The organism is Pseudomonas putida (assembly GCF_028682635.1).
GTDB lineage: Bacteria > Pseudomonadota > Gammaproteobacteria > Pseudomonadales > Pseudomonadaceae > Aquipseudomonas > Aquipseudomonas putida_AE.
The window spans coordinates 170,123-285,465 of sequence record NZ_JANHLK010000005.1 but is presented as its reverse complement, the minus strand read 5'-3'; the positions used below and the strand labels follow the sequence as shown (position 1 = coordinate 285,465).

93 protein-coding genes and 1 pseudogene (1 of these 94 cut by a window edge) are annotated in these 115,343 nt (G+C 60.7%); 44 read left to right on the top strand and 50 right to left on the bottom strand.

Annotated features, from left to right (window positions below; all coding sequences use genetic code 11):
- Positions 1 to 425: the start of a GGDEF domain-containing protein gene (locus NPS56_RS08925; RefSeq protein ID WP_274074330.1), read on the bottom strand. 682 nt of this gene lie to the left of the window's left edge; only the first 425 of its 1,107 coding nucleotides appear in the window; the start codon lies at positions 423 to 425; its stop codon lies off the left edge, out of view.
- Between the two features lie 311 nt (positions 426 to 736).
- Between NPS56_RS08925 and NPS56_RS08920 the strand changes: the two genes are divergently transcribed.
- The 6 genes from NPS56_RS08920 to NPS56_RS08895 all read left to right on the top strand — a co-directional run bounded on the left by NPS56_RS08920 (position 737) and on the right by NPS56_RS08895 (position 8,526).
- Positions 737 to 2,260 (top strand): fumarate hydratase, encoded by a 1,524-nt coding sequence (locus NPS56_RS08920; protein ID WP_008061943.1) that lies wholly within the window; start codon positions 737 to 739, stop codon positions 2,258 to 2,260.
- 135 nt (positions 2,261 to 2,395) lie between these two features.
- Entirely contained in the window at positions 2,396 to 4,162 is a 1,767-nt protein-coding gene (locus tag NPS56_RS08915) for a sensor histidine kinase (RefSeq protein ID WP_274074329.1), read from the top strand.
- Positions 4,156 to 5,481, top strand: coding sequence for a sigma-54-dependent transcriptional regulator (locus tag NPS56_RS08910; protein WP_274074328.1), 1,326 nt, complete (start codon positions 4,156 to 4,158; stop codon positions 5,479 to 5,481). The genes NPS56_RS08915 and NPS56_RS08910 overlap by 7 nt, the downstream gene beginning before the upstream one ends.
- Before the next feature lie 307 nt (positions 5,482 to 5,788).
- Positions 5,789 to 7,108 (top strand): MFS transporter, encoded by a 1,320-nt coding sequence (locus NPS56_RS08905; RefSeq protein WP_274074327.1) that lies wholly within the window; start codon positions 5,789 to 5,791, stop codon positions 7,106 to 7,108.
- Between the two features lie 319 nt (positions 7,109 to 7,427).
- The gene (locus NPS56_RS08900) at positions 7,428 to 7,643 is read left to right on the top strand and encodes a hypothetical protein (protein ID WP_274074326.1); all 216 of its coding nucleotides are present in this window, start codon (positions 7,428 to 7,430) and stop codon (positions 7,641 to 7,643) included.
- A gap of 253 nt (positions 7,644 to 7,896) precedes the next feature.
- On the top strand, positions 7,897 to 8,526 hold the full coding sequence (locus NPS56_RS08895; protein WP_274074325.1) for a flavin reductase family protein: 630 nt from the start codon (positions 7,897 to 7,899) through the stop codon (positions 8,524 to 8,526).
- Here the strand turns inward: NPS56_RS08895 and NPS56_RS08890 are convergent, their stop codons facing one another.
- Both NPS56_RS08890 and NPS56_RS08885 read right to left on the bottom strand, forming a co-directional pair.
- Positions 8,527 to 8,757: a hypothetical protein gene (locus tag NPS56_RS08890; RefSeq protein ID WP_274074324.1), complete on the bottom strand. Its 231-nt coding sequence runs from the start codon at positions 8,755 to 8,757 to the stop codon at positions 8,527 to 8,529.
- Between the two features lie 41 nt (positions 8,758 to 8,798).
- Positions 8,799 to 9,152, bottom strand: a complete 354-nt coding sequence (locus NPS56_RS08885; protein ID WP_274074323.1) for an antibiotic biosynthesis monooxygenase family protein — start codon at positions 9,150 to 9,152, stop codon at positions 8,799 to 8,801.
- A 404-nt stretch (positions 9,153 to 9,556) separates the two neighbouring features.
- Between NPS56_RS08885 and NPS56_RS08880 the strand changes: the two genes are divergently transcribed.
- A complete protein-coding gene (locus tag NPS56_RS08880; protein WP_274074322.1) occupies positions 9,557 to 10,486 on the top strand; it encodes an AraC family transcriptional regulator in 930 nt (309 codons plus the stop codon).
- Between the two features lie 103 nt (positions 10,487 to 10,589).
- On the opposite strand, the gene NPS56_RS08875 is transcribed toward NPS56_RS08880, so the two are convergent.
- The 6 genes from NPS56_RS08875 to NPS56_RS08850 all read right to left on the bottom strand — a co-directional run bounded on the left by NPS56_RS08875 (position 10,590) and on the right by NPS56_RS08850 (position 18,014).
- Positions 10,590 to 11,645 (bottom strand): ABC transporter ATP-binding protein, encoded by a 1,056-nt coding sequence (locus NPS56_RS08875; RefSeq protein WP_274074321.1) that lies wholly within the window; start codon positions 11,643 to 11,645, stop codon positions 10,590 to 10,592.
- 16 nt (positions 11,646 to 11,661) lie between these two features.
- Positions 11,662 to 12,510, bottom strand: a complete 849-nt coding sequence (locus NPS56_RS08870; protein WP_007986104.1) for an ABC transporter permease — start codon at positions 12,508 to 12,510, stop codon at positions 11,662 to 11,664.
- The gene (locus NPS56_RS08865) at positions 12,507 to 13,415 is read right to left on the bottom strand and encodes an ABC transporter permease (RefSeq protein ID WP_274074320.1); all 909 of its coding nucleotides are present in this window, start codon (positions 13,413 to 13,415) and stop codon (positions 12,507 to 12,509) included. Before NPS56_RS08865 ends, NPS56_RS08870 begins: the two co-directional genes overlap by 4 nt.
- Positions 13,416 to 13,609: 194 nt before the next feature.
- Positions 13,610 to 14,713 (bottom strand): extracellular solute-binding protein, encoded by a 1,104-nt coding sequence (locus tag NPS56_RS08860; RefSeq protein ID WP_274074319.1) that lies wholly within the window; start codon positions 14,711 to 14,713, stop codon positions 13,610 to 13,612.
- Between the two features lie 218 nt (positions 14,714 to 14,931).
- Positions 14,932 to 16,380: an aldehyde dehydrogenase family protein gene (locus tag NPS56_RS08855; RefSeq protein WP_274074318.1), complete on the bottom strand. Its 1,449-nt coding sequence runs from the start codon at positions 16,378 to 16,380 to the stop codon at positions 14,932 to 14,934.
- Positions 16,377 to 18,014, bottom strand: coding sequence for a 5-guanidino-2-oxopentanoate decarboxylase (locus NPS56_RS08850; RefSeq protein WP_274074317.1), 1,638 nt, complete (start codon positions 18,012 to 18,014; stop codon positions 16,377 to 16,379). Before NPS56_RS08850 ends, NPS56_RS08855 begins: the two co-directional genes overlap by 4 nt.
- Positions 18,015 to 18,173: 159 nt before the next feature.
- Here NPS56_RS08850 and NPS56_RS08845 point away from each other — a divergent pair, with 159 nt between their 5' ends.
- Entirely contained in the window at positions 18,174 to 19,055 is an 882-nt protein-coding gene (locus tag NPS56_RS08845) for a LysR substrate-binding domain-containing protein (protein WP_274074316.1), read from the top strand.
- Positions 19,056 to 19,158: 103 nt separating this feature from the next.
- Here NPS56_RS08845 and NPS56_RS08840 read toward each other — a convergent pair whose 3' ends face one another.
- Complete coding sequence (locus NPS56_RS08840) at positions 19,159 to 20,037, bottom strand: MBL fold metallo-hydrolase (RefSeq protein ID WP_274074315.1); 879 nt, start codon at positions 20,035 to 20,037, stop codon at positions 19,159 to 19,161.
- Between the two features lie 113 nt (positions 20,038 to 20,150).
- On the opposite strand from NPS56_RS08840, the gene NPS56_RS08835 reads away from it, so the two are divergent.
- Complete coding sequence (locus NPS56_RS08835) at positions 20,151 to 21,056, top strand: LysR family transcriptional regulator (RefSeq protein WP_274074314.1); 906 nt, start codon at positions 20,151 to 20,153, stop codon at positions 21,054 to 21,056.
- A gap of 213 nt (positions 21,057 to 21,269) precedes the next feature.
- Positions 21,270 to 21,446, top strand: coding sequence for a hypothetical protein (locus NPS56_RS08830; RefSeq protein ID WP_162837843.1), 177 nt, complete (start codon positions 21,270 to 21,272; stop codon positions 21,444 to 21,446).
- A 6-nt stretch (positions 21,447 to 21,452) separates the two neighbouring features.
- Here the strand turns inward: NPS56_RS08830 and NPS56_RS08825 are convergent, their stop codons facing one another.
- Entirely contained in the window at positions 21,453 to 22,349 is an 897-nt protein-coding gene (locus NPS56_RS08825) for a helix-turn-helix domain-containing protein (protein ID WP_274074313.1), read from the bottom strand.
- Positions 22,350 to 22,539: 190 nt separating this feature from the next.
- Here NPS56_RS08825 and pobA point away from each other — a divergent pair, with 190 nt between their 5' ends.
- Both pobA and NPS56_RS08815 read left to right on the top strand, forming a co-directional pair.
- Positions 22,540 to 23,724 carry a 4-hydroxybenzoate 3-monooxygenase gene (gene pobA / locus NPS56_RS08820; protein ID WP_274074384.1) on the top strand — a complete coding sequence of 395 codons (1,185 nt, stop codon included), beginning with the start codon at positions 22,540 to 22,542 and terminating at the stop codon, positions 23,722 to 23,724.
- Positions 23,725 to 23,800: 76 nt separating this feature from the next.
- Positions 23,801 to 25,318 carry an MDR family MFS transporter gene (locus tag NPS56_RS08815; RefSeq protein WP_274074312.1) on the top strand — a complete coding sequence of 506 codons (1,518 nt, stop codon included), beginning with the start codon at positions 23,801 to 23,803 and terminating at the stop codon, positions 25,316 to 25,318.
- A 96-nt stretch (positions 25,319 to 25,414) separates the two neighbouring features.
- On the opposite strand, the gene NPS56_RS08810 is transcribed toward NPS56_RS08815, so the two are convergent.
- From NPS56_RS08810 to NPS56_RS08795, 4 genes are all read right to left on the bottom strand, one after another.
- A complete protein-coding gene (locus tag NPS56_RS08810; RefSeq protein ID WP_274074383.1) occupies positions 25,415 to 26,263 on the bottom strand; it encodes a cache domain-containing protein in 849 nt (282 codons plus the stop codon).
- Between the two features lie 100 nt (positions 26,264 to 26,363).
- On the bottom strand, positions 26,364 to 27,236 hold the full coding sequence (locus tag NPS56_RS08805; protein ID WP_274074311.1) for an ATPase: 873 nt from the start codon (positions 27,234 to 27,236) through the stop codon (positions 26,364 to 26,366).
- 108 nt (positions 27,237 to 27,344) lie between these two features.
- Positions 27,345 to 28,337, bottom strand: a complete 993-nt coding sequence (locus NPS56_RS08800) for an NAD-dependent epimerase/dehydratase family protein (RefSeq protein ID WP_274074310.1) — start codon at positions 28,335 to 28,337, stop codon at positions 27,345 to 27,347.
- A 96-nt stretch (positions 28,338 to 28,433) separates the two neighbouring features.
- Positions 28,434 to 29,333 carry a LysR family transcriptional regulator ArgP gene (locus NPS56_RS08795; RefSeq protein WP_274074309.1) on the bottom strand — a complete coding sequence of 300 codons (900 nt, stop codon included), beginning with the start codon at positions 29,331 to 29,333 and terminating at the stop codon, positions 28,434 to 28,436.
- Between the two features lie 96 nt (positions 29,334 to 29,429).
- Here NPS56_RS08795 and NPS56_RS08790 point away from each other — a divergent pair, with 96 nt between their 5' ends.
- From NPS56_RS08790 to NPS56_RS08780, 3 genes are all read left to right on the top strand, one after another.
- Positions 29,430 to 29,831, top strand: coding sequence for an ACT domain-containing protein (locus NPS56_RS08790; protein WP_274074308.1), 402 nt, complete (start codon positions 29,430 to 29,432; stop codon positions 29,829 to 29,831).
- A 5-nt stretch (positions 29,832 to 29,836) separates the two neighbouring features.
- Positions 29,837 to 30,439 (top strand): LysE/ArgO family amino acid transporter, encoded by a 603-nt coding sequence (locus NPS56_RS08785; RefSeq protein WP_274074307.1) that lies wholly within the window; start codon positions 29,837 to 29,839, stop codon positions 30,437 to 30,439.
- Between the two features lie 177 nt (positions 30,440 to 30,616).
- Complete coding sequence (locus tag NPS56_RS08780) at positions 30,617 to 31,213, top strand: superoxide dismutase (RefSeq protein WP_274074306.1); 597 nt, start codon at positions 30,617 to 30,619, stop codon at positions 31,211 to 31,213.
- A gap of 116 nt (positions 31,214 to 31,329) precedes the next feature.
- Here the strand turns inward: NPS56_RS08780 and NPS56_RS08775 are convergent, their stop codons facing one another.
- A complete protein-coding gene (locus tag NPS56_RS08775; protein WP_274074305.1) occupies positions 31,330 to 31,641 on the bottom strand; it encodes a YqfO family protein in 312 nt (103 codons plus the stop codon).
- 5 nt (positions 31,642 to 31,646) lie between these two features.
- Positions 31,647 to 35,543 carry a phosphoribosylformylglycinamidine synthase gene (gene purL, locus NPS56_RS08770; protein WP_274074304.1) on the bottom strand — a complete coding sequence of 1,299 codons (3,897 nt, stop codon included), beginning with the start codon at positions 35,541 to 35,543 and terminating at the stop codon, positions 31,647 to 31,649.
- 285 nt (positions 35,544 to 35,828) lie between these two features.
- On the opposite strand from purL, the gene mltF reads away from it, so the two are divergent.
- Entirely contained in the window at positions 35,829 to 37,289 is a 1,461-nt protein-coding gene (mltF, locus tag NPS56_RS08765; RefSeq protein ID WP_274074303.1) for a membrane-bound lytic murein transglycosylase MltF, read from the top strand.
- 126 nt (positions 37,290 to 37,415) lie between these two features.
- On the opposite strand, the gene pdxJ is transcribed toward mltF, so the two are convergent.
- The 8 genes from pdxJ to lptF form a co-directional block, all read right to left on the bottom strand.
- A complete protein-coding gene (gene pdxJ, locus NPS56_RS08760) occupies positions 37,416 to 38,159 on the bottom strand; it encodes a pyridoxine 5'-phosphate synthase (RefSeq protein ID WP_274074302.1) in 744 nt (247 codons plus the stop codon).
- Between the two features lie 49 nt (positions 38,160 to 38,208).
- Positions 38,209 to 38,892, bottom strand: coding sequence for a DNA repair protein RecO (gene recO, locus NPS56_RS08755; protein WP_408598671.1), 684 nt, complete (start codon positions 38,890 to 38,892; stop codon positions 38,209 to 38,211).
- A 172-nt stretch (positions 38,893 to 39,064) separates the two neighbouring features.
- Positions 39,065 to 39,967: a GTPase Era gene (gene era / locus NPS56_RS08750; RefSeq protein WP_020799458.1), complete on the bottom strand. Its 903-nt coding sequence runs from the start codon at positions 39,965 to 39,967 to the stop codon at positions 39,065 to 39,067.
- Complete coding sequence (gene rnc, locus NPS56_RS08745) at positions 39,960 to 40,649, bottom strand: ribonuclease III (protein ID WP_018927089.1); 690 nt, start codon at positions 40,647 to 40,649, stop codon at positions 39,960 to 39,962. Before rnc ends, era begins: the two co-directional genes overlap by 8 nt.
- A 184-nt stretch (positions 40,650 to 40,833) precedes the next feature.
- The gene (lepB, locus tag NPS56_RS08740; protein ID WP_180205237.1) at positions 40,834 to 41,688 is read right to left on the bottom strand and encodes a signal peptidase I; all 855 of its coding nucleotides are present in this window, start codon (positions 41,686 to 41,688) and stop codon (positions 40,834 to 40,836) included.
- Positions 41,689 to 41,693: 5 nt separating this feature from the next.
- The gene (lepA, locus tag NPS56_RS08735) at positions 41,694 to 43,493 is read right to left on the bottom strand and encodes a translation elongation factor 4 (RefSeq protein WP_046818874.1); all 1,800 of its coding nucleotides are present in this window, start codon (positions 43,491 to 43,493) and stop codon (positions 41,694 to 41,696) included.
- Between the two features lie 171 nt (positions 43,494 to 43,664).
- The gene (gene lptG, locus NPS56_RS08730) at positions 43,665 to 44,726 is read right to left on the bottom strand and encodes an LPS export ABC transporter permease LptG (protein WP_274074301.1); all 1,062 of its coding nucleotides are present in this window, start codon (positions 44,724 to 44,726) and stop codon (positions 43,665 to 43,667) included.
- On the bottom strand, positions 44,719 to 45,837 hold the full coding sequence (gene lptF, locus NPS56_RS08725) for an LPS export ABC transporter permease LptF (RefSeq protein WP_274074300.1): 1,119 nt from the start codon (positions 45,835 to 45,837) through the stop codon (positions 44,719 to 44,721). Before lptF ends, lptG begins: the two co-directional genes overlap by 8 nt.
- A gap of 415 nt (positions 45,838 to 46,252) precedes the next feature.
- Between lptF and NPS56_RS08720 the strand changes: the two genes are divergently transcribed.
- The 5 genes from NPS56_RS08720 to rlmF all read left to right on the top strand — a co-directional run bounded on the left by NPS56_RS08720 (position 46,253) and on the right by rlmF (position 52,949).
- Positions 46,253 to 47,743: a leucyl aminopeptidase gene (locus tag NPS56_RS08720; protein WP_274074299.1), complete on the top strand. Its 1,491-nt coding sequence runs from the start codon at positions 46,253 to 46,255 to the stop codon at positions 47,741 to 47,743.
- Between the two features lie 59 nt (positions 47,744 to 47,802).
- The gene (locus tag NPS56_RS08715; RefSeq protein ID WP_274074298.1) at positions 47,803 to 48,231 is read left to right on the top strand and encodes a DNA polymerase III subunit chi; all 429 of its coding nucleotides are present in this window, start codon (positions 47,803 to 47,805) and stop codon (positions 48,229 to 48,231) included.
- Positions 48,232 to 48,239: 8 nt separating this feature from the next.
- Positions 48,240 to 48,629, top strand: coding sequence for a DNA polymerase III subunit chi (locus NPS56_RS08710; protein WP_274074297.1), 390 nt, complete (start codon positions 48,240 to 48,242; stop codon positions 48,627 to 48,629).
- Positions 48,630 to 48,854: 225 nt separating this feature from the next.
- A complete protein-coding gene (locus tag NPS56_RS08705) occupies positions 48,855 to 51,701 on the top strand; it encodes a valine--tRNA ligase (RefSeq protein ID WP_274074296.1) in 2,847 nt (948 codons plus the stop codon).
- Between the two features lie 225 nt (positions 51,702 to 51,926).
- On the top strand, positions 51,927 to 52,949 hold the full coding sequence (rlmF, locus tag NPS56_RS08700; protein WP_274074295.1) for a 23S rRNA (adenine(1618)-N(6))-methyltransferase RlmF: 1,023 nt from the start codon (positions 51,927 to 51,929) through the stop codon (positions 52,947 to 52,949).
- A 76-nt stretch (positions 52,950 to 53,025) separates the two neighbouring features.
- Here the strand turns inward: rlmF and NPS56_RS08695 are convergent, their stop codons facing one another.
- Entirely contained in the window at positions 53,026 to 53,307 is a 282-nt protein-coding gene (locus NPS56_RS08695) for an HU family DNA-binding protein (protein ID WP_007905514.1), read from the bottom strand.
- A 395-nt stretch (positions 53,308 to 53,702) separates the two neighbouring features.
- Between NPS56_RS08695 and yejK the strand changes: the two genes are divergently transcribed.
- Both yejK and NPS56_RS08685 read left to right on the top strand, forming a co-directional pair.
- Positions 53,703 to 54,707, top strand: a complete 1,005-nt coding sequence (yejK, locus tag NPS56_RS08690) for a nucleoid-associated protein YejK (protein WP_274074294.1) — start codon at positions 53,703 to 53,705, stop codon at positions 54,705 to 54,707.
- The gene (locus tag NPS56_RS08685; RefSeq protein ID WP_274074293.1) at positions 54,707 to 55,057 is read left to right on the top strand and encodes a glutaredoxin family protein; all 351 of its coding nucleotides are present in this window, start codon (positions 54,707 to 54,709) and stop codon (positions 55,055 to 55,057) included. The genes yejK and NPS56_RS08685 overlap by 1 nt, the downstream gene beginning before the upstream one ends.
- A 120-nt stretch (positions 55,058 to 55,177) precedes the next feature.
- Here the strand turns inward: NPS56_RS08685 and NPS56_RS08680 are convergent, their stop codons facing one another.
- The 7 genes from NPS56_RS08680 to NPS56_RS08650 all read right to left on the bottom strand — a co-directional run bounded on the left by NPS56_RS08680 (position 55,178) and on the right by NPS56_RS08650 (position 61,766).
- Positions 55,178 to 56,113: a glutathione S-transferase family protein gene (locus NPS56_RS08680; protein WP_274074292.1), complete on the bottom strand. Its 936-nt coding sequence runs from the start codon at positions 56,111 to 56,113 to the stop codon at positions 55,178 to 55,180.
- Between the two features lie 88 nt (positions 56,114 to 56,201).
- A complete protein-coding gene (locus tag NPS56_RS08675; protein WP_274074291.1) occupies positions 56,202 to 56,513 on the bottom strand; it encodes a GIY-YIG nuclease family protein in 312 nt (103 codons plus the stop codon).
- Positions 56,514 to 56,553: 40 nt separating this feature from the next.
- Positions 56,554 to 57,024, bottom strand: coding sequence for a nuclear transport factor 2 family protein (locus NPS56_RS08670; RefSeq protein WP_274074290.1), 471 nt, complete (start codon positions 57,022 to 57,024; stop codon positions 56,554 to 56,556).
- Positions 57,025 to 57,124: 100 nt separating this feature from the next.
- Positions 57,125 to 58,423, bottom strand: a complete 1,299-nt coding sequence (locus tag NPS56_RS08665) for a CynX/NimT family MFS transporter (RefSeq protein ID WP_274074289.1) — start codon at positions 58,421 to 58,423, stop codon at positions 57,125 to 57,127.
- A complete protein-coding gene (locus NPS56_RS08660; protein WP_274074288.1) occupies positions 58,413 to 59,072 on the bottom strand; it encodes a FadR/GntR family transcriptional regulator in 660 nt (219 codons plus the stop codon). Before NPS56_RS08660 ends, NPS56_RS08665 begins: the two co-directional genes overlap by 11 nt.
- Positions 59,073 to 59,221: 149 nt before the next feature.
- Positions 59,222 to 59,563, bottom strand: coding sequence for a Grx4 family monothiol glutaredoxin (gene grxD, locus NPS56_RS08655; RefSeq protein ID WP_274074287.1), 342 nt, complete (start codon positions 59,561 to 59,563; stop codon positions 59,222 to 59,224).
- Between the two features lie 97 nt (positions 59,564 to 59,660).
- Positions 59,661 to 61,766, bottom strand: coding sequence for a molybdopterin oxidoreductase family protein (locus NPS56_RS08650; protein WP_274074286.1), 2,106 nt, complete (start codon positions 61,764 to 61,766; stop codon positions 59,661 to 59,663).
- A gap of 462 nt (positions 61,767 to 62,228) precedes the next feature.
- Between NPS56_RS08650 and argF the strand changes: the two genes are divergently transcribed.
- On the top strand, positions 62,229 to 63,149 hold the full coding sequence (gene argF, locus NPS56_RS08645) for an ornithine carbamoyltransferase (RefSeq protein WP_274074285.1): 921 nt from the start codon (positions 62,229 to 62,231) through the stop codon (positions 63,147 to 63,149).
- The gene (locus NPS56_RS08640) at positions 63,146 to 64,255 is read left to right on the top strand and encodes an ABC transporter ATP-binding protein (protein ID WP_274074284.1); all 1,110 of its coding nucleotides are present in this window, start codon (positions 63,146 to 63,148) and stop codon (positions 64,253 to 64,255) included. Before argF ends, NPS56_RS08640 begins: the two co-directional genes overlap by 4 nt.
- A gap of 109 nt (positions 64,256 to 64,364) precedes the next feature.
- Here NPS56_RS08640 and ybaK read toward each other — a convergent pair whose 3' ends face one another.
- Complete coding sequence (gene ybaK, locus NPS56_RS08635) at positions 64,365 to 64,835, bottom strand: Cys-tRNA(Pro) deacylase (RefSeq protein WP_274074283.1); 471 nt, start codon at positions 64,833 to 64,835, stop codon at positions 64,365 to 64,367.
- 341 nt (positions 64,836 to 65,176) lie between these two features.
- Between ybaK and NPS56_RS08630 the strand changes: the two genes are divergently transcribed.
- From NPS56_RS08630 to NPS56_RS08580, 11 genes are all read left to right on the top strand, one after another.
- Entirely contained in the window at positions 65,177 to 66,028 is an 852-nt protein-coding gene (locus NPS56_RS08630) for an MIP/aquaporin family protein (protein WP_274074381.1), read from the top strand.
- A gap of 76 nt (positions 66,029 to 66,104) precedes the next feature.
- Positions 66,105 to 67,610 carry a glycerol kinase GlpK gene (gene glpK, locus NPS56_RS08625; protein WP_274074282.1) on the top strand — a complete coding sequence of 502 codons (1,506 nt, stop codon included), beginning with the start codon at positions 66,105 to 66,107 and terminating at the stop codon, positions 67,608 to 67,610.
- Between the two features lie 95 nt (positions 67,611 to 67,705).
- Complete coding sequence (locus tag NPS56_RS08620) at positions 67,706 to 68,461, top strand: DeoR/GlpR family transcriptional regulator (RefSeq protein WP_274074281.1); 756 nt, start codon at positions 67,706 to 67,708, stop codon at positions 68,459 to 68,461.
- 247 nt (positions 68,462 to 68,708) lie between these two features.
- The gene (gene glpD, locus NPS56_RS08615; protein ID WP_274074280.1) at positions 68,709 to 70,247 is read left to right on the top strand and encodes a glycerol-3-phosphate dehydrogenase; all 1,539 of its coding nucleotides are present in this window, start codon (positions 68,709 to 68,711) and stop codon (positions 70,245 to 70,247) included.
- A 358-nt stretch (positions 70,248 to 70,605) separates the two neighbouring features.
- The gene (locus NPS56_RS08610; protein ID WP_008056636.1) at positions 70,606 to 71,520 is read left to right on the top strand and encodes a glutamate/aspartate ABC transporter substrate-binding protein; all 915 of its coding nucleotides are present in this window, start codon (positions 70,606 to 70,608) and stop codon (positions 71,518 to 71,520) included.
- Between the two features lie 194 nt (positions 71,521 to 71,714).
- Positions 71,715 to 72,461, top strand: coding sequence for an amino acid ABC transporter permease (locus NPS56_RS08605; RefSeq protein ID WP_274074279.1), 747 nt, complete (start codon positions 71,715 to 71,717; stop codon positions 72,459 to 72,461).
- Entirely contained in the window at positions 72,461 to 73,132 is a 672-nt protein-coding gene (locus NPS56_RS08600; RefSeq protein WP_274074278.1) for an amino acid ABC transporter permease, read from the top strand. Before NPS56_RS08605 ends, NPS56_RS08600 begins: the two co-directional genes overlap by 1 nt.
- The gene (locus NPS56_RS08595; RefSeq protein WP_095197146.1) at positions 73,129 to 73,863 is read left to right on the top strand and encodes an amino acid ABC transporter ATP-binding protein; all 735 of its coding nucleotides are present in this window, start codon (positions 73,129 to 73,131) and stop codon (positions 73,861 to 73,863) included. The genes NPS56_RS08600 and NPS56_RS08595 overlap by 4 nt, the downstream gene beginning before the upstream one ends.
- Positions 73,864 to 74,025: 162 nt before the next feature.
- Positions 74,026 to 75,927 carry a sensor histidine kinase gene (locus NPS56_RS08590; RefSeq protein ID WP_274074277.1) on the top strand — a complete coding sequence of 634 codons (1,902 nt, stop codon included), beginning with the start codon at positions 74,026 to 74,028 and terminating at the stop codon, positions 75,925 to 75,927.
- A complete protein-coding gene (locus NPS56_RS08585; RefSeq protein ID WP_274074276.1) occupies positions 75,924 to 77,252 on the top strand; it encodes a sigma-54-dependent transcriptional regulator in 1,329 nt (442 codons plus the stop codon). Before NPS56_RS08590 ends, NPS56_RS08585 begins: the two co-directional genes overlap by 4 nt.
- Before the next feature lie 20 nt (positions 77,253 to 77,272).
- Positions 77,273 to 77,602 (top strand): GlpM family protein, encoded by a 330-nt coding sequence (locus NPS56_RS08580; protein WP_180205389.1) that lies wholly within the window; start codon positions 77,273 to 77,275, stop codon positions 77,600 to 77,602.
- Between the two features lie 8 nt (positions 77,603 to 77,610).
- On the opposite strand, the gene NPS56_RS08575 is transcribed toward NPS56_RS08580, so the two are convergent.
- Positions 77,611 to 78,645, bottom strand: coding sequence for an alpha/beta fold hydrolase (locus NPS56_RS08575; RefSeq protein ID WP_274074275.1), 1,035 nt, complete (start codon positions 78,643 to 78,645; stop codon positions 77,611 to 77,613).
- Positions 78,646 to 78,852: 207 nt separating this feature from the next.
- Between NPS56_RS08575 and NPS56_RS08570 the strand changes: the two genes are divergently transcribed.
- Positions 78,853 to 84,051 (top strand): dermonecrotic toxin domain-containing protein, encoded by a 5,199-nt coding sequence (locus tag NPS56_RS08570; protein WP_274074274.1) that lies wholly within the window; start codon positions 78,853 to 78,855, stop codon positions 84,049 to 84,051.
- Between the two features lie 42 nt (positions 84,052 to 84,093).
- Here the strand turns inward: NPS56_RS08570 and metE are convergent, their stop codons facing one another.
- On the bottom strand, positions 84,094 to 86,406 hold the full coding sequence (gene metE / locus NPS56_RS08565) for a 5-methyltetrahydropteroyltriglutamate--homocysteine S-methyltransferase (protein ID WP_274074273.1): 2,313 nt from the start codon (positions 86,404 to 86,406) through the stop codon (positions 84,094 to 84,096).
- A 106-nt stretch (positions 86,407 to 86,512) separates the two neighbouring features.
- On the opposite strand from metE, the gene metR reads away from it, so the two are divergent.
- A complete protein-coding gene (gene metR / locus NPS56_RS08560; protein WP_274074272.1) occupies positions 86,513 to 87,430 on the top strand; it encodes a transcriptional regulator MetR in 918 nt (305 codons plus the stop codon).
- Positions 87,431 to 87,541: 111 nt separating this feature from the next.
- Here metR and NPS56_RS08555 read toward each other — a convergent pair whose 3' ends face one another.
- The 3 genes from NPS56_RS08555 to NPS56_RS08545 are packed head-to-tail and all read right to left on the bottom strand — an operon-like array spanning position 87,542 to position 89,138.
- Positions 87,542 to 88,039: a GNAT family N-acetyltransferase gene (locus tag NPS56_RS08555; RefSeq protein ID WP_274074271.1), complete on the bottom strand. Its 498-nt coding sequence runs from the start codon at positions 88,037 to 88,039 to the stop codon at positions 87,542 to 87,544.
- A gap of 2 nt (positions 88,040 to 88,041) precedes the next feature.
- Positions 88,042 to 88,680, bottom strand: coding sequence for a LysE family translocator (locus NPS56_RS08550; RefSeq protein WP_274074270.1), 639 nt, complete (start codon positions 88,678 to 88,680; stop codon positions 88,042 to 88,044).
- Positions 88,681 to 88,703: 23 nt separating this feature from the next.
- Positions 88,704 to 89,138 carry an NUDIX hydrolase gene (locus NPS56_RS08545; protein WP_274074269.1) on the bottom strand — a complete coding sequence of 145 codons (435 nt, stop codon included), beginning with the start codon at positions 89,136 to 89,138 and terminating at the stop codon, positions 88,704 to 88,706.
- Positions 89,139 to 89,258: 120 nt separating this feature from the next.
- On the opposite strand from NPS56_RS08545, the gene NPS56_RS08540 reads away from it, so the two are divergent.
- Complete coding sequence (locus tag NPS56_RS08540; protein WP_274074268.1) at positions 89,259 to 90,878, top strand: FMN-binding glutamate synthase family protein; 1,620 nt, start codon at positions 89,259 to 89,261, stop codon at positions 90,876 to 90,878.
- A gap of 24 nt (positions 90,879 to 90,902) precedes the next feature.
- On the opposite strand, the gene NPS56_RS08535 is transcribed toward NPS56_RS08540, so the two are convergent.
- The 3 genes from NPS56_RS08535 to NPS56_RS08525 are packed head-to-tail and all read right to left on the bottom strand — an operon-like array spanning position 90,903 to position 93,725.
- Complete coding sequence (locus tag NPS56_RS08535; protein ID WP_274074267.1) at positions 90,903 to 92,411, bottom strand: glucosyltransferase domain-containing protein; 1,509 nt, start codon at positions 92,409 to 92,411, stop codon at positions 90,903 to 90,905.
- 1 nt (position 92,412) lies between these two features.
- Positions 92,413 to 93,354, bottom strand: coding sequence for a glycosyltransferase family 2 protein (locus tag NPS56_RS08530; protein ID WP_274074266.1), 942 nt, complete (start codon positions 93,352 to 93,354; stop codon positions 92,413 to 92,415).
- The gene (locus NPS56_RS08525; RefSeq protein WP_274074265.1) at positions 93,351 to 93,725 is read right to left on the bottom strand and encodes a GtrA family protein; all 375 of its coding nucleotides are present in this window, start codon (positions 93,723 to 93,725) and stop codon (positions 93,351 to 93,353) included. Before NPS56_RS08525 ends, NPS56_RS08530 begins: the two co-directional genes overlap by 4 nt.
- A gap of 252 nt (positions 93,726 to 93,977) precedes the next feature.
- Between NPS56_RS08525 and NPS56_RS08520 the strand changes: the two genes are divergently transcribed.
- Positions 93,978 to 95,105 (top strand): OpgC family protein, encoded by a 1,128-nt coding sequence (locus NPS56_RS08520; RefSeq protein ID WP_274074264.1) that lies wholly within the window; start codon positions 93,978 to 93,980, stop codon positions 95,103 to 95,105.
- A 567-nt stretch (positions 95,106 to 95,672) separates the two neighbouring features.
- Here the strand turns inward: NPS56_RS08520 and NPS56_RS08515 are convergent.
- Positions 95,673 to 97,094, bottom strand: a complete 1,422-nt coding sequence (locus NPS56_RS08515; protein ID WP_274074263.1) for an amino acid permease — start codon at positions 97,092 to 97,094, stop codon at positions 95,673 to 95,675.
- Positions 97,095 to 97,576: 482 nt separating this feature from the next.
- Between NPS56_RS08515 and NPS56_RS08510 the strand changes: the two genes are divergently transcribed.
- Positions 97,577 to 100,699 (top strand): transglycosylase domain-containing protein, encoded by a 3,123-nt coding sequence (locus NPS56_RS08510; RefSeq protein WP_274074262.1) that lies wholly within the window; start codon positions 97,577 to 97,579, stop codon positions 100,697 to 100,699.
- 103 nt (positions 100,700 to 100,802) lie between these two features.
- Positions 100,803 to 105,893, top strand: a complete 5,091-nt coding sequence (locus NPS56_RS08505; protein WP_425313624.1) for an NEL-type E3 ubiquitin ligase domain-containing protein — start codon at positions 100,803 to 100,805, stop codon at positions 105,891 to 105,893.
- Between the two features lie 51 nt (positions 105,894 to 105,944).
- On the opposite strand, the gene NPS56_RS08500 is transcribed toward NPS56_RS08505, so the two are convergent.
- From NPS56_RS08500 to NPS56_RS08475, 6 genes and pseudogenes are all read right to left on the bottom strand, one after another.
- Positions 105,945 to 107,201 (bottom strand): hypothetical protein, encoded by a 1,257-nt coding sequence (locus NPS56_RS08500; RefSeq protein ID WP_425313623.1) that lies wholly within the window; start codon positions 107,199 to 107,201, stop codon positions 105,945 to 105,947.
- A 10-nt stretch (positions 107,202 to 107,211) separates the two neighbouring features.
- Positions 107,212 to 107,712 carry a CS1 type fimbrial major subunit gene (locus NPS56_RS08495; protein WP_274074260.1) on the bottom strand — a complete coding sequence of 167 codons (501 nt, stop codon included), beginning with the start codon at positions 107,710 to 107,712 and terminating at the stop codon, positions 107,212 to 107,214.
- A 4-nt stretch (positions 107,713 to 107,716) separates the two neighbouring features.
- Entirely contained in the window at positions 107,717 to 108,457 is a 741-nt protein-coding gene (locus NPS56_RS08490; RefSeq protein WP_274074259.1) for a molecular chaperone, read from the bottom strand.
- A 42-nt stretch (positions 108,458 to 108,499) separates the two neighbouring features.
- A complete protein-coding gene (locus tag NPS56_RS08485) occupies positions 108,500 to 109,756 on the bottom strand; it encodes a hypothetical protein (protein ID WP_274074258.1) in 1,257 nt (418 codons plus the stop codon).
- Between the two features lie 33 nt (positions 109,757 to 109,789).
- A pseudogene (locus NPS56_RS08480) lies at positions 109,790 to 112,312 on the bottom strand (TcfC E-set like domain-containing protein).
- Positions 112,313 to 112,422: 110 nt separating this feature from the next.
- Complete coding sequence (locus NPS56_RS08475; protein WP_274074257.1) at positions 112,423 to 112,920, bottom strand: CS1 type fimbrial major subunit; 498 nt, start codon at positions 112,918 to 112,920, stop codon at positions 112,423 to 112,425.
- 490 nt (positions 112,921 to 113,410) lie between these two features.
- Between NPS56_RS08475 and NPS56_RS08470 the strand changes: the two genes are divergently transcribed.
- Both NPS56_RS08470 and NPS56_RS08465 read left to right on the top strand, forming a co-directional pair.
- Complete coding sequence (locus NPS56_RS08470; protein ID WP_274074256.1) at positions 113,411 to 113,986, top strand: PadR family transcriptional regulator; 576 nt, start codon at positions 113,411 to 113,413, stop codon at positions 113,984 to 113,986.
- A complete protein-coding gene (locus NPS56_RS08465) occupies positions 113,983 to 114,768 on the top strand; it encodes a siderophore-interacting protein (RefSeq protein WP_274074255.1) in 786 nt (261 codons plus the stop codon). The genes NPS56_RS08470 and NPS56_RS08465 overlap by 4 nt, the downstream gene beginning before the upstream one ends.
- Before the next feature lie 92 nt (positions 114,769 to 114,860).
- Here NPS56_RS08465 and NPS56_RS08460 read toward each other — a convergent pair whose 3' ends face one another.
- Positions 114,861 to 115,250 (bottom strand): hypothetical protein, encoded by a 390-nt coding sequence (locus NPS56_RS08460; RefSeq protein WP_274074254.1) that lies wholly within the window; start codon positions 115,248 to 115,250, stop codon positions 114,861 to 114,863.
- Positions 115,251 to 115,343: the final 93 nt, after the last annotated feature.

The window sequence follows — 115,343 nt, the reverse complement described above, 5'->3', positions numbered from 1 at the left end:
TGGTAGCCCTCCCACAGGGTGATCGCGCTGAAACTGAAAAACACCAGCAGCGCGCACCGCGCAAATGCACGGCGCGACAGATGAAATAGCCCGAACAGCAGAATCAGCACGTAGAACACCAGGAACGCGCCGCGGGACTCATCCAGATTGGCAATCAGCCAGGTTTGCCAGCCTAGCCCCAGCAGCACCTGCGCCTCGGTCAGGCTGGGGTCGGAAAAACGCAGGTTGCAGCCGCTGTAGAACACCACGAACAACGCCGCCTGGCTGATGACCACCAGAGCGCTGCCAACGGCGACATTGGCCAGCGGTTCATCGTAATGGCCGGTGAAAAACGCCAGCCACAGCAGCAACAAAGCCAGGGCATAAGTGCCGGCCGCGAGGGCAAACCGTTTGAGTAACAGGCGCTGGATGGCGTTATGGGTCAACCGTTGACTCACCCTATGAAAGGAGACTGACAGAGCGTCCTACTCTACAGACCGATAACCACTTTAGTGGTGCGGCCGATAAATGACCATTCAATTTTCGGGCTGACCCGATTCGGGGATCGGGATCGACCATGCGACCAAGGTTTGACCACCGGCGCGTGTACCCGCCAGCAAGGCGCGTTATACTGCCGCGCCTTTTTAGCGTCGCGCCAGCAGCCCCGGCGTGCCTTGAAAGGTGCTTGCAACCGACCGATGCACCCAAGCTGCAAGCACCTTATTGAATGTTCCCGTCTTTTAGAGGAGCGCGACTCATGACCGTGATCAAGCAAGACGACCTGATTCAGAGCGTTGCCGACGCCCTGCAGTTCATTTCCTACTACCACCCCGTGGATTTCATCCAGGCGATGCACGAAGCCTACCTGCGCGAAGAATCGCCAGCAGCCCGTGATTCGATGGCGCAGATCCTGATCAACTCGCGCATGTGCGCCACCGGCCACCGTCCGATTTGCCAGGACACCGGCATCGTGACCGTATTTGTCCGCGTGGGCATGGACGTGCGTTGGGATGGCGCCACCATGGGCCTGGACGACATGATCAACGAAGGCGTGCGTCGCGCCTACAACCTGCCGGAAAACGTCCTGCGTGCTTCGATCCTCGCCGACCCGGCGGGTGCTCGCAAGAACACCAAGGACAACACCCCGGCCGTTATCCACTACTCCATCGTTCCGGGTAATACCGTGGAAGTGGACGTGGCGGCCAAGGGCGGCGGTTCCGAGAACAAGTCGAAAATGGCCATGCTCAACCCGTCCGACTCGATCGTCGACTGGGTGCTCAAGACCGTTCCGACCATGGGCGCCGGCTGGTGCCCACCGGGCATGCTCGGCATCGGCATCGGCGGCACCGCCGAGAAAGCCGCTGTCATGGCGAAAGAAGTGTTGATGGAATCCATCGACATCCACGAGCTGAAGGCCCGTGGCCCGCAGAACCGCATTGAAGAAATGCGCCTGGAGCTGTTCGAGAAGGTCAACCAGCTGGGCATCGGCGCCCAGGGCCTCGGTGGCCTGACCACCGTGCTCGACGTGAAGATCATGGATTACCCGACCCACGCCGCCTCGCTGCCGGTGTGCATGATCCCGAACTGCGCCGCCACCCGTCACGCCCACTTCGTGCTCGACGGTTCCGGCCCGGCTTCGCTGGAAGCGCCACCGCTGGACGCCTACCCGGAAATCGTCTGGGAAGCCGGCCCGTCGGCCCGTCGCGTCAACCTCGACACCCTGACCCCGGAAGAAGTGCAGAGCTGGAAGCCGGGCGAAACCGTCCTGCTCAACGGCAAGATGCTCACCGGTCGCGACGCAGCGCACAAGCGCATGGTCGAGATGCTGAACAAAGGTGAAACCCTGCCGGTGGACCTCAAGGGTCGCTTCATCTATTACGTCGGCCCGGTCGATCCGGTGCGCGAAGAAGTGGTTGGCCCGGCTGGCCCGACCACCGCAACGCGGATGGACAAGTTCACCCGTCAGATCCTCGAGCAAACCGGCCTGCTGGGCATGATCGGCAAATCCGAGCGCGGCCCGACCGCTATCGACGCGATCAAGGACCACAAGGCCGTTTACCTGATGGCAGTGGGCGGCGCGGCTTACCTGGTAGCGCAAGCGATCAAGAAATCCCGTGTTGTCGCTTTCGCCGAACTGGGCATGGAAGCGATCTACGAGTTCGACGTGAAAGACATGCCGGTGACCGTTGCGGTCGACAGCAAGGGCGAGTCCGTACACATCACCGGTCCTGCCATCTGGCAGCAAAAGATCAGTGAAAGCCTGGCGGTAGAAGTGCAGTAAGCGCTTCGGCTGTCTGAAAAAGGCGACAGGGGATTCAACCCCTGTCGCCTTTTTTATTACCTGCACAAGGCGTGGGAATACCGAAGAGCGCCATGTTATCGTGCGCCCCCTCCGTACACCTGTGTAATGCCCAGCATGTTTGAGTCCTCTCGCCCTTTGCGCCTGGCGCTGTATACCCTGTTGATCATCGCCGGCGCCGCCCTCGCCGCGACCCTGGCCGTTCGTCAAACGGTGCGCCAGTCATTGGTCGATGACGCAGCCCGTGCCAATCAGCAACTGGCGCTTTACGCCACTTCCCTGCACACCCTGATCGAACGCTACCGCGCCCTGCCCTCGGTGCTGGCACTCGACCCGCAGTTGCGCGACGCACTCAAAGGCCCGGTGAGCCCCGAGCTGGCGCAGGAATTGAACCGCAAACTGGAAAAAATCAACGGCGCCGCCGAATCCTCGACCCTGGAGCTGCTGGATCGCACGGGCCTGGCCGTGGCGGCGAGCAACTGGCGCTTGCCCAGCAGCTACGTCGGCCACAACTACGGTTTTCGTCCCTACTTCAGCCAGACCCGCACCCAGGGCACCGGGCGTTTTTACGCCGTTGGGGTCACCAGTGGCATTCCTGGCTATTTCCTCTCCAGCGCCGTAACCAACGACGATGGCCAGTTCCTCGGGGCCATGGTGGTGAAACTGGAGTTTCCCGAGCTGGAACGCGAATGGCGCCAGGGTAGCGACACCCTGCTGGTCAGCGATGCCCGCGGGATTATCTTCATCGCCAACCAGTCGGGCTGGCGCTATCGGTACCTGAAACCGCTGAGCGACAGCGATCACGCCGAACTCAAGATCACCCGCCAATACGACAAGCAGCCGCTGACGCCGCTTCAATACCAATCATTGCGCCGCTTCGACGAGAACAGCGACCTGGCACGGGTCGATGGCCCCGACGGCCCTGCCGATTACTTGTGGGAATCCCTGCCGCTGGCCGCCGAAGGCTGGACCCTGCACCTGCTGCGCCGCCCGCAGGTTGCCTTCGAAGACAGCCGCAACGCCGCGCTCGCTGCGGCGGGTATCTGGCTGACGCTGGTGTTTTTGCTGCTGTTTCTCACCCAGCGCTGGCGCCTGGCCAAGCTGCGCCAACGCAGCCGCGAAGAACTCGAACAGCTGGTAGAAGAGCGTACCCGCGACCTGCGCACCGCCCAGGAAGGCCTGGTGCAATCGGCCAAGCTCGCGGCCCTCGGGCAGATGTCCGCCGCCCTCGCCCACGAGATCAACCAGCCGTTGACCGCCCAGCGCATGCAGCTGGCGACCTTGCGCCTGTTACTGGATCACGGTCGCGTCGACGACGCCTACAGGGCGCTCAAGCCGGTGGATGACATGCTCACGCGCATGGCCGCCCTCACCGGCCACCTGAAGACTTTTGCCCGCAAAAGCCCCAGTGGCTTGCGCGAACGCCTGGACCTGGCAGCGGTGGTGGACCAGTCCCTTGAGCTGCTCGACACGCGTCTGCGCGATGAACAGGTCAGCACCGTGCTGCACCTGACGCGCCCGGCCTGGGTGCGGGGCGATGCGATTCGCCTGGAACAGGTACTGATCAACTTGCTGCGCAATGCCCTGGATGCGATGCAGGACAAACCCTGCAAACGCCTGGAAATCCGCCTCGAAGCCGACGAACAATTGTGGCGCCTGAGCGTCATCGACAACGGCAGTGGCATCGCCGAGGAAAACCTGGCGAAAGTGTTCGACCCGTTTTTCACCACCAAACCGGTGGGTGATGGCCTGGGCATCGGTCTGGCCGTATCCTTCGCCATCGTTCACGAATCGGGCGGACGCCTGAGCGCTGATAATCACGACAACGGCGCGGTGTTCACCCTCACCCTGCCCATCGACGCGGAGGCTCAAGACCCATGCTGAATTCAGTGATGGTGGTCGACGACGAAAGCAGCATTCGCAGCGCCGTCGAGCAATGGCTGAGCCTGTCGGGTTTCGAGGTGCAGCTGTTCAGCCGCGCCGACGAGTGCCTGGCGCAGTTGCCCAGGCATTTTCCCGGGGTGATTCTCAGCGACGTGCGCATGCCCGGCATGAGCGGCCTGGAACTGCTGGCCGAAGTACAGCGCCGCGATGCCGACTTGCCGGTGATTCTGCTGACGGGCCACGGCGACGTGCCGATGGCTGTCGACGCGATGCGCGATGGCGCCTACGACTTCCTGGAAAAACCCTTCAGCCCCGAAACCCTGCTCGGCAGCTTGCGCCGGGCGCTGGACAAGCGCCGGCTGGTCCTGGAAAACCGTGCCCTGCACGAACAGGCCGACAACCGCGCCAAACTTGACGCCACCTTGCTTGGCGTCTCCCGTGGCTTGCAGACTTTGCGCCGGCAGGTGCTCGACCTGGCGGCGCTGCCGGTCAACGTGTTGATCCGCGGCGAAACCGGCAGTGGCAAGGAGCTGGTTGCCCGTTGCCTGCACGACTTCGGCCCGCGCGCCGACAAACCCTTCGTCGCCTTGAACTGCGCGGCCATCCCCGAACAACTGTTCGAAGCCGAACTGTTCGGCCATGAAAGCGGCGCATTCACCGGCGCCCAGGGCAAGCGCATCGGCAAGCTCGAATACGCCGATGGCGGCACGCTGTTTCTCGATGAAATCGAAAGCATGCCCCTGGCGCAGCAGGTGAAATTGTTGCGGGTGCTGCAGGAGCAAAAACTCGAGCGATTGGGTTCGAACCAGAGCATTCGCGTGGATCTGCGGATCATTGCCGCGACCAAACCGGACTTGCTGGAGGAAGCGCGGGCCGGACGTTTTCGCGAGGACCTGGCTTACCGCTTGAACGTCGCCGAGCTGCGCCTGCCGCCGTTGCGCGATCGCCGCGAAGATATTCCATTGTTGTACGAGGCCTTTGCCCGGAGTGCCGCCGAACGCCTGGGTCGCTCCTTTGCGCCGTTGAGCGGGCCGCAGTTGAGTCATCTGCTGAGTCACGACTGGCCGGGCAATGTGCGTGAGCTGGCGAACGTGGCCGAGCGCCAGGTGTTGGGGCTTGGCGAGCCCGTGCCGGCGGGCATCGAGCCTGGGCAGTCACTGGCGGCGCAGCAGGAGGCGTTTGAAGCGCAGTGCCTGCGCGCAGCGTTGACCCGGCACAAGGGCGATGTGAAAGCGGTGCTCGAAGAGCTGCAACTGCCGCGCCGGACTTTCAATGAAAAGATGCAGCGGCATGGATTGAGCCGGGAGATGTTTTTGTAGTGACTGTGCAGGCCTCTTCGCGAGCAAGCCCGCTCCCACAATGACCGAGCCGGTCGCGAATTTTGTGTACGACACCCGCCACTGTGGGAGCGGGCTTGCCCGCGAAGAGACCAGTTCAGGCAACACACCTGCCAGGACCTAAGCAGTTTTCCGCTCAAGCCCAGCCTTTCATGAGCGGATTTCCGCTCATCAACTCCCCTAAACCCCTCTAAACCGCCCCTCTCCCCGTTGGCACAGCTCCTGCTATAGCCCCCGCAGGCTGCGTTTAATCGCGCTCCACAAAAACAATTAAACGAAGGATCCTTCAATGGATAACTCCAACGCCCTGCCACTTGGGTCGGCTGCCGCGCCGGCCAAAGCAAGAACCACCGCCAGTCGCATCAAATCGATCTTCAGCGGTTCCGTTGGCAACATGGTCGAGTGGTATGACTGGTACGTCTATGCCGCCTTCTCCCTGTACTTCGCCAAGACCTTTTTCCCCAAAGGCGACACCACCGCACAACTGCTGAACACCGCTGCGATTTTCGCCGTGGGCTTCCTGATGCGTCCAATCGGGGGTTGGCTGATGGGCCTGTACGCCGACAAAGTCGGACGCAAAAAGGCGCTGATGGCCTCGGTGTACCTGATGTGCTTCGGCTCGCTGTTGATCGCCCTGAGCCCGGGTTATGAAATCATCGGCATCGGCGCGCCGATCCTGCTGGTGTTCGCCCGTCTGCTGCAGGGCCTGTCGGTCGGTGGCGAATACGGCACCTCCGCCACCTACCTCAGCGAGATGGCGACCAAGGAACGTCGCGGTTTCTACTCCAGCTTCCAGTACGTGACCCTGATCTCCGGCCAGCTCATCGCCTTGGCCGTGCTGATCATCCTGCAAAACGTACTGACCACCGAAGAGCTGTATGCCTGGGGCTGGCGTATCCCGTTCGCCATCGGCGCGCTGTGTGCCGTGGTCGCGCTGTACCTGCGTCGCGGCATGGAAGAAACCGAGTCGTTCACCAAGAAGGAAAAGGCCAAGGAAAGCGCGATGCGCACCCTGATGCGCCATCCGAAGGAACTGATGACCGTGGTCGGCCTGACCATGGGCGGTACGCTGGCGTTCTACACCTACACCACCTACATGCAGAAATACCTGGTGAACACCGTCGGCATGAGCATCTCCGACTCCACCACCATTTCCGCCGCCACGCTGTTCCTGTTCATGTGCCTGCAACCAATCATCGGCGGGCTTTCCGATAAAATCGGTCGCCGGCCGATCCTGATCGCCTTCGGTATTCTCGGGACGCTGTTCACCGTGCCGATCCTCACCACCCTGCACACCATCCAGACCTGGTGGGGCGCGTTCTTCCTGATCATGGCGGCGCTGATCATCGTCAGCGGCTACACCTCGATCAACGCGGTGGTGAAGGCCGAACTGTTCCCGACCGAAATCCGCGCCCTGGGCGTCGGCCTGCCGTATGCCCTGACCGTGTCGATCTTCGGCGGCACCGCTGAATACATCGCGCTGTGGTTCAAGAGCATCGGCATGGAAACCGGGTACTACTGGTATGTCACCGCGTGTATCGCCGTGTCGTTGCTGGTGTACATCACCATGAAAGACACCCGCAAGCATTCGCGGATCCTCACGGACTAAGTCCAGGCGCGTTTGACAAAAGGGGGCAGACCGTCGGGGTCTGCCCCTTTTTTGTTTTTCCTGCGCTACATGAAAAATCCTTCACTGCCGTGGGAGGCAGATTAATCACGAGTTAATGCGCTCCCCTCATCCTGAACCTGCCTGATCGATTACCTGTGATGCGCTCATTCAGACCTTGAAAGCGAAAACGCCCGCAGGCCTTAACATCAATTTAATCGATTGTTTTTAGCATAATTTTGCGCTTTTTAATCAGTTTAATTGGCGTAGCATAAAACCCATGCCCAAGACACAAAACGCCAAAGAACCTGGAGAAATGAAGATGAAAACCAAACTGTTCCTCGCCATCGCCCTGTCCGTACTGGCCGCCAACACCTTCGCCGCCGACGGTTACGACCGCACAGGCTCCGCCGTTGCCGCCGATGGTTATGACCGGACTGGCTCCGCTACCGTCGCTGCAGACGGCTACGACCGCACTGGCGGCGCTACCGTCGCTGAAGATGGCTACGACCGTACTGACGGCGCTACCGTCAGCTGATTGATTCAGGCGGCACCACAGCCCGGCTTCGGCCGGGCTTAGTCATTTCTGTGGCACCGAAAATCTGCGGGCAAACCATATAACCTGTGGGAGCGGGCTTGCTCGCGAATGCGGTTTTACATTCAACATTTCTGTTGCATGACACACCGCTTTCGCGAGCAAGCCCGCTCCCACATTGTCTGAGTCCGTACTGGAAAAATGTCGGCGGTCCTTGCACCATGTCCGCCTCCCGCAAGTGCCAGGAATTCCCGCCATGCCCGACGACATCCACTATTACGAACCCGCCAACGGCCACGGCCTGCCCCACGATCCCTTCAATGCGATCGTCGGCCCGCGTCCCATCGGCTGGATTTCCTCACAGGATGCCGAAGGCCGCTTGAACCTGGCGCCCTACAGCTTTTTCAACGCCTTCAACTACATTCCGCCGATCATTGGTTTTTCCAGCGTCGGGCGCAAAGACAGCCTGAACAACATCGAACAGACCGGCGAATTCGCCTGGAACCTGGCCACCCGGCCATTGGCCGAGCGGATGAACCAGAGCAGTGCCATGGTCGAGCCGCAGGTCAACGAGTTCGAGCTGGCAGGGCTGAGCACCGTCGCCTCGAAAGTCATTCAGGTGCCACGGGTCGCCGAAAGCCCGGTGTCCTTCGAGTGCAAGGTCACGCAGATCATTCAGTTGCAGCGGGCCGATGGCAATGTGGTGCCAAGCTGGCTGATTCTCGGCGAAGTGGTCGCCGTGCATATCGCCAAGTGGCTGTTGAAGGATGGCGTGTACGACACCGCCGCGGCAGAACCGATTCTGCGCGGCGGCGGGCCGGCGGACTATTTCCAGCTGGGGCCTGAGGCGTTGTTCAAGATGTATCGCCCGGGGGCGGTGAAGTAATTACCAGAGCAGGTCGGTGTCTTCCTTCACATCCTTGAGGCGGGTCAGCTCCTTGGCCGCCGCCAGATCAGCCTCATTGGCCGTCTTGAAGGTCTGGCCTTCCAGCACTTTGTGAAAACGCGGGGCGCCGGAACCACCCAGCGCTTTGACGGCGATAGCGGCGTAGTAACCACCCTCACCCGGTACTACGGCGGAAACAGCTTCGAAGTGTTCAAAGGCTTTACGTGCCATGTCGCGAATCCTGGCTGATTGAGAATGCCGCCATTAAACCCTCAACCGGCCAGTTTGTGTATATCTGCCCCGGACTGGCGCAAGGCCTGCGCCGCCGACACATCCTTGAAGGTGTGAAAATCCAGGCTGTTGACCACCAGTTCCTGCACCAGCTCGGCAAAAACCTCCATCGCCGGGGTGCTGAAATACGCGGTCATGGCCTGCTGGTTGACCCAGAAACCGGACACCAGCCACAACTCGGGGTCGCATAACGAATGCTGCAAGGCAAAGTTCAGGCAACCGGGTGCAGCGCGGGACGGTTCGATCAGGGCGCTCAGGCGCACACCCAGCTCTTGGGAACGCCCGGCGCGCGCTCGGACAAAGGCCATATGACTGACGGGGATCTGCTTGGACATGTTCAACCCTCCCGGGGAGTCGCGTGGCAGCCAGGGGCGGGCTGCGACAGGATCAAAGGTTAAAGGCCTCTGCGCCTGTGTCGTTAGTCGATTCCTGCTGGCGCGTTGCACAATCCTGCGAACGTGCATCAGTCACCTGTAACAATGCGTAAAACATTGTCGGGGTTATACCCTGTAGGAGCTGCCGCAGGCTGCGATCTTTTGATCTTAAAAACAAAATCAAAAGATCGCAGCCTGCGGCAGCTCCTACAGGGGTTTGGCAGTGTGCCAGGTCGCTGGGTAGGCGAAGGGATGAAGACACTCCGTGCAGAATCAGGCAAGCATCAGGCAGGATGTGTCTACCGCTGCTGCTTGCACAAACTTATGCTCTAGCCATCACCCAAGCTTTGCCGAGGATGCCTTGCATGTCGTCGTTCGATCAATTTCAAGCCCCGCTTGACACCGACATGGAAAAGCAGCGCGCGGAACTGGCGGCGATCATCCGTCGCAACACCGCCGAAGATGGCAGTTATGCCACTGCCATCGGCTCGCTGTTCATGTCGCGCCACAGCCAGTCCCACGAGTTCGCTCCGGTGCTCGCGCAACCGGCGCTGTGCATCATGGCCCAGGGACGCAAGGAAGTTCAGCTGGCCAACGAGTACTTCAATTACGACCCGCTGAACTACCTGGTGGTCTCGGTCTCGATGCCGCTGAGCGGGCGGGTGATCGATGTGTCGGCCGAGGAGCCGATCCTGGCCTTGCGCCTGGACATCGACCCGACGGAAATCACCGCGCTGATCGCCGACGCCGGCCCCCTTGGCGTACCCACCCGGCCGACAGGGCGCGGGTTGTATGTCGAACAGCTCGACAGCGCCATGCTCGACGCCGTGCTGCGCCTGGCGCGGTTGCTCGACACACCCAAAGACATCGCCATGCTCGCGCCGCTGATTCGCCGGGAGATTCTCTATCGGTTGTTGCGCAGCAAGCAGGGACACCGGCTGTATGAAATCGCCATTGCCAACAGCCAGAGCCATCGCATCAGCCAGGCGATCAAGTGGCTCAATGGCAACTATGAGCAGCCGTTGCGCATCGATGATCTGGCAAAGGAAGTGAACCTGAGCGTGTCGACCTTGCATCACCGCTTCAAGGCGATGACGGCGATGAGTCCGTTGCAGTATCAGAAGCAGTTGCGCTTGCAAGAAGCCAGGCGGCTGATGCTGGCCGAAGGATTGGAGGCTTCGGCGGCGGGATATCGAGTGGGGTATGAAAGCCCTTCTCAGTTCAGCCGGGAGTACAGCCGGTTGTTCGGGGCACCGCCGTTGCGGGATCTGGCGCGGTTGCGGTTGTCGGTTTGATCCGGCATTCGCGGTGCCGTGACCGGCGCCTTCGCTGGCAAGCCAGCTCCTACAAGGGATCGCTGTAACCTGTAGGAGCTGGCTTGCCAGCGAAGGGGGCCTGTCAGGCGCCCAGTACCCGGCAAGCCTCGACCGGCAATGTCACCGACACCGGATGCCCAACGCTCAAACCAAAGCCCTGGCACGGCGTACTCAACGCCGTAAACGACACCCCGGAACACTCCACCGTAGTCTCGATGGTCGCGCCAATATCCCGCACGAACGTCACCTTGCCCAGCAAGCGGTTGCCCGCCGTGGCCTGCGGCGCCGACAGTTGCAGGTCTTCCGGACGAATCAGCATCTTCACTTTTTCCCCCACCACAATGCTGCTGCAGATCGGCACTTGCAGTGCATCACCGCCCGGCAGGCTGACCTTGCCGTTGCCCAGCGCCGTGGCCGGGAAGATGTTGCCCGAACCGATGAAGTCCGCGACGAATTCGTTGGCCGGGTGCCGGTAGATCTCGATCGGCGTACCCACCTGCTGCACCTTGTGCTCGCCCAACACCACGACAATATCGGCCATGGTCATGGCTTCGCGCTGGTCGTGGGTGACCATGATGGTGGTGATGTTCAGGCGCTGTTGCAGCTGACGGATCTCCACCTGCATCGACTCGCGCAGCTTGGCGTCCAGCGCCGACAGCGGTTCGTCGAGCAAGAGGATTTTCGGGTGATTGGCAATCGCCCGGGCAATCGCCACGCGCTGACGCTGGCCGCCGGACAGTTTCGCCACCGGCCGATCGATCATCGGTTGCAGCTGGATCAGTTCCAGCAACTCCACCACCCGCGCCTGCTGGTCAGCCTTGCTGACCCCGCGCAGTTTCAGTGGATAGGCAATATTTTCGCCCACGGTCATGTGCGGGAACAGCGCCAGGGACTGGAACACCATGCCGAAATTACGCAGGTGCGCCGGGGTGTGGCCGATGTCCTCGCCGTCCAGGCGAATCTCGCCACCGCTCAGGGTTTCCAGCCCGGCGATCATCCGCAGCAAAGTGGTTTTGCCGCAACCCGAGGGGCCGAGGAAACACACCAGTTTGCCCTCGGGCAAATGCAGGTTTACATCCTTTACCGCGCAGGCCGAGCCGTAATGTTTCTCGACGTTTTCCAGAATCAGACCAGACATAAATCACCTCAAGAAATCAGAACGAAACGCCACCTTCACCGACCAGCTTCTCCAGCGCCCAGATCAGGACGAAGTCGATCAGCACGATCAGCACGGCAAACGAAAATACGGTGGGGTCGAGCGAGGACACGGTGCGGCTGTACATCCAGATCGGCACGGTCATGACGTCGATGGTGTAGAGAAAATAGGTCACGGTGAACTCGTTGAACGAGACGATGAACGCCAGCAGCATGCCCGCCAGGATCCCCGACTTCATCAACGGCACCACCACGTCGACAATCGCCCGCAGCGGTGAAGCGCCAAGCATTTGCGCGGCCTCCTCGACTTCGCTGCCGATCGAGAGCATGGCCGCCGTGCAGTTCTTCACCACGAACGGCAAGGCCAGGATCACATGGGCAATCACCAGGCGCGAGGTGGTCATCTGGAACGGCAGGCTGTCGAACACCAGCAGCAACGCCAGCCCCAACACCACCATCGGGAACACCAGGGGCAGCGACATCAGTTGCAGGGCCACGGCCTTGCCACGGAACTCACAACGGGTCAGGGCATAGGCTGCCGGCACGGCGATGATGGTCGCAAAAACCATGGTCAGGCACGACACCATCAGGCTGGTGGTCATGGCCTTGCCCAGGCTCAGCACATCGCTGGCATCGGGTGAGACGAAGGTGTGCCAGGCGGCCTTGTACCATTGCAGGCTGTAGCTGCTCGGCGGGAAGTCGAGGTTCGACGCGCCGCTGAACGACATCACGATCATGGTCAGGATCGGCAACACCGCCAGCAGCAGGATGAAGCCCGAGAGGATGCCGGCGAACTTGCCGGTTTCGCCCGGCAGTAGCCCATAGCGTTTCTTGGTCAGGGTGCTCATTGCGAAGCCTCCAGCATGCGCCGACGGCGGCCAGTGATGTATTCGGACAGGGTCATGATCGCGAGGGTGGTGACGATCAGCACCACGCCGGCGGCGGAGGCGGCGGGCCAGTTCATCAGTGGGGCGATCTGGTCATGCACCATCACCGCCAGCATCGGCACGCGGCGGCCACCGAGCAGCAACGGCACCACGAAACTGCTGGCGTTGTAGGCGAACACCAGCGTCGCGCCGGTGATGATCCCCGGCATGCTCATCGGCAACACCACCTGGCGGAACACCTGGAAGCGACTGGCGCCCAGGGTCGCGGCGGCCTCTTCGTACGTACGGGCGACGCCGCGCATGGCACTGGCGATCGGCAGCACGGCCAGCGGGAAGGCGGTTTGCACCAGGCCCATCAGCACGCCGTTCTGGTTGTACAACAGCATGATCGGGCGCTTGATCAGGCCCAGGCCCATCAGTGCCTGGTTGAGCATGCCGCCGGGGCCGAGGATGACCAACCAGCCGTAGCTTTGCAGCAGCAGGTTGACCAGCAGGGGCAACAGCACCGCGGCGAGGAAGATCCGGCGCACAAACGGAGAGGTCAGCCGCGACATGGTGTAGGCCACCGGGATCGCCAGCACCACCGCGATCACCGCGCTGATCAGCGCCAGGCGCAGGGTCAGCATCAGGGATTTGAGGTAGTAGGGTTCGAGCAATTGGGCGTAGCTGGCCAGGCTGAACCCGGACCATTCCGCGCCCTTGGTGCCCACGCTCATGCGCAGCACCAGCAGGCTGGCGGCAATCAGCACGCCCAGGAACAGCATCGACGGTGTGAGGAAAAACCAGGCGCGGGCCGTCGGCGAAACGCCCCGACTCGGGCGCGACTCAGCGGCGCTGACCGAATGGGTCAAAGGTTGGTGTTCCATAGCAAAGGTCTCGTCAATGGAAAGCAGCTGAAGAACACGTCCTTCAAAACCACCGTGAACCCTGTGGGAGCGGGCTTGCTCGCGAAAGCGGCCTGTCAGTCACATGCATGTTGAAATGTGCTGACGCATTCGCGAGCAAGCCCGCTCCCACATTGGATTTGTGGTGTTCCAAAGAGCCGGTGTTCGTCAAACGATCAGGAAGAAAAGATTTCCGTGTAACGACGAATCCATTGGTCATGCACGGTGGCCAGGAAGGCGTTGTCGTGCATGATCGCCTTCTCGGCAATCTGCTCCGGCGTGAGAATGAACGGGCTCTTGCGCGCTTCGGCGGAGATGATCGCCTTGGCGTTGACCGGGCCGTTGTAGATGTCTTCAGCCATCTTGCCCTGCACCAGCGGGTCCAGGGAGTGGTTGATGAAGGCGTAGGTCAGGTCGGTATCGCCCGGACGATTCTTCGGCATCACCGAGAGCATCAGGTCGGTGTAGAAACCTTCCTTCATGCCGAAGGTGGCGCCCAGGCCGTAGGCCGGATCGCGGATCTGTTTCGGGAAGAATGCCGGGGCGTACAGGCCGCCCATGTCCAGGGAACCGGTGCGGAACAGCTCGGCGATCTGGTTCGGGTTTTCGCCCAGGGTCACTACGCGGTCTTTCAGCTCGGCGAGTTTCTTGAAGCCCGGCTCGATGTTGTGCTCGTCACCACCGGCCAGTTTGGCGGCGATGATGATCAGGTCCATGGCCTCGGTCCAGTTGGGCGGCGGCAGGAAGATGTTCGGCGACAGGTCGGCGTCCCACAGGGCGGCGTAGCTGTCCGGCGCTTGCTGGATGGTGCGGGTGCTGTAGACCAGGCTGTTGCACCAGAGCAGGTAACCGATACCGTGGCCATTGGCGCCGGTACGGTATTTTTCCGGTACGTCGACCAGGTTGGGAATGCGGTTGAGGTCGGGTTTTTCCAGCAGGTTGGCGGCGGCCAGGCCTTCGGCGCCGACGCCGGCCAGGGTGATGATGTCGTACTGCGGACGATCACCGCCGGCCTTGAGTTTGGCGACCATTTCCGAAGTACTGCCGGTGCGGTCGGCGATGACCTTGCAGCCGTACTTGTCTTCGAAGGTCGCGGCGATGTTGCGCAGTGCAGCCAGGCCGGTGTCGTCGGACCAGGTCAACAGGCGCAGGGTCTTGCCTTGAAAGCGGGTGTCGCTGGCATTGGCCTTGACGAATGGCAGGCTCATGGCCGCCGCGGCAACCGAGGCTACGCCCACGGTCTTGATGAATTGACGTCTGTTCAGATCATGCTCGCCCATTACGGACTCCCTTTGTTTTTGTAGGTATAAGGCAGGTCGAAACTGTTGCATCCGCGCGGCTGGAGCAGCGGGTTACCCCTCGTATTTGCGGGGCTTGGCTGAACCAGTGAGTTCATCCTGAGGTGGTGCAAAACACCTGACTATCGATAAAAAATCATCGAAGCCATGACGCCAACGCATGCCTCGCCATGAGGCATGCGTTCACCGTTTTCGTGCCGTCAGACGGCGCGAATCACGTGTTTGATTTCCTGGAAAGCCTGCAAGCCCCACGGCCCCAGTTCACGGCCGATGCTGCTCTGCTTGTAGCCACCCCAGGCGGTCTGCGGGAAGATCACTTGCGGCGCGTTGATCCACACAAGCCCCGCCTGCAAAGCGTTGGCGACGCGGTCCGCCGCCTCGGCATTGCGCGTGACCACGCTGGCGACCAGGCCGAACTGGCTGTCGTTGGCCAGGGCAATCGCTTCGGCCTCGGAGGCGAAACGGCGCACGCAGATTACCGGGCCGAAAATCTCTTCACACCACAGCGCACTGTCGAGGGGCACGTCAGTGAAAACCGTCGGCTGCAAAAAATACCCGCGCGGCAGATCCGCCGGACGATTACCGCCGCAAACCAGCTTGGCGCCCGCACTCAAACCACGATCGATGTGGCCGAGCACGCGCTGGTATTGCGCCTGATTGACCAGCGCGCCCATTTCCACGTTCGGGTCGAACGGGTCGGCCACGCGAATGGCTTCGGCGCGGGCCTTCACCCGGGTGAGGAATTCATCGGCCAGTTCATCGGCGACCAGCACGCGGCTGGTGGCGGAGCACATCTGCCCGGCGTTGAAGAAACCGCCCCCGCAGGCCACGTCCACCGCCAGGTCGAGGTCGGCATCGGCCAGCACCAGCAAGGAGGATTTACCGCCCAGTTCCAGGCTCACGCCCTTGACGGTTTCCGCGGCACGCTGCATGACCTGCACGCCCACCGCGTTGCTGCCGGTGAACGATACTTTGGCGATACGCGGGTCTGCCGACAACGGTGCGCCAACGGCCAGGCCGGTGCCGCACACCAGGTTGAACACACCGGCAGGCAAGCCGGCCTGGGCAATGATCGTCGCCAGTTCCAGTTCCGGCAGCGGCGTCACTTCCGACGGTTTCAGCACCACGCAGCAACCGGCGGCCAGGGCCGGGGCGAGCTTCCACGCGGTGGTGACCATCGGGAAGTTCCACGGCACGATCAGGCCGACCACACCGCACGGCTCGCGGCGCAGGCGCGCACTGAAGTCGTCAGTCGGCAGTTCGACCGGGCTGTCCTGTTTCGCGTCCAGCCCTTCGGCCAGACCTGCGTAATACTCGAACGTGGCGATCACGTCATCGACGTCGATGGCCGCCTCGAACAAAGGCTTGCCGTTGTTGCTCGACTGCAAATGCATGAGTTTTTCCCGACCGGCCCGCACGCCTGCCGCAATCGCGCGCAGGATCGCACCGCGCTCGGCACCGCTGGTTTGCGACCAGGCGGCGAAGGCCTTGCTTGCCGCGCCCACGGCCAGGTCGACGGCGCGTTCGTCACCGCCATTTACGGTGGTCAACAGCGCTTCGGTGGCCGGGTTGATCACGCGCAAATGTTCGTCGCCCGCCGACCATTGGCCGTTGATGTACAGGCCATCCAGGGTGGTTGGAAAACTCATTTCGACACCGCCTTGGTCCACTCGGTCTGATCGATTTCAATCAGCGTCGGCCCCTGTCGATCAGTGGCGACACGCAATGCCGTACGCAGTTGTTCAACGCCATTGACCGCCTCGGCGGCGCACCCCAAGGCCTTGGCCACACCGATGAAGTCCGGGGTGTAGATGTCCACGCCGACCGGTTCGATATCCCGGTTGACCATGTACTTCTTGATCTCTTCGTAGCCCTGGTTATTCCACAGCAGCACGATCACCGGGGTGCGCGCTTCCACGGCGCTGGCCAGTTCCGGCAGGGTGAATTGCAGGCCGCCGTCGCCGATCAGGCACACCACCGGAGGACGTGCGCCGCCTTCGACGGTGCCGCCCAACCAGGCGCCAATCGCCGCCGGCAGGGCGTAACCCAGAGTGCCGTAACCGGTCGACGAGTTGAACCAGCGACGCGGGCGCTCGGGGTTGAACGTCAGGTTGCCGGTGTACACCGGTTGGGTGGAATCGCCGACGAATACCGCGCTCGGCAGTTCGTGCAGGACGGTTTCCAGGAAGCGGGTCTGGGCCAGGGTCGGTGCATCCCAGGTGGCGGCCAATTCTTCACGCAAGCGGGCGGCGCGCACCTGGCCCCAATCGTTGCGGCGTTCGGCCAGCGGCTTGTGCGACAGGGCGCTGAGCAAGGCCTGGGCGGCGTTGCGCGAGTCGGCCACCAGGGCCACGTGTGGCGGGTAGTTGCGTACGGTCTGGTCTGGATCGATATCGATGCGCAGCAGCTTGCCGGGGATCTCGAAACCACCGGCGAAGGTGACGTCGTAGTCGGTCTCGGCCAGTTCGGTACCGATGGCCAGGACCACATCGGCCTCGGCGACCAGGGCGCGAGTGGCGACCAGGCTCTGGGTCGAACCGATCAGCAACGGGTGAGCGGAGTGCAGCATGCCCTTGGCGTTGATGGTCAGCGCGACGGGGGCGTCCAGCAGTTCAGCCAGTTCGGTCAGCTCGGCGGCGGCATCAATGGCACCGCCACCGGCGAGGATCAACGGCCGCTTGGCGCCCGCCAACAGATCGGTCATGCGCGAAACGGCGGACGGCGAAGCACCGGCGCGGTCGATGTGTACCGGCAGGCTGGCGAGCAGGTCGTCGGCTTCTTCAACCAGCACGTCCAGCGGAATTTCGATGTGCACCGGACGCGGGCGACCGGCCTGGAACAGCGCGAAGGCACGGGCCAAAACACCCGGCAATTCCGACGCCGACATCAGGGTATGGGAGAACGCCGCCACGCCACCGACCAGTGCGCTCTGGTTCGGCAACTCGTGGAGCTTGCCGCGACCGCCGCCCAGCTGGTTGCGGGTCTGTACGCTGGAGATCACCAGCATCGGGATCGAGTCGGCATAGGCCTGGCCCATCGCCGTGGTGATGTTGGTCATGCCAGGGCCGGTGATGATGAAGCACACACCCGGCTTGCCGCTGGTGCGGGCATAGCCGTCGGCCATGAAGCCGGCGCCCTGTTCGTGACGCGGGGTGACGTGGTTGATGCTCGAACGGGCCAGCCCGCGATACAGCTCCACGGTATGCACCCCGGGAATGCCGAACACCTGCTCGACCCCGTAACCTTCGAGTAACTTGACCAATACTTCGCCGCACGTCGCCATGTGATTGCCCTTCCTGTTCGTTTGAGACGCCGGGCCTGCGCAGTGTTTATGATGGATTGGCAGGTCCAGGGATGGCCTCATTGGAACGGGCGACACGTAGCCGCAACAATGGATAAAAAGTCATACTAGCCATGTCCTCACGTCATACCTTGGATCCCAATGAAACGATTGCCTCCCCTGCCGGCGCTGCACACTTTTCTGATTACCGCGCAGTGCTGCAACTTCACCCGGGCCGCCGAGCAACTGCACATCACCCAGGGCGCCGTGAGCCGGCAGATCGCCGGGCTGGAAGATCACCTGGGTTATGAACTGTTCATTCGCCAGGCCCGAGGCCTGGACCTGACCGCCGAGGGACGCGAGTGGTTGCCACGGGTCCAGCAGATTTTCGGCCTGATCGACGAAGCCGTTGAGCAGATCGGCGAGAAGCGCGAAACCCTGCAACTCAAGGCCCCGACCTGTGTCATGCGCTGGCTGTTGCCACGGCTGTTGCAGTGGCAAAAAGAACGCCCGGACGTGCCGGTCGAGCTGACCACCACGGTCAAGCACGGGGTGGATTTTCATCTCGAACAATTCGACGCGGCGGTGATGTATGGCGCGTCGCCGGACGACTCGCTGGTGGCGCAAAAACTCTTCGACGAGCAACTGACACCGGTGTGTTCGCGGCCCATGCTCGAAGGCCCCTTGGCCCTGCAGACACCGACCGATCTGCAACAACACCTGCTGCTGCACCCCACCCGCGACGAACGGGACTGGAAGGCCTGGTTGAAAGCCGCGGATGTGCAGTTGAGCAATGTCGGCAAGGGCCAGCATTTCGAAACCCTGGACCTGGCGATGTCGATGGCGTCCCAGGGGACCGGCGTGGCGATTGGTGACTGGTCGCTGATCGGCGACGACCTGAATGCCGGACGGCTGGTCATGCCTTTCGAATTGAAGGTGAAAACCGGGCTGGCGTATTACCTGGTGTTCCCGGAAAAACCAGGACCTTCAGCGAAGTTGCGTGAGTTGATGGGATGGTTGGTGGAGCAGGCCCAAAGTCGCTGAGCCCTGTGTAGGAGCTGCCGCAGGCTGCGATCTTTTGACTTTGCTTTTAAAAAACAAGATCAAAAGATCGCAGCCTGCGGCAGCTCCTACAAGGTACCGCGGGTTACCACTTCATTTCGCCCTTGGCGACCTTCGCGCTCAGCTCCAGTGAGCTCTCTTCACCCAGTGCCGGGTAGCGCTTTTTCATCGCTGCAATCAGGGCCGCCGAATCCTTGGCCTTCGCAGTTTCTTCGTCGAAGGCCTTGATGTAATCAGCGGTGAACTGCACGCCGGCCAGGGAACGGGCGCTGTCGCCGAGGTAGTGACCCGGCACGATGGTTTTCGGCTTCAGGGTTTCGATCGAGTGCAGCGTTGCCAACCAATCGGCATGGGACTGCGGGGTCTGGGTGTCGGCCATCCACACATGGATGTTCTCTGCCACGACCACGCCACCGACCACGGCCTTGATCGACGGAATCCACACGAAGCTGCGATCCGGTTGCTTGCCCGCAAGGCCGACCACCTGCAGTTTCTGCCCTTCGAGCATCAGGCTGTCGCCCTTGAGCACGTCCGGCACGACGGTTCTGGCCGGCACATCGGCGCCCATTTTCGGGCCCCAGAACGCCAATTTGCCGTCGACGGTTTGCTTGATGTGATCAACGGTCGGCTGCGATGCGAGCACTTTGGCCTTGGGGAATGCAGCGGTCAGGGTATCGAGGCCGAAGTAGTAGTCCGGGTCGCCGTGGCTGATGTAGATGGTGGTCAGTTGCTTGCCGCTGGCGCGGATTTTTTCCACCACCTGTTCGGCCTGGGATTTGCCGAACTGGGCGTCCACCAGGATCGCCTCCTTCTCGCCGCTGACCAGCACCGAAGTCACCGGGAAAATCGCTTTTTCGCCGGGGTTGTACACATCCAGGGTCAGTGTCGACGCGGCTGCGTGTGTGGCAAAACCGAGGGCAGTGGTCGCCAGCAAAATGCGCTTCAGGGTGGTGAAACCGATCATCTGTTGCTCCGTTGTTTGATGGCCAAGGTTGGCCGATAACAGAGCTTAATTGCCTGGTTCAGTACAAAAAATGCGATGCTTGAACATAGTTTGTTTCTGAAATCGGGCAAATCATGGATCGTCTGCAAGCAATGAGGGTGTTCGTCACAGTGGTCGATCTCGGCAGCCAGTCAGCTGCGGCCGATCATCTGGAGCTTTCAAGGCCGGTGGTTTCGCGCTATCTGGCGGAATTGGAAGACTGGGTCGGCGCACGCCTGATGCACCGCACCACGCGCAAATTGAGCCTGACCGCCGCCGGCAGCGAAATACTTCCCCGCTGCCGGCAGATGCTCGACCTGTCCACGGACATGCAGGCCGCCGTCAGCGTATCGGACGATGCACCCCGTGGCCTGCTGCGCATCAGCGTCAGCACTTCGTTCGGCCAGGCGCAACTGGCCGATGCCATGGCGGCCTACGTCAAGCGCTACCCGGGTGTCAGCATCGACATGCAGATGCTCGATCGCACGGTGAACCTGGTGGATGAGCGCATCGACCTGGCGATTCGCACCAGCAATGACCTGGACCCGAACCTGATCGCCCGTCGGTTGACGGTATGTCGCTCGCTTATCTGCGCCGCCCCCGCCTACCTGCGCGAACACCCGGCGCCCCAGCGGATCGAGGACCTGAGCCAGCACAATTGCCTGACCCACTCGTACTTCGGCAAAAGCCTGTGGCACTTTGAATTCGGGGGAGAACAGGTTTCGGTACCCGTGCAAGGCAACATCAGCGCCAACGAAGCCAGTACCCTGCTGCGCGCCACACTGGCCGGCGCCGGCGTGGCCATGTTGCCCACCTATCAGGCCGGCGTGCACATCCACAGCGGTGAGCTGGTCCGTCTGCTGCCCCAGGCCGAGCCAAGGCAGATGAACGTGTACGCGGTGTATGCCTCACGCAAGCACATGCCGACGGCGCTGCGCAGCTTGCTGGATTTTCTGGTGGCGAGGTTTCCCGAAGAACCGGAGTGGGATGTTGGCCTGTAACACCGCCCTCTGTAGGAGCGAGCTTGCTCGCGATGGTCGCCAACGATGACGCTGGGAACCTGATACCCCGCGGCGTTCTCAGGCTCATCGCGAGCAAGCTCGCTCCTACAAGGGTTCATCAGTGTTCTGAATACGGCGCTATTGCTGGCAACTCCCCGCCCCTGACCTATGCTCAAGGTAATACCCACGGGTATTCGTTCAGAGGTCTACGCCATGAACATCAAAACAAGAAGGTACCTCGCCATCTTCATCACCTGCGCGGTCACGCTCGGCCTGTATGGCGCCGCCGCCTGGCGCGTCGAGCAGCTGCGCAACCTGCCCCGGGAATACGCCAGCTGCAATTTCGAGCGCTGCATTCCCCACAACGCGACCCTCAACGCCTTGCGGTAACCAGGGTCAGGCCTCGTTGTCCTGATCGGCCTTCAAGCGGTCGCGGAACGCTTTTGGCGAGATTCCCACCCGGCGTCGGAACAGGCGCGTGAAGTTGGTCGGATCAGAGAACCCCAACACGTCGGACATTTCATAGATGGTCATGCTGGTGTAGGTCAGCAGGCGCTTGGCCTCCAGCAATTGCCGTTCGTGCATGATCTGCAACGCCGGCTGCCCCGCCAGCTCACGGCAGGTGCCATTGAGGTGCGAAACCGAAATCCCCAGGCGATGGGCCAGGTCCTCGACCTTGACGTGCTGGCGATAGGTCTCCTCCACCAGCTGGATGTAGCCATTGAGGTATTCCCGCGCCCGTTGCGGTCGTTGACTGGCCGACCGGCGCTGGATCACCTGGCGGCTGACCCACACCATGATCACGCTGACCAGCGAATGCATGAGCATTTCCCGCGCCGGTTGATGGCTGGTGTATTCGTTCTGCAACGCACAAAACAGACTGTTCAAGTACTCGGCGTCCTGTCCCGCCGGGTAGCTCTCGGCCTGGGCCAGGGCATTCACCGAATGCCCCAGTTGCCCCTGAAGATGCGTGATCAGCGGCGCCGCGAGGGTCACCACGAACCCTTCGACATCTTCACTGAAGCGGAAGCCATGCACCGACAGCGGCGGCAGGATCTGGATCGCCGCTTCAGTCAGTTGCGTACGTTTGCCTTCGATTTCAAGCTCTGCCTGACCTTTGAATACGAAGAGCAACTGACATAAATCGGCGTGACGGTGGGGTTTGATTTCCCATTGATGTTCGCGACTGCGTTTGGAAATGGTTTCACAGTGCAGCAAGTCCGGAGTCGGCCAATCCAGGCTTTCCCCGTAGAGCTTGAACACCGGAATCGAAGGCAGGTCAGGCTTGTTCATCACTTCAATCCAGGTTTCGGAATGGACGACGGGCGATAATCGCACCGATTGGCAGAATGTACAGCTATCCGCTCAGTTTTCACCTTCAATTGACAGACCCGCAAGGGAAAAATGCAAGCACTCGATCCATAAAAATCATTCACCGACCCCCGTCGCGTGTAGCTTGCGAGTCATAAAAACAATGAAAACACTGAAAACCCAAGTTGCCATTATCGGTGCCGGTCCGTCCGGTTTGCTCCTCGGTCAGTTGTTGCACAACGCCGGCATCGACACCGTCATTGTCGAGCGTCAGGCTCCGGACTACGTGCTCGGGCGAATCCGTGCCGGGGTACTCGAACAAGGCATGGTAGAGCTGTTGCGCCAGGCTGGTGTGAGTCAGCGCATGGACGCCGAAGGGCTGGTCCACGGTGGCTTCGAACTGGCGCTGGATGGCCGTCAGGTGCACATCGATCTGCAGGCCCTGACCGGTGGCAAAACCGTGATGATCTACGGTCAGACCGAGGTCACCCGCGACCTGATGGCCGCTCGTCAGGTCGCCGGAGCGCAAACCATTTATCAGGCCGCCAATGTCGTTCCCCACGGCATGAAAACCGATGAAGCGTTCGTGACCTTCGACAAGGACGGCGAAAGCTGGCGTCTCGATTGTGACTATATTGCCGGATGCGACGGCTTCCATGGCGTGGCGCGCCAATCGATTCCCGCCGAATGCCTGAAGGTCTTCGAACGGGTCTACCCGTTCGGCTGGCTGGGGATCCTGGCCGATACCCCGCCTGTCCATGAAGAGCTGGTGTACGCCCGCCACGAGCGCGGTTTTGCCTTGTGCAGCATGCGTTCGGCAACCCGCACCCGTTATTACCTGCAGGTACCGGCGGACGAAAAGGTCGAGGCCTGGTCCGACCAACGCTTCTGGGATGAACTCAAGACCCGCCTGCCGCAAGCGTTGGCGGAGAAGCTGGTGACCGGTCCGTCCATCGAAAAGAGCATCGCGCCGTTGCGCAGTTTCGTGGTCGAACCGATGCAGTACGGGCGCATGTTCCTGGTCGGCGACGCAGCGCACATTGTCCCGCCCACCGGGGCCAAGGGCCTGAACCTGGCGGCCAGCGATGTCAGCACGCTGTTCAATATCCTGCTCAAGGTCTATCGCGAAGGCCGTGTCGATCTGCTGGAGAAATACTCCGAGGTCTGCCTGCGCCGGGTGTGGAAAGCCGAGCGGTTTTCCTGGTGGATGACCTCGATGCTGCACCGCTTCGACGATCACGACGCCTTCAGCCAGCGCATTGCCGAATCGGAGCTGGACTATTTCGTCGATTCCGAAGCGGGCCGCAAGACTATTGCGGAAAATTACGTCGGTCTTCCCTACGAGGCTATCGAATAGCTTGCTATCGACTTAAACTGGCGAGCATCCCGCTCGCCTTGCCTCTGGCGGGTCTACCACTGCCGAAGGTTCACCCGTGACCACTCTCCACCAGCCTGAATTGCCCAAACCGGCCATCCGCAGCGTGCTGATCGCGCTGATGCTGGCGACTTTCCTCGGTGCGCTTGACCAGACCATCGTTGCCGTGTCGATGCCGGCCATTTCCGCGCAGTTCAAGGACGTCAGCCTGCTGGCCTGGGTGATTTCCGGCTACATGGTGGCGATGACGGTGGCGGTGCCGATCTACGGCAAACTGGGCGACCTGTACGGCCGGCGCAAACTGATGCTGTTCGGCATGGGCCTGTTCACCCTGGCGTCAGTGTTCTGCGGCATGGCCCAGAGCATGGAGCAGCTGGTGCTGGCACGCATTCTCCAGGGTATCGGTGCCGGTGGCATGATCTCGGTCAGCCAGGCGATCATCGGTGACATCGTGCCGCCCCGCGAGCGTGGCCGCTATCAGGGCTACTTCAGCAGCATGTATGCAGTGGCCAGCGTCGCCGGCCCGGTGCTGGGCGGGTACATGACCGAATACCTGTCCTGGCGCTGGGCTTTCCTGATCAATCTGCCGCTGGGCCTGGGCGCGTGGCTGGTAGCCAATCGCACGCTGGTGGGCTTGCCGATTCCGCAACGCAAGCCGGTGATCGATTACCTCGGCACGCTGTTGATGATCATCGGGCTGACAGCCTTGTTGCTGGGCATTACCGAATTCGGCCAGGGCCATTCCTGGCGCAGCGCCGAAGTATTGGGTTTGCTGGCTTGCGCGGCGGCCGTGCTGGGCTTGTTCGTGCTACATGAACGACGGGCGGCGGAGCCATTGTTGCCCATGCACCTCTTCGCCAACCGCAATGCCATCCTGTGCTGGTGCACGATTTTCTTCACCAGCTTCCAGGCCATCTCGATGATCGTGCTGATGCCACTGCGGTTCCAGAGTGTCACCGGTGCCGGTGCAGACGCCGCCGCCCTGCACCTGCTGCCGCTGGCCATAGGCTTGCCGATCGGCGCGTATTTCGCCGGCCGCCGTACCTCCATCACCGGTCGCTACAAGCCGATGATCCTGGGCGGTGCCCTGCTCATGCCGCTGTCGATTATGGGCATGGCGTTCAGCCCGCCCCAGGCCTTCTGGTTGAGCAGCCTGTTCATGCTGCTCTGCGGGATCGCCTCGGGCATGCAGTTTCCCACCTCGCTGGTCGGCACGCAGAACTCGGTGCAACAGCGGGACATCGGCGTCGCCACCAGCACCACCAACCTGTTCCGCTCATTGGGCGGTGCGGTGGGCGTGGCCTTGATGTCGGCACTGTTGCTGGCGTTGCTGCAGGATTCGAGCTTCGCCCATCTGGCCGGCGCTTCGCTGCTGGCCGAGGGTCATTCGGGGAATGTTTTACTGGACGGCCTGAACGCCACGCCGGGGGAGGCACAAAATGCCTTGCGCGCTGAATTGCTGCTGACGTTCCGGCATTTGCTGATGATCAGCGCGGCGGTATCGCTGCTGGGGCTGGCGGCGGCGATTGGCATGCCGAACATGTTGTTGCGCGGACGGGAAGACAAGGTTCTGTAGGAGCGTGGCTTGCCGGCGAACCAGACGCCGCGGTGTGTCTGTAATACCGCGTTATCGTTGTTCGCCGGCAAGCCGGGCTCCTACAGGTCTGCGATCTCAAGGGCTGTAATACCCCACAGCCACCAGGAAATGCCCAACCTTTTTCAGGTAGGCATGCTTGTTCTCGACCTTCCCGGTCACCGGGTTTTTCCAGCGGTACTCATACTCGCCGTAATCCTGTTTCGCGATCAACGCCAGCATCGGTTCACCCACCGGCTTGCCATCCGGATCCTTGATCATGCTGAAATCAGTGTTGATCAATCGCAGGTTAGTGCCATGGGCCACGTAGCGCCCGGTATTGATGTCGACGACAAAGACATACAGGTCATCCTGCAGATATCCGCCCTTCAGGGAGTTGATCGCCGCCAGGGTGCCCTTCTCGTCCTTGGCCAGGTCGGTCGCCGCCTTGTTCAGCAAGGCCATGGCCTGTTCCGCCGAGGCCCGGGGCAGGTAGTAGCCGACCGCGAGAATGCGCTGGCCGACGCGCTGATAGTAGACATGCTTGCGCTCCACCTTGCCGTCGGACCAGTTCTGCCAACGGTATTCCGCTTGCTGGATGCCATTGCCCTCGGGCGTTTTCAGCGCCTCCTTGAAGGCCTTCTGCAGATCCGGCCCGAGCACATCCGACACATCGCGGCCAATCAGCGCCGCCGAAGGCCCGCCGCTGGCGAGCATCACACCCTGGGTATCGACCACGAAGACATAGCGGTCCTGATCGACGAACTCGCCCTGGCGGCTGAACGCGGCGAAGGCCTTGTCGCCATTGTCGTGGTAGTAGGCCAGGGCCTTTTCGAGCAAGGCGATGGCGGCCTGGCTGTCAGCCTTTTCCGTCTCAGCCGCTTGAACCTGGCCCAGGCACATCAGCAGCATGCCGCATAACCAGGCCAACTTGTGCACAACTCCCATGGCGCGTCCCTCGTTCTTTTTTGGTGTTTCAAGAGCGTAGACGGCAATGGCGTGGGTGCGGGAGGGATTCATTCCCGGCGAACCGGGAATGAACCAGGGTTTACTGGCGAGTGCGCAACTGCTGCTGCAGGTACTGGATCTGCGCTTGCAGGGAATTGATGGTCCGGGTGACCTGGCTGCGGAACGCATCGAACTCCGCCAGGTTGGCGCTTTGAGAAGCGCCCGAACGGTTGTCCTGCTGGCTTTTGAGGACAACGATGTCCTGCTCCAGACGGTCGATGGCGGCGCCTGGATTGCCCTGTTTCTTCAGCGCCGTGATGTCAGCCCCCAGGCTTTTAAGCTGCGCATCGAATTTTTCGGTGTCCGCCGGGGTGTCCTTCAGGGTGGTCAGTTCAGCGCTCAAGGCTTTGACCTGCGCCTGCAATTGCGTATCGGCATTCTGCTGCTCGGTGTACTGGGCAGTCATCTGTGTCAGGCGCTTGTCGAGCTCGCTGGTTTGCGCGGTCATCTGCGCCAGGCGCTTGTCCAGGTCCGAGGCCTGGCCGGCGACGCCCAGCTGTTGTTTGCCCTGGTCCTGCAACTGGTTTTCCAGCTGTTTGATTTGCAGTTTCAGCGCTTCGCTGTCGCTGGTGACGTTAGTCTGGCTGGCGACCACCTTGCCGGAAATATCCTGCAGGCGCCCCGCCGCTTCTTCACTGATACGCGCAAAGCTTTCCTGGGTCGCCACCAGCTGTTGCTCCATCAGCGAAATCTGCTGGAAGCTCCACCAGGCAAGGCCCGCGAAGGCAAAGAACAAGGCGCCGACCAGGGCCCACAAAGGCCCTGTGCTCGCCGCCTTGACCCTGACCGCGGGCGGTGTGCGCGAATGCACGGTGGTGCGGGTGGTCTTCGGGTAATCATCGTCATCGAGGATGTCTGCACGCAGGCTCGGTACATCGTCGAAGTCATCGTGGGCATCGTTACGCATGGACATTGAGTCAACCTTTGTGAAACACGGTGATGGCTTGATGCGGCGCAGTATAACCCCCCATGGCCGCATCGATTGACCCCGGACCCGAACCTCGGTTCAGTGCGGCAGGTATCAGCGAAGGTCCTGGGCCTTCCACCAGGCGCAGAATTCATCGAGCGCCGTCCAGAGACTGACCTTGGGGTCGTAGTCCAGATAATGCCGGGCGCGGCTGATATCCAGGGTGAAATTCTTCTTCATGACCTGCATGCCCAGGCGCGACAGGGTCGGTTCGGGACGTCCCGGCCACAGCTTGCAGAACCCCTCGTTGAGCGCCGCGACGCTGTAGCCCAGGCCGTAGGAACGGTAGCGCGTCACTTGTGGGACTTCCATCCTGCGCATGACGTAATTGACCACGTCCCACAACGGGATCGGCGTTCCGTTGCTGATGTTGTACACCTTGCCCAGGGCTGAACCGCTGGCCAGCAAACTGCTGAGCAAGGCTTCATTGAGGTTTTGCACACTGGTGAAATCGACCTTGTTCAAGCCGTTGCCGATGATCGCCAGGCGCCCCTTGCGCTGCATGTTCAGCAGCCGCGGGAAGATGCTCATGTCACCGGCACCGGTGACGAAACGCGGACGCAGCGCCAGGGTTTCAAGGCCAAACTCCTGGGCACCGAAGACTTTCTGCTCAGCCAGGTACTTGGTCGCCGCGTACGGGTGCTTGAAGCGTTTGGGCACTTGTTCTTCGGTCAGCCCCAGGTGATCGTGGCCATCGAAATAGATCGACGGCGACGACAGATGCACCAGCCGCCGCACCCGCTGCTTCAGGCAGGCTTCGACCACGTTTTCGGTGACCTGGACGTTGCCCAGATGAAAGTCCTGATAACGCCCCCACAATCCAACGGCACCGGCGCAATGCACCACGGCCTCAACCCCGGAACACAGGTCGTGGGCCAGGATCGGATCGCTCAAGTCGCCCTGGACGAACTCGGCGCCACGGCGCACCAGGTGCTCGACACTTTCGGCCCGGCGACCGTTGACCCGCACGTCCAGGCCCTGCTCCAGGGCGAAACGCGCAAAGCGCCCGCCAATGAAGCCGCTTGCGCCGGTGACCAGAATTTTCATGAAGTATTCCTTCGGATACAGCTGCGAGATTCAAGCTTCAAGCTGTAAGTTAAATATGATGCGCAGGTTGTTCTCTTGCCGCTTGCAGCTTGACGCTCAAATCTGCCCGAAGGGCACTAGACATTGCCTGGACGCCTGCACCAATTGCTCGGTCAACAACCCCAGCAACTGACCGCCATTGCGCCAATGATGCCAGTACAGCGGCACGTCGATCGGTTTATCTGGCAACAACTCCAGCAAAATGCCGCGTTCCAGCTGCTCGCGCACCTGCAGTTCCGGCACCAGGCCCCAGCCCAGCCCGGCCTCTGTGAGGCGAATGAACCCTTCGGACGAGGGGCACAGGTGGTGTTCGAAACCACCATCGACGCCCAGGGACGCCAGGTAGCGATGCTGCAGGAAGTCGTCCGGGCCGAAGACCAGCGCCGGGGTTCGGGCCAACTGATCGGCACGCACGCCGTGAGGAAAGTGTCGCGCAATGAACGCTGGGCTGGCCAGGGCCCGATAGCGCATGGCGCCGAGCAATACGCTGCGCGCACCGGCTACCGGGCGCTCGCTGGCACACAGACACGCCGCGACTTCGCCGGCGCGCATGCGCTTGAGGCCGACGGTCTGGTCTTCAACCACCAGGTCCATCAACAGGTGTTGCTCTGCGCAAAAATCCCCTACCGCCCGGGCCCACCAGGTCGCCAGGCTGTCGGCATTCAGGGCGATCCGCAGGCGTTCGGGCAGGCCCTCCTCGTCCAGCGCCGGCACCAGCGTCTGCAAATCCCGCTCAAGCAGGCGCACCTGCTGCACGTGGTTGAGCAAACGCCGACCGATCTCGGTCGGTGACGGCGGCGTACCCCGCACCAGCACCGGTTGACCGACCCGCGCCTCGAGCAGTTTGATGCGCTGGGAAATGGCCGATTGCGACAACCCCAACACCTGGGCCGCCCGTTCGAAACCGGCCTGCTCGACCACCGCGGCCAGGGCAGAAAGCAATTTATAGTCGAACATCAGTTTTCCTAATGAGCGATCAGCAATATTGGTTTTTCTTATACAGGCTCGTACTGGAGAATGGCTAGCAAGAACTCTCCAACAAGGACCACCGATATGGCTGGTGAAACGTCATTGGCAACGCTGCTGCGCAGCATGAGCCCGCAACTCAACGCCGGCGACTACGTGTTCTGCACCCTGGGCGACGGCCAGTTGCCGGCGGGCCTGGACATCGTCGGCAGCTTTCGCGAGCAGGAAGGCCTGACCGTGATTCTCGAACGTTCCCAGGCTGAACAGGCCGGTTTCAGCTACGACTACGTCGCCGCGTGGATCACCCTGAACGTGCATTCGGCCCTCGAAGCGGTCGGCCTTACCGCGGCGTTCGCCACGGCCCTGGGCCAGGCAAGCATCAGCTGCAATGTGATCGCCGGTTATTACCACGACCATTTGTTCGTCGGCCAGGCCGATGCCGAGCGCGCCATGCAAGTGTTGCGCGACCTGGCGGCGAACGCGGAGTAAAAGCCATGTGGCAAAGTTATGTGAACGGCCTGCTGGTGGCCTTCGGCCTGATCATGGCGATCGGCACGCAGAATGCATTTGTGCTGGCGCAAAGCCTGCGCCGCGAACATCACCTGCCGGTGGCGGCACTCTGCGTGGCCTGCGACGCCTTGCTGGTGGCCGCCGGTGTATTCGGCCTGGCGACGGTGCTGGCACAGAACCCCACCCTGTTGGCCATCGCCCGTTGGGGTGGCGCGGCGTTTCTGTTGTGGTACGGCAGTCAGGCGTTGCGCCGCGCCTGCTCGAAACAGAGCCTGCAACAAGGTGAAAACCAGACCGTGCGCTCATTGCGCGCGGTAATGCTCAGTGCCCTGGCGGTGACCCTGCTCAATCCCCACGTCTATCTGGACACCGTGTTGCTGATCGGCTCCCTCGGCGCCCAGCAAACAGAACCCGGCGCTTACGTGGTAGGCGCGGCGAGTGCTTCATTGCTGTGGTTTTTCACCCTGGCGCTGGGTGCGGCGTGGCTCGCGCCATGGCTGGCTCGCCCGAGCACTTGGCGTATTCTTGATCTGTTGGTGGCCGTGATGATGTTTGCCGTAGCACTGCAGCTGATCACCGCTGGTTGAATTATTCCAAACGGCTCTGGAACCTCTATTCCACACAGTTGTTGCGTGGTTATGCCGCCACCCCGGTGCTATGATCCGAATCCCTGCGCCGCAAAGAGTACAAACTCCCCGGCGCTTGTTTGGCCGCCCGTGATCGGCCTTGCGCTCACCGCAACAGACCTGATTAGGAGAATCATCATGGCTTTCGAATTGCCGCCACTGCCGTACGCACACGATGCCCTGCAGCCGCACATCTCCAAGGAAACCCTGGAGTTTCACCACGACAAGCACCACAACACCTACGTCGTGAACCTGAACAACCTGGTGCCAGGCACCGAGTTCGAAGGCAAGACCCTGGAAGAAATCGTCAAGACTTCCTCGGGCGGCATCTTCAACAACGCCGCTCAAGTGTGGAACCACACTTTCTACTGGAACTGCCTGGCGCCAAACGCTGGCGGTCAACCAACCGGCGCGCTGGCTGAGGCCATCAACGCGGCCTTCGGTTCGTTCGACAAGTTCAAGGAAGAGTTCAGCAAGACTTCCATCGGCACCTTCGGCTCCGGCTGGGGCTGGCTGGTGAAAAAGGCTGACGGTTCCCTGGGCCTGGCCAGCACCATCGGCGCCGGCAACCCGCTGACCAGCGGCGACACCCCGCTGCTGACCTGCGACGTCTGGGAACACGCTTACTACATCGACTACCGCAACCTGCGTCCGAAGTACGTCGAAGCGTTCTGGAACCTGGTCAACTGGAAATTCGTGGCTGAGCAGTTCGAAGGCAAAACCTTCACCGCTTAAGCTCGATGCCCCAAAAAAACCCGGCTTTCATGCCGGGTTTTTTGTGGGTGCAGAAAATGAAGGCAATAAAAAACCCGCTGACGAATCAGCGGGTTTTTTATTTGGCAACCACAGGATCAGAAATCCTCCAACCGCCACACTTCATAAGCCGGCGTCTCATAGGGGTGACTCTGTTTCAGAGCCGCCACCACCGAGCCAATCAACTCATCGGCCACCACAAGCTCGACCTTCCATTCCTCGACCCGTTCGACCTGCCCGGCCTCACCAATGAACGGCGTACTGCCGTCCAGTGGACGAAACTGGCCCTGGCCCAACACCTGCCAGGCGCAGTGATCGTAAGCGCCGATCCGCCCGCCACCGGCAGCGAATACGGCGCTCTTGACCACTTCGACATGACTGTCGGGAACGAAAAAAGCGAGCTTGTACACAGCTATCAGTTAACCCAGACGCGAGCATTACGGAACATACGCATCCAAGGCGCGTCTTCGTTCCAGTCTTCCGAACGCCACGAGTTCTGCACGGCACGGAACACACGCTCCGGGTGCGGCATCATGATGGTCACGCGACCGTCGCGGCTGGTCAAACCGGTGATCCCGCGCGGCGAGCCGTTCGGGTTGGCCGGGTAGCTTTCGGTGACCTTGCCGTGGTTGTCGACGAAACGCATCGCCACGCAACCGGACAGATCGGCTTCCAGCAACGCTTCTTCGCTGGCGAATTCGGCATGGCCTTCACCGTGGGCGATGGCGATCGGCATGCGCGAACCGGCCATGCCCTGCAGGAAGATCGAGTTCGACTCCTGGATCTGCACCATGGCTACACGGGCTTCGAACTGCTCGGAACGGTTACGCACGAAGTGCGGCCAGAACTCGCTGCCCGGGATCAGCTCGTGCAGGTTGGACATCATCTGGCAACCGTTGCACACGCCGAGGGTGAAGCTGTCGTTACGCTCGAAGAAGCCCTGGAACGCATCACGGGCACGGCTGTTGAACAACGCCGACTTGGCCCAACCTTCACCGGCACCCAGTACGTCGCCGTAGGAGAAACCGCCGCACGCCACCATGCCCTTGAACTCGTTCAGGTCGACACGGCCGGCGAGGATGTCGCTCATGTGCACGTCGATCGCGTTGAAACCGGCGCGGTCGAACGCGGCCGCCATTTCCACCTGACCGTTGACGCCCTGCTCACGCAGCACGGCAACCTGTGGGCGGATGCCTTTCTTGATGTAAGGCGCGGCGATGTCCTGGTTGACGTCGTAGCTCAGCTTGACGCTCAGGCCCGGGTTGTCTTCTTCCAGCAGGACGTCGAACTCTTGATCGGCGCAGTCGGCGTTGTCGCGCAGACGCTGGATCTGGTAGCTGGTCTCGGCCCACTGGCGTTGCAGCAGACGACGCTGGCCTTCGAACACGGTGTCACCGTTGAAGGTGATGTTGATCTGGCCATTGTTGATCGGCTGACCGATCACCGACACGCACTCGCCCAGGCCGGCAGCGCTGAACTGCGCGAGGATGTCCGCGGTAGCGTCCTGGCGAACCTGGATCACGGCGCCCAGTTCTTCGTTGAACAGGATCGCGGCGATGTCGGCGGACGTTTCCGCCAGGCCATCGAGGTTCAGGCTCAGGCCGCAGTGACCGGCGAACGCCATCTCGACCACGCTGGTCAACAGACCACCGTCGGAACGGTCGTGGTAGGCCAGCAGGTGACCGTCGGCGTTGAGGCCCTGGATCACCGCGAAGAAGGCCTTCAGGTCTTCGGCGTCGTCGACGTCCGGCGCCTGCTTGCCGAGCTTGCCGTGAACCTGCGCGAGGATCGAGGCGCCCATGCGGTTCTGGCCACGGCCCAGGTCGATCAGGATCAGGTCGGTGGTGCCCTTGTCCATGCGCAGTTGCGGGGTCAGGGTCTGACGGATGTCAGTCACTGGCGCGAAACCGGTCACGATCAGGGACATTGGCGAAGTCACGGACTTGTCCACGCCTTCATCGCTCCAGCGCGTGGCCATGGACATCGAGTCCTTGCCCACCGGAATGGTGATGCCCAGCTCAGGGCACAGTTCCATGCCGACCGCTTTCACGGTGTCGTAGAGACGTGCGTCTTCGCCCGGGTGACCGGCGGCGGACATCCAGTTCGCCGACAGCTTGATGTCGGAGATCTTGCCGATGCGCGAAGCCGCGATGTTGGTCAGGGTTTCGCCGATGGCCATGCGGCCCGACGCCGGAGCGTCCAGCAGTGCCAGCGGAGTGCGCTCGCCCATCGCCATGGCTTCACCGGTGTAGACGTCGAAGCTGGTGGCGGTGACGGCAACGTCGGCCACTGGAACCTGCCACGGGCCGACCATCTGGTCGCGGGCCACGAGGCCGGTGATGGTGCGGTCGCCGATGGTGATCAGGAAGCTCTTGCTGGCCACAGCCGGGTGATGCAGGACGCGCTCGACGCACTCGCCGATGTCCAGGGTCGACGGATCGAAATCGTCGCCCAGCTCGTTTTCACGTACCACCGAACGGTGCATGCGCGGGGCTTTGCCCAGCAGCACTTCGAGCGGCATGTCCACCGGGCTGTTGCCGAAGTGGCTATCCGTAACAGTAAGCTGCGGCTCGGCAGTGGCTTCGCCGACGACGGCAAACGGGCAACGCTCACGTTCGCAGATTGCCTTGAAGCGCTCGAAGTCGGCCGGGCCGACTGCCAGCACGTAGCGTTCCTGGGATTCGTTGGACCAGATTTCGTGCGGGGCCATGCCCGGCTCGTCGTTTGGAATGTTGCGCAGTTCGAAACGGCCACCGCGGTCGCCGTCGTTGACCAGCTCCGGGAAGGCGTTGGACAGACCGCCCGCACCCACGTCGTGGATGAAACTGATCGGGTTCTTGTCACCCAGCTGCCAGCAACGGTCGATGACTTCCTGGCAACGGCGCTCCATTTCAGGGTTTTCACGCTGTACGGAAGCGAAGTCCAGGTCCGCCGAGCTGGTGCCGGTGGCCATGGAGGAAGCCGCGCCGCCACCCAGGCCAATCAGCATCGCCGGGCCGCCGAGCACGATCAGCTTGGAGCCGACCAGGATCTCGCCTTTCTTGACGTGTTCTTCACGGATGTTGCCCATGCCGCCAGCCAGCATGATCGGCTTGTGGTAACCGCGCACTTCATCGCCGTGCGGGGTGCTGATCGACTGTTCGAAAGTACGGAAGTAACCGGTCAGCGCCGGACGACCGAATTCGTTGTTGAACGCAGCGCCGCCCAGCGGGCCTTCGATCATGATGTCCAGCGCGGTCACGATGCGCTCGGGCTTGCCGTACGGCACTTCCCACGGCTGTTCGAAACCCGGGATCTGCAGGTTGGACACGGTGAAGCCGGTCAGGCCGGCCTTCGGCTTGGCGCCACGACCGGTCGCGCCTTCGTCGCGGATCTCGCCACCGGAACCGGTGGATGCGCCCGGGAACGGGGCAATCGCGGTCGGGTGGTTGTGGGTCTCGACTTTCATCAGGATGTGCACCGGTTCCTGCACCGCGCCGTACTGGCGGGTTTCAGGGTCCGGGAAGAAACGCCCGGCCACGGAGCCGACGATCACCGAAGCGTTGTCCTTGTATGCCGACAGAACGCCTTCGCTGTGCATCACGTAGGTGTTCTTGATCATGCCGAACAGGCTTTTTTCCTGGCTCTCGCCGTCGATGTCCCAACTGGCGTTGAAGATCTTGTGACGGCAGTGCTCGGAGTTGGCCTGGGCAAACATCATCAGTTCGATGTCATGCGGGTTGCGCTTCAAACCGACGAAAGCGTTGACCAGGTAGTCGATCTCGTCTTCGGCCAGGGCCAGGCCCAGCTCGGTGTTGGCTTTTTCCAGCGCGGCGCGGCCGCCACCCAACACGTCGATCGCGGTCAGGGGCTTGGGTTCGGCGTGGCTGAACAGGCCGGCGGCCTGTTCCAGGTTGCCCAGGACGATCTGGGTCATGCGGTCGTGCAGTGCATCGGCAATCAGCTGGGCGTCAGCATCGCTGAACTGGCCGGCGACGTAGAAGGCAATGCCGCGCTCCAGGCGCTGGATCTTGCCCAGGCCGCAGTTGCGAGCGATGTCGCTGGCCTTGCTCGACCATGGCGAGATGGTGCCGAAACGCGGCAACACCAGGAACAGACGACCGGTCGGTTCCTGGACCGGAACACTTGGACCGTACTTCAGAAGGCGCGCCAGCACCTGCTGTTCGTCGCCGGTCAGGACGCCGGTAACTTCGGCGAAGTGAGCGAATTCAGCATACAGGCCGCTGACAGCCGGAACCTTCTGGCTCAGTTGCTCAAGGAGCTTGCTGTGGCGAAAGGCAGAAAGGGCAGGAGCGCCGCGCAGGATCAACATCTTCGGGACAGCCTCGGGAAGGGGTGTGCTTTGAGGCCGTGCATTCTAGCCTAAACAGCCCGCGACAGCACCCGAAACGCTACGCACGGTTGCACTCGGGTGTCGATCTGTGTTTCTGCCCCGAGAGTCAGGATAACCGGGCGTGTGGCGACAGCTTATTTTTACTGTATCAAAATGCACAAAAGGTCCATTCCTGCGGGCTTTCGGCCGGTTTTTCGATCGCTAGCAGATAGGCCCTTCGCTGTCGAGATATGGCGCCCGTGGTCCTTTGCGTATACTGCGCAGATGTTTTCCCCAACGGCTTTGCGTCCGCGGTACGCCAAATGGCTGATCGCAACCGGACTCTTCCTGATGCTCAGTGGCTGTGTTGATAAACCCAACACACTGGAGCGCGTAAAGGAGGATGGTGTGCTGCGGGTGGTTACCCGGAACAGCCCCGCCACCTACTTTCAGGATCGCAACGGTGAAACCGGCTTCGAATACGAGCTGGTGAAGCGCTTCGCCGACGATCTGGGGGTCGAGCTCAAGATCGAGACGGCCGACAACCTCGACGACCTGTTCGACCAGGTGGGCAAGCCCAATGGCCCGGTACTGGCGGCCGCTGGCCTGGTCAGCAGTGAAGCGCGCAAGAAGCAGGTGCGGTTTTCCCACTCCTACCTGGAAGTCACGCCACAGATCATCTACCGCAACGGCAAGTCGCGCCCTACCGACGCCAAGGATCTGGTCGGCAAGAAGATCATGGTGCTCAAGGGCAGCACCCACGCCGAGCAGCTCGCACAGCTGAAACAGAAATTTCCCGGCATCGAATACGAAGAATCCGACGCGGTCGAGGTCGTGGATCTCCTGCGCATGGTCGACGAAGGCCAGATCGATCTGACACTGGTCGACTCCAATGAAGTGGCGATGAACCAGGTGTACTTCACCAACATCCGGGTCGCCTTCGACCTGGGGGATGCCAGCAACCAGAGCTGGGCCGTGGCCCCGGGCGACGACAACAGCCTGCTCAACGAGATCAACGAGTACCTCGACAAGGTCAAGAAGAACGGCACCCTGCAACGCCTCAAGGACCGTTACTACGGGCATGTCGATGTGCTCGGCTACATGGGCGCCACCACGTTTGCCCAGCACTTGCAGCAACGCCTGCCCAAGTACGAACAGCACTTCAAGGCGTACGCCAAGAAAGAGAAAGTCGATTGGCGCCTGCTGGCGGCGATCGGGTATCAGGAGTCGCTGTGGCAACCGACCGTGACCTCCAAGACCGGCGTGCGCGGCCTGATGATGCTGACCCAGAACACCGCGCAGGCCATGGGCGTGTCCAACCGCCTCGATCCGAAGCAGAGCATCATGGGCGGCGCCAAGTACCTGGCCTACATGAAAGAACAGTTGGACGATTCGATCCAGGAACCGGATCGCACCTGGTTTGCCCTGGCCGCCTACAACGTCGGCAGCGGTCACCTCGACGACGCCCGCAAGCTGGCCGCCAAGGAAGGATTGAATCCGGACAAATGGCTGGACGTGAAAAAGATCCTGCCGCGCCTGTCCGAGAAGAAGTGGTACAGCAAGACCCGTTACGGCTACGCCCGTGGCGGCGAACCGGTGCATTTCGTGGCGAACATCCGTCGCTACTACGACATCCTGACCTGGGTCACGCAGCCGCAGCTTGAAGGTGATCAGGTCGCCGAGGGTAACTTGCATGTGCCCGGCATCGACAAGTCCAAGCCGACCCAGGAACCTGCCCCCCTCTAACATCCACCACCAAACAACTGTGGGAGCCAGCCTGCTGGCGATAGCGGTTCATCATTCAACATCTTTGTTGACTGACTCGCCGCTATCGCCAGCAGGCTGGCTCCCACATTGGTTTTGTGTTGTTGCTCAGGCCTTGGCAGCCGCCAGAATCAGCGCCTTCATCTCCGACACCGCCGATTTGAACCCCACAAACAACGCATGGGCCACCAGCGCATGGCCGATGTTCAATTCGTTGATGCCCTTGATCGCCGCCACCGCCTCGACGTTGTGATAATGCAGGCCGTGGCCGGCATTGACGATCAGGCCTTGAGTCAGGCCGAACGCTACGCCATCGGCGACGCGCTTGAGTTCTTCAGCCACTTCGGTCGGCGTCTCGGCGTCGGCATAACGCCCGGTGTGCAGTTCGATGGCTGGCGCACCGACGCGACGCGAGGCGTCGATCTGCCGTTCGTCGGCATCGATGAACAGCGACACTTCCGAACCGATCTTCGACAGGCGCTCCACCGCGGCCTTGATCCGCGCTTCCTGCCCCGCCACATCCAGCCCGCCTTCGGTCGTCAGTTCCTGTCGGGTTTCCGGCACCAGGCAAATATGCGCCGGGCGAATACGCTCGGCGAACTGCATCATTTCCTCGGTGACGCCCATTTCGAAGTTCATGCGGGTTTGCAGCACGTCCTTGAGCAGCAGCACGTCGCGCTCCTGGATGTGCCGGCGGTCTTCACGCAGGTGCACGGTGATGCCGTCAGCGCCCGCCTCTTCCGCATCCAGTGCCGCCTTGACCGGGTCCGGGTAGCGAGTGCCCCGGGCCTGACGCAGGGTGGCAACGTGGTCGATGTTTACGCCAAGAAGAATGCGGGTGCTGGTGGTCACGGAAGCGCTCCAGAATCAGAAAAAGTTCGGTGCACAGCATACGGGGAGACTACGGCTTGCGAAACAGCTCGCGACTGACCAGAGGCCGGCCACCCAGGTGAACGGCCAGTGCCTGGCGCATCAAACGCTTGGCCGCCGACAACGCACCCGGTGCGCTCCAGTCAGCTTCAGCCATGGCCAGCAGCTCCGTGCCATTGAACAGCCCGGGCTGCAGCAGATAGACCCGCTCCAGGCCCGCATCCACCTGCAAACGATAGAGGCCGTCTGGCGCAACGGGTTGGTCGTGGATATCGGTTATCAATGAAAAGCCGTAGCCCAGGTCATCCAGCAAACGCCATTCGAACGAACGCAGCAACGGCTCCAGCGCTCGACCTTCGGCCAGGGCGAGCAAAGTCGCCGCGTAGTGATCGAACACCGCAGGGAAAGGGTCTTCGGCGGGTAGCAGGCGAATCAACAGCTCATTGAGATAAAGCCCGCTGAACAGCGCCTCGCCGTTGAGCCAGGTGGCGATGCCGGCACTCTCCATGCGCCCGACGTTCTTCAGCTCGCCCCGCCCGCGAAACTCGACCTCCAACGGCACGAACGGGCGCGCCAACGTCCCGGCCTTGCCCCGCGCACTGCGCAATACCGCCCGCAGCCGACCTTGCGGCGTGAGGAAGTCCACCAGGGCGCTGCTTTCGCGGTAGGCGCGGGAGTGGAGGACGTAGGCGGGTTGGGGGATGGGTTGGGACATGGAGATCAGAGCTCTCAATGAATAAACGCAGTTTTACAAGCAACCCAAAACCAATGTGGGAGCGGGCTTGCTCGCGAAAGCGGTGTAACAGTCAACATCAATGCTGAATGTTACATCCTCTTCGCGAGCAAGCCCGCTCCCACAGGGTTTTGCTGTGTATCTGAAGCCCCAGTTACAGGTCGCCGTAACCCAGCGAACGCAAGGCGCGCTCGTCATCGGACCAGCCACCCTTCACCTTCACCCACAGGTTGAGCATGATCTTGGAGTCGAACAACAGCTCCATATCCTTGCGCGCTTCGGTGCCGATGCGCTTGATGCGCTCGCCCTTGTCGCCAATGATGATCTTCTTCTGGCCATCACGCTCGACGAGGATCAGGGCATGGATGTGCAGGGTCTTGCCCTGCTGCTTGAACTCTTCGATTTCAACGGTGATCTGGTACGGCAGCTCGGCGCCCAGCTGGCGCATGATTTTCTCGCGTACCAGCTCGGCGGCGAGGAAACGGCTGCTGCGGTCGGTGATCTGGTCTTCCGGGAAGAAGTGATCGTTTTCCGGCAGATGATCAGCGATGACCTTTTCCAGCGCGTCGAGGTTGTGCCCGTGCTGCGCGGAAATCGGGATGATCTGCGCGTTCGGCAGCTGCTCCTGCAACCAGCTCAGGTGCGGCATCAGCTCGGCCTTGTCTTCGATGCGATCAGTCTTGTTCAGTGCCACGATCAGCGGGCCGGTCACGTACTGGACGCGCTCGAGGACCATCTGGTCTTCGTCGGTCCACTTGGTGCGATCGACCACGAAGATCACCACGTCGACGTCTTTCAACGCCGCCGAAGCGGTCTTGTTCATGTAGCGGTTCAAGGCCTTCTCGCCACCCTTGTGCATACCAGGGGTGTCGACGTAGATCGCCTGCACATCGCCCTCGGTCTTGATGCCGAGCATGTTGTGACGGGTGGTTTGCGGCTTGCGCGAGGTGATCGCCAGCTTCTGGCCGAGGATGTGGTTGAGCAACGTGGACTTGCCCACGTTCGGACGGCCGACGATGGCAACATAGCCACAGCGTGTTGCGTTTGTATCAGTCATTGCCATTCTCCACACCCAGGGCAATCAGTGCTGCGGCGGCCGCTACCTGTTCGGCAATACGACGGCTCACACCCTGACCTCGGCTTTTTTCATTCAATAGGATGATTTCACATTCGACGAAGAACGTCCGGCAATGCGGTTCACCCTGGATATCCACCACTTCGTAACGCGGCAGCTCGCAACCACGGGACTGCAGGAATTCCTGCAGGCGGGTCTTTGGATCTTTGTTGGTGTCGACCAGCGTCAGGCCTTCGAACTCTCCGGCCAGCCAGGCCAGCACGCGCTCGCGTGCCACTTCCATGCCAGCGTCCAGGTAGATCGCACCAATCAGCGCTTCCAGGGCATCGGCCAGGATCGACTCGCGACGGAAACCGCCGCTTTTCAATTCACCGGAGCCCAGGCGCAGGTATTCGCCCAGGTCGAAACCACGGGCCAGTACGGCCAGGGTCTCACCTTTGACCAGGCGTGCGCGCAAACGCGACAGCTGGCCTTCGCGGGCCAGCGGGAAGCGATCGAACAAGGCCTCGCCGGCGACGAAGTTGAGGATGGCATCACCGAGGAATTCCAGGCGCTCGTTGTTACGCCCGGCAAAACTGCGGTGAGTCAGGGCCAGGACCATCAGTTCCTGATCCTTGAAGGTGTAGCCGAGCTGACGCTCGAGACGGCTTAAGGAGACGCTCACGGTTTACCCACGCTGAGTTCGTGGTTGGATTCCACCGCCATCGCCGTGAGTCGGCGCAGGCTTGGGACAATTAACGCTGTGTTCAAAAATAACGTCCTGAATATCGTTGTTTTCATGCAACTGTCGCCGATTGTACCGACTCCAGAAATGCATTCGGCGCTGTGTTCAACAGCGCCGTGTTTGATTACTGGATCAGGCCAACCCGCGAGAAATTCGGCAGGTGACTGAGTTTGGGTTCCGGCCAGCTCATCCAGACTGCGAAGGCCTTGCCGACGATATTCTTGTCGGGAACCATGCCCAGCAGATCCTTGGGAATGGCTGGATCATCCCAGTAGCGACTGTCGTTGGAGTTGTCGCGGTTGTCGCCCATCATGAAGTAGTGCCCGGCTGGCACGGTCCAGGTACGGTCCGGCGTTGCGCGGTAGCGGCTCATTTCCTTGCGGATCAGGTGCTCGGCGACACCGAGTTTTTCCTTGTAGAGCTCGGCGCTGCCCAGCGTGCCCGGCTCGGAGCCGACCAGCTTTTCGGCAATCGACTCGCCGTTGACGAACAGACGCTTGTCCGCGGTGTACCGCACCGTGTCGCCCGGCAGCCCCACAACACGCTTGATGTAGTTGACGTTCGGATCGCTCGGGTAGCGGAACACCATCACATCGCCACGCTGTGGCTCACCGACTTCGATGACTTTCTTGTCGATCACCGGCAAGCGGATCCCGTAGGAAAACTTGCTCACCAGGATGAAGTCGCCGACGTCCAGGGTCGGTTTCATCGAGCCGGACGGGATCTGGAACGGTTCCACCAGGAACGAACGCAGCACCAGCACGATGAACAACACCGGGAAGAACGACTTGCCGTATTCAACCAGCAGCGGTTCCTTGCTCAGCTTCTCGACCACCACCCCGTCAGGCTGGCTGACGCTGCCCTGATAGGAAGCGATGGCGGCACGCCGACGCGGTGCCAGGATCAACAGATCGAGCAACGCCAACAGGCCGCAGACGAACACGGCGATGACCAGCAACAGCGGGAAATTTAGTGACATAGGACCTAACTATCCAACCTGAGCACGGCAAGGAAGGCTTCTTGTGGAATTTCCACGTTGCCGACCTGCTTCATGCGTTTCTTACCGGCCTTTTGCTTTTCCAGCAGCTTTTTCTTACGGCTGACGTCACCGCCGTAGCATTTGGCCAATACGTTCTTTCTGAGCGCCTTGACGGTTGTACGCGCCACAATCTGCCCGCCAATGGCGGCCTGGATTGCCACGTCGAACATCTGCCGCGGAATCAGTTCTTTCATCTTCTCGGTCAACTGGCGACCTTTGTAGTGCGCATTGTCACGGTGCACGATCAGCGCCAGGGCGTCGACCTTGTCGCCGTTGATCAGCACGTCCAGTTTCACCAGACTAGCCGATTGGTAACGATCGAAATGGTAATCCAGCGAAGCATAGCCGCGACTGGTGGATTTCAGGCGATCGAAGAAGTCCAGCACCACTTCGTTCATCGGCAAGTCGTAGGTCACCTGGACCTGGGAGCCGAGGAACAGCATGTCGACCTGCACGCCACGTTTTTCAATACACAGGGTAATGACGTTACCCAGGTGCTCTTGCGGCACAAGGATATTGGCGCGCACGATCGGCTCGCGCATGTCTTCGATCGAAGACAGATCCGGCAATTTAGACGGGTTATCGACGTAGATCGTCTCACCGGTCTTGAGCAGCAGCTCGAAGATTACCGTCGGCGCCGTGGTGATCAGGTCCAGGTCGTACTCGCGCTCCAGGCGCTCCTGGATGATTTCCATGTGCAGCATGCCGAGGAACCCGCAACGGAAGCCGAAGCCCAGGGCGTCGGAGCTTTCCGGGGTGTACTGCAGCGACGAGTCGTTCAGGGTGAGCTTTTGCAGGGCTTCACGGAAGTCTTCGAAGTCGTCGGAGCTGACCGGGAACAGACCGGCATAGACCTGCGGCTGAATGCGCTTGAAACCTGGCAGCACATCGACGTCCGGTGTCGAGCTCAAGGTCAGGGTGTCACCCACCGGTGCACCGTGAATGTCCTTGATACCGGCAATGATGAAGCCCACTTCACCGGCCTTCAGGTCGACGGTAGCGGTGTGTTTCGGGTTGAACACGCCCACGCTGTCCACCAGGTGGATCTTGCCGGTGGACTTGACCAGGATCTTGTCGCCCTTCTTCACGCGACCGTGGCGCACGCGCACCAGGGACACGACGCCCAGGTAGTTGTCGAACCAGGAGTCGATGATCAACGCCTGCAGCGGATCTTCGATGTTGCCGGTTGGCGCAGGAATGGTGGTGACCAGGCGCTCCAGCACTTCATCGACGCCCAGGCCGGTCTTGGCACTGCAAGTGACCGCGTCGGTGGCATCGATGCCGATGATTTTTTCGATTTCTTCTTTGACGCGGTCCGGATCGGCCTGTGGCAGGTCGATCTTGTTCAGCACCGGCATCACTTCCAGGCCCTGTTCGATCGCCGTGTAGCAGTTGGCAACCGACTGTGCCTCGACGCCCTGACCGGCATCGACCACCAGCAGCGCGCCTTCACAGGCGGCCAGCGAACGGCTCACCTCATAGGTGAAGTCAACGTGGCCGGGGGTATCGATGAAGTTCAGCTGGTAGGTGACGCCATCGCGAGCCTTGTAATACAGCGTAACGCTGTGCGCCTTGATGGTGATCCCGCGCTCACGCTCAAGATCCATGGAATCCAGTACCTGGGCTTCCATTTCACGCTCGGCCAGGCCGCCGCACATCTGGATGAAGCGATCGGCCAGCGTCGACTTGCCATGGTCAATGTGGGCGATGATGGAGAAATTGCGGATATGACTCAAATCACTCACGGATCAACACTCAAAAAGGCTGCAGGCATAGCCCGCCGAAAAATAGCCGGGAATTGTACCTGATCCACGGCGCAAGCGTCACGTTTGCAGGCCAGACGGCCCGTACAAAAACGCCCCGGTCTGGTGACAGGGGCGTTTTTCATCATCGGCGCAGCGCGGAACAGGCCGCCATCAACCGGCGCGACGCAACAACCAGAGCCCGGCCAGGGCACAGACACTGGCGGGCACGAGCACCGCGAACAGTGGCGAAAAACCGAACACCAGGCTCGAAGGCCCGAGCAAATCCTGGGCAATACGGAAGGTGAAGCCCACCAGTACGCCAGTGAACACCCGCTGACCAAGGGTCACAGAGCGCAGCGGACCGAAGATGAAGGAGATCGCCATCAGCACCAGGGCCGCGGTGACCAGGGGCTGCAACACCTTGACCCAAAATGCCAGCCAGTATCGGCCGTTGTTCAGCCCCTGGTCCGCCAGATAGTGGATATAGCCCCAAAGCCCCGAGATCGACAGCGATTCCGGCGCCATCACCACCGTACTCAACAGTTGCGGGCTCAACGCCACTTCCCAGCGCTCGACCGGAGAGGTGACCACTTCGGTGCTCTTCTCGTGGAATACCGTGGTGGTGACATCGGACAACTGCCAGTGATCCTTGTCGAACTCCGCGCGCTTGGCGAAGCTCGCCGACAACATGTGGCGTTCCTTGTCGAAGTGATAGCGGGTCACGCCATACAGCAGGCCATTGGGTTGCACGGAGTTGACGTGGATGAACTCGTCACCCTGGCGATGCCACAGGCCGTGCTTGGCACTTTGCGCGTCGCCACTGCCCTGGGCCAGCGAGCGGTTGGCCTGGGCGGTGCTTTCGGTCGCCGGCGCCACGTATTCGCCGATCAGCACCCCCACCACCATCAGCACCAGCATCGGCTTCATGACCGCCCAGACGATGCGCCCGATGGACACACCGGCCGCACGCATGATGGTCAGCTCGCTGTTGCTGGCCAGGCTGCCGAGACCGATCAGGCAACCGATCAGGGCTGCCATCGGCAGCATGTCGTAGAGCCGGCGTGGCGCCGTCAGCAACACGTAGCTCAGGACATCGAGCAGGGTGTAGGTATCGCTGGCGTCGCCCATCTCGTCGATGAACGCGAACAGCGTGGCCAGGCCGAGAATGATCCCCAGTACCGCCAGGATCGCCACGAATACGCTGCTACCGATGTAGCGATCGAGCTTAACCACGGGCCACCTCCCGCGCGCTGCGACGACTCGCCCGCTTCAATTGCAAGGGTTCCCAGTAGAGCAGGCCCAGGCCGATGACCAGGAATATCCCGTGCACCCACCACAAGCCCAGCGCCGGCGGGATCTTGCCCTTTTCGAGGGCGCCGCGCGCGGCAATCAGGATGGTCAGGTAAGCCATATAAAGAAGGATCGCCGGCAACAGCTTGAGGAAACGGCCCTGGCGCGGATTGACTCGCGACAACGGCACCGCCATCAAGGTAACGATGAACACCAGCAACGGCAGGGACAGGCGCCATTGCAGCTCGGTGCGGGAACGGATGTCGTCGCTGCCCAGCAAGGAGCCCGTGGTCATGGCGTCACGGTCGGTCACTTCGTCGCTGACGTCCGGCTTGGGCAGCAGCACGCCGTATTCGTCGTACTTGATCGCCCGGTAATCAGCCTGCCCCGGGTTACCGTCATAGCGGTAGCCGTTGTCGAGGATCAGGTAGCGGTTGCCGTCGGGGCGGATTTCCTGCCGGCCTTTTTCAGCCACCAGTACGGAGATCCCGCGATCCTTCTTGTCGGAACTGATGTTCTTTTGCGAAATGAAGACCCCCGCCAGGTTGATGCGGTCGTCTGTCAACTGCTCGGTATAGGTCACCCGCGTACCGTCGCGCAGGGCCTGGAAGCGGCCTGGCTCGAGGGTGTCGAACTCGGTCAGGGCATCCTGCTTGTTCAGCAGCAACTGGAACTGATTGGCACCCTGGGGCGCCAGGCTCAGGCTCAACCAGGCAACGACCAGGGCAACCAGGGTCGCCGGGAACAGGGTCATGCGAAACAGGCGTTGCTGGCTCATGCCCGTGGCCGACAGCACGGTCATCTCGCTTTCAAGGTACAGGCGGCCATAGGCCAGCAGGATCCCGAGAAACAGGCCCAGCGGCAGGATCAGCTGCAGGAACCCTGGCAGGCGAAAGCCCATGATGAGGAACAGCGAGCCCGGATCCAGTTGACCCGAAGCGGCCTGCGCGAGGTACTTGATGAAGCGTCCACTCATGATGATGACCAGCAACACCGCACTGACGGCGCTCAAGGTCAACAGGACTTCGCGGGATAGATAACGGAAGACAATCAAACCAGACACTCCAGGGTTGTCAGGCTAAGGCGGCCAAACAAGCAAACACATCAGACAGCCCGCATTGCAGAACTGCTGAAAAAAGATGGCGCATTATCCTGTGATTGGGTGCGCCTGTCACTGCGCAATGCGCGGGCAGGTATGTAGGAGCGAGCTCGCTCGCGATGGTCGTCAACGATAACGCGTGAAGCCTGACACCCCGTGGCGCTCTCAGGTTTTTCGCGAGCAAGCTCGCTCCTACAGTGGCCGACGAAACCGTGAAGATCGTACAACACAGGGTTGTCAGGCCCCGCCGGCGAGGTTCAAACTGCCGCCTTCGTCGCCGGTCGATCCTGGCGCCTCTCTCTTTATAAGCAAGCGCTGCCCGCACCTTGTCCAGCGCTTGCGTATCGACCATCAATTCAGGGACCCGGACATGGAACTGGTTGTAAAAAGCGTCAACCCGCAAACGTTGAAAACCGCCACGCTGGTGGTCGCCGTCGGCGAAGGCCGCAAGCTCGGCGCTGTTGCCAAACAGCTCGACGAACTCAGCGCCGGCGCCATCAGTGCCGTGCTCAAGCGCGGCGACCTGGCCGGCAAGGTTGGCCAGAGCCTGTTGCTGCACAGCCTGCCGAACCTGAAAGCCGAACGCGTATTGCTGGTCGGCGTGGGCAAGGATGAAGAACTGGGCGACCGCCCGTTCCGCAAGATCATTGCCGGCATCCTCTACACCCTCAAGGGCCTGGGTGGCAGCGATGCCGTGCTGGCACTGGATGAAATCGTGGTCAAGGGCCGTGACAGCTATGGCAAGACCCGCCTGCTGGCCGAAACCCTGGTGGACGGCGAATACCAGTTCGACCAGTTCAAGAGCCAGAAAGCCGAGCCACGCGCCCTGAAAAAAGTCACCCTGGTGACCATCAAGGCCGCCGAGGCTGAAGTGCAACGCGCCGTGAACCACGCCACCGCGATCGCCAACGGCATGGCTTTCACCCGCAACCTGGGCAACCTGCCGCCGAACATCTGCCACCCGACTTTCCTCGGCGAGCAGGCCAAGAGCCTGGGCAAAGAGTTCAAGGACCTGAAAGTCGAAGTCCTCGACGAGAAGAAGATCAAGGCCCTGGGCATGGGCTCGTTCTACGCGGTCGGCCAGGGCAGCGCCCAGCCTCCGCGCCTGATCGTCATGCAATACAACGGCGGCAAGAAGTCCGAGAAGCCTTACGCCCTGGTCGGCAAGGGCATCACCTTCGACACCGGCGGCATCAGCCTCAAGCCGGGTGCCGGCATGGATGAAATGAAGTACGACATGGGCGGCGCCGCCAGCGTGTTCGGCACCCTGCGTGCCGTGCTCGAACTGAAGCTGCCGATCAACCTGGTGTGCATCCTGGCTTGCGCCGAGAACATGCCGAGCGGCAACGCTTCGCGTCCGGGCGACATCGTCACCACCATGAGCGGCCAGACCGTGGAAATCCTCAACACCGACGCCGAAGGCCGCCTGGTGCTGTGCGACGCCCTGACCTACTCCGAGCGCTTCAAGCCGCAAGCGGTGATCGATATCGCCACCCTGACCGGTGCCTGCGTGGTTGCACTGGGTTCCCACACCTCGGGCCTTTTGGGCAACAACGACGAACTGATCGGCCAACTGCTGAGCGCCGGCAAGGCTGCCGACGACCGCGCCTGGCAACTGCCGCTGTTCGATGAGTACCAGGAACAGCTGGACAGCCCGTTCGCCGACATCGCCAACATCGGTGGCCCGAAAGCCGGCACCATCACGGCGGCCTGCTTCCTGTCGCGCTTCACCAAGAACCTGAACTGGGCGCACCTGGACATCGCCGGCACAGCCTGGACCAGCGGCGGCAAGGACAAGGGCGCCACTGGTCGTCCGGTTCCGTTGCTGACCCAGTACCTGCTGGACCGCGCCAAAGCCTGAAACCAATGATCCCGGGTGGCGTTGCCTGCCAGTGACGCCACCCCGGCTCAGGAACCGCAATGACCAAAGTCGACTTTTATATCCTGCCCAGCGCCGATCCTTCGGCACGCCTGGACTTTGCCTGCAAGCTCACCGAGAAAGCCTGGCGCATGGGCCACCGCATCTACCTGCATTGCAGCGATGCGACCCAGCGCGATGATCTCGATGCGCGGCTGTGGGCGTTCAAGGGCGAAAGCTTCGTGCCCCACGGCCCTGCCGACAGCGAACCAGACGGCTTGATTGTCCTGGGATTGGGCGAAGACTGCGGTCAGCATCAGGATTTGCTGGTCAATCTCGACCTGAAAGTCCCGGCCTTCGCCAGCAAGTTCGCCAGAGTGGCGGAAGTGGTGGTGGAGGATCCGACGATCAAGGCTGCTGCGCGGGAGAGTTTCCGTTTCTACCGCGAACAGGGCTATCCTCTGCAAGATCACCGTTTACAGCGACTCTGAGCATTCCGATGGACACTCCAAAACCGCTGCAACAATCCGCGCACCTGCTGGACGACCTCGAGTCGATCCGCCAACTGCTCGGCGATGACAACCTGCAACCACCGCTGCTGACCGATACGGTCGAAGAAGGTGACCAGGAACAGATTCCGATGCTGTTCGACACCGTCAGCGAGCCTGCGCCGGTCGTCGAACCACCCGCCCCCAAACCCGCCGCTGATCCGGCACCGACGGCCAGTAAAAGCGCCGACGCCCTGCTGTATCTCGACAGCGAATTGCGCGCCGCCGCGCAATTGATCATGCAAGACGTGATCGACGACTTCGCGCCGCACATCGAAACCGAAATCAAACGCCGCCTCAGCGCGCGAATGGAACGGCTCCTCAGTCAGTACAACGACTGAGCCATACACAGATCCCCTTGTGGGAGCGGGCTTGCTCGCGAAGGCGTCGTGTCAGTCAGCATCAATATTGAATGTACGACCGCATTCGCGAGCAAGCCCGCTCCCACATTTGATCTTGTCGCGCCTTTGATAAGGCGCCCTGTCCGCACTCGCTCGCCCTGCGCCCCATGCCCCGCTATACTTGCCGGCTTTTCCTGAACAAATGCCAATAGGGTCCCGCCGCGCATGGATAAGACCTACCAGCCGCACGCCATTGAAACTTCCTGGTACAACACCTGGGAGTCAGAGAATTACTTCGCCCCGCAAGGCGCGGGCGAGTCCTACACCATCATGATCCCGCCGCCGAACGTCACCGGCAGCCTGCACATGGGTCACGGCTTCAACAACGCGATCATGGACGCCCTGATCCGTTTCCGCCGCATGCAGGGTCGCAACACCCTGTGGCAACCGGGCACCGACCACGCCGGTATCGCCACGCAAATGCTGGTGGAGCGTCAACTCGAAGCCCAGGGCCAGAATCGCCACGACCTGGGCCGCGAGAAATTCCTCGAGAAAGTCTGGGAATGGAAGGATCAGTCCGGCGGCAACATCAGCCGTCAGATCCGTCGCCTCGGCTCTTCCGTGGACTGGAGCCGCGAGCGCTTCACCATGGACGACGGCCTCTCTGAAGCCGTTAAAGAAGCGTTCGTGCGCCTGCACGAAGACGGCCTGATCTACCGCGGCAAGCGCCTGGTCAACTGGGACACCAAGCTGCACACGGCGATTTCCGACCTTGAAGTGGAAAACCACGACGAGAAAGGTTTCCTGTGGAACCTGAAATACCCGCTGGCCGACGGCGCCAAGACCGCTGAAGGCAACGATTTCCTGATCGTCGCGACGACTCGTCCGGAAACCATGCTCGGCGACTCCGCCGTCGCGGTTAACCCGAACGATGAACGCTACAAAGCCCTGATCGGCAAATTCGTCGAGCTGCCGCTGGTCGGCCGCCGCATCCCGATCATCGCCGACGATTACTGCGACCCTGAATTCGGCACCGGTTGCGTGAAAATCACCCCGGCCCACGATTTCAACGACTACGAAGTCGGCAAGCGCCACAACCTGCCGCTGCTGAACATCTTCGACAAGAACGCCCACGTGCTGCCAGCCGTGCAGGCATTCAACCTCGATGGCACCCTGAACGAAACGATCGACGGCAAGATCCCGGCGGAATATGCCGGCCTGGACCGCTTCGAAGCGCGCAAGCAGATCGTTGCAGCCTTCGAAGCCGCAGGCCTGCTGGTCAGCGTCGACGATCACGCCCTGAAAGTGCCGAAAGGCGACCGCTCCGGTACCATCATCGAGCCGTGGCTGACCGACCAGTGGTATGTGTCCACCAAGCCGCTGGCCGAACCTGCGATCGCCGCTGTTGAAGACGGCCGCATCCAGTTCGTGCCGAAACAATACGAAAACATGTACTTCTCGTGGATGCGCGACATCCAGGACTGGTGCATCAGCCGCCAACTGTGGTGGGGCCACCGGATTCCGGCCTGGTATGACGAGTCGGGCAAAGTCTACGTCGGTCGCGACGAAGCCGAAGTGCGCGCCAAGCACAACCTCGGCCCGGACATCGCGCTGCAACAGGACAACGACGTACTCGACACCTGGTTCAGCTCGGGCCTGTGGACCTTCTCCACCCTCGGCTGGCCGGAACAGACCGAGTTCCTGAAGAAATTCCACTCCACCGACGTGTTGGTCACCGGCTTCGACATCATTTTCTTCTGGGTTGCCCGGATGATCATGCTCACCATGCACTTGGTGAAGAACGAAGACGGCACACCTCAGGTACCGTTCAAGACCGTGTACGTGCACGGCCTGGTGCGCGATGGCCAGGGCCAGAAGATGTCCAAGTCCAAGGGCAACGTCCTTGACCCGCTGGACATCATCGACGGTATCGAGCTGGAAGAGCTGGTGCAGAAACGCACCTCCGGCATGATGCAGCCGAAACTGGCGAAGAAGATCGAGAAGCAGACCCGCGAAGAGTTCGCCGAAGGCATCGCCAGCTATGGCACCGACGCCCTGCGCTTCACCTTCTGTTCGCTGGCATCCACCGGTCGCGACATCAAGTTCGACATGGGCCGCGTCGAAGGCTATCGCAACTTCTGCAACAAGATCTGGAACGCCGCGCGCTACGTACTGGACAAAGGCGAAGACTGCGGTCAGAACGGCGAAGCCTACGAGCTCTCGCTGGCCGATCGCTGGATCATTTCGCAGCTGCAACGCACCGAAGCTGAAGTGACCCGTCAGCTCGACCAGTTCCGTTTCGACCTGGCCGCGCAAGCCTTGTACGAGTTCATCTGGAACCAGTATTGCGACTGGTACCTGGAACTGTCCAAGCCTGTGCTGTGGGACGAAAACGCACCGGTCGAACGCCAGCGCGGCACCCGTCGCACCCTGGTTCGCGTGCTCGAAGTGGCCCTGCGCCTGGCGCATCCGTTCATGCCGTTCATCACCGAAGAAATCTGGCAGCGCCTCGCGCCGCTGGCCGGTATCGAAGGCAAGACGATCATGCTGCAACCTTGGCCAGTGGCCAATGAAGCACGCATCGACCAGGCCGCCGAAGACGACATCGAATGGCTCAAGGGCCTGATGCTCGGCACCCGTAACATCCGTGGCGAAATGAACATTGGTCCGGGCAAGCCGCTGCCGCTGTTCCTGAAGAATGTCAGCGCCGAAGATCAGCGTCGCCTGACCGAAAACGAAGCGCTGCTGAAGAAGCTGGCGCGTCTGGAATCGATTACCGTGCTGGCGGCTGGCGAAGAAGCCCCCCTGTCCGCCACCGCACTGGTTGGCGAGATGGAAGTGCTGGTACCGATGGCCGGCCTGATCGACAAGGGTGCCGAGCTTGCGCGCCTGGACAAGGAAATCCAGCGCCTGCAAGGCGAAGTGCAGCGCGTCGGCGGCAAGCTGTCCAACGCCGGTTTCGTTGACAAGGCGCCCGCTGAAGTCATCGAGAAAGAACGCGCCAAACTGGCCGAAGCCGAACAGGCTCTGGGCAAGCTGGCGGAGCAACATGCGCGGATTGCCAGTCTGTAACGGCAGATCGCAATAAAAAAGGGAGGCCCTGGTGGCCTCCCTTTTTTTCTTGAACACCAAAACTCCCCTGTAGGAGCTGCCGCAGGCTGCGATCTTTTGATCTTGCTTTTAAAAACAAAATCAAAAGATCGCAGCCTGCGGCAGCTCCTACAGGGGGCACACCGATTGTGACAGGATGTGGGACAATGCCCGCCACTTTCAGCCATACCCGAATCGATCACACCCATGACCGCCCCCCGCACACCCAGACCTGCGCGCAAGAAGCCCGAATCCGCGACCCCGGCCAAGGCTGTGGAGCCACGTGAAAAGGCCAGCCTGCACCCGCGCAATCGCCACCAGGGTCGCTACGACTTCCCGGCACTGATCAAGAGCACGCCGGAGCTGGCGAAGTTCGTGATCATCAACCCGTACGGCAAGGAAAGCATCGACTTCGCCAGCCCGGACGCGGTGCGGGTGTTCAACCGGGCGCTGCTCAAGGCGTTCTACGGCATCGCCCACTGGGACATTCCCGCAGACTACCTGTGCCCGCCGGTGCCGGGTCGTGCGGACTATGTGCACTTTCTCGCAGACCTGTTGGCCAGCATCAATAACGGCGTCATCCCCCGCGGTGCGGCCGTGAAGGTGCTGGACGTGGGCATGGGCGCGAACTGCGTGTACCCATTGATCGGTCACAGCGACTACCGCTGGCAGTTCCTTGGCTCGGAGATCGACGCCACCGCCATTGCCGCCGCCAAGGCCATCATCCAGTCCAACGGCTTGAACAAGGCCATCCAGGTTCGCCAGCAGGGCAACCGCAAGCATATTCTGCTGGGTCTGCTGGAGAGCGCCGAGCGCTTTGACCTGACGATGTGCAACCCACCCTTCCACGCCTCGCTGGAGGAAGCCACCCGGGGCAGCAGCCGTAAATGGCGCGCGTTGGGCAAGGCCGATCCGAAACGCAAACTGCCGGTGCTGAATTTCGGCGGTCAGGCGGCGGAATTGTGGTGCGAAGGCGGCGAGGCACGGTTCGTCACGCAACTGATCAGCGAGAGCGCGCAAGTAGGCCAGCAGGTGTTGTGGTTCAGCACCCTGGTGTCCAAGGCCTCGAACCTGCCGGCGATTCAGACCGCCCTGAAGAAGGCCGGTGCCCTGCAAAGCCAGGTGGTGGAAATGTCCCAGGGTCAGAAGCAGAGCCGATTCGTCGCCTGGACCTTCAAGACCCCCTCCGAACAGCAGGTATGGCGCGAGCGTTGGGCGCAGAAAAGCTGAGCCACTGCCTGGTAAATCGCGGACACAAAAAAACCGTGCCCGGATCGCTCCGGCGCACGGTTTTTTTTAACAAGTCTTACTTGTTAACAGCGTCGGTCAGGCCTTTGGCCACAACCAGCTTGATCACTTTCTTGGCAGCGATTTCGATGGCAGCGCCAGTCGAAGGGTTACGGCCAGTACGGGCAGGACGCTCAGTCACTTTCAGTTTGCCGATACCTGGCAGAGTGATTTCGCCGCCGTTTTCCAGCTGATCAGCAACGATTTGGCCCAGTTGGTCCAGAGCGTTACGCGCGGTAGTTTTCGGCGCGTCGATAGCTTCAGCGATGTCGGCGATCAGTTGGTCTTTAGTAAGAGCCATGTAGTGTTCCTTCCCTATCAAATTCATATGGATTGCAGAGTGCAGTGTCAGCCATCGAGCCCGATCTTCTGGATCTGGCACCCTCGGTTGAATAACCACGGGATCGGGGTTATAGATTCCGAAATCAGGGTTTGGTTCGACCTGACAAATGCTGAATGCACGCTTAACGCAGTGACTACGCGTAAGACCGGGCAAAACTAGCACAGAGACGGGGAAATATCCGCCTCTAGCTACCCAATTGGTCAGCTTTATTGCTCTAAATCGGGAAAAAAACGCATAAGCACCACCGGTCGCCCTGGAAATGCCCTTCGCACCGCGCCAAATCCAGTGGTTGCGGTACACTGGGCGCTTTTTCGGGGAGCGCGCCCTCCCGTCTTCAATCAGCCGAGAAGCCCATGCCGATCCGTCATTGCATCGTCCACCTGATCGACAAAAAACCCGACGGCACACCAGCAGTTCTACACGCTCGCGACTCCGAGCTGGCCGAGTCGAGCGCCATCGAGAACATGCTTGCCGACCTCAACGAAAGTTACAACGCGAAACAAGGCAAGGCCTGGGGTTTCTTCCATGCTGAATCCGGGGCGCATCCGTTCAGCGGCTGGCTGAAGGAGTACTTCGAGGGCGGCAAGGATTTCACCGCCTTCAGTCGCGTGGCGGTGGAGCACCTGCAAAAGCTGATGGAAGAGTCCAACCTCTCGGTCGGCGGCCACGTCCTGTTCGCCCACTACCAGCAAGGCATGACCGATTACCTGGCCATCGCGCTGCTGCATCACAGTGAAGGCGTTGCGGTGACCGAACAGCTGGACGTGACCCCGTCCCGGCACCTGGACCTGGGCCAATTACACCTGGCGGCACGGATCAACGTGTCCGAGTGGCAGAACAACAAGCAGTCCAAACAGTACATTTCGTTCATCAAGGGCAAGAACGGCAAAAAAGTCTCGGAGTATTTCCGCGACTTCATCGGTTGCCAGGAAGGCGTCGACGGCCCCGGCGAAACCCGCACCCTGCTCAAGGCCTTCAGTGACTTCGTCGAAAGCGAAGACCTGCCCGAAGACGACGCTCGCGAAAAAACCAAGACCCTGGTGGACTACGCCAGCAGCCAGGCAAAGCTCGGCGAGCCCATGGGCCTGGAAGAGTTGTCCGGGTTGATCGACGAAGAACGCCCGAAAGCCTTCTACGACCACATCCGCAACAAGGACTACGGCCTGTCGCCGGAGATCCCGGCCGATAAACGCACCCTGAACCAGTTCCGCCGCTTCACCGGCCGTGCCGAAGGCCTGTCCATCAGCTTCGAAGCGCACCTGCTGGGCTCGAAGATCGAGTACGACGAAGAAGCCGGCACCCTGATCATCAAGGGACTGCCGACCTCGCTCACCGACCAGCTCAAGCGCCGCAACTGATGCTGGGCAACGTACTGAAGAAATGCCTGCTGATCCTGCTGGTGGTCGTGGTCTATCAGAACTGGGGCAAGATCGAGCGGGTGTTCAACCCTTCGCAAGTGGTGTCCGAGCAGACCCAGGCCAAGGCCAACGTCGTGCTCTACGCCACCGAGTGGTGCGGCTACTGCAAGCTGACCCGGCGCTTTCTCGATCAGAAGGGTATCCCTTACAAGGAGTTTGATATCGAGAAGGATGCCGAGGCGCGCGAGGCCTATCAGGCGTTGGGTGGCGGTGGGATTCCGATCATCGATGTGAACGGGACGTTGATTCGCGGGTATGACCCGGATGCGATTCTGGCAGCCTTGAAATGACCTTCGCTGACCTGTAGGAGCTGGCTTGCCAGCGAATGCGGTGGTTCAGCCGGTACATTTGTCGACTGAACCACCGTCTTCGCTGGCAAGCCAGCTCCTACAGGGTCGTGTATGGCGGGGTTATTGTGCTTCGATGCGGAAACCGAATCGCGGAACGTGCACATGCACCACGCCGCTGCGCTCGTCTTCTCGACGCACAATCAATTCCTCGCTGCCAGCGAACATCAGCTTACCCGAGACAGGATCGACGCCGTAGTCAGTGGCGGCGATCACCACTTGCTGCCCCACCTTGAAACCATTCGGATCTTCGAACGCTTCATCCGGCAATGCAGCAGGCGTCGCATCGCGGGCCACGCTCAGCGCTTCCTCGGAAGTCATGTCACTCGGCGCACCGTGGCCAAACCCCAGCACCCGCGCCAACCACGCCGAGACTGCCGGATAGTTATCCACAAGCGGCGAGGTCACGGGCGTTGCCTTGAGGAACCACAGCGGGTGAGCCATGGCAAAGTCGGCAATCGACGGCTCGCCGAACAGGTAATCCCCCTCTTCGCGCTGCAGCTGCTGCTCCAGGCGCGCCATGATCGTCGGCCATTGGTGCCTGGCCTGCTCGGCGGACAAGCGGGTGGCACTGCCGCCACTGAACAGGCCCGCCCGGTCGGCGATGAACGCCTTGATCGCTTCCGGCGGCATATTGCCGAAACGCACCGCTATCGATTCCGGCTGGAACACCAGGCTGACCGCATGCTGGAACACCACCGAATCGGCCCACGCCGCGAAGGACGCGGCGATCATTTCCTGCCCCTCGGGGAAGAACGCCGGCAGGGTTTTTTCCTGCTCAAGGCGACGGGCGATCATGGCGGTGTCGCAATAAATATCCGCGCCGATCTGCAACACCGGGGTCTTGCGGTAGCCACCGGTCAAGGCGGTGAGATCGGGCTTGGGCATCACGGGCGAGATCGTCACCGAGCGCCAGGACAACCCCTTGAAACCCAGGAGCAGCCGGGCTTTTTCGGCGAAAGGGGACGTCGGGTAATGATGCAGAATCAACTCGGACATGCTCGGCTCCGCCGCAAAGATCAGGAATCCGCAGCTTAGCGCGCATTCGCAGGGCAGCCTACAGATCCACCTGATGGGAACTTATCAGTCAGATTGATAAGCAGGCGGCGGCGCTGGCCACCAGACATTCCTTCGCGCTCTTCCTGAGTTTCTTGATCAGCCGCTCCTGGCGCAGCGCTTCGCTTTTGTCGCGACAGAGTTCGGTATAGACCAGCGCCACGGCCGGGCTGGAGAGAAAAAAGCGCGCGCCCTTGCCGCTCTGGTGAGCGGCGAAGCGGCGCACAGGATCATCACTGATCCCGCAGTAGAGCGAGCCGTTGGCCGCCCGCACGAGGTAGACGAACCAGGGTTTGCTCACCGGTGAATCGGCGTCGGGAGGATTTTCGCTGAGGGTGGTCACGGCACGATCGAGGCTTGAAAGGAAACAAGCCGCGATCTTATCAGCGACTGGCCTGGAATGCCTTCAGCCCCTTTCGGGCCTGCGCGCGGACGGCGTTGCGCACCAGCGGACTCCAACCCAGCAGCAGGCCTTTGAAACCCAGCGCCTGACGCGACCACTTCCACAAATCAAAGTGATCGTGATGCTCGCAAATCTTGCCGTCGCGAAAGACGAATCGTGCCTGGATGTCGTTGACCACGGTGTTGCCAGTCTGGCTGAACAGGTACGTCGCCACCCAATGAGCAGCACCGGTGCGCTCATCTGCACGAACGTCATCGAAGGTCAGGGAAAAATCCTTGGCCCGGGTGGTCAGCATCCGCCACATATCACCCGCGTCGCGCCCGCGAAGCTCGCCGAACGCCGGATCACTGAACACCACGTCATCGGTATAGCAGGCGCTCATGGCCTCGGCATCCAGCCGTTGGAAGGCTTGGTAGAACTGGGTGATCAATGCGCTGTGGGCATCACTCATGGGCAGGCTCCGTTCAATCGATGGATGGCCTGCACGATAGTCTGCAAATACGCCGAACACTATCGGCATTCGCCAGGCGAATACCGACAGTGCGCAGGGGTCAGACCTTTTCGCTTTCGACTTGTACGTACAGTGCGCGCCCGGCACCGAGGCCGGCGATGATCGCACCCAGGCCGATGACGCCGAAGATCCAGCCCACGGCGTTCCAGCCACCGGTCCAGTCGTGCACGATGCCGACCGCGAATGGCCCCATCGACGCCAGGGTGTAACCGAAGCCCTGGGCCATGCTCGACAGGTTCGCCGCCACATGGGAGTCCCGCGAGCGCAGCACGATAAGGGTCAACGCCAGGCTGAACGTGGCGCCCTGCCCCAGGCCCAACACGATCGCCCAACCCCACAGGCCTTCGATCGGCGCGTACAGGCAACCGAACAGACCACCCAGGGTCAGCGCCATGACGATCACGATCGCCAGGCGCTGGTCCTTGCCGCGCGTCGCCAGCCAGGGCGCGGCGAGGGAGCTAACCAACTGAACGATCACCGAACCCGAGAGCACCAGGCCGGCCTGGGTCGGGGTCAGGCCACGACCGATCAGGATCGACGGCAACCAGCCGAACACGATGTAGGCCAGGGACGATTGCAGGCCCATGTACAAGGTCACTTGCCAGGCCAGCGGGTCGCGCAGCAGGCCGCGAACCCGATAGGCCACGTTGTGCGCGCCGTGTTTCTGCCCGACCTGGGGCAACCAGAAAATCGCCGCGACCAGCGCGGGAATCACCCAGAAACCGAGGCCCATTGCCCAGCTCTTGTCGAAGTGTTCGCTCAGCGGCACCGTCGCGCCCGCCGCCATGGCCGCACCGAGGCACAGGGCCATGGTGTAGACACCGGTCATGGTCCCGGCCTGTTTGGCGAAGTCACGCTTGACGATGCCAGGCAGCAATACACCGATCACACCGATGCTGGCGCCGGCCAGTACGCTGCCGGCGAACAGGCCGATCTCGCCAAAGGAACTGCGCAGGATGATCCCGCCCGCCAGGGTCAGGAGAATGCCCAGCACCACCCGCTCCGCACCGAAACGACGCGCCAGCACTGGCGCCAGCGGCGCGAACAGGCCGAGGCAGAGCACCGGCAAGGTGGTCAGCAACCCGGCCTGCGACGCCGACAGACCCAGGCTTTTCGATACTTCGCTGAGCATCGGCGCCATGCTCGACAGCGCCGGGCGCAGGTTCAGCGCCACCAGGATCAATCCCAGCAGCAATAGCCACGGCCGAACCAGGAGCGGCTGGGTTTGCTGGACCTGTTCGTCATCGGCCTCGGCGTCGATCAGCAACTCTTCCAGCTCTGCCGTGCGCTTGGGGGATGGGAGATCTCTGGACATGGTGTTCTCGGTTTCAAGGTTCATTGATCAACTGCCTCGACAGGGCTTTGGCCCGTTCCGGGTCGCGTTGCTCCACGGCATCGAGCAGTTCGACGTGCAGATCGAAGACCTCCTGGCGCCGTGGCGTGATGTTCAGGCAGTGGCGCAATTGCTCGCCGACAACGCTGGAGAAATAGCGATACAGCTCGCTGAGGGTCGGGTTGTGCGCGGCGTCCACCAGGCGGCGGTGGAACACCAGGTCACAGGCAATGTAGGTATCGAGATCGCCGTGATAGTGGCTGCCGCTGACGCCCAGTGCCTCGCGCAATGCCACCAGGTCCTCATCGGTACGACGCAGGGCGGCCAGCCCGATGGCCTCGACTTCGAGGATGTGCCGGGTTTCCCGCGCCTGCTCGAGCGAGCAGCGGGACAGCGCCTTGAGGGTGTCCAGCGGGTCGACCAGGGCCCGCAGGTAACTGCCGTCACCCTGGCGAATCTCGATCAACCCGGAGAACGCCAGCACCCGCATGGCTTCGCGCACCGTGTTGCGGCTGATGCCCAGTTCGGCGGACAGCTCGGGTTCGGTTGGCAGGCGCTGCCCCACCGTCCAGGCGCCCTGGTTGATGCGCAAGCGCAGCTGCTCCAGGGCCTGATCGACCAGGGAGCGTTTAACTAACGGAGAAATTTCTGACATGGGATTCGCCCTGTCATCCAATCATAGGATGAATTTTCTGACATGTTAGTCAGCTTCATCCAATAGGACAACCCTCCCCGCTCCCACAATTTGCAGGCGAAAAAAAACCCTTCACGAATAACCGTGAAGGGTTTTTCGATGCCCGAGTATCAGGCTTCGGTCTTGGCTGCCGCAGCTTTGGCCGCCGCGTCCTTGATCAGGGACTGCAGCGAACCGTCAGCGGACATCTCAGTCATGATGTCGCTGCCGCCGACCAGCTCGCCCGCTACCCACAGTTGCGGGAAGGTTGGCCAGTTGGCGTATTTAGGCAGGTTGGCGCGGATTTCCGGGTTCTGCAGGATATCCACGTACGCAAATTTTTCGCCACACGCCATCACGGCCTGCGATGCTTTCGCGGAGAAGCCGCACTGCGGGGCATTCGGCGAGCCTTTCATGTAAAGCAGAATGGTGTTGTTGGCAATCTGCTCTTTAATCGTTTCGATGATATCCATGGAGCACCTCGGCTGAACTTTCCGACTCATGGGTCGGCACGGTGGCGCATTGTAACGGAAAGCCGAGCGCCCTGCTCGGTCTCTCCGTCAGATGCGATCAGGCCGCTACCACGGTCACCGGCACACCGTTCAACGCCGCGTTGCCCGACAATTCATCGAGCTGACACTCGTCGGTCAGGTCATTGGCGCTGGAACCCGGCTGGCCGCTGGCGATGCTCATTTGCACCCCCGGCCGCGCGTGGCCCCAACCGTGCGGAAGGCTGACCACTCCTTTCATCATATCCAGGCTGGCCAGGACTTCCACCTCGATGACCCCGACCCGCGAACTGACCCGCACCCGCTGCCCGTCGGTGAGCCCGCGACTGGCCAGGTCCTCTGGATGCATCAACAACTGATGACGCGGCTTGCCCTTCACCAGACGGTGATAGTTATGCATCCACGAGTTGTTGCTGCGCACATGTCGCCGGCCGATCATCAACAACTCATCGGTGGTCGGCGCCTGCAATGCGGCGAAGCGCGCCAGGTCGGCGATTATGGCGCCGGGGGCCGCCTGGATTCGCTGGTTGGCGGTTTTCAGCCGGGACGCCAGGTTGGATTTCAGCGCGCCCAAGTCAATCCCATGAGGATGATCGAACAGAGTGGCCAGCGACAGCTTGTGCGGCGACGCATCGCCGTACGACCCCATGCGCAGACCGCGGTCGATCATCTGCGCCGGGGCGATGGTGGGCTTCAACTCCTTGCCCGTCCTCGCCGCGAACGCCTTGGCCAAGCCGACAAAAATCTCCCAGTCGTGCAAGGCGCCTTCAGGCTTGGGCAGGATGGCGCGATTGAAACGGCTGACGTTGCGCACCGCGAACATATTGAAGGTGGTGTCGTAATGATCGTTTTCCAGCGCCGAGGTGGACGGCAGGATCAGGTCGGCATAACGCGTGGTTTCATTGATGTACAGGTCAATGCTGACCATGAACTCCAGGCCGTCCAGCGCCTGTTCCAGCTGGCGGCCATTGGGAGTGGACAATACCGGGTTGCCCGCCACGGTGATCAACGCGCGAACCTGCCCTTCGCCTTCAGTCAGCATCTCTTCGGCCAAGGCCGACACCGGCAGCTCACCGCCATACTCAGGACGCCCGGACACCCGGCTCTGCCACAGATTGAAATGCCCGCCCGAGGTCGAGGCCACCAGATCCACCGCCGGCTCGGTGCACAAGGCACCACCGACGCGGTCGAGGTTGCCGGTGACCAGGTTGATCAACTGCACCAGCCAATGGCACAGCGTGCCGAACGCCTGGGTCGAGACGCCCATGCGGCCGTAGCAAACCGCGCTCGGCGCTGCGGCAAAATCCCGGGCCAACTGGCGGATCTGCTCCGCAGGCACCGCGCACAATGGACTCATGGCTTCGGCGCTGAAACCTGCCACGGCTTCGCGTACCTCATCCAGACCGTCCACCGGCAAATGACTGGCGCGGGCCAGGCCTTCGGCGAACAAGGTATTGAGCAAACCGAACAAAAGCGCCGCATCGCCACCGGGACGCACGAACAGATGCTGGTCGGCGATCGCCGCCGTTTCGCTGCGACGTGGGTCGACCACCACCACTTTGCCGCCCCGGGCCTGGATCGCCTTCAAGCGTTTTTCCACATCCGGCACGGTCATGATGCTGCCGTTGGAGGCCAGCGGATTGCCGCCGAGAATCAGCATGAAGTCGGTGTGATCGATGTCCGGTATTGGCAACAGCAGACCGTGGCCGTACATCAAGTGACTGGTCAGGTGATGCGGCAACTGATCGACCGACGTCGCAGAAAACCGGTTGCGGGTTTTCAGCAGGCCAAGAAAGTAATTGCTGTGGGTCATCAACCCATAGTTGTGCACGCTGGGGTTGCCCTGGTAAACCGCCACCGCGTTTTGCCCGTGGTGCTCCTGAATCGCCGCCAGGCGTTCGGCCACAAGGTCGAAGGCGGCGCCCCACTCGATCGGCTGCCATTCGCTGCCCACCCGCAGCATCGGTCGATGCAGGCGATCCGGATCGTTCTGGATGTCTTGCAGGGCCACCGCCTTGGGGCAGATATGGCCGCGGCTAAACGTATCCTGGGAGTCGCCCTTGATCGAGGTGATCTGCAGGTGGCCTTCGAGCTCAGTGGTTTCGATGGTCAGGCCACAGATGGCTTCACACAAATGGCACGCACGGTGATGGAGAGTCTTGGTCATGGCCAGTCTCTGTCTTGTTCTGGGCGGGCAATAGCGACCGCGGGAACAAAACTATGGCGCCTGCCCTGCCACCGCGCCAGCGACGTTCGTCTTGTGAATCGGCGGCCATCAGGCCTGCCGATAACCGCCGGCAATCAGCTCGACGGCAGTCTTGGCGGCACCTGGAAACCGACTGTCCCAACACCATTACCGTCCCGCTTGTTTGCAAACCTCCACGGCGCCGGTGTACAAATGCTTGGCTGCAGTCAGGAAACAGGCTTCAAAAGCGCTATCGCGGTTACCCCATAGCCCCTCCGAATCCCCTAAAAACCGTAGCCCTATTGGTAAGACGCGACATTTAATTATAAGATCGCGCCTTCCCCTATTTCGTCGCCCCGTGCGGCTTACGCCGCAGGTCTCGCCCGTTGTTCCGTTAAACAAGGCTTTGAGCATCTGCGGTTTGTAGCAAAAAGGTAGTCAATGATGAGCGCAAGGCACTTTCTCTCCCTGATGGATTGCACGCCCGAAGAGCTGGTCAGCGTGATCCGTCGAGGCGTTGAGCTCAAGGACCTGCGTAACCGCGGCGTACTGTTCGAGCCCTTGAAAAACCGCGTGCTCGGGATGATTTTCGAAAAGTCCTCGACCCGCACCCGAATTTCCTTCGAAGCCGGCATGATCCAGCTTGGTGGCCAGGCGATCTTCCTGTCGCCTCGCGATACCCAGCTGGGCCGTGGCGAGCCGATCGGCGACTGCGCGATCGTCATGTCGAGCATGCTCGACGCCGTGATGATCCGCACCTTTGCCCACAGCAACCTGACCGAATTCGCCGCCAACTCCCGCGTGCCAGTGATCAACGGCCTGTCCGACGACCTGCACCCGTGCCAGTTGCTGGCCGACATGCAGACGTTCCTCGAACACCGTGGCTCGATCCAGGGCAAGACCGTGGCCTGGATCGGCGACGGCAACAACATGTGCAACAGCTATATAGAAGCGGCGATCCAGTTCGACTTCCAGTTGCGCGTTGCCTGCCCGGAAGGCTATGAACCCAATCCAGAATTCGTGGCCAAGGCCGGCGATCGAGTCACCATCGTTCGCGATCCGAAGGAAGCCGTGCGGGGTGCACACCTGGTGAGCACCGACGTCTGGACCTCCATGGGCCAGGAAGAGGAAACCGCCAAGCGCCTTCAGCTGTTCGCCCCGTATCAGGTCAACTGCGCCCTGCTCGACCTGGCCGCTGACGACGTGCTGTTCATGCACTGCCTGCCAGCACACCGTGGCGAGGAAATCAGCGTCGACCTGCTCGATGACAAACGCTCGGTGGCCTGGGATCAAGCCGAAAACCGTCTGCATGCGCAAAAAGCCCTGCTCGAGTTCCTCGTCGAACCGGCGTACCACCACGCATGAGCCAGCCATTACTGCTTAACCTGCGCAACCTCGCCTGCGGCTATCAAGACCAGCGCGTGGTGCAAAACCTCAACCTGCACCTGAACGCCGGTGACATCGGCTGCCTGCTGGGCTCTTCAGGCTGCGGCAAGACCACCACCCTGCGCGCCATCGCCGGCTTCGAACCGGTGCACGAAGGGGATATCCAGCTGGCGGGCGAGACCATCTCCAGTGCCGGTTTCACCCTCGCGCCAGAGAAACGCCGGATTGGCATGGTGTTCCAGGATTACGCGCTATTCCCGCATTTGACCGTGGCCGACAACATCGCCTTCGGCATTCGCAAGCATCCGAACAAGGATCGCGTCACCGAAGAACTGCTCGAGTTGGTCAACCTGAAAAACCTCGGCAAGCGCTACCCCCACGAGCTTTCCGGTGGCCAGCAGCAACGGGTCGCCCTGGCGCGTGCATTGGCGCCCGAACCGCAATTGCTGCTGCTGGACGAACCCTTCTCCAACCTCGACGGTGAATTGCGCCGCAAGCTCAGCCACGAGGTGCGCGACATTCTCAAGGCCCGTGGCACCAGTGCGATCCTGGTGACCCACGACCAGGAAGAAGCCTTCGCAGTCAGCGATCATGTCGGCGTGTTCAAGGAAGGCCGGCTGGAGCAGTGGGATACGCCCTACAACCTCTATCACGAACCGCTGACGCCCTATGTGGCCAGCTTCATCGGCCAGGGTTACTTCATCCGCGGTCAGCTGAGCAGCCCGGAGTCGGTGCAGACGGAGCTCGGAGAATTGCGCGGCAACCGTGCCTACACCTGGCCGGTCGGCGGTGCGGTGGATGTATTGCTGCGTCCGGACGATATCGTTTATGCGCCCGACAGTGCCTTGAAGGCGCGGATTGTCGGCAAGTCTTTCCAGGGCGCCTCGACGCTTTATCGCCTGCAAATGCCCACCGGCGCGCAACTGGAATCGATCTTCCCGAGCCATGTCGATCATCTGGTCGGCGCAGAGGTCGGCATTCGTGTCGCGGCGGAACACCTGGTGCTGTTCCAGGCGTCCGGCAGCATGGCGGCGCAGATTCCGCCGGTTGATTCAGGGGTTCGGCGCTACAGCCCTGCGCACTGATCCCCCCTGTAGGAGCGAGCTTGCTCGCGATGGTGGTCAACGATAACGAGGGCTGCCTGAATGCACGCGGTGCCCTGACGTCCATCGCGAGCAAGCTCGCTCCTACAGTTCAAGCACGGCCAATCTCGGCAAATTTCGCCTGGGTATGCTCCGCCAGCACCGCCGGTGCCAGTTCGACTTCCAGCCCCCGCCGTCCCGCACTGACAAAGATGCTCGCCAACGGCTGCGCCGAGCTGTCGATAAAGGTGCGCAAGCGCTTCTTCTGCCCCAGCGGGCTGATACCCCCCAATAGATAACCGGTGGAGCGCTGGGCCGCCGCAGGGTCGGCCATTTCGACTTTCTTCACCCCGGCCGCATGCGCCAGCCCCTTCAAGTCCAGGCTTCCGCCAACCGGCACCACCGCCACCAGCAACTCGCCTTTCTCACTGGCCGCCAGCAGGGTCTTGAACACCTGCGCCGGGTCCAGTCCGAGCTTCTCCGCGGCTTCCAAGCCATAGGAAGCCGCCTTCGGGTCATGTTCATAACTGTGCACGCGGTGTTCGGCCCGAACCTTTTTCAGCAAATCCAATGCGGGTGTCATGACAGCTCCAGACTGGGTGGCAGTAGAAAAATCCTGCGCCGGATTCTAAGACATTGATCCAAAAAAGGCTCTATCGCCGAACCGTTGCAAAAAAGCGCCCCGGCCACTCGCTGACGCGGTCATTCACACAACTTATAGATTATTTGTGACCGATGGTTCACTTTCGACCTTTGACAGCAGCGTTTCTTGACTATATTTTGTCGTTTCTGAATCTGAATGAAAAGTCCTACCGCAGTGCCCAGCTGTAAAACGGGAACAGGATGGGGATCCTGCCTCAATCAAGAACGCGCTTTGACCCTACTGGAATGAAAGCGTCAGACAAGAAAAACAATGAGGTTTCAATGACAACTGCTTTACGACAACCGTCACTCTCGAGCCAATGCATGGCCGAGTTCCTGGGAACTGCGCTGCTGATCTTCTTCGGCACTGGGTGCGTTGCCGCGCTCAAGGTCGCGGGTGCCAGCTTTGGCCTGTGGGAGATCAGCATTATCTGGGGTGTCGGCGTGAGCATGGCGATCTATTTGACCGCAGGGGTTTCCGGCGCTCATCTGAACCCTGCCGTGAGCATCGCGCTGAGCATTTTTGCCGACTTCGAAAAGCGCAAACTGCCTTTTTATATCATCGCCCAGGTGGCTGGCGCCTTTTGCGGCGCCTTGCTGGTGTACACGCTGTACAGCAACCTATTCTTCGATTTCGAACAAACTCACCAAATGGTTCGCGGCTCCGCAGCCAGCCTTGAGTTGGCGTCGGTGTTTTCCACATTCCCCAACCCAAGCCTGTCCACCGCCCAGGCATTCCTGGTCGAAGTGATCATCACCGCCATCCTGATGGGCGTGATCATGTCGCTGACCGATGATAACAATGGCCTGCCCAATGGCCCGCTGGCACCGATCCTGATCGGTCTGCTGATTGCGGTGATTGGCAGTTCGATGGGGCCACTGACCGGTTTCGCGATGAACCCGGCACGGGACTTCGGCCCTAAACTGATGACTTTCTTCGCCGGCTGGGGTGAAATTTCCTTCACTGGCGGCCGCGATATTCCGTACTTCCTGGTTCCGGTATTTGCACCGATTGTCGGTGCCTGCCTGGGGGCTGCCGCCTACCGCGGCTTGATTGCCCGTCACCTGCCTGACGCCGCACCTGCTACAAAGGATGCAACACCAGCCATTGACGGCAAGCCCAGAACCTCTTGATACCCTTGGTGCGCGACCCTGCCCATTTTGCTCGCGCGCCAGGCTTCACTCCCCTATTTCGTCCAAGGCAATCGACATGACCGACACTCAGAACAAGAACTACATCATTGCCCTCGATCAGGGTACGACCAGCTCGCGCGCGATCATTTTCGATCGCGACGCCAACGTGGTCTGCACCGCCCAGCGCGAGTTCGCGCAGCATTATCCGCAAGCCGGCTGGGTCGAACATGACCCGATGGAAATCTTCGCCACCCAGAGCGCGGTGATGGTCGAGGCCCTGGCGCAAGCGGGACTGCACCACGACCAAGTCGCGGCCATCGGCATCACCAACCAGCGTGAAACCACCGTGGTCTGGGACAAGAACACCGGCCGACCGATCTACAACGCGATCGTCTGGCAATGCCGACGCAGCACCGAGATTTGCCAGCAGCTCAAACGCGATGGCCACGAGCAATACATCAGCGACACCACGGGCCTGGTCACCGACCCGTACTTCTCCGGCACCAAGCTCAAGTGGATTCTCGACAACGTCGAAGGCAGCCGCGAACGCGCGCGCAACGGCGAGCTGTTGTTCGGCACCGTCGACAGCTGGCTGATCTGGAAATTTACCGGCGGCAAGGTGCACGTCACCGACTACACCAATGCCTCGCGCACCATGCTCTTCAACATCCACACCCTGGAGTGGGATGCGAAGATGCTGGAAGTGCTGGATATCCCGCGGGAAATGCTGCCGCAAGTGAAGTCGTCGTCGGAAATCTACGGTCACACCAAAAGCGGCATCGCCATCGGTGGTATCGCCGGCGACCAACAGGCCGCGCTGTTCGGTCAGATGTGTGTCGAGGCCGGGCAGGCGAAAAACACCTACGGCACCGGTTGCTTCCTGTTGATGAACACCGGTGACAAAGCCGTGAAATCCAACCACGGCATGCTCACCACCATCGCCTGCGGCCCCCGTGGCGAAGTCGCCTACGCGCTGGAAGGCGCGGTTTTCAACGGCGGTTCTACCGTGCAATGGCTGCGCGACGAGTTGAAGATCATCAACGATGCCCACGACACCGAATACTTCGCCAACAAGGTCAAGGACAGCAACGGCGTGTATCTGGTGCCGGCCTTCACCGGCCTCGGCGCGCCGTACTGGGACCCCTATGCCCGTGGCGCGCTGTTCGGCCTGACCCGCGGCGTTCGCGTCGATCACATCATCCGCGCCGCGCTGGAGTCGATTGCCTACCAGACTCGCGACGTGCTCGATGCGATGCAACAGGACTCCGGCGAACGCCTCAAGGCCCTGCGTGTGGACGGCGGCGCGGTGGCGAACAATTTCCTGATGCAGTTCCAGGCCGACATCCTCGGCACTCAGGTCGAGCGTCCGCAGATGCGCGAAACCACGGCACTCGGCGCCGCTTACCTGGCGGGCCTGGCCTGCGGTTTCTGGGGCAGCCTGGACGAACTGCGTGGCAAGGCAGTGATCGAGCGCAAGTTCGAGCCGACGCTGGATGAAGCGGCGAAGGAAAAACTCTACGCAGGGTGGAAAAAAGCGGTCAGCCGCACCCGCGATTGGGCGGCGGAAGACGAAGCTGAATAAACCGCGATACAGGCTCGTATCTGTATGTAACTGGTAGGGAGCAGATTCCTGCGGCATCATGGGCAAATTTTGCACGGCAGCCCAAAGGACGCCCCATGAATCTGCCTCCCCGTCAGCAGCAAATCCTCGAACTGGTCCGTGAACGCGGTTATGTCAGCATCGAGGAAATGGCCACGCTGTTCGTTGTTACCCCGCAGACCATCCGCCGCGATATCAATCAACTGGCGGAAGCCAATCTGTTGCGCCGCTACCACGGTGGCGCGGCTTACGATTCCAGTGTTGAAAACACCGCCTACGCCATGCGCGCCGATCAGATGCGCGATGAGAAACAGCGCATCGGCGAAGCCATTGCCGCGCAGATCCCCGACCACGCCTCGCTGTTCATCAATATCGGAACCACCACCGAATCCATTGCCCGCGCCCTGCTCAACCACAATCACCTGAAGATCATCACCAACAACCTGCATGTGGCCTCGATGCTCAGCGCCAAGGACGACTTCGACGTGCTGCTGACCGGGGGCAATGTGCGGCGTGACGGCGGTGTGGTCGGCCAGGCCAGCGTCGATTTCATCAACCAGTTCAAGGTCGACTTTGCCCTGGTCGGCATCAGCGGCATCGATGAAGACGGCAGCCTGCTGGATTTCGATTACCAGGAAGTGCGGGTCTCCCAGGCGATCATTGCCAACGCCCGCAAGGTGATTCTCGCCGCCGACTCCAGCAAGTTCGGGCGCAACGCCATGATCCGCCTGGGGCCGATCAGCCTGATCGATTGCCTGGTCACCGACCAGGAGCCGGTGCCGGCGCTGACGCAGTTGTTGAATCAGCACAAGATTCGCCTGGAAGTCGTTTAACCCTTCTCAACATCAAAAGATCGCAGCCTTCGGCAGCTCCTACAGGTTTTGCATATCCCTGTAGGAGCTGCCGAAGGCTGCGATCTTTGCTTTTATGTTCGAATATTTTCCTTTAACCGCCCTTCGATCAGTTTTTTCAATCGAATGCGACTGGCTGTGGGCGTCTTTATGGGCTAAGATTTTCGCAAATGAACATTAATGTTCGAATTCAAATACAGAAAATCAAAGAATTCCGAGGCCTTAGCCGATGCCCACTACTACTTTGCCTACGCCGCCTCTCGCCGAGGTCTACGATATCGCCGTCATCGGTGGCGGCATCAATGGCGTAGGGATCGCGGCAGATGCCGCCGGTCGCGGCCTTTCGGTGTTCCTTTGCGAAAAGGATGATCTGGCCAGCCACACCTCGTCGGCCAGCAGCAAGCTGATCCACGGCGGCCTGCGCTACCTCGAACATTACGAATTCCGCCTGGTGCGCGAAGCCTTGGCCGAACGCGAAGTGCTGCTGGCCAAGGCCCCGCACATCGTCAAGCCGATGCGCTTCGTGTTGCCCCATCGCCCGCACCTGCGTCCGGCCTGGATGATCCGCGCAGGCCTGTTCCTTTATGACAACCTGGGCAAACGGGAAAAACTGGCGGGTTCGAAAAGCCTGAAGTTCGGCCCGGACAGTGCGCTGAAAAGCGAAATCACCAAAGGTTTCGAATACTCCGACTGCTGGGTCGACGATGCGCGCCTGGTGGTACTGAACGCCATGGCAGCCCGGGAAAACGGCGCCCACGTCCACACCCAGACCCGTTGCGTCAGCGCGCGCCGCACCAAAGGCCTGTGGCACTTGCACCTGGAACGCGCCGATGGCAGCCTGTTTTCGATCCGCGCCAAGGCGCTGGTGAACGCGGCCGGCCCCTGGGTCGCCAAGTTCATTCGTGACGACCTGAAAATGGAATCGCCGTATGGCATCCGCCTGATCCAGGGCAGTCACCTGATCGTGCCGAAACTGTACGAAGGCGATCACGCGCACATCCTGCAAAACGAAGATCAGCGCATCGTCTTCACCATTCCGTACCTCAATCACTTCACCCTGATCGGCACCACCGACCGTGAGTACACCGGCGATCCGGCCAAAGTGGCGATCACCGAGGCGGAAACCGAGTACCTGCTGCAAGTGGTCAACGCCCACTTCAAGAAGCAGATCAGCCGCGACGATGTCGTGCACAGCTATTCCGGCGTTCGTCCGCTGTGCAACGACGAGTCCGACAACCCGTCGGCCGTCACCCGCGACTACACCCTGGCGCTGTCGGGCAGCGGCGAGGAAGCGCCCCTGCTGTCGGTGTTCGGCGGCAAGCTGACCACTTACCGCAAGCTGGCCGAATCGGCGCTGGCGCAACTGGCGCCACACTTCCCGCAGATCAAGCCAGGCTGGACCGCCACCGCCACCCTGCCGGGCGGCGAAGACATGAGCACACCGCAGGCACTGAGCTCGCTGATCCGCGACAAGTATGACTGGATCCCCAGCGAAATCTCGCGCCGCTGGGCCACCACCTACGGTAGTCGCACCTGGCGCATGCTCGAAGGCGTACAAAACCTCAATGACATGGGCGAACACATTGGCGGCGGTCTCTACACCCGTGAGGTCGATTACCTGTGCAGCGAAGAGTGGGCGACCAGCGCCCACGACATTCTGTGGCGTCGCAGCAAACTCGGTTTGTTCACCACCCCTGAGCAACAACAGAGGCTCGCGGATTACCTGAGCAAGGTCGAGCAGAACCGCAGCAAGATCGAAGCGGCCTGATTTCCCCTCCTTTGTAGAGCCCGGCTTGCCGGCGAAGGCGTCCTCAAGACTTGCGCCAGTCTGTCGGGCGCCTTCGCCGGCAAGCCGGGCTCCTACACATGCGCGTTCGGCTTTCCGAACGCGACTTGGTGGTCGATTCGGTAAACCGGATATCTTCTGCCCCACAATGCCCTCCATAAATATTTAATCTCCTTATAAATCAACAAAATATGTCCTACTGCCTGGCCTGGCACGAGTCATGCTCTACACTCTTGGACGAATGCCTGTTGCGCCAACACTTCAGGAGCCGTCAGGCATTCGAAGCACAAAAGGGCCGAACAACTGGCTCCATAAAAAAAACAATGTCGAGGAAAATTTGATGCGCATCGTTCCCCATATCCTGGGCGCAGCCATTGCTGCCGCTCTGATCAGCACGCCAGTTTTCGCCGCCGAACTCACCGGCACCCTGAAGAAGATCAAAGAGTCCGGTGTCATCACCCTCGGGCATCGTGACGCTTCCATTCCTTTCTCCTACATCGCGGACGCCTCCGGCAAACCGGTCGGCTACTCCCACGACATCCAGCTGAAAGTCGTCGAAGCCCTGAAAAAAGACCTGGACCTGCCGAACCTGCAGGTCAAGTACAACCTGGTCACCTCGCAAACCCGTATCCCGCTGGTGCAGAACGGCACCGTGGACCTGGAATGCGGTTCGACCACCAACAACGTCGAGCGCCAGCAACAAGTCGACTTCTCCGTCGGCATCTTCGAAATCGGTACTCGCCTGCTGTCCAAGGCAGATTCCAAGTACAAGGATTTCCCGGACCTGGCCGGCAAGAACGTCGTGACCACCGCCGGCACCACGTCCGAGCGCATCCTCAAGGCGATGAACGCCGACAAGCAGATGGGCATGAACGTCATCTCCGCCAAAGACCATGGCGAATCGTTCCAGATGCTGGAAACCGGCCGTGCCGTGGCCTTCATGATGGACGACGCCCTGCTGGCCGGTGAAGCGGCCAAGGCCAAGAAGGCCAGTGACTGGGCCGTGACCGGCACTCCACAGTCCTACGAAATCTACGGCTGCATGGTGCGCAAAGGCGACGAGCCGTTCAAAAAGGCCGTGGATGACGCCATCAAGGCCACCTACGCGTCGGGCGAGATCAACAAGATCTACGAAAAATGGTTCATGCAGCCAATTCCGCCAAAGAACCTGAATCTGAACTTCCCGATGAGCGACGAGCTCAAGGCCCTGATCGCCAATCCGACCGATAAAGCGGCTGACGACAAGAAATCCTGATTTCTGACTAACCTTATCTCCTGGGAGGGCCCTGGCCCTTTCAGGAGGTGGTCACTTCCTGCTGGCATTTTTGGGAAACACTCGAACCGGTGGCTGTCGAGCCGGGAGCGTGTGCCTGATCGTAAAGATCAGGCGGGAACGGAGCTTCCCCCAAGCGGGTACCTGTACATCGATCGATCTGAGGGGAGACCCTAATGAATTACAACTGGGACTGGAGCGTGTTCTTCAAGTCCACCGGCGTGGGCAGCGAGACGTATCTCGACTGGTACGTGTCCGGTCTGGCCTGGACCATCGGCATCGCCATCGCGGCCTGGATCATTGCCCTGACACTGGGTTCGATCCTGGGTGTCATGCGTACCGTGCCGAACCGCATCGTATCGGGCATCGCCACCTGCTACGTCGAACTCTTTCGTAACGTGCCGCTGCTGGTTCAGCTGTTCATCTGGTACTTCCTGGTACCCGACCTGCTGCCAGCCGACCTGCAGGAGTGGTACAAGCAGGACTTGAATCCGACCACCTCGGCCTTCCTCAGCGTTGTCGTGTGCCTGGGCCTGTTCACCACCGCACGGGTTTGCGAACAGGTGCGCACCGGTATCCAGGCGCTGCCCCGCGGCCAGGAATCCGCTGCCCGCGCCATGGGCTTCAAGTTGCCGCAGATCTACTGGAACGTGCTGCTGCCCCAGGCCTACCGGATCATCATTCCGCCGCTCACCTCGGAATTCCTGAACGTCTTCAAGAACACCTCCGTGGCCTCGCTGATCGGTCTGATGGAGCTGCTGGCGCAGACCAAACAGACCGCCGAGTTCTCCGCGAACCTGTTCGAAGCCTTCACCCTGGCCACGCTGATCTACTTCACCCTGAACATGAGCCTGATGTTGCTGATGCGCCTGGTCGAGAAGAAAGTCGCCGTGCCTGGCCTGATTTCCGTAGGGGGTAAATGATGGAATTCGACTTCTCGGGCATCGTCCCGGCCATTCCCGGCCTGTGGAACGGCATGGTCATGACCCTCAAGCTGATGGTCATGGGCGTGGTCGGCGGGATCATCCTCGGCACCATCCTGGCGTTGATGCGCCTGTCCCACAGCAAACTGCTGTCGAACATTGCCGGTGCCTACGTCAACTATTTCCGCTCGATCCCGTTGCTGCTGGTGATTACCTGGTTCTACCTGGCGGTGCCGTTCGTGCTGCGCTGGATCACCGGCGAAGACACCCCGATCGGTGCGTTCACCTCCTGCATCGTGGCGTTCATGATGTTCGAAGCGGCGTACTTCTGCGAAATCGTCCGCGCCGGTGTGCAGTCGATTCCCAAGGGGCAGATGGGTGCCGCCCAGGCACTGGGCATGAGCTATGGCCAGATGATGCGCCTGATCATCCTGCCGCAGGCGTTCCGCAAGATGACCCCGCTGTTGCTGCAGCAGAGCATCATCCTGTTCCAGGACACCTCGCTGGTGTACGCCGTCGGCCTGGTGGATTTCCTCAATGCTTCGCGCGCCAGTGGCGACATCATTGGCCGCTCCAATGAGTTCCTGATCTTCGCAGGTCTCGTGTACTTCATCATCAGCTTTGCCGCCTCGCAGCTGGTCAAGCGTCTGCAAAAAAGGTTCGCCGTATGATCTCTATCAAAAACATCAACAAGTGGTATGGGGACTTCCAGGTGCTGACTGATTGCAGCACCGAGGTCAAGAAAGGCGAAGTGATCGTGGTGTGCGGGCCGTCCGGTTCCGGCAAATCGACCCTGATCAAATGCGTCAATGCCCTGGAACCGTTCCAGAAAGGCGACATCGTGGTCGACGGTACGTCCATCGCCGACCCGAAGACCAACCTGCCGAAACTGCGTTCGCGGGTGGGCATGGTGTTCCAGCATTTCGAATTGTTCCCGCACCTGACCATCACTGAAAACCTGACCATCGCGCAGATCAAGGTGTTGGGCCGCAGCAAGGAAGAGGCCACCAAGAAAGGCCTGCAACTGCTGGAACGTGTCGGCCTCTCAGCGCATGCCCACAAGCACCCGGGCCAACTGTCCGGCGGTCAGCAGCAGCGCGTGGCGATTGCCCGTGCGCTGGCGATGGACCCGATCGTCATGCTGTTCGACGAACCGACCTCGGCGCTGGACCCGGAAATGGTCAACGAAGTGCTCGACGTGATGGTGCAACTGGCCCACGAAGGCATGACCATGATGTGCGTGACCCACGAAATGGGCTTCGCCCGCAAAGTGGCCGACCGCGTGATCTTCATGGACCAGGGCAAGATCATCGAAGACTGCAAGAAAGAGGAGTTCTTCGGCGACATCAGCCACCGTGCCGAGCGTACGCAGCACTTCCTCAACAAGATTCTGCAACACTAAGAAAACACCGCTCCCCAAATGTGGGAGCGGGCTTGCTCGCGAAAGCGGTGTGAAAGTCGCACCTGTTTTGAATGTGCCGCCGTCTTCGCGAGCAAGCCCGCTCCCACATTGGGTCAGCGGTGATTTCAAGATTTGTGTTGTGGTTGACCCAAGGCATCTGTGATGAAATGCGACCCCACTCTCTATCGCGCCACGTCGCCATCACTCGCCGTGAAACCCCGCCTGATTCGCCATCTGTTCCTGCCGCCGCTGATCATCGCGCTGATGATCGGACTGGGTTATATCGGCTTCTGGACCAGTGAACACTATGGGATCCGCAGCCTCGGCGAAAACGGCCAGCGCCAGCTGGAACTGCACGCCCGCGCCGTCGAAAGCGAGATCAGCAAGTACACCTACCTGCCCAGCCTGCTGGAACTCGAAACCAGTGTTTCCAGGCTGCTGGCCGACCCGACGCCGGAACACCGGCAGACCGTCAACGATTACCTCGAAGGCCTGAACCGGCGCAGCCGCAGCCGGGCCATCTACGTGATGGACACCACCGGCCGTGTCATGGCCACCAGCAACTGGCGCGATGTCGACAGTTACCTGGGCGAAGACCTGTCCTTCCGTGCCTATTTCCAGAACGCCGTGCGCGGCCAGCCCGGACGTTTCTATGGCATCGGCAGCACCAACGGCGAACCCGGTTACTACCTGGCCCATGGCCTGGAAGAACACGGCAAGATCATTGGCGTCGCGGTGGTCAAGGTGCGCCTCGAAGCCATGGAAGAACGCTGGCAGCGCGCGCGCCTGGAAGCCTTCGTCAGCGACGAGAACGGCATCATCATTCTCTCCAGCGACCCGGCGCGACGCCTCAAGTCAGTGGTGCCGCTGAGCGAAGACACCAAGGAAAAGCTCGCCCGCAGCCTCCAGTACTACTGGTTTCCGCTGAACGAATTGCAACCGCTGGCCCGGGAAACCCTGTCCGAGGGCGTGGAAAAACTCACCTTCCCCGCCAACAGCGAACTGGTCTCCGATGATGAAAACATCAGCTACCTGTCGCAAACCCGGCCCTTGAGCGATACACCGTGGAATTTCACCCTGCTCACGCCACTCCAGGATTTGCGCAGAGAAGCGATCAACCAGGGGATTCTGGTCGCCGTGGCATTTGCCCTGGTGGCGTTCCTGCTCATTGCCTGGAACGAGCGGCGCAAGGTGATCGCCACCCGCCTGGCCGCCCGGGAAGCCTTGCAGGAAGCCAACAATCAACTGGAGCGTCGGATTACCGAACGCACCACCGACCTGCGCGCCAGCAACGAACGGCTCAAGGGTCAGATCCGCGAACGCCGCCAAGCCGAAGAGACGCTGCGCCGTGCCCAGGATGAACTGGTGCAGGCTGGAAAACTCGCCGCGATCGGGCAGATGTCCACCAGCATCGCCCACGAATTGAACCAGCCGTTGGCGGCGTTGCGCACCCTGTCCGGCAACACCGTGCGTTTTCTCGAGCGCGGTCAGCTTGACGTGGCCAGCACCAACCTCAAGACCATCAACGAATTGATCGACCGCATGGGCCGGATCACCGCCAGCCTGCGCTCCTTCGCCCGGCGCGGTGACGACAAGGGCCAGGCCTGTCTCGGCAAAGCCGTGGACGCCGCCTTGCAATTGCTCGGCGGGCGCTTGGAAAGCGCCCATCTGCAATTGCATCGGCACTTCGACGATGTGCAGGTGCGGATCGACCAGACCCGCCTCGAGCAAATCCTGGTCAACCTGATCGGCAATGCCCTGGACGCCATGCAGGCGCAACCGCAGCCGGAACTGTGGCTCGAAGGCGAAGTTTTCGATGGTAAATATCGGCTGCGCGTACGGGACAATGGCCACGGCATCGATGCCGAAGCGCGCAAGCACCTGTTCGAACCGTTTTTCACCACAAAGCCCGGCGAACAAGGCCTGGGCCTCGGCCTGACACTCTCCGCGAGCCTGGCCGCCGCCACTGGCGGTCACCTGGGTGTCGAGCACCCGGCCAGCGGTGGTACCGCTTTCGTCCTCAGTTTACCGTTGGTAAGCCCCACTCCCGCTGAGCCAATATGAACAACGACCTTAGTGTATTGATCGTCGAAGACGACCCCCATGTGCTGCTCGGCTGCCAACAGGCGCTGACCCTGGAAGACATTCCCTGCATCGGTGTCGGCAGCGCCGAGGAAGCCCTGGAACGGGTCGGCGACAACTTCGCCGGCATCGTCATCAGTGACATTCGCCTGCCGGGCATCGATGGCCTGGAACTGCTGAACCGACTCAAGGCCCGCGATCGCAGCCTGCCAGTCGTGCTGATTACCGGTCACGGCGACATTTCCATGGCCGTCGGCGCCATGCAGAAAGGCGCCTACGACTTCATGGAGAAACCCTTCTCGCCCGAACGCCTGGTGGATGTCGCCCGTCGTGCCCTGGAGCAACGCAGCCTGGCACGGGAAGTCTCGTCGTTGCGCCGGCAACTGGCCGAGCGCGACTCCCTCGAAGGGCGGATCATCGGCCGCTCGCCGGCCATGCAGAACCTGCGCGAATTGATCGCCAATGTCGCCGATACTTCAGCCAACGTGCTGATCGAAGGCGAGACCGGCACCGGCAAGGAACTGGTCGCGCGCTGCCTGCACGACTTCAGTCGTCGGCACACCCGGCAATTCGTCGCGCTCAACTGCGGCGGCCTGCCGGAAAACCTCTTCGAAAGCGAGATCTTCGGCCACGAAGCCAACGCCTTCACCGGCGCCGGCAAACGGCGGATCGGCAAGATCGAACACGCCGACGGCGGCACGCTGTTCCTCGACGAAGTGGAAAGCATGCCCCTGCCCCTGCAGATCAAACTGTTGCGGGTGTTGCAGGAGCGCACCCTCGAACGTCTCGGCTCGAACCAGAGCGTGGCGGTGGACTGCCGGGTGATCGCGGCCACCAAATCCGATCTCGACCAGTCGAGCAAGGCCGGTGAATTTCGCAGCGACCTGTATTACCGCCTCAACGTGGTGACCCTGGAACTGCCGCCCCTGCGCGAGCGCCGCGAAGACATCCTGCAATTGTTCGAGTACTTCTTGCAGCAGTCGTCGTTGCGCTTCGACCGCGCCGCGCCGGAACTCGACAACCAGACCCTGTCAAACCTGATGAGCCACGACTGGCCGGGCAACGTGCGCGAACTGCGCAACGTCGCCGAGCGCTTTGCCCTGGGCCTGCCGGCGTTCAAGAAACCCGGTGCGGGCGGCAGCGCCCAAGGCCTGGCCTTCGCCGAAGCGGTGGAGGCCTTCGAGCGCAACCTGCTGAGCGACGCCCTGCAACGCAGCGGCGGCAACCTGACCCAGGCCAGCCTGGAACTGGGCATGGCCAAGACTACGCTGTTCGACAAAGTGAAAAAGTACGGCCTGAGCCATTAAGCGAGACCTGTGTGGACCTGATACTCAAAGCAACCCTGGGCGCGGCGGTGGTGGTGATCCTCGCCGCCCTGGCCAAGACCCGGAACTATTACATCGCCGGGCTTGTGCCGCTGTTCCCGACCTTTGCCCTCATCGCCCATTACATCGTCGGCAAGGGCCGTTCGCTGGATGACCTGAAGACCACCATCGTGTTTGGCATGTGGTCGATCATTCCGTACTTCATCTACCTGGCGACCCTGTATGTGATGGTCGATCGAATGCGCCTCGAGGCGTCGCTGGCCGTCGCGGCCGTGGCGTGGTTGATCGCGGCGACGGCATTGGTCAGCGTCTGGGTTCGCCTGCACGGCTGATCCGTGCGCTAAAGAAGGTTGTGGTCAGCCACAGGCTCGATCTGCGCCCAATGCGAAGTGTCCTCGCGATGCGCCCGCAGATAGGGCAACACGGCTGCCAGCAATGGCGCCTTGAACGCTTCCTGAAAACGATGCGCCAGGCCCGGTATCAACTTCAACTGGCTGCCACGCAGATGCGCCGCCAGGTGCACGCCATGCATCACCGGCAACAACGGATCGGCCGTGCCATGCACCACCAGCGCCGGCACCCGTAGCTGATTGAGCAATGCCACTCGGCTCGGTTCGGCCAGGATCGCCAGGATCTGGCGCTTGGCGCCCTCGGGATTGAAGGCCCGGTCGTACGCCTGTGCCGCCTGCTGCAGCAACGCCTGGCGATCATCAGTCACCGCCGGACTGCCCAGTGCCGCCAGCAGGTCCGCCTGTTGCTCCAATGCAACTTCACGGTTGGGCGCACCCCGACGCGCCAGCAACTGCAACAGCGCCGCACTTGGCGCGGGCAAGCCTTCGGCTCCTGAAGTGCTCATGATCAGGGTCAGGCTCTCGACCCGTTGTGGCGCCATCGCTGCCATGTGCTGGGCAATCATTCCGCCCATGCTCGCGCCCAGCACGTGGAATTGCTCGATGTGCAACGCATCCATCAGCCCCAGTCCGTCGTCCGCCATATCGGTCAGGGTGTATGGCGCCGACACAGGCAAGCCGAGCTTGTAGCGCAGCACTTCGAAGGTCAGGTTGGCCTCGGCCGGCGTCTGCCGCCAGGTCGACAGGCCGACATCGCGATTGTCATAACGAATCACCCGGAAACCTTGCTGACACAGCGCGACCACCACCTCGTCGGGCCAGTGAATCAACTGCCCGCCCAGCCCCATCACCAGCAGCAGTGCCGGGTCGGATGCACGGCCAATGCTCTGGTACGCCAGGCTTACCTGGGCCAGATCAACCCGTTGGGTTGCAACATTGACGTCACAGCGAGACGCCGCCAGAGACGGCAGGCCGCACAACAGTGCGGCCAGGAAAACCATTCGTGAAAAGAACCAAGCACCCATGGAAAAACACCAAAACGCAGAACCCCAGTAGAGCGCGAGTCTGATGAAGTTTGTTCAAGCGCGCTGCCACAGTTGCGTGACAGTTTCATGAATGCCGCTCAATGGTCGATGCGATAACTATGTAGTGCCACCGGCACAGGGGATTTTTCTTAAATGGCGCTTGATCAGGAGTGGACCCGCCGCTCCTCATGGATGAGCCACGCAATCATGACCGAAAGACTCCCAACACTCGCACCCTCCTCGCCGACCGCCATCCCCGAGTTTTCAACGCTGACCAGCAATCCCCACCAGAGCCTGTTGCAAAGCGCCTTGGCGAGCTGGCAAGCCTGTCAGGAAAGCTTGCAGGCACTGTTCGCAAGCGCGCCGCTGGATGAAGGCGCGACGGCCTATTGGCAGGCCCGTGCCCCGGGTACACCGCTGTCGCGCCGTGATCGGGCCGAGCAGCTATACCGCGCTCACATTGAATCAGCGGCGCAACTGGGGTTCGCCCTGAGAACCCTGGGTGCCGAACAATTGAAGCCCCTGTGGTTGATGCTGGACGCCGGGACCGAGACGGTGCATCTGGACGACCAGCCCATCCATTGCGAACAACTGGCGCTGAAGTTGAGTGACAACAGCCTCTGGAAAATCCCGGCGGCCTGGGTGATCACCGTGGGCAACCAGCAACCCGTCGCGCAATTGCTCTACCTGCCCTCTCGCCCGGTTCCCGTCCAGGCCTTCGAGGAGCGCAGCGACATGGAGCATTGGCTGTCCGCGCAACTACTTGCTCCGTCCGAGTTACCTAGCCACTACAGTTTTCAATACACGACCACTACCGGGCCATTGACCACAGGCATCAGCGAGCTGTTTGCGCCCGAACTGCAAGCCCGGCGTGCCGGAGCGTTTGCCCAGGCGCCAAGCCTTGAGAGCCTGGAGTTGACCGAAGGCTTTGGCGATGAGGATCGATCAGCGCTGTTCGATAGCCTGTCTGCCGATATTCCCCTGGCCATGCGCCTGACCTCGCTTCGCCAACAGCAGGCGGCGCTGGAAACACTGCTGGGAGAGGACAGCGCTACTGACCTTCAGCGGATATTCGAGGACACCCTCAAGGCTCTGGAAACGGCGGAACAGGCTGCCGACAGGGCCGCATCCGCCCTGCTTTACCGATCGCGCGTCCTCGACCTGACGACTTTCAACCGAGAGTCCAGCGCGCTTTATCAGGCCCACAAGGACGGGTTGCAGGCCGAGGCCAAACTGCAGAGGTCGCTCAATCAGCTCGACAGTTCCCAGTTCGACATGCTCCAGGCCATCCTGGAACCGTCTGCGGCTGACGAAGCCGACTCCGATGTCGTGGCGGCCAGTCTGTCGTTGATCGAACACACCAGCGGCAACCAGACCCAGGCGTTGGAGGGGCCGTTTGTCATCACCCGCTCCCAGGTGCTGCTCGATCCCGCCGCGCCTCACAGCCTGCTAATTTACTGGCCCGGCATTGGCGGCGGCTTGCAACGCTTCGCCAGTCGCAGGGACCTGGAGCTGGAACTGTTCAAGATCCGCGAACAGGATCCGGAGCTGACCCTGCAGCTGACAAAAATCAGTTGCGATCCGTTGCTTTACAGCCAGGATAAACAGATCAGTCGCTTTGAAGAACAGGCCGCGCAAATACGCCAGCGCCATGCCGACCCGGCACAGGCGGCAGAACGCGCCGATGAACTGGAAAAGCTGCGGCGCAAAACCCTGGCCAAGCTGCAGGTCCCGGTTAACCCAGCCCGTCATCTGGCTCTGGCGCAGCGCCTGGAACAAAGCCGCAGTGCCGGCATGGCTTCGCGTCTGCCCACCTGGCTCGCGACATTGTCGGTGTCAGCCGGCGCCGAGCTGAAAAAGCTGATCGAGGCCTATATCCAGGCCATGCATCGCAGTCACGCACAACTGGAAGCAGCCCTGGCGCCCCGTGACGCATTCACCCGTCAACACCTCCAGGTGCGGTTGCGCGATGACTTCTCGATTGAAGGGGAGTTTGACGTCCAGCTGGACCTGCCGGATTCGGTCAAGCTGGAAAAACAACTGGCCGACGGCGCGGCGCCAGGCACCCCGCAAAAACTGGTGGCGGTGCCCAGTGCCACGCGCAGCCGAATGTCCCTCGAGGAGCTGGCCCAGCTCAATATCGATAACACCCCGTCCATGCAGCTGGAGCCTCTTTCACTGCGACTGGCCCAGATGCGGGTGCACGTCAACGCAACGGACGAAAGCGAACGCCAGGCACTGGTGACCGGCATCACAAACACCTACCTGCGCAAGGTCCTGCCCGAACTTGACCTTGCACAGCGCTACGAAGATCTGATCCGTAATACCTTCATGGGCTCGGCCAGCGAAACGCCCTTCGTCAGGGAGCATCGCCGCGAATGCCTGGTCGAGCCCTGGCGCCTGATGCTCAAACTGCAGGGTCAATGCGCGCACCTGCAAAACCAGATCAACCAGGACCAGCTACAGGTCCTGACCATTGCCATCGATGCCCAGGCCCCTGAGGCCTGGCAAGCGAACGGCAATCGTATCGTACTGTTCCCGGCCTACCTGAGTGCCGGCGGCAAGGACACGCCAAACGAAGGCCCGACCACCCTGTCCGGCGTGACCTTCATTGAAGAGCAGGTCAGCGGGATGACCCTGCTGTATCTGCCCGACAGCCCCGACGGCCAATGCCTGCGCCGCTACGACAGCCTGGAGAGCGCTCGCCGGGCCTTGTTTAATCTATGCCTGCGCAGCGAGATGGTCAGCTACCTGGCCGGCCGAGCCTTGAAAGGCAGCGAGGCGGCCCACGCAAGCCGCATCAACCAGGCCGTGTTGAAGCATTTCGACGCCATGATCGGCGTTGGCCTGGCGTGGCCATCGACGACTTCGCTGGCCGAACATTTGCTCAATGCCCACATGGGCCGCCTGATCGAAGCCCATCGCGACACCTCGCGCTCACGCACCGACCTGTACCTGGAACGCTACGCGCTCAGCGGCTCGAAGGCGTTCAACTACATCAAGATGGCGATAGGCCTGGTGCCCTTCGTCGGTGCGGGAGTTGCGCTTTATGATGCCTGGAGCAGTGCCAACAACGCGGTCGCTGCTCTGTCGCATGGCGAGGTGGCTGAGGGCCTGGCAGAGATAGAGTCGGTGTTGTTGTCGTTGATCGATGCCGCCATGGACATCGCCGGTACTTCGCCGGCCACCCGCTCGACCACCGTCGTCCGCTCGCTGGCGCGTGCTCGTCAGTTGATGGCGCTGGGCAAAGGCGCCACGGCATTGCGGTCGACGTCAGCACGCCACGCACGACATATCGCCCAGCGCTTCGCCGGATACGAGTATGAAAAACCGATTTCCCTGGCCGGCTTGCAACCGCTCGAGCACGGGGTCTATCGCAATGTCTACCGGCATGCCGACGGCGACTTCATCACGCGCCAGGGCCGCATCTTCCAGGTTGAACCCAGTGCGGACTCACGCGGCTTGAGACTGAGCGGCACGCGGAAAAAAACCTACCGGCAACCCATCGCGCTCGATGAAGCCGGCCAATGGGATACCTGGTTCGGCGTTTACGGGTCGACCTTCGAAGGCGGCGGGCTGGGTGGCGGCGGCGTGCTCGGGCATCTGGCCGATGCACTTGACCCGATCTGGCCTGCTGCCATTCGCGAACGCCTGCCAAGGTGGTGGGCCGATCGGGTGTTTCGTCGTCACAATGCACTGACCGACGCCGCCGACAACTTGGCGCCGCAAATCGATGCTCGGGTCTCGCGCACCAATGCGGCACTGGAAAAGTACAACAGTGTTGCCGCAGAAGCCCGTCCGGCCCTGATTCAGGAGACCGAAGCAGCCTGTATCGGCGACATCGAACTGGCCAGCGGGCATTACCAGACGCTGGTCGAGCTGGCGCCCCTGGCACATGGCAACAAACGACGCCTGCTCAGTGAAATGCAAAGTCATGACGCCCTGATAATCGCCGACAGGCAAAAGCAGAGGGTTTTCTTTGCCAACCATCGGTCTAATCCGCTCACCGACCGAATTGACGCTCTAATCGATCAACTGGACGAACTACCAGACAGTGCGCTCGCCGAACGCGTTCGGATTCTGCACGACATTCGAAAGCTACGCCTGGAAGTCATCGGCCACCTGGAACAGATTGAAACGGCAATGCGCGACCTCAACCGGTGGTACGAGCGCATTACGGTCAGAACCGAAAAGGCACAAATGACATCTGAAGTAGAGGCGTTGAACGGACGCCTCAACGAGCCCACTCTGCTTTACCTGAGAACAGCTCATCTTCTGGAGACGGTCAATCGCTTTGACACGGTACGGGATCTGTCCTGGTTCCATCTACAGACCCAAGCCGAAAGCCTGCGCATCAACGTCGACCGTGCATTGTTCACTCAATTCAGCCTGCAGGAGGTCCCTGCCACCCGAGCCCAACGCAATCAGATTTTCCAGGAATGCCTCGAGCACTACAGCCAGTTCCGTCGCGGCATGAATGCCTGGACCGCCAGCGATCCCCAGCACTTCTATCTCGACGCGGTCGCGCCCTTGCTGGAGGGTATCGAAAAAATGGCCCAACGGGCACGCAAGGGCATCGACCAACCTGCGCCAGTCGTGCCGGCCGGGCAACGCAGCAAGAAGGTCTTCATCACCGAAGACGACCACTTGTTGATCGGGGGGGAGCGCTTGGAACCAACGACCCAGAAACGTCAATACATCCTGACCGGGAAGGGTGGTGTCGAGGAAATATGGGAACAGGGTGCAAACGGCAAGTCTCGCTTGCTCAATCCTCCCGAGCCAATCGCTCGCCCCGTGCAAAAGGACGCGGCTGCCATGATCGAAGATGCGCGTAATCGCCTGCAGTCGCAGCCGGCCTACCGGTCGAGGATTCAAGCCTATGCAGCGCAGGATATGCTCCCGGTCGATCTGGAGCACATGATGGTCAACGAGGCCAACGAACTGAAGCGCCGGGCGCTCGATATCGAAGCCATTTCCCCACAGAGCCCCGTCATCGAGCAACTGCGTAACAAGGCAGTGGAATTGATTGCCACCGGACGTCGGATGCGCACCCGTCAGTCACTGCGCAGCAAAAACCCTACGGATGGAATGCTCGATGATCTGATCAGCCAAAATGCCGCAGAGATACGCAAGACCAGTGCGCTGAAAACCCTGGGCAAACGTCCTGATCGGCGAACCGATTACTTGCAGGAATACGAAATATGGGACATGACGGCAACACCTCCCACGCTGTTGTGGTATGCCCATTTCCACTACGCCAAGCCGGCCCCCGCCTTTCTCGAGTTCGAAAAAGCGCATCTTAAGTTGCCTGAACATCGTGCCTTGACCCACGCAGATAACGCCAACCTGCCTTACGCCGATATCGGCAAGAAATCAGCGGCGCTCAGACATTTCGATCAGGGCTGACAGGCCGCACGGGAGCGGTCAAGCCGCTCCCGTGCGGGTTCCTCAAGCCAGTTGGCTTCGCAGCTGGCGTGCTGCCGCCACCATATTCACCAACGCCGCTTCAGTCTCCGGCCAGGCGCGGGTCTTCAACCCGCAATCGGGGTTGACCCACAACCGCTCGGCCGGAATCCGCTTCACCGCCTTGCTGATCAACTTGACCATCTCGGCCGTGTCCGGCACCCGTGGCGAGTGGATGTCATAGACACCCGGACCGATGTCGTTGGGGTAGTCGAACGCTTCGAAGGCCTGCAGCAACTCCATGTCCGAACGCGAGGTTTCGATGGTGATCACATCGGCATCCATCGCCGCGATGGCCTCGATCACGTCGTTGAATTCGCTGTAGCACATGTGGGTGTGGATCTGCGTTTCATCACGCACGCCGCTGGCGCTCAAGCGGAACGCCTGCACCGCCCAGTCCAGGTATTCCTGCCATTGTGCCCGACGCAGCGGCAGGCCTTCGCGGAATGCGGCTTCGTCGATCTGCACGATCTTGATGCCGGCCGCTTCCAGGTCCAGCACTTCGTCGCGCAGGGCCAGCGCCAGTTGCTGTGCCTGGACTTTGCGCGACACGTCTTCGCGGGGGAAGGACCACATCAGCATCGTCACGGGACCGGTGAGCATGCCTTTCATGACCTTGTCGGTCTGGCTCTGGGCATAGGTGATCCAGTCGACCGTCATGGCTTTCGGGCGGCTCAGGTCGCCGTAGATGATCGCCGGTTTCACGCAGCGTGAACCGTAGCTCTGCACCCAGCCAAAACGCGTGAACAGATAGCCTTCGAGCTGCTCGGCGAAGTACTCGACCATGTCGTTGCGTTCGGCTTCACCGTGCACCAGCACGTCCAGCCCCAGGCGTTCCTGGATTTGCACGGCGTGGCGAATTTCGTGGTGCATGGCGTCGGTGTAGTCGTTGGCCGACAGCTTGCCTTGCTTGAAAGCCTGGCGCGCCAGGCGAATCGATCCGGTCTGCGGGAACGAGCCGATGGTGGTGGTCGGGAACGTCGGCAGTTTCAACCGTGCACGCTGTTGCTCGATGCGTTGGGCAAACGGCGATTGGCGCTGGCTGTCCGCTGTGCCAATGGCATCGATGCGGGCTTGCACCTGGGCTTTATGGATGCGCGGAGATTCAGCGCGGCTGGTGGCAATGGCACGGCTTTCGGCCAACGCGGCTTGCACCTTGGGCGCTTGCGGATCGTTCAGGGCATCGCGCAGTACGGCGATTTCGCCACATTTTTGCACGGCAAACGCCAGCCAGCTTTTCAGCTCGGGATCGAGTTTGTCTTCGCGCTCCAGGTCCACCGGGCTGTGCAGCAACGAGCAGGAGCTGCTGACCCAGAGGTTGTCGCCAAAGCGTTCCTGGGCAAATTGCAGTTGTGCCAGCACCGGTTCCAGCTCGCAGCGCCAGACGTTGCGGCCATTGACCAGGCCCACCGAGAGGATCTTGTAGGTCGGCAGGCGATCGAGCACGTGCAGCAGTTGATCCGGCGCGCGCACCGCGTCGATGTGCAAGCCTTGCACCGGCAGGCCGACGGCCAGGCCGAGGTTGTCCTGCAGGCCGCTGAAGTAGGTCGCCAACAGCTTTTTCAGCGGCGAGTATTGGAGGATGTGGTAGGCGCGTTCAAAGGCGTTTTTCCATTCCTGCGGCAGGTCGAGGGTCAGGATCGGTTCATCGATCTGTACCCACTCCACCCCTTGGGCAGCGAGGCGCCCGAGGATTTCGTTGTAGACCGGCAGCAGGCGTTCCAACAGCTCGAGTTTGTCGAAGTCGTCGCCCTTGACCTTGCCCAGCCACAGGTAAGTCAGCGGGCCGATGATGACGGGCTTGACGGTGTGCCCCAGGGCCTTGGCTTCCTCGACTTCGTCGAACAGCTGTTCCCAGCTCAGCTTGAACTGTTGGTCTGCGCTGAATTCCGGGACCAGGTAGTGGTAGTTGGTGTCGAACCACTTGGTCAGTTCCTGGGCGTATTGCGCCTGGCCGTGCTCGCTGCCGCAACAGCTCACGGTGGCGCCACGGGCCATGGCGAACAAGGTGTCCAGGGTCGGCAGGCCGCGTTCGTCCCGGGTGCTGTCGAAGCGCTCGGGGATCACACCGAATGCCAGGGAATGGGTCAGTACCTGGTCGTACCAGGCGAAGTCGCCGACCGGCAGCAGGTCGATGCCGGCGTCTTTCTGCAATTGCCAGTGGGTGTTGCGCAACTGGCGACCGACGCTGTGCAGCGCCTGCTGGTCAAGGTCGCCCTTCCAGTAGGATTCGAGGGCTTTTTTCAGTTCGCGGTCGGCACCGATGCGGGGAAAACCAAGGGTGTGGGCTACGGCCATGTCGAATTGCTCCTGTAAAAGATGGCGCTATTGTCGACAGCCAAGGCATCATGAGACAAACTCAACCTTTTCGTGTTGATCACAAGTTTTCCTCATGGAGCCCCCGGTGCTTGAAATCCGTCACCTGAAGACCCTGCACGCCTTGCGCGAAGCCGATAGCCTGGTGGATGCGGCCGACCGCCTGCACCTGACCCAGTCGGCGCTGTCCCATCAGTTCAAGGAGCTTGAGGAACGCATGGGGATGCCGCTGTTCGTGCGCAAGACCAAGCCCGTGCGTTTCACCAGCGCCGGTTTGCGCCTGCTGCAACTGGCCGATGCCACCTTGCCGCTGCTGCGCGCGGCCGAGCGCGACATCGCGCGGTTGGCCGGAGGCACCGCCGGGCGCCTGCACATGGCCATCGAATGCCACAGTTGCTTCCAGTGGCTGATGCCAACCATCGACCAGTTCCGCGATGCCTGGCCGGAAGTCGAGCTGGACCTGGCGTCCGGCTTCTCTTTCGCCCCCCTGCCCGCCCTGGCCCGTGGCGACCTGGACCTGGTGGTGACGTCCGACCCGGTGGATCTGGTAGGGATCACCTATGTGCCGCTGTTTACTTATGAAGCGATGCTCGCGGTGGCGAACCAGCACCGTTTGGCCAACAAGGCCTACATCGTCCCGCAGGACTTGCTCAGCGAAACCCTGATCACCTACCCGGTGGAACGTGACCGGCTGGATATCTTCACGCGCTTTCTGGAACCGGCCGACGTCGAGCCGGCCCAGGTCCGCACGTCGGAACTGACGGTGATGATGATGCAGCTGGTGGCCAGCGGTCGCGGCGTGTGCGGCATGCCCCATTGGGCGCTGCATGAATACAGCTCACGGGGCTACGTGAAAGCCAAGCGCCTGGGCGAGAAAGGTTTGTTTGCGACGCTGTATGCGGCGATTCGGGCCGACATGCTCGATGCGCCGTACATGAGGGATTTTTTGCTGACGGCCAAGGACACGTCGTTTTCGACGCTGGATGGGGTAAGCGCCGTTCGTTGAAATGTGGGAGCGGGCTTGCTCGCGAAAGCGGTGTATCAGTCAGCTTCAATGCTGAATGTTGACCCGCATTCGCGAGCAAGCCCGCTCCCACATTCTTTGATCGGGGTGGATTTAGAGTTCGCGCCACATGTGGATCTTGTCGAAGTAATCCTCACCCACCCGCACTGCCATCGGCTCCAGGCCGAACTGGACGAAGCCGCAGCGCCTATAGAGGTTGAATGCGGCATCGTTGCCGGCGGTGACGGTCAGTTTGATCACCCGCAGATGTTGATGGGTCCGCGCCTCGGTCAGCACCGCCTGCACCAGTTGCCTACCGAGCCCGTGCTGGCGCACGTGAGCGGACACATACATGCCAAACAGCGTCGCCTTGTGCCGGGCTTTCTCCCGGGGCTCGAGCGCCAACCCGGCGATGCCCGCCAACCGGCCCTCGTCAAAAGCGCCGAACACCACATCCAGCTTGCCGGTCAGGCGCGACTCCCACCAGCTCAAGGGCATCGTTGCACGTTCGCGCACGCTGGAGGTGAACGCCCGGGGGTGTCGATCGTAGGCCTCAAGCGTCATCGTCCGATAGTCCAGCGCATGGCTGGTATCCAGTCGCTGAATCAACATGTTCAGGCCATCCGTTTTTGCTCGAGCATCAAGCGCAACGCCAGCGCCGACAAGACAAAGCCCATGAAATAACGCTGCATCGCCAGCCAGGTCGGATTGCTGACAAACCATGACGCGATGCCGGCCGCGAACAGGGCGATCATCAGGTTCACGCAGAAACTGACGCTGATCTGGGTCAGGCCCAGGACGATACTTTGCGTGAACACCGAACCGTGCTCGGGGCTGATGAACTGCGGGAACACCGACAGGTAGAACACCGCAATCTTCGGGTTCAGGGCGCTGGTGAGAAAACCCATGGTAATGAGCCTGCGCGACGAGTCCGGTGGCAGCTGCTGCGCTTCGAACGGCGAACGCGCACCCGGCTTGACCGCCTGCCAGGCCAGCCACAACAGGTACAGCGCACCGGCCCACTTCAACACTTCATAGGCCATTGGCACCGCCAGGAACACCGCGGTCAAACCGGCCGCGGCGGCGAACAGATGCACGAAGAAACCCGCGACCACGCCAAGCAACGAGGTGACCCCGGCCTTGCGTCCCTGGCAGATCGAACGGGAGATCAGGTAGATCATGTTCGGCCCCGGTGTCAGCACCATCAGCAACGCGGCAGCGGCGAAAATCAGCAGGTCTTGAAGCGGGATCATGGGCGAAGTCCCTTGCGTAATGATCAGGCGATAGCGGTCAGCGAAGCTCGATAAAACGGCAGGATCAGGTCCCGTGTCAATGGCGCCAGAACGACACCACCGTCGCTGGCCGGATCGATCCAGATCACTTCTTCGATCTCGGCAGCCGGGGTGACTTCGGCATCGATGCTCAGCAGAAACAGTTCGGCCTGCACGACAAAACCCGGCTCATTGGCGGCGGGGGCCGAGAACTGCCCGAGGAACGTGGCGTGCGCCGTATCGATCAGCAGACCCAACTCTTCTTCCAGCTCCCGGGCCAGTGCGCTGACCGGTTTTTCATCGGCCTCGATCTTGCCACCCGGTTGCATGAACGCCTGGGTGCCGCGCTTGCGCACCAGCAGGGTTCGCCCGTCGGGGCCGATCAACAGGGCGGCGGCGATGTGGATAAGTGCAGAGGGCTGGGCAACAGACATTGACATTAAAAAGGCCTTTGACTCAAAAACGCCATTATATTCGACATTGATGTTGGCTGACGCACCGCCATCGCGAGGTGGTTTGTGTATTGCCAAAGTTTTTGAGTCCGAACCCAAGGAAACCGTATGAGCCTGTCACTCCTGAGCCGCTACGCCTTCTTTGCCGTCTGCGTGATCTTCACCCTCGCCAGCCTGCCCTTCCTCGAGCACGACTGGCTCTGGCCCATCACGGCCGTCACCGGCGTGCTCAGCCTGATCGGCCTGTTCGATCTGCTGCAAAGCCCCCACGCAGTGCGCCGCAATTACCCGATCCTGGGCAATATCCGCTATCTGGTCGAAGGCATTCGTCCGGAAATCCGCCAATACCTGCTCGAATCCGACAGCGACGCCCTGCCCTTTTCCAGGGCCCAGCGCTCGCTGGTCTATTCCCGGGCCAAGAATGAAAGCGCCGACAAACCGTTCGGCACCTTGATCGACGTCTACCAGTCGGGTTTTGAATTCATCGGCCACTCGATGCGCCCGGCGCCCTTGAGCGACCCGAGCGGTTTCCGGGTCACGGTCGGCGGCCCGCAATGCACCCAGCCGTATTGCGCGTCGGTGTTCAACATTTCGGCCATGAGCTTCGGCTCGCTCAGTGCCAACGCCATCCGCGCGTTGAACCAGGGTGCCAAGCTCGGCAACTTCGCCCACGACACCGGCGAAGGCAGCATAAGCCCTTATCACCGCGAACACGGTGGCGACCTGACCTGGGAACTGGGCAGCGGCTACTTCGGCTGTCGCACCAGCGATGGCCGCTTCGACCCCGAGCGTTTCGCCGCACAGGCCCGAACGCCCCAGGTGCGGATGATCGAAATCAAGATGAGCCAGGGCGCCAAACCCGGCCACGGCGGGATCCTGCCCAAGCACAAGGTCACCCGCGAGATCGCCGACACACGCGGCATCCTGATGGGCGAAGACTGCATCTCGCCGTCCCGCCACAGTGCGTTTTCCACGCCGATCGAGATGATGCATTTCATCCAGCAACTGCGCGAGCTGTCCGGTGGCAAACCGGTAGGCTTCAAGTTTTGCCTGGGTCACCCGTGGGAGTTCATGGGCATCGCCAAGGCCATGCTGGAAACCGGCATCCTCCCGGACTTCATCGTGGTCGACGGCAAGGAAGGTGGCACCGGCGCCGCGCCTGTGGAATTCACCGACCACATCGGCGTGCCGATGCGCGAAGGCCTGCTGTTCGTGCACAACACCCTGGTCGGCCTGAACCTGCGGGACAAGATCAAGCTCGGCGCCAGCGGCAAGATCGTCAGTGCGTTCGATATCGCCAGCGTGCTGGCCATCGGTGCCGATTGGGCCAACTCGGCGCGCGGTTTCATGTTCGCCATCGGGTGCATCCAGTCGCAAAGTTGCCACACCAACAAATGCCCGACCGGCGTCGCCACCCAGGACACCCTGCGTCAGCGTGCGCTGGTGGTGCCGGACAAGGCCCAGCGCGTCTACAACTTCCACCGCAACACGCTCAAGGGCCTGGCCGAGATGCTCGCTGCCGCCGGCCTTGAACATCCATCGCAATTGTCGGCCAAGCACCTGGTGCGGCGCATGTCGGCCACCGAGATCAAGCTGTTCTCACAGCTGCATGTGTTCCTCAAGCCGGGGGAGTTGCTCACCGGGGAAGTGAATGGCGAGTTTTATTCGCGGATGTGGCAGATGGCGCGGGCGGACAGTTTCGAACCCAACGAAGAGGCTGCGGCCTGACCTTCACGGCTCCGACATTGCGCTTTACCAATGAAGCGATTTGATCGGGGCCGGCTCTTTCATCACGATAAATCCGTAATCACCAATCAGGTAAATCCGGTAGAACTGGCTCTCCACCAACGGCGTGTAACCTAGATAACCCACCCGCGTCGCATTGCGCCGCTCCTTCTCCGCCACCACGTTGGTGATGCCGACCTTGGGCAGGTTTTCCGCCAGCATGTAGAAGTCGACGTTCAGCAGGTAATGCAACACCGGCATCTGCTTGAACGAACCCGCCGCCCCCAGCAGCCAGTGATCGGAATAGGTCACCGACATGTAGATGCGCTTGGCGTCACGCAAGGGTTGATGGCTGGCGATGTTATGTTCAAGGCTGCTCAGCGCGCTGCCGGCGAAGGCTTTCTGCACCGTCAGGACCCGGCCATAGGCGAACGACAACGACAACATGGCCAGCAGCGGCACCAGCAACAGCAGCGGCAAGCGTTCGTGGAGTGTGGCCAGGGCCAGGTGACTCAAGTAGAACAGCAGCACCAGCAACACCGCGAATCCCATCAGGGTCCTGGCGCCTTCGTTGAAGTCGCGAAAGACCAGCGCGACGCCGGACACCAACAACACCACGACCGGCACTGTCAGCAAACACAGCAGGCCGATCAGCAGTCTCTTCGGCCCGCTGTCCTTGCGCTCGATAACCTTCAATCCCAAACACACTGCACCGGCAATGGCACAGAGCACCAACCCGGCCGCCACCCAGGCAAATCCGCCATGGAACAGCAGCACGACTTTTTCCAGCACCCGCGCAATGTTGATGTGGATCTGCAGCAAAGGCTGCGCTGCCCAGTCCAGCAACACCGTGCGACCCTGCCCCATGAAGGGGTATGCACTGACAAGGTAAATCAGCCATCCGAGAAACAGCTGGGCGATTCTCCAGCCGATCAAACCGCCCCAGCGCGGCCAGGCCACTTTGTCATTGACCGCCCTGAGCACTTCAAGACAGCACAGGCCGAGAAACACATTGACGCTGATTTGATACAGGCCCAGCGCCAGCGCAATCAGGAAAGAAGGCACCAGCCATTGCAGGCTGCGCGAAGGGTGACGAAAGGTGATGGCGTAGATCACCGCCACCACACTCAAGGTCATGACCGGGCCGTCGTATTGATAGGTCAGGTTTTGCAGGAAGAACGGGCTGTACCAGAGCGGCAACAGCACCAGGCAGCAGCCGAAGGTCGGTTCGCGGAAGTGATGAAAGGTCAGGCTTGTCAGTGCCCAGGACATGGCCAGGGTGGCGATCAACAACGGCAGCGGAAAGATGTTCGGCGCGCCACTGCTGAAGGTCAGCGCGTTGTAGAACAACTCGGCGAACAGACGCCCTTCCTTGGCCCAGGCTATGCCGGCCGACAGCGAGCGCCAGTTGTCATCGATGTAGGGATAATCCGCAAGGATCAGCGGCAGCACGTACACCAGGGTCGCCAGCAGAAAAAACAGCCAGGCCTGGCGTCGAGTGAGTTCCTTGGTGAAGAAATCGCTGAACCTGCCCATGCTAGGGTTTGCGCCTGTCTTTGCCGCCGACGATGTCCTTGACCACATAGCGCGGCCGGTGCTTGGCTTCGATGTAGATCCGCCCGACATACTCACCGAGGATGCCGATGCCGATCAGTTGAACGCCGCCGAGAAACAGAATAGCGGTCATCAACGAAGGGTAACCGGGCACGCTGTTACCGAAGAAAATCTTGTCCAGCACCATGTACACCGCATAGAGCACGGCAAAGATCGACACGCACCCGCCGACGTACGTCCATAACCGCAGCGGCACCGTACTGAACGAGGTCACGCCTTCCAGCGCGAGGTTCCACAGTTTCCAGCCGTTGAACTTGCTATCCCCCGCCACCCGCCGGGCGCGTTCGTACTCCACCACCACGGTGTTGAAGCCGGCCCACGACAGCACGCCCTTCATGAACAATTGATGCTCGGGCAAGGTGCGAATCACGTCCACCACCTTGCGATCCATCAGCCTGAAATCCCCGACGTTTTCCTCGATCCGGGTGTAGGAAATTCGATTCAACAGGTGGTAGAACAGCGCTGCGCTGTGGCGTTTCAAGTAACTGTCGGCGGCGCGGTCGCGGCGCTTGGCCAGTACCACATCCGCGCCTTTTTGCCATTGTTCGATCAACAGCGGGATGACGCTGATCGGGTCCTGCAGGTCTACGTCCATGGGGATCACCGCATCGCCGCTGGCATATTCCAGCCCGGCAAACAGCGCCGGTTCCTTGCCGAAATTGCGCGAGAAATTGATCAGCAGGACCTGTTCGTCCGCCTGCGCCAGGGCCGCCACCTGTTCGGCCGTGCCATCGGAGCTGCCGTCATTGATGAACACGATCTCGACTTCGGTCGCGTCGAGTTTCAACTCTCGTCGTACCGCCTGGTAAAACAGATTGATCGCCTGTTCTTCGTTAAACACCGGGACGATAAGCGAAACCTTCATACGTCACGCTCACGGAACACCACGTACTTGGAAAACAGGAAACCGAACACCAGGCTCAACGCAGAAAACAGCGCCACGGTCAGCAACCCATGCAACCGCCAGACATCGCCGACATGGCCGACGCCCAGGCTGAGCGCCCCCATCGCCAGCATGAACAACAGGTAACCGCCGACTGACGCCTTGGCATCAAAGGTATAGAGCGCATTCATATAAAAGGAAAACGAGGCCGCTACGCAAAAGGCTGCCAGGTTGCTGGCCGCTTGCGTCAAGCCGAAGCCCACGCTCAAGAGAAAAAAGATCTGCCAGTGAATCAGCGTATTGGCGACGCCGATCACGGTGTAGCTGGACAAGCCCTTGTATGAAAGTCTCACGTGACGCTCCTGCGATTGAACGCTGCTCACACAAACATTTGAGCTTGTCTACTGTCAGAAATCGCAGGAATACCGACCTTTCAGACCAGCGGTCGGGCTCTGCGCCCACCTCAGGAGACATCCCGCAATACCCCGCCTTTGCAATTACCAGCGAATCAGTCCACCCTGCGCGCCGCCAATAGGCGGCAAGCAACTTTTTGCGCCTTCGGCCCATCCTTTGTTCAATACCTGTTTACCAGCGAGCCTGCCGTCATGACGTTAGCGCGCGATCACCGGATCGATTTTTTTCGCGGCCTGGCACTGATCTTCATTTTCTGGGATCACGTGCCCCACAACCCCTTGGGTCAAATCACCCTGCGCAACTTCGGCTTCAGCGATGCCGCCGAAGTCTTCGTGTTCCTGGCCGGTTACGCGGCCGTCCTGGCCTACGGCAAAGTCCTTGCGCGGGAAGGTTTGCTGATCGCCTGGGTGAAAATCCTGCGCCGCGCCTGGGTGCTCTATGTGGTGCACATCTTCCTGCTGGCGATGCTGATGGGCATTGTGTTCTTCGCCAACAGCCATGTGGAAACCCGCGACCTGGTGGAAGAAATGGGCATGCACCATTTCATCAGCGACCCCCAGCAGGCCTTGATCGATGAGCTGCTGTTGCGCTTCAAACCGAACCTGATGGACCCGCTGCCGCTGTACATCGTGCTGCTGGCGGGCTTGCCGCTGGTGCTGCCGATACTGGTGCGCAAGGTCTGGCCGGTGGTGGCGGTGTCCTTTGCGCTGTACCTGACCGTACCGTTGTTTGGCTGGAACCTGGCCGCGATCAAGGATGGCGTGTGGTACTTCAACCCCGTGGCCTGGCAACTGCTGTTTATCCTCGGCGGCGCGGCGGCGATTCATGCGCAACGCCCACGTTTGCCCGACACCCGGCCGCTGGTGCGCCAGCCGTTGTTCATGACGGCGGCGGTGTATGCATTGATCGCCGCGGTGCTGACGGTCGCCTGGCGCTGGCCGCAGATCCACGACGCCCTGATGCCTGCGAGCCTGAGCAATCTGCTGTACCCGATCAGCAAGACCAACCTGTCGCCTGTGCGCCTGTTGCACTTTCTCGCGCTGGCCTACGTCGCCGCGAAACTGTTGCCCGACACCGGCTGGACGCAAAACTGGCTGGCACAGCAATGCTGCCGCATGGGGCGTTTTTCCCTGGAGATCTTCTGCCTGGGCGTGTTGCTGGCGCCCCTGGCGGACATGCTCAATGCGCTGACGGACGATGCGTTCGCCATGCAGGTCTTCACCGCGTTGGTGGGGGCTGGGTTGATGGCGTTGCTGGGGGCGTGGCTGGAATTCAACAAGCGCTTGAATCGACCGGCTCCCGCCGTCGCCGCCTTGTAGGAGCTGGCTTGTCGAGTCGCCGCATCGCACCTTCGCTGCCAAGCCAGCTCAGGTTGATTGGCGTCGTGCCCAAGATCTGTGCGCGCTGGTGATCCCCTGTAGGAGCAAGCTTGCTCGCGAAAGCGGTGGGTCAGATGACATCTTGATTGACTGATCAGCAGTCATCGCGAGCAAGCTCACTCCCACATTTTGATTGGCGCCGTGCACAAGATCTGTGTGCACTCGAGATCCCTTGTAGGAGCAAGCTTGCTCGCGATGGCGGTGGGTCTGGCGGCATCTATATTGACTGATCAGCAGTCATCGCGAGCAAGCTCACTCCCACAGTTTGATTGGCGCCGTGCACAGAATCTGTGTGCACTGGTGATCCCCTGTGGGAGCGAGGATAGCCACGGATCCGTGCCAAACATAAAACATTGTAGGAGCCCGGCTTGCCGGCGAAGGCGGTCTTGAGTATTGCGCTGGTCTTTCGGGCTTCTTCGCTGCGATGCCGCGACCCGACAAACCAGCTACAGGATGAAAAAAGCCCCGATCATTTGACCGGGGCTTTTGCATTTCAGGCGTTACGACTTACGAAGCCGAACCCACCGCACCTTGCGTCGCATTGGTCGGTTGCAGCTTGAATACGTAGAACAACACCGTCAGCAACACCAGGAACGCCGGGCCGACATACAGCGCCACGCGGGTGTCCGGGAAGTACGCCATCAGGCCGACCACCAGCACCAGGAACGCCAGCGCCAGGTAAGAGCTGATCGGGAACAGCCACATGCGGTACTTGAGGCCGGCACGCTCGCTGGCGCTCAGGCCTCTGCGGAACTTGAGCTGGGCCAGCAGGATCATCACCCAGGTCCAGATCGCGCCGAAGGTGGCAATCGCCGTCACCCAGACAAACACCTTCTCAGGCACCAGGTAATTAAGCAGCACGCCCAGCAGCAGGGCGCCGATCGACAGCAGCAAGGCGCGACGCGGCACGCCGTTGCTGGAGGTCTTGGCGAAACCGGCTGGGGCCTGGCCGTTCTGCGCCAGGCTGTAGAGCATGCGCCCGGTGCTGAAGATGCCGCCATTGCAGGACGACAGCGCGGCCGTGATCACCACGAAGTTGATGATGCCAGCGGCGGTCTTGATGCCCAGGCGCTCGAAGGTCATCACAAACGGACTGCCCTGGGTGCCAATTTCGTTCCACGGGTAGATCGACAGGATCACGAACAACGCGCCAACGTAGAACAGCAGGATCCGCCAGAACACCGAGCCGATGGCGCTGGGAATGGTCTTCTGCGGGTTCTTCGCTTCACCGGCGGTCAGGCCGATCATCTCCACGCCGAGGTAGGCGAACATGACCATTTGCAGGGACATCAACACGCCCTGCACGCCGTTTGGCATGAAACCACCGTGGGTCCAGAGATTGGAAATCCCCAGGGCCACACCGTCGTTGCCGAAACCGAAGGCGATGATGCCGATACCACCCAATACCATCGCAATGATGGTGACGATCTTGATCAGGGCGAACCAGAATTCGAATTCACCGAAGGCTTTCACCGCGATCAGGTTGATCGAGCCCATGCTGACCAGCGCGGCGAGCGCCCAGATCCAGCGCGGCACATCGGGGAACCACACGCCCATGTACACCGCCACGGCGGTGATTTCCGCGACACAGGTCACCAGCCACAGGAACCAGTAGTTCCAGCCGGTCAGGAAGCCCGCCAGCGGGCCGAGGTAGTCCTGGGCGTAACGGCTGAACGAGCCGGCGACCGGGTTGTGCACGGCCATTTCGCCGAGCGCGCGCATGATCACCAGGATGGCCAGGCCGCCAATGATGTAGGACAGCATGATGGCCGGGCCAGCCATTTCGATGGCCTTGGCCGAACCCAGGAACAGACCGACGCCGATACAGGCACCGAGCGCCATCAAGCGAATATGCCGTTCGCCGAGTTCGCGTTTGAGCGGGCCGCCTTGAGCGGTCTCGCCGTGGGGCAACTGATTGCCTACGGGCATGGGGTACAACCTCGTCTTGTTATTGGATATATCCACCGAGCGGCGAAGCGTTGACCGATAAGCCAGCGCCTCCCGTAACCGATCCTGCTTCATGGGCAGAACCGTCTTGCAGGGCAAAACCTGCGCGATCAGCGGGGGGTGCAGTATAAAAAGCTCGCGACAGAGATTTTCACTCTATAAATCACAAAAATCAGGTGTAAATCTCGGTAAAAGCGCTATCTACGGAGATGGATTGCCTAGGCTTTGTAGGATTTTTCGCTTTTGAAACGGCGGCGAGTATTGCACGGTATTGGTGCGTCGTCATGTTTCGGTAATGCTCTGGACGCCTCTGGATCGGCCCTGTAGGAGCTGCCGAGTGCAACGAGGCTGCGATCCTTTGACTTTGTTGTGTGAAAGCAGGATCAAAAGATCGCAGCCTGCGACAGCTCCTACTAAGCTTCAGACAAGTCCGATCAATCTGCGCGTGAATGGATCAATCGACTATGGGCGCTTTAGAACAAACCGATTCGAGTAAAAACGTGGTCCAGACTGAACCTGTGGATGAAGCGCCAATACCTGAAAAACCTCCTCGCAGTCGCGTCAAGCACGGCTGGAAAGCGTTTTGGCTGTTAGTGGTGATCATTGCAATTGTCCTGGGCCTCGCGGCGTCCAAGGAGATGCGCACGTCACGGTTTCAAGCTCGGGAAGCCAGCAAGTTCGCCAAGACCCTGAGCTATGAACTCAAACCCGGTCCCACCGACTCGATCCGCTACCCTGGCGCTGGCCCCTTCGATTTGCGCCTGGGTTACAGCTCGCTGGGCGAGTTCCTGCCGCGCCTGCTCAAGCGTGATTACGTGATTTCCGCCCAGACCCGGTTTTCTCCTGCCCTGATGGACTACACGGGCAAGGGCCTGTTCGTGCCTTATGCGGAGAAAATCCAGGCGGGATTGTCGATCACCGATTGCCGCGCCAACCCCTTGTACCAGTACAAGTATCCGCAACAGCTCTATTCCAGCTTCGAGGCGATCCCGCCGGTGGTGGTCAACAGCCTGCTGTTCATCGAAAACCGCTTTCTGCTCGACCCACGCCAGCCCCTGGCCAACCCGGCTGTGGACTGGCCGCGATTCGGCATGGCGGCCTATACCCAGGTCGCCAAGATGCTGCACCTGCCCGGTCAATCGGCAGGCGGCAGCACCCTGGCCACGCAACTGGAGAAATATCGGCACTCACCCGACGGGTTGACCGTGTCGGGCGGGGAAAAGATTCGCCAGATGGTTTCCGCCACCGTGCGCGCCTATCAGGATGGGCCGCAAACGCTCAAGGCCCGGCAGAACGTGGTGCGCGACTACCTCAATAGCGTGCCGCTGTCGGCGGTGCCGGGCCACGGTGAGGTCCATGGCATGGCCGAGGGTTTGCGCGTGTGGTACGGCGCCGACTTCAACACGGCCAATAAAACCCTGGCGAGCGATGCCACGGATGCAAAGAGCCTGGCGGACAAAGGCCTGGCCCTGCGCGAAATGCTGTCCTTGATGATTGCCCAACGTCGTCCTTCCCATTACCTGACCAAGGGTCGCGATGAACTGGCCGACCTCACCGACAGCCACATTCGCCTGCTGGCACAGAACGGCGTGATCGATGCCCCCTTTGCCGCCGCGGCATTGGCGAGCAAAGTGACCTATCGCGACTGGGCCACCCAACCGACCATTCAACCGATCGAAACCAACAAGGGCATCAGCGTGGCACGCAGCCGCCTGGCCGGGCTGCTCAATCGTCCGCTGTACGATCTCGACCGGCTCGACCTCTCGGCCACCAGCACCCTGCAAGGCGACCTGCAAACCCAGGCCACCGCCTACCTCAAGCGCCTGGCCGACCCTGCCTATGCCGCTGAAATCGGCCTGATGGGCGAACGCTTGCTGACCCCCACCAGCACCACCCAGGTGCGCTACAGCTTCACCCTGTTCGAACTGACCCCGGATGGCTCGCGGGTGCGGGTGCAGACCGACAGCACCGACCAGCCGTTCGACATCAATGAAGGCAGCAAACTGGAACTGGGCTCCACGGCAAAAATGCGCGTGCTGACCACTTACCTGCAGATCATTGCCGAGTTGCACGACAAATATGCCGAGATGAGTGTCCCGGACCTGAAGAAAGTCGAGGTGCCGGAGCAGGATCGCCTGAGCCGCTGGGTGGTCGACTACCTGATCCAGAACAAGGACCACGGCCTGCAACCCATGCTCGGCGCCGCGCTGGATCGCAAGTACTCCGCCAGCCCCGGCGAAGCGTTTTTCACCGGTGGCGGCTTGCATGTGTTTCATAACTTCCGCAAGGAAGACAACGGGCGCAACCCGACCTTGCGCGATTCCCTGCGTGAGTCGATCAACCTGCCGTTCATTCGCCTGATGCGCGACCTGGTGCGCTACACCACCTATTCGGGCCCCAACAACCGGGCCGAACTGCTCAAGGATGATCGCGACCCTCGGCGCCAGGAATACCTGGCCTCGTTCGCCGACCGCGAAGGCACGTCGTTCCTGCTCAAGTTCTGGAAGAAATACAAGAACAAGGACACCCAGGCGCGGCTCGAGACCTTCCTCGACAGCATGCGCCCGACCCCCATCCGCCTGGCCGCCGTACACCGTTACCTGTTACCCCACGCCAGCCAGCAAAGCTTCAACACCTTTGTGCGCTCGCACCTCACAGGCGAAAAGTCCACCGACAAGGAGAAACTCACCGACGAGCGCCTCGAACGCCTGTACCTCGCCTATGGTCCCGGCACCTACGACTTGCCCGACCAGGGCTTCATCGCCAAGGTCCACCCGTTGGACCTGTGGATGATGGGCTACCTGCTGACCCACCCGGACGCCACGTTCAAGGACATCGTCAAGGCCAGCCAGTTCGAGCGCCAGGAAGTCTACAGCTGGTTGTTCAAGAGCCGTCACAAGGGCGCACGTGACAACCGTATCCGCACCATCCTGGAAATCGAAGCGTTCCTCGACATCCACCAGCGCTGGCAGAAAGTTGGCTATCCGTTCGATCACCTGGTGCCCTCGCTGGCCACTGCCATCGGCAGCTCCGGTGACCGGCCGGCGGCGCTCGCCGAGCTGATCGGCACCATCCTCAACGACGGTGTGCGCATGCCGACCCTGCGCATCGACAGCCTGCACTTCGCGGCGAACACACCCTACGAAACCAAGCTGATCAACGACCCGGACGTCGGCAAACGGGTGATGCCATCCGAAGTCGCCACGGCCATGCGCGAAGCCTTGTCGCAGGTGGTGGACGCCGGTACGGCCAGACGTGTATCCGGCAGTTTCATCACCCCGGATGGCAAGGCGTTGGCCATGGGCGGCAAGACCGGCACTGGCGACAACCGTATCGAAGCCATTGGCTCCGGTGGGCGAATTCTCAGCTCCAAGTCACTCAACCGCACGGCCACGTTCGTGTTCTACATCGGCGACCATCATTTCGGCACCCTGACGGCATTCGTGCCGGGGCGCTCGGCCGAGGCGTTCACGTTCACTTCGGCGTTGCCAACCCAAGTGCTCAAAGGCATGGCGCCGATTCTCACCCCTTATTTACAACCAGGGAGTAATACACAGTGCCTGCCCGTAGAGGTGGCACGGCGTTGAGGAACCCGGGTAGTAATTAATTATTTTCGGCATGGAAAATCCCGCTGTTTCGTACGGACGAACAGCGGTTTAACAGCAAGAATTCAGACTTTTACTTTGGGCGATGGAAGATAGGCTGGTGACTTCCATTGGTACTCAAGGTTTATTAAAAGTGAATGAACTACAAGGACGTACAACCGATAATAATGGCCGCCACTACGACTTCATTAAAAATCGAATTCCGTCTGTCATCCAGGCGGCTTCTCTGCAGCGGATACAGGCACTGGACGCCGCTAAAAAGGGCCCCTCGCGCTGGGTCACGACAGCCTCGAACTACAATCACAACCGGCTGAAAAATGCCAACCTGGAACTCTGGGCAACACACAACAAGGTCGATAAGGCCCTGGACAAGCTACAAAATATTTACGAATTCGCCGAACCGCTATTAAGTGCTGCCCTGAAAAAACATTACGGCGTCGATGACGACGTTCGAACAACTTACTTACATCTTTACTTGCCTAAAGAACGACCCTGGTATGCCCTCAATATCTCAAGTGGCGTCACCACTCGTACTGTTTCCCTGCTGGATGCCGCCTTGCATAACTTCGCTCTCTCCGAAACATGCGAAGCGGATTCCGATTTCATCAGTCAGCCCGATGAACGCGGACTGTTCGACATCAAGCCGATCAAACGCAAAATGTCGATTGCCCAGTTCCAGACCCTGTGTCGCGAACTGGACATCGGCGCGCAATACACCGAACACCTTGAAAGCTTTTTGCTACCCGGCGATCCGGTCGCAGAGACTTACCTGAAACGCAGCGTGGTCAAAAGCCAAAAAGCCGCGTTCACGGCGGCTGCACAACTGGCCGTGATGACTGGCGACATTCAGCGCGACACCCTTCAGCTCGTACTCGCCATGCTCGATGGCCAGCGCAACCTCACCTTCAAGGGCAAAATAGTACAGTTCGGCGAATTGTCGATCATGGGTACGGCGCTGACCGGCATCGTGCTGATTTCGCCAGACCTTGAGCGAACCCGCGAGGTCGCGCCGATCATCGCTTACCTCCCTCATGATCCCGACCATCCCCTGAAGGAATACCCGTCGGTCACCGACTTCCTGAACGAACTGACCCGCCAGTTGCGCGATAACAACTTCATCCCTTCCAGCGGCATGACCTATCGTCAATACTTCAGCCAGTTCGTCGATCAGCCCGAGCGCGGGGCGTTTTTTGCCGGGCTGCAGCAACGTCTGTTCACAATTGAATGGCATCAGAAGGAGCCCCTGGATCAACGCCCGACATGGCGCGAGGAGCCCGTGCCTACCCCGCACCTGCAATTTGCCGTGACACCGGTCAGCGGTGATCTCTGGGAACATCTCTTTCAGAAAAAACTGAACAAGATCCTTAACGACGCCAAGCACATTGCCGTGTCCACCGCCGACACCGACAGCAATGCCCGCTGGGCCTGGTGGGACAATTTCAAAAAAGTAGTTTCCGACATCTTCAATGTCGCGCTGATGGTCCTCACCCCGTTCGTACCCGGCCTGGGCGAATTGATGATGGCCTATACCGCCTACCAGATCACCAGTGACGTTATCGAGTCGTTGGTAGACCTGGCCGAAGGCTTGTGGATCGAAGCCGCCGAACATATCGTGTCCGTGGTGACCAATGTCGTGGAGTTGGCGATTTTCGCGGCGGGGGCCGAGCTTGGGAAAATCCCCCGGCTGAGGCTCTCGGCATTCATCGAAAGCCTGAAGCCTGTCGTACTCCCCGAGGGTCAGACCCGCCTGTGGAACCCCGATCTCACCCCCTACGCGCTGCCAGACTTCAAGTTGCCGGCCGACAGCCAACCCAATGCATTGGGACTGCACACCCACGAAGGCAAGCACATCCTGGCGCTGGATAACCAGCATTACGAAGTCCAGCGGCAAGACCCGATAACACAGCGCTATCGCATCAAGCACCCACAGCGCCCGAACGCCTATTCACCTGAGCTTGAGCACAATGGCCTGGGCGCCTGGACCCATGAAGCTGAAAACCCGCGAACCTGGGACAGCCCGACGCTGATGCGTCGACTCGGCCATGGCGTGGACGGATTCAGTGACGCCGAACTCGAGCAAACCCGCATTGCCAGCGGTACAGAGGAAGGCGAGCTGCGCCGGATGTACGTCGACAACACCCCGCCACCACCGCTCCTGGCGGACAGCCTCGAGCGCTTGCAACTGCAGAAGCAGACCCGCCAAGCCATCGAAAACATCCGCACCGGCGACGCGCTTGAACCGACCGCTTACTGGTTCGAACCGCTGGCGACTTATCTGGACGGCTGGCCCACGGAAAAAGCCCTGAAGGTCTACGAAAACGCCGATCTCACAGGACACTCTCGTCACTATGGCAATGCCGAGGCTACGCCGGCGCAAACCCTGTCCGTCAGTCTCTCTCACATCACCAGCGGTGAACTGCCACAAAGCCTTGTCGATTTTCTGAGTAACGAAGAACTGCGCGACTTGATCGGCAGTCACCCCGCCAAGCAGGAGCAGATCAAGGCCTTGCGCAATCGCCTGGCTGATCTGGCCAACAGCCTCGAACCGGATATTTTCAATCAGCTCTACCGGGCTGCGCAAAGCTCCGACACCCCCTCCGTTCAACTGCTTTGCACCACGTTCCCGGACTTGCCGGCCAATGTGGCGCAGACGCTGCTGACCCGTGCCAGCGCCACCGAGTTTGAACGCATGACGGACCATCAACAGATACCGTTGCGCCTGAAATCCCTGGCCCGTGAAGCAGCCTTCGAAGCACGAACCAATCATGCCTACGAAGGGTTCCAGGATGATGTGCAGATGGTGGCGGACACGGAACGTTTGGTGCTGAACACCCTGAGAATTTTCACCGATTCGTTCGGTGATTTGCGTATCGAAGTCCATGACGGCACCTACGACGGTGACTTGCGTTGCAGTGTTGGCCCCGAGGACGCTTCGACCCTGCGCAAACTGATACGGGAGCAGCCGGGAAAATATGCCGTTTATGACGCTTCAAACACCCCACTGCATGCAGCCGATGATTTTTACCAGGCAGTGCTCAACGCGCTACCCGCCGACCAACGTGCTCGCCTGGGTTATCGACCCGGCCAGGGCGCGCAGTTCAAGCAGTGGGTGATGGTGAAAACCGAGGCACCGGCTGAACGTCGGACCGTGCTGGCCGAGCCACCGATTCGCGCGACCCAGGATTTGCAGACCGAACGGTTACTGCGTGGCCCGAGCCTTTCTACCGTTGCAGAGACGCCGGAAGAACGGGTGCGAGAGATCTATCCGCATTTCAATGAACGGGAGGTCGCGATATTTGTAGATTCGCTGGGCGAGCCAGACGAAGCGCTCGAGACGCTCAAACGCCTGGAACGCGAACAGTACGAGCTGGGTGAAATTCTCGACAAATGGCGCAACCAGCAACCGGAGCACTGGGGCCCTGACAGGAACGGGTTTTTAAACGGTGGTGGGCAGCATATTGCCGACCGGCTCATGCAATGTTTCGAAAGGAAGTCGACCGTGTTCGGCGAGCGCAGCACGCGCCTTGAAGACGGCTACGTATTGGACCTCTCAGTCGAATTAAGCCGCTACGATCTCGAGTTGTGGTGGAAAAAGCTGCCGGATATCCAGCGCTACCTCGATCAGATAGAAACCCTGAACCTGGATCGCACGACGTTTTCCGCCAACGCCGGCGGCCTGCTGAAAAACTTTTCGAAACTACGACAATTGAGTGCCAGGGGCTGCCAATTGACGCAACTGCCGGAAGGTATCGGCGCCATGCACTATCTGCGAACCCTGCGCCTGATGAGCAACCGGATCAGGTTGACGCCGCGCGCTGTCGAGCACCTCAAGCACCTGACGCGCATGGAAACCATCAGGCTGGACGACAACCCGCAGCTGGGATTGATGCCAAACGTGGAGCGCATGCCAAAACTGAAGATCCTGAGCTTGAGCAACACCGGCGCGACCACCTGGCCTGAGGGCCTGCTCAACAAGCGCCGGCCGCGGGGTTTTCTACTGGACCTGATGCAAAACCCGCTCACCGAGATTCCAAGCGTGGTACCGGGTTCCGATGACGCGCGCCTCGTGGCGCGGGCACGGCTCTATGTGAAAGACCTCTCGGACGCCAATCGTATCGCCTACCAGGACTACAGGCGCTCGGTAGGCCTGAATGCCGAGCAGGTCTATTCGGCCATGGCCGATCGAGCGATCGATCAATGGCCCATGTCGGACGACTCCCAGTGGTGGAGCGACCAGGCGACCGGTTTGGGGACTTTCAGAGTGGAAGCCTGGCACGACTTGATGAACGAGCCGGGCGCCGAAGATTTTTTCGCCTTGATCCAGAAGCAGACGCGGTCTGCCGATTATCTTGCGGGAGGTGACCTGCGCCAACAACTCAGTGATAGGGTGTGGCGGATGATCGAAGCCATGGACCTGGACAGTGACCTGCGCACAGAGCTGTTCGAGATGGCAACATCGCCTACCACCTGCGCCGATGCCGGGGCCCAGGTGTTCAACCACATGGGCATCAAGGTGCTCGCAGCCGAAGCCTATGCCTTGTCGACGTCGGCCACCGTCCTGGAAAGCCAACTGGTCACGCTGGCAAAAGGTGCCGCGCGCCTGATGCGGGTCGATGACATCGCCCGCGCCGATTTCGGCAGTCGTACCGGTACGCCCGATGAAGTCGAAGTGTACCTGGCCTATGAAACCGGACTGGCTGAGCGCCTGGGTCTGCCGTGGCAATCGCAGGCAATGCTTTATCGAGAAGTTGCCGGTGTCAGTGCCGAGACCCTCGACATCGCTTTTGATACGGTGATTTCGATGGGAGAAGGCGATGGCTTGATCAACGACATGCTCACCCAGACATTCTGGGAAACCTACCTGCGCAACACTTACCCGCGTGAGTTCCAGCGTAATGCCCGAAATTTCGAGCTCAAAAACGATCTACTCGAAGAACTGCGGGACGCACAACGCGCCTGGTCTGAATCGCCAGGATCGTCGATTGAGCAACGACAAAAGAGCAAGCAACGGTTGCTGGACCTCGCCACGCAACTCAATGTTGCGCCAACCACCGTGCTCACCGCAGAGCGAATGAGCGACGCGGTGTACGAAGGGTTACAAAACGACATCGGTTACGAGGAACAACAACTGAGCAGGCGGTTGACCCGTGAGGCCCTGCAACGCGCCGGGCAGTAGTCGATCCCTGGCCAGGATACGCCCCTGAAGGTCACCTTCAGGGGCGTGCATTCATACCTCCGAATCCCAGATGACATTGACCCAACCCGAATATTGTCGGGGCTGTCGCGGCTTGATCATCTCCCCGACTTCGTCCGGGGCAATCTCGAAATGCAGCGTTCCCGGTTTGCGGTCCACATAGATGCCTGGCTGAAACAATTCGGTACCGCTGCCATCCATCAACAACCGACGGCGATTGACGGCTAACCCGTCAGCGTCGGTCAACCCATGGGGCAGGCTCACGCTGACCAACAGCGGGACGGTATGACCGGACAGGGGTTCATACAACGAGCAGGTCTTGCTGTCTTGGGAGTGCTGGCATTCCAGGCTCATCTTGAACCGCGAGCTGGCGGAGATGTTGAACGTCTGGTCGCGCAACAGACGCGTCGGCTTGCGCCCCTGGGTGAGCCAGGATTGCCAGCCACCCTGGGGTATCAGCTCCACGCGATTGCCGCCCGGTGGCACTTCGACTTTCAACGTGTGCTGAACCTCCAGCTCAAAGTTCAAGAGCATCTCGGTATCGTTGGGAACCATGACATCGCCCATATCGAAGTCGCCCCCGGGGCCGACGCGATAACTCAAGGCACCCGTATAAGAACCTGATGACATGCCCAGAGGATTCGGCGTTCGAAGTTCGTAGGCGAAATCCAGATAGTTGTAAGCCATTGCCGGAATGGGAAACAGGGTCGACTTGAGACAGGTACCCGCGACAGGCGTCCTCCAGAAAAAAGAGTAGGAGTAAGGGGAGTAGAATCCAACGCCACTGTACACGCAGGGCGGGGGGGCATAGACCCAGCTCGATTGGGTCCACAATCTCTGGTGCGCTTCATCTTCCGGGGCCCCTGTCAGCTTGGAGGCTTTTTCGCTTAGAGAGTACTGTGAGCCGAACCCTGCAATGCGTACCTCCACTTGCTCCGACTCTCCTGTACTGATGTTCCTCACCGTCAGGGAGCGCCACTGTGCCGGCACGCTAAAGATGGCACTACTGCGTGGATCGGTGTCAGGCAGCATCGGCCTTGTTGACTCGAACCTCAGGGGTAGCCGAATGCTGAACATGTTCAGCCGATTACACTCGACGGGGTTGGACACGCAATACCCACTGTTCGGTGTTTGATTGATGAACTTGTTGTCCATGGGCTTCGATGAATCCGGCCGAAACAGCGCCTTGATGTCCGTGGAAGCACCCATCGCTGGTTCAATGCTCCCTGCAAGCAACACCATGACCCAGGCTAAACGACTGGTTTTTCCTGATATTTTTTTGAAGTTCATCGCCTTTCACTCAAGCCTCCGGCAATACCGCATTGAAGATCAAATTGACGCTGCCAAAATAGCTGCCGGGTTTGTAGACTCCATCGGCAGGTGGCATGGGCAGGATTTCCAGCAACACCCGTTTACCCGGCGCCGCATCGCTCAGGGAAACCACTTCGCTGCTTTGCAGTTCGCTCAAAGCCGTGCCGTTGAAGAGCACCTGCAAGCCGATGTCATGGGCCGCGAATCCGTTGGACAAATAGGGCCGACCTTCAAGCCTGGCCTCTATGGCGCCCGCTTCGTTCTTGACGTCGAAATACTTGCGCAAGCCGCCCAGCGTCGAGGCGCTCAGGTTCCAGGGCAGTTGTTGTTCGCGGTGGATCCAGCCGGGGTCAGCGGGAATGACGTAAAACCCCAGGGTCGGAATGGTGACGAACACGTCGAACGTTTGCACTTCCCGGGCCGCAAACACCGACAGGCTGGCCCACGCAAAGGTCGTAGCAACAAGCACCCGTGAAAGTTTCTTGAACATGGCGTTATCCCTTCACATCAAGTTTTTTGCTGCTCTGGCCTTCCACCAGCGTGAAGTGGTACTGACGACCCGCCTGTTTTTCGAAGGTGAACGTGCGGCCCGCGAGAATGTGGTGTTTGGCGGTGGGTTGGCAGTCTTGTTCGTTCTTGATCGAGCAGTCGCGAAACTCATCGACCACCACGACGGAATTGCCGTTGTTGCGGATTCGATAGTTGCCCGGGTCATTCTCGATGGCACTGTTGAAAACCGTGTCCTTGGGCCGGACAAAAAACACCGCGCCATAACCAGCCAACACGGTGACCCCGGCGGACAATTCCTTTTTATAGTCATCGCGCTCTTCACTGGAGACCGCGAACTCATCCTCTTTCTCGGGCACCACCGGCACGAAACGCACGCGGAAATAGCGCTCTTTGTCCCGCTCGCCCATGAACAACAGGCGTGTGCCCTGCATGCCGTTGGCCGGCACGATCAGCCGAGCCGGGCTGGCCATCAGGCCATCGCGGGAATTGCCGTCGGCATGGGTCTTGAGCGGCACTTCCTGTGATGTGCCATCGGCGCTGTAGAGAATCTCGAGGATGTTGACCTTGACGAACGCCGTACTGTCGCCGCCATTGAAAACGCGTTTCAAGAAGGTACTTTTGTCCCCGTCCAGATAGTCATACACGGTGCCGATATTGATGTTCGGGGCGGCCTGGGCCACCTGGGTGAGCAGACAAAAACCAACAGTTGCCAACAGACGTTTCATCGTCCTGTACCTCGTCGAATGGATGTGCAATAACGCAAAGACCTAGACTTCGGAGTCCCAGATAATCGTGACCTGGCCCGAGTAATGCCGCAGTTGTCGCGGCTTGATCATTTCCGCAACTTCGTTCTGGGCAATCTCGAAATGCAGCGTTCCCGGTTTACGGTCCACATAGATGCCTGGTTGGAATAGTTCGGTACCGCTGCCATCCAGCAATAACCTGCGGCGGTTGATGGTTTGCCCGTCAGCGTCGGTCAACCCATGGGGCAGGCTCACGCTGACCAATAGCGGTACCCCATGTCCGGACCGGGGCTCATACAAAGAGCAGGTCTTGCTGTCTTGTGAGTACTGGCATTCCAGGTTCATTTTGAAACGCGAACTGGTGGAAATACTGAATGTCTGGTCGCGGAACAGACGCGTCGGTTTCAGGCCTTGTTGCAACCAGCTCTGCCAGCCATTCTGGGGTTCCAATTCAACGCGGTTACCACCAGGAGGAATCTCAACTTTCAATATGTGTTCAACATCCAGCACAAAGTCGAGCACGATCACGTTGTCTTCGGGCTGCATGATGTCGCCGAGATCAAAATCCTTATGGGGACCTACTTGAAACACGTGCTGGCCGGTGTACTGACCCGCGACCATTTGCAGCGGGTTGGGGGTCGTCAGCTCATAGGTGATGTCGAATGTCAGATAACGAAAGGGCTGTGGGATATTGACGAGCGCACGCTTGGCACACACCCCGGCACCCACCGGGTGTCTCCAGAAGCTGTTGAAACCAATGTCATCGCCCGCCCCGTCAAGACCTGTGCAAGGTGGCCCCGCGTGCATCCAGATTCCGTGTTCCCACACAAAATTGTGCCCGGCCCCATCCGTCAATTCCGGTGCGGGAAGTGGCAGCATGTAGGCGACGCCCATACCTGCAACCCGGAATTTGACAACTTGCGGCGGCGCGGTGGGATGCGTCACAACAATGTCCTGCCAGTCCGAGGGTATGTTGAACATGGCTCCCTGGCGTGGATTCGAATGCAGTCCCTGGATCGTGGCAATCGAATGGGAAGGAATCGGTAATCGGAGGCTGAATAAATTAGCTTCGCGGCATTGCGATGGGTTATCCAGGCAAAATCCGCTGTTCGGGGTTTTGTTGATGAATTCGTTGTACTGCGGGTTTGTCGGATCCGGCCGGAAGGTGGCGCTGATTTGCTGAGTCACCGCCCCCACGGAAGCCGGCAGCAGCATCGCCAAGCTGAAAAAACACGCGGCGCTGCCACCCAACCGCTTCGGTAATACGCGAAAAAACTTCACTGTCCTGCCCCCTTGAAATACGTCCGAGACGGTTTAACCCGCCTCCCCTTCCGCCTGCCCGATACCCGCCAACGTATCCGGCGTGCAGCGCAGATCGCCGATCATCAACACGTTGTTTTCAGTGCGCCCAAGGCTCGGGTCCAGGCGGAACTGGCAGAGCAACTGGTTGCCGTGGCGCACCTCCAGCGTCGGTGAGCCTGCATTCATTTCCATGGAGAAAAACCCGTCCACTTCACTCACGCCGCGACTGGCGTGGTTGATGATGTGGTGGCCCTTGAGCGGATTGCCCTGGGGGTCGATCAAGCGGCCGAGCACGGTGAGGGTTTTCATCACGCGGACCTGGCGATATTCCACGCCGCCCTTGTTCAGGTGATAGCTCGAACGGGCGGGCTGGATGGTCGCGGCAGGCACGTGATTGCCCTCGAAATCGAAGCTCACCGAGCTGCTTCTGTAGGCGGTGATCGGCACGAAATTTCGCCCCGGGCGCAGCACCGCGCTGCCGCCACTGAGGTCGTCGGCACGCAGGGCAATGCCCTCGATATCGGACTCCACGTCGATGATCATGCCGGCGCCGTTACGGTGGTACTGGCTGGTCATGACCATTTTCTGTCCGCCAACGGCCACGGTGCTGTCCAGGTTCAGGCCACCGGTGAGGTCGTTGTTGTAGGACGAGCGCTGAATGAAACCGTCGCCGTTGACCAGGTCCGAGGTCATGGTCGCCATGGCGTTCAGACCGATGCCATAAGTATCGGTGATGGCCGTCGCCGAAACGCTCTGCAGCAGGTGATCCTGCAAGTCCTTGCGGTAGGTGACCGAGGCATTGTTGTCCCGCCCGCCATCGCGGTCGGTGCGCGAGCCGATACTGCCCGAGATCTGCTCGCCCGGCCCGCCCAAGGCCAGGGTCAGGCTCAAGTCGACGCCACGATTTCTATCGTCACCGGAGCTGTAACTGCCAGGCCGATCGAACAGCGACAGCCGCCAGTTGGCATCGCTGCCGAACAGGCGCGTGCGCTGGGTCCAGCCGAGATCGACGCCGGTGCCTTCGGTGTTGCCTTCACTGTGGGAGACCCGGGCGTTGAGCGAGTTTTTACTGTCGAGCCGATGATTCACCGACAACGAAGAGTTGCTGGTCTGGCCGACAAACACGTTGCGCTGCCGCACCCGTGTACCATCGGGCAAGGTGTCGTAGAGTCGGGTCGTGTCGAGCCAGCTGCGGGTGTGGCTGGCGACGATGCTGCCGCTGCCATAGGACCAGAGCCCCTGCACATCGAGGCCGGTGCCGTAGTCTTCGGTCTGGTAGACGTTGGCAAAGAGATTGGCATTGTTGACGATCGCCCAATCGACCGACGTGCCGTATTGCAACGTGTCGCGCACCTGCCGCCCGCTTAAGCCCAGGATGACCCGCGGGTGCAGCAGAAAGTTGAAGGCCGCGCCGGCGGTCATGTCGCCGTCGTCCTGCTCGTCCCAGTTACTGAGCACCTTGGATTCACGGCCGGCAAACAGGTTGTAGCGTCAGCGCTCGTCGTGATTGCGCCAATTGTTGGGTTTGTAGATCAGCTCCTGTGTGCTGGAGGTGATCTGCCCGTCCTCGATCAGGCGCACTTCCACTTCATAAATGCCGCCGGGTAGCGGCCGGGTATCGAGGGTCTGCAATCCGGCCGGTACGGCCTGGGTATTGATCAACAGACCGTCGCGGTAGATTTCCACCGACCCCTGGCGATTGGCGGTGACGTAGACCGGATAGACCGCCGGTTTCGGGTTGTTGATGGCCAGGCTGTCGGAGCTGCCATACATGACACCCACCGCGGTGTCGGGGCTGGTGCCGAAGGTACGCGGTTGGCGGGTCAGGCCTTCGGACGAGGGCGTGAAAAGACCCAGGCGCAGGAAGTTGCCCTCCAGTTCGCGTTGGGTGTACAGCTCGTTGACCGAGTGATAGAGCTGGTTATCCAGACCACCCAATCGAGACAATTGAATGTTGGCCGCTTGCGTCCAGTTGCCCAGGCTGCTGCTGGCCTCCAGGCCATAACGCCCACCCAGGTCCTGGTTCTGGCCACCGTTGAGGTTCAACTGGTTGCGCACGATCAAGCCGGTACTGCCGCCTTCGGGCAGGCTGTAGTAACGCTGCACCTGGTCGTCGCGCTCGGCGTTTTCGGTCAGGATCGAAACCAGGGAATTTTCCAGGCTGTAGTGCACGGCCAAAAGCTGTTCCGGGCACTTGGCCTGACACCCGCCCAACGCTATGCCTTGCTTGAGATAGCTCGACCAGGTATCGCGTTCACTGGCCTTGATGGAGCTGTCGCTGACATCAGTGAAGTCAACGAGGGTGATGCGATCGTCGCGCGATAACACGACCATCGCCTCACCGAGAAATTGTTGATCAAGTTCCACGCGCACCGCCAGCGGCACATCAAAGAAGTGCTCTTCAAACTCACTCGGTAAACCTTTGGCTTGCGCCAGCAAACTTCGAGGCGTCTGGCTGTTATCCATGGGCGCAGCCAGGGCGCTTGCACAAAAACACAGGGCAAGCGCCGTCGCGATGGGCGTCATCGGGAACATGAACGGAATTCTCTGAAGATAAATGCATTGAAACCCGATCGACGGACAGAAGTTACCCGTCGACCGGTATTTGTCATCAAACTGGGACAGTGCCCTGGTGAATAACCGTATTACTGGGTGATGCGAGGAATGGCGTCGAAGACCACCACTGGATTGGCGGTATACAGGCCGGTCTGACCATCGCCCGGTTTGGCCGCCGTAATACGCATCTCGGCACGCATCCCGCCATTGGACTCGGTGTCACCCACCACTTCCTGAGAAGTGCCGGTCAGTGTTACGCCGTTGAAGGTGTAGGTCAGTGGAATGTTTTGCGCTGGATTGCCATTGAACAATGGCTGCGGGCCGCCTTCGACGTAAGCATTCACCGAGCCGTTGGTGTGCTGGATGTCGAACATGCCGGCTACATCGGTCAAGGTACCGGTGCCCAACTGGTACCGCATATTTTCGTCTTTGCCGAAATCCGGGTTCACAGGCTGGGCATGAAACACCTTGCTCGGAATATCAGCGGTGATGTTGATGGAGGTGCGCGCTTCTTCCGCAGCGAACGCCATCGAAGTGCTGAGGGCCAGGAGGGTCATCGGGACGGCGATTGCAAACTTCTTGAACATTGTCGAGTACCTGTGTTTTCAAAGGATTGGTCTGTAGAAAGTTTTGATGATCCGTGCCAACAACCAGAATGATGGCGTTTCGGTTCAACTTTCGACACGGAGAATGATTGACCAATTTCCTAAGAAAGTAAGTACGAAAACTCTGCGCAACATGTAGTAAAAGTGACTCACGCATCGACAGAAAAAGCATTCAAATCAGACAACTACGACATTTACCCATCAGCCATATCCTACACACAGTTTTATCTGAAAAAGCATACAGACAAAAACTAAAACAACTTCTGTAAGAACCATACTACTTAGCCAGTAACTAACTACTGACAATAGTTGGAAGCCTGATAATTAGTTTAATTACTCTAAAATAGCCAGCACTCCTTTCTCCCGCCGGACCGACGGGCGCGGCGCACCTACCGACCGCTGGTCAAAAAAGCTTGCACGGGGCATAAGATATATCTTACGTTGTATCTAGACACGACAGGAGAAGGAAAAAATGAGAGACCATCATTCCCCCCACCGCGAACACGGCGACGGTCGCGACGGCTTCGAAAAACGCCCCGGCCGCGAACGCGGCGGTCGCGGACCCCGGGTATTCGCCCCCGGCGACCTGAAACTGCTGTTGCTGGCCCTGATCGCCGAACAGCCCTGCCACGGCTACGACCTGATCCGCCAGATCGAAGGCATGTTCGACGGCGCCTACAGCCCCAGCCCCGGTGTGATCTACCCCACCCTGACCTTTCTGGAAGAAAGCGAAATGATCCAGGGCGATGCCGAAGGCGGGAAGAAACGCTACAGCGTGACCGACGCCGGCCGCCTGTCCCTGAGCGATCAGGCCATCGCCCTCGAAGGCGTGCGGGTGCGCATCGATGTCAGCAAACGCTCACTGCGCGGTCATGATCGCCCGCCGGAAATCCACGAGGCGGTGCATAACCTGCGCCATGCCCTGCAATTGCACCACGGCCGCTGGAGTGCGCAAGAGATCCAGCGCGTCGCCACCCTGCTCAACAACACCGCCAAAGCCATTGTCGACGGCCCAGCCGTTCAGGCTGGCCAGGAGATCGCCGAATGACCGCAGTCGATACCTCAACCATTCACCGTGTGATGCACGAGATCAAGCGTCGCAAACTTGAAGTCCTGCGCGTCGTTGACCTGACCCCGCGCATGCGCCGTATTACCTTGGGCGGCCCTGAGCTGGCCGGTTTCATCAGTCTCGGCACCGACGACCACGTCAAACTGCTGTTCCCGCAGGACGCGGCGCAACAGGCGGCACTGGACACCCTGGTACTCGGCGCCGGCAAGGACGACGGCCCAAAGCCGGCCATGCGCGACTACACCCCGCGCCGCTATGACCTGGATGCCCTGGAGCTGGATATCGATTTCGTCCTGCACGGCGACGGCCCTGCCTCGACCTGGGCCGAACAGGCTCAGCCCGGGCAGTTCCTGCACATCGGCGGGCCACGGGGTTCGATGATCGTGCCGGACATCTTCGACAGCTACCTGCTGATCGGCGACGAGACCGCCCTGCCCGCCATCGCCCGACGCCTTGAAGGCCTGGCGGCCAATCGCAAGGCGCTGGTGATTGTCGAAGTGGAAAACGGCAAGGAACAGCAGGTGTTGGAGAGTGCTGCCGAGGTCAATGTAATCTGGGTGCTGCGCGAAGGCGGCAAGGATCATCTGCTGAGCACCGTGCGCCAGATCCAGGTGCCCGCCGGCAGCCTGTACGCGTGGGTGGCGACCGAGAGCAAAGTGTCGCGGCAGATTCGTCGGGTGTTGCTCGATGAGCATGGGCTGGATGAGCAGTTCGTCAAGGCGGTGGGTTACTGGCGGCTGGATGACAGCGACGAGGAGTGACCGGCTTCAGGGCCCCATCGCCAGCAGGCTGGCTCCCACATGGGATCTGTGTACACCACACCCTAGTGGGAGCCTTGTGGTGCCATGCTGGTTCAAATGATGGTGAGTAAAATCGGGTCTGAATCTGTAGTCAGACTCGATTCTCCTGTTCCCTGATAACGCAATTCCACTATTCGACCCTTGAACCATTGCAACTGCGCCAGGGACAGCTCGACCTCCAGGTCTTGGCTCTGTTGATATTCACCGTCTTCCGGTTCTGCATCTGGCGATGAGGGTACCCACTCGCCTGCGGCGATGTCGGCACCTTTCAATTCGGGGTCTTCAGGATCGCCGATAATGGCATAGACAATGCCTTCCAGATAAAGCTGTGCGGTATTGGAGATGCCGAGGCGCAGAGGTCCCTTGAACGTGGCGAGTGTAATCGTTGCTTGGGGGGGAGAGCCGGTGACGTCGATATTCAGCGTTGGCGCAGGATTGGCCATGATGAAAGCTCCTTGTAGTTTAGCCATCAGGTGCACGGCAGAAGCCGGCACTTGGCTTCAGGGGAGACTTATCCGCTGCGGGCTTGTTGGGGG

What these genes read in the sequence shown, in the direction of transcription:
- NPS56_RS08920 (WP_008061943.1), top strand. Translation starts at nt 737, where the DNA reads ATGACCGTGATCAAGCAAGACGACCTGATTCAGAGCGTTGCCGACGCC.
- NPS56_RS08915 (WP_274074329.1), top strand. Translation starts at nt 2,396, where the DNA reads ATGTTTGAGTCCTCTCGCCCTTTGCGCCTGGCGCTGTATACCCTGTTG.
- NPS56_RS08910 (WP_274074328.1), top strand. Translation starts at nt 4,156, where the DNA reads ATGCTGAATTCAGTGATGGTGGTCGACGACGAAAGCAGCATTCGCAGC.
- NPS56_RS08905 (WP_274074327.1), top strand. Translation starts at nt 5,789, where the DNA reads ATGGATAACTCCAACGCCCTGCCACTTGGGTCGGCTGCCGCGCCGGCC.
- NPS56_RS08900 (WP_274074326.1), top strand. Translation starts at nt 7,428, where the DNA reads ATGAAAACCAAACTGTTCCTCGCCATCGCCCTGTCCGTACTGGCCGCC.
- NPS56_RS08895 (WP_274074325.1), top strand. Translation starts at nt 7,897, where the DNA reads ATGCCCGACGACATCCACTATTACGAACCCGCCAACGGCCACGGCCTG.
- NPS56_RS08890 (WP_274074324.1), bottom strand. Translation starts at nt 8,757, where the DNA reads ATGGCACGTAAAGCCTTTGAACACTTCGAAGCTGTTTCCGCCGTAGTA.
- NPS56_RS08885 (WP_274074323.1), bottom strand. Translation starts at nt 9,152, where the DNA reads ATGTCCAAGCAGATCCCCGTCAGTCATATGGCCTTTGTCCGAGCGCGC.
- NPS56_RS08880 (WP_274074322.1), top strand. Translation starts at nt 9,557, where the DNA reads ATGTCGTCGTTCGATCAATTTCAAGCCCCGCTTGACACCGACATGGAA.
- NPS56_RS08875 (WP_274074321.1), bottom strand. Translation starts at nt 11,645, where the DNA reads ATGTCTGGTCTGATTCTGGAAAACGTCGAGAAACATTACGGCTCGGCC.
- NPS56_RS08870 (WP_007986104.1), bottom strand. Translation starts at nt 12,510, where the DNA reads ATGAGCACCCTGACCAAGAAACGCTATGGGCTACTGCCGGGCGAAACC.
- NPS56_RS08865 (WP_274074320.1), bottom strand. Translation starts at nt 13,415, where the DNA reads ATGGAACACCAACCTTTGACCCATTCGGTCAGCGCCGCTGAGTCGCGC.
- NPS56_RS08860 (WP_274074319.1), bottom strand. Translation starts at nt 14,713, where the DNA reads ATGGGCGAGCATGATCTGAACAGACGTCAATTCATCAAGACCGTGGGC.
- NPS56_RS08855 (WP_274074318.1), bottom strand. Translation starts at nt 16,380, where the DNA reads ATGAGTTTTCCAACCACCCTGGATGGCCTGTACATCAACGGCCAATGG.
- NPS56_RS08850 (WP_274074317.1), bottom strand. Translation starts at nt 18,014, where the DNA reads ATGGCGACGTGCGGCGAAGTATTGGTCAAGTTACTCGAAGGTTACGGG.
- NPS56_RS08845 (WP_274074316.1), top strand. Translation starts at nt 18,174, where the DNA reads ATGAAACGATTGCCTCCCCTGCCGGCGCTGCACACTTTTCTGATTACC.
- NPS56_RS08840 (WP_274074315.1), bottom strand. Translation starts at nt 20,037, where the DNA reads ATGATCGGTTTCACCACCCTGAAGCGCATTTTGCTGGCGACCACTGCC.
- NPS56_RS08835 (WP_274074314.1), top strand. Translation starts at nt 20,151, where the DNA reads ATGGATCGTCTGCAAGCAATGAGGGTGTTCGTCACAGTGGTCGATCTC.
- NPS56_RS08830 (WP_162837843.1), top strand. Translation starts at nt 21,270, where the DNA reads ATGAACATCAAAACAAGAAGGTACCTCGCCATCTTCATCACCTGCGCG.
- NPS56_RS08825 (WP_274074313.1), bottom strand. Translation starts at nt 22,349, where the DNA reads ATGAACAAGCCTGACCTGCCTTCGATTCCGGTGTTCAAGCTCTACGGG.
- NPS56_RS08810 (WP_274074383.1), bottom strand. Translation starts at nt 26,263, where the DNA reads ATGGGAGTTGTGCACAAGTTGGCCTGGTTATGCGGCATGCTGCTGATG.
- NPS56_RS08805 (WP_274074311.1), bottom strand. Translation starts at nt 27,236, where the DNA reads ATGTCCATGCGTAACGATGCCCACGATGACTTCGACGATGTACCGAGC.
- NPS56_RS08800 (WP_274074310.1), bottom strand. Translation starts at nt 28,337, where the DNA reads ATGAAAATTCTGGTCACCGGCGCAAGCGGCTTCATTGGCGGGCGCTTT.
- NPS56_RS08795 (WP_274074309.1), bottom strand. Translation starts at nt 29,333, where the DNA reads ATGTTCGACTATAAATTGCTTTCTGCCCTGGCCGCGGTGGTCGAGCAG.
- NPS56_RS08790 (WP_274074308.1), top strand. Translation starts at nt 29,430, where the DNA reads ATGGCTGGTGAAACGTCATTGGCAACGCTGCTGCGCAGCATGAGCCCG.
- NPS56_RS08785 (WP_274074307.1), top strand. Translation starts at nt 29,837, where the DNA reads ATGTGGCAAAGTTATGTGAACGGCCTGCTGGTGGCCTTCGGCCTGATC.
- NPS56_RS08780 (WP_274074306.1), top strand. Translation starts at nt 30,617, where the DNA reads ATGGCTTTCGAATTGCCGCCACTGCCGTACGCACACGATGCCCTGCAG.
- purL (WP_274074304.1), bottom strand. Translation starts at nt 35,543, where the DNA reads ATGTTGATCCTGCGCGGCGCTCCTGCCCTTTCTGCCTTTCGCCACAGC.
- mltF (WP_274074303.1), top strand. Translation starts at nt 35,829, where the DNA reads ATGTTTTCCCCAACGGCTTTGCGTCCGCGGTACGCCAAATGGCTGATC.
- recO (WP_408598671.1), bottom strand. Translation starts at nt 38,892, where the DNA reads ATGTCCCAACCCATCCCCCAACCCGCCTACGTCCTCCACTCCCGCGCC.
- era (WP_020799458.1), bottom strand. Translation starts at nt 39,967, where the DNA reads ATGACTGATACAAACGCAACACGCTGTGGCTATGTTGCCATCGTCGGC.
- lepB (WP_180205237.1), bottom strand. Translation starts at nt 41,688, where the DNA reads ATGTCACTAAATTTCCCGCTGTTGCTGGTCATCGCCGTGTTCGTCTGC.
- NPS56_RS08720 (WP_274074299.1), top strand. Translation starts at nt 46,253, where the DNA reads ATGGAACTGGTTGTAAAAAGCGTCAACCCGCAAACGTTGAAAACCGCC.
- NPS56_RS08715 (WP_274074298.1), top strand. Translation starts at nt 47,803, where the DNA reads ATGACCAAAGTCGACTTTTATATCCTGCCCAGCGCCGATCCTTCGGCA.
- NPS56_RS08710 (WP_274074297.1), top strand. Translation starts at nt 48,240, where the DNA reads ATGGACACTCCAAAACCGCTGCAACAATCCGCGCACCTGCTGGACGAC.
- NPS56_RS08705 (WP_274074296.1), top strand. Translation starts at nt 48,855, where the DNA reads ATGGATAAGACCTACCAGCCGCACGCCATTGAAACTTCCTGGTACAAC.
- rlmF (WP_274074295.1), top strand. Translation starts at nt 51,927, where the DNA reads ATGACCGCCCCCCGCACACCCAGACCTGCGCGCAAGAAGCCCGAATCC.
- NPS56_RS08695 (WP_007905514.1), bottom strand. Translation starts at nt 53,307, where the DNA reads ATGGCTCTTACTAAAGACCAACTGATCGCCGACATCGCTGAAGCTATC.
- yejK (WP_274074294.1), top strand. Translation starts at nt 53,703, where the DNA reads ATGCCGATCCGTCATTGCATCGTCCACCTGATCGACAAAAAACCCGAC.
- NPS56_RS08685 (WP_274074293.1), top strand. Translation starts at nt 54,707, where the DNA reads ATGCTGGGCAACGTACTGAAGAAATGCCTGCTGATCCTGCTGGTGGTC.
- NPS56_RS08680 (WP_274074292.1), bottom strand. Translation starts at nt 56,113, where the DNA reads ATGTCCGAGTTGATTCTGCATCATTACCCGACGTCCCCTTTCGCCGAA.
- NPS56_RS08670 (WP_274074290.1), bottom strand. Translation starts at nt 57,024, where the DNA reads ATGAGTGATGCCCACAGCGCATTGATCACCCAGTTCTACCAAGCCTTC.
- NPS56_RS08665 (WP_274074289.1), bottom strand. Translation starts at nt 58,423, where the DNA reads ATGAACCTTGAAACCGAGAACACCATGTCCAGAGATCTCCCATCCCCC.
- NPS56_RS08660 (WP_274074288.1), bottom strand. Translation starts at nt 59,072, where the DNA reads ATGTCAGAAATTTCTCCGTTAGTTAAACGCTCCCTGGTCGATCAGGCC.
- grxD (WP_274074287.1), bottom strand. Translation starts at nt 59,563, where the DNA reads ATGGATATCATCGAAACGATTAAAGAGCAGATTGCCAACAACACCATT.
- NPS56_RS08650 (WP_274074286.1), bottom strand. Translation starts at nt 61,766, where the DNA reads ATGACCAAGACTCTCCATCACCGTGCGTGCCATTTGTGTGAAGCCATC.
- argF (WP_274074285.1), top strand. Translation starts at nt 62,229, where the DNA reads ATGAGCGCAAGGCACTTTCTCTCCCTGATGGATTGCACGCCCGAAGAG.
- NPS56_RS08640 (WP_274074284.1), top strand. Translation starts at nt 63,146, where the DNA reads ATGAGCCAGCCATTACTGCTTAACCTGCGCAACCTCGCCTGCGGCTAT.
- ybaK (WP_274074283.1), bottom strand. Translation starts at nt 64,835, where the DNA reads ATGACACCCGCATTGGATTTGCTGAAAAAGGTTCGGGCCGAACACCGC.
- NPS56_RS08630 (WP_274074381.1), top strand. Translation starts at nt 65,177, where the DNA reads ATGACAACTGCTTTACGACAACCGTCACTCTCGAGCCAATGCATGGCC.
- glpK (WP_274074282.1), top strand. Translation starts at nt 66,105, where the DNA reads ATGACCGACACTCAGAACAAGAACTACATCATTGCCCTCGATCAGGGT.
- NPS56_RS08620 (WP_274074281.1), top strand. Translation starts at nt 67,706, where the DNA reads ATGAATCTGCCTCCCCGTCAGCAGCAAATCCTCGAACTGGTCCGTGAA.
- glpD (WP_274074280.1), top strand. Translation starts at nt 68,709, where the DNA reads ATGCCCACTACTACTTTGCCTACGCCGCCTCTCGCCGAGGTCTACGAT.
- NPS56_RS08610 (WP_008056636.1), top strand. Translation starts at nt 70,606, where the DNA reads ATGCGCATCGTTCCCCATATCCTGGGCGCAGCCATTGCTGCCGCTCTG.
- NPS56_RS08605 (WP_274074279.1), top strand. Translation starts at nt 71,715, where the DNA reads ATGAATTACAACTGGGACTGGAGCGTGTTCTTCAAGTCCACCGGCGTG.
- NPS56_RS08600 (WP_274074278.1), top strand. Translation starts at nt 72,461, where the DNA reads ATGGAATTCGACTTCTCGGGCATCGTCCCGGCCATTCCCGGCCTGTGG.
- NPS56_RS08595 (WP_095197146.1), top strand. Translation starts at nt 73,129, where the DNA reads ATGATCTCTATCAAAAACATCAACAAGTGGTATGGGGACTTCCAGGTG.
- NPS56_RS08590 (WP_274074277.1), top strand. Translation starts at nt 74,026, where the DNA reads ATGAAATGCGACCCCACTCTCTATCGCGCCACGTCGCCATCACTCGCC.
- NPS56_RS08585 (WP_274074276.1), top strand. Translation starts at nt 75,924, where the DNA reads ATGAACAACGACCTTAGTGTATTGATCGTCGAAGACGACCCCCATGTG.
- NPS56_RS08575 (WP_274074275.1), bottom strand. Translation starts at nt 78,645, where the DNA reads ATGGGTGCTTGGTTCTTTTCACGAATGGTTTTCCTGGCCGCACTGTTG.
- NPS56_RS08570 (WP_274074274.1), top strand. Translation starts at nt 78,853, where the DNA reads ATGACCGAAAGACTCCCAACACTCGCACCCTCCTCGCCGACCGCCATC.
- metE (WP_274074273.1), bottom strand. Translation starts at nt 86,406, where the DNA reads ATGGCCGTAGCCCACACCCTTGGTTTTCCCCGCATCGGTGCCGACCGC.
- NPS56_RS08555 (WP_274074271.1), bottom strand. Translation starts at nt 88,039, where the DNA reads ATGTTGATTCAGCGACTGGATACCAGCCATGCGCTGGACTATCGGACG.
- NPS56_RS08550 (WP_274074270.1), bottom strand. Translation starts at nt 88,680, where the DNA reads ATGATCCCGCTTCAAGACCTGCTGATTTTCGCCGCTGCCGCGTTGCTG.
- NPS56_RS08545 (WP_274074269.1), bottom strand. Translation starts at nt 89,138, where the DNA reads ATGTCAATGTCTGTTGCCCAGCCCTCTGCACTTATCCACATCGCCGCC.
- NPS56_RS08540 (WP_274074268.1), top strand. Translation starts at nt 89,259, where the DNA reads ATGAGCCTGTCACTCCTGAGCCGCTACGCCTTCTTTGCCGTCTGCGTG.
- NPS56_RS08535 (WP_274074267.1), bottom strand. Translation starts at nt 92,411, where the DNA reads ATGGGCAGGTTCAGCGATTTCTTCACCAAGGAACTCACTCGACGCCAG.
- NPS56_RS08530 (WP_274074266.1), bottom strand. Translation starts at nt 93,354, where the DNA reads ATGAAGGTTTCGCTTATCGTCCCGGTGTTTAACGAAGAACAGGCGATC.
- NPS56_RS08520 (WP_274074264.1), top strand. Translation starts at nt 93,978, where the DNA reads ATGACGTTAGCGCGCGATCACCGGATCGATTTTTTTCGCGGCCTGGCA.
- NPS56_RS08515 (WP_274074263.1), bottom strand. Translation starts at nt 97,094, where the DNA reads ATGCCCGTAGGCAATCAGTTGCCCCACGGCGAGACCGCTCAAGGCGGC.
- NPS56_RS08510 (WP_274074262.1), top strand. Translation starts at nt 97,577, where the DNA reads ATGGGCGCTTTAGAACAAACCGATTCGAGTAAAAACGTGGTCCAGACT.
- NPS56_RS08505 (WP_425313624.1), top strand. Translation starts at nt 100,803, where the DNA reads ATGGAAGATAGGCTGGTGACTTCCATTGGTACTCAAGGTTTATTAAAA.
- NPS56_RS08500 (WP_425313623.1), bottom strand. Translation starts at nt 107,201, where the DNA reads ATGAACTTCAAAAAAATATCAGGAAAAACCAGTCGTTTAGCCTGGGTC.
- NPS56_RS08495 (WP_274074260.1), bottom strand. Translation starts at nt 107,712, where the DNA reads ATGTTCAAGAAACTTTCACGGGTGCTTGTTGCTACGACCTTTGCGTGG.
- NPS56_RS08490 (WP_274074259.1), bottom strand. Translation starts at nt 108,457, where the DNA reads ATGAAACGTCTGTTGGCAACTGTTGGTTTTTGTCTGCTCACCCAGGTG.
- NPS56_RS08475 (WP_274074257.1), bottom strand. Translation starts at nt 112,920, where the DNA reads ATGTTCAAGAAGTTTGCAATCGCCGTCCCGATGACCCTCCTGGCCCTC.
- NPS56_RS08470 (WP_274074256.1), top strand. Translation starts at nt 113,411, where the DNA reads ATGAGAGACCATCATTCCCCCCACCGCGAACACGGCGACGGTCGCGAC.
- NPS56_RS08465 (WP_274074255.1), top strand. Translation starts at nt 113,983, where the DNA reads ATGACCGCAGTCGATACCTCAACCATTCACCGTGTGATGCACGAGATC.
- NPS56_RS08460 (WP_274074254.1), bottom strand. Translation starts at nt 115,250, where the DNA reads ATGGCCAATCCTGCGCCAACGCTGAATATCGACGTCACCGGCTCTCCC.